Source organism: Luteimonas sp. RIT-PG2_3 (assembly GCF_054902115.1).
Genome location: NZ_JBUBPF010000005.1, coordinates 114,230 through 222,868 on the forward strand (window position 1 = coordinate 114,230; position 108,639 = coordinate 222,868).

Consider the following 108,639-nt stretch of genomic DNA (forward strand, 5'->3'; position numbering starts at 1 on the left):
GGCAAGCGGATCTCGACGCAGACGCCGGCGATCCGCATCGATGCAGTGACCGGACAGGTCATGGAGAACTCGCATCCTCCGGGCGGGGCCAGCGAGACCCGCAACGTGATGTACGGCCTGCACGTCGCGCGCTTCGGCGGCTGGCCGATGCATGCGCTGTTCTTCATCTCCGGCCTTGCCGGCTGCCTGATGGTCGCCAGCGGCGTGGTGCTGTGGGCGGTCAAGGAACGCCAGAAGCATGCCAAGAGCGGCCGGATCAGCTTTGGCCTGCGGCTGGTCGACGCGCTCAACATCGGCACTGTCGCCGGCCTGACGATCGCGTTCCCCGCGTACTTCTGGGCCAACCGGCTGTTGCCGCTGGACATGGCGGAACGTCCGCGCGGCGAAGCCAACGTGTTCTTCTATGCCTGGGCTGCAGCGCTGGTCCTTGCCTTCCTCTGGCCGCGTCGACGGATGTGGAGCCTGCAGTTGTGGATCGGCGGATTGCTGTTCGCGGCCATCCCGCTGCTCAACCTGCTGACCTCGACGCGCCACCTCGGGCACACGCTGTCCGAAGGCGACTGGGCCGTCGCAGGCGTCGACATCGTGACCTGCGCGATCGGCGTTGTGATCTGTTACACGGCGGTCCGCGTGCAGCGCTGGACGCCGCCACTGAGCGCGGCACAGAAGCGTGCGAAGCAGACGGCCACCCCGGCGGCCACCATCGACGCAACCCCGGCGGTGACGCCATGAACGCGGCCATGATCGTGCTGTTGCTGGCACTGTCGTTCAGTGGTTTTGCTGCGCTGTGCCTGGCCATGGAACGCCATCACCAGGATGTCCATGGCCGCAAGCCCGTGCCCGCAGCACGCCTTCGACGGCTGCGCGTGCTGGGCTGGGCGGTGCTGACGCTGGCGTTCGCGCTGGCCATCGTCATCGCCGACTGGAACATCGGGCCGGTGTTGCTGCTGGGCGCGCTGACCTTGTCCGGCGGCGTGCTGGTCTATGGTCTGCTGCCGTATCGCCCGCAGTGGATCGTGCCGGCCGCGGTCGCGTTGCCGCTGTTGGCGCTGGTGCTGCTGGGCGTGGCCGCGCTGCGCTCGCCCGGCGTGCCGACGACGACCGCCTCGGCGCCTGCCGCACATGCGACAGGAGTCACGGGCCGCCATGTCTGATGCGAAGCGACGCCTCAACGAGCAGGACCTGATGCTGGCGTGCAACGCACAACTGCGCCGGCACGGACTGCGCGCGACCAGCGCACGCCGGCTGGTGCTGTGCCTGCTGCTGGACCGTCCCGACGACGACGCCGACCAGTCCAGACCCGGAGTCGCAGCGATGCAACGCCAGCTCGCGGCCAGCGGACGTCCGTTCCAGGCATCGACGATCTATCGCGTGCTCAACGACTTCCAGAGTGCCGGCCTGCTCGCGCACCCCCTGCCGGGCCAGCCCGCGCCCGGCGAACCTCCGTCGGCGCGCCAGCCTTCCCGCGCGCTCCGCCAGCGGCCTTCCCAGCGCAGCCGCGCTGCCCTCACCCGCAAAGAGACCCGATGACATGACCCGCCTACGCCACCCCCTGCTGCTCGCACTGTCCCTCCCTCTGGCGTTGATGGCCTGCAAGCCGTCCACCGACGCCCCCACCGCGCCTGCGGCGCAGACCGCGAATCCCGCCAGAGAACCCGCCGCGGCCGACAGCGCCATCGTGCTGCAACCGCAGCGCAAGGACGTCAGCAAGGGCCTGTATGAAATCGCGTTCGATCCCGCGTCCTCCTCGTTGTTCGCGGCCAGCACTGGCTTCGATGCCAAGGACGGCGGGCGCATCTACCAGCTCGATGCCACCACGCTCGACATCAAGCACGAGTATCCGGTCGAACGCCGCTCGTTCGCGCTCGGCCTCAACCGCAACACCAACACGCTGTACATCGGCAACACCCTGGATGGTTCGGTCACCGCGCTCGATGCCGGGACCGGCACGACCAAGGGTGTCTTCCAGCTCGGCAAGACCGACGCCGAAGGCAATGCCGCGCATACCCGCAAGGTCATCGTCGACGAGGCCGGCAACCGTCTGTTCGTGACCAATCCGGAGGAAACCGAAGGCCGCCTGTGGATCGTCGATGGCGCCAGCGGCAAGATCCTGCACACGCTGGAGAAGCTGGGCAAGTACCCGACCGGCGCGGCCTACGACAGCCAGAACAAGCGCCTGTATGTGGGTCATGGCGGCACCCAGGAAATCGCGGTCGTCGATCCGGACAGCGGCAAGGTCGTGAACCGCTTCGACACGGGCGAAGCCGACGCGCATTACTTCATCAACCTGGCGGTCGACCCGGCGTCCAACCGCCTGTTCGCCAGCGACGCCAGCACCAGCAGCCTGGTGGTGTTCGACACCAACACCGGCAAGGTCATCAAGACCGTGCCCGCGGGCGTTGGCACGCTCGACATCCTGTTCAATCCGGTGCGCCAGGAGATCTACCTGACCGATCGCGGCGTCAATCGCGAGACCAAGGACGGCAGCGGGCACCTGAGCGTCATCGATGCCACCAGCTACGCCGTCAAGCACACCCTCGACCTGCCGCCGCATCCCAACAGCCTGGCGCTGTCCGATGACGGCCAGACGCTGTACGTCAGCGTCAAGAACGGTCGCGGTGCGGACACGCCGGAAGGCATCGTCCGCATTCCACTGCAGTAAGCCACCCCGCGGGCGCGGCTCCGGCCGCGTCCGCGCCGCATCAGCGGTCGCAATGGATGTCCACGACGTCCACGGGCACCGCTTGCCCCGCCCATTCTCCTGTCCCGCTCCACGGAAAACGCCATGTCGATCCCCGCTGTCCTTCCCGTTGTTCCCGCCATCGGCCACGACCTCACGCCCTGGGGCATGTACCAGAATGCAGACTGGGTCGTGCAGGCGGTCATGATCGGCCTGGCCTTCGCATCCATCGTCACCTGGACCGTGCTGGTCGCCAAGGCGTGGGAACTGCTGAAGATCGACCGCACGCTGCGCGCCGCACGCCAGGCGCTGCTGCAATCGTCGCGCCTCTCGGACGCCAGCGACGAATCCAGCCTCGCCTCGGGCATCCCGCAACAGCTGCTGGATGCGGCCGAAACCGAACTGCGGCTGTCGCTGGACGTCTCCGACAAGGCCGGCATCAAGGAGCGCGTCGCCTCGCGCCTGGACCGACTCGAAACCGGCTATTCCCGCCACCTGCGCAAGGGCACCGGCCTGCTGGCGACGATCGGTGCAACAGCGCCGTTCGTGGGCCTGTTCGGAACGGTCTGGGGCATCATGAACAGCTTCATCGGCATCGCCGAATCCAACACCACCAACCTGGCAGTGGTCGCCCCCGGCATCGCGGAAGCGCTGCTGGCAACCGCGCTCGGACTGGTCGCGGCGATTCCGGCCGTGGTCATCTACAACCACTTCAGCCGCACGCTTGCGGGCGTACGCGGACTGATCGGCGACCTGTCGGCGGCGGTGCAGCAACTGGTGTCGCGCGACCTCGACCGTCGCGGCGCGGCATCGGCCAGCATCACCCCGATCAGCGCACGCTGAGGAGACGATCATGGGTGCACGCCTGGGCCATCACGACGACGACGATCTCGACGAGAACCACGAGATCAACGTCACCCCCTTCATCGACGTCATGCTGGTGTTGTTGATCATCTTCATGATCGCCGCGCCACTGGCCACGGTCGATGTGCCGGTCGACCTGCCGGCTTCGACGGCGACGCCGCAGCCGAAGGAAGGCGAACCGGTCTTCGTCACCGTGCAGGCCGACCTGAGCCTGAGCCTGGGCGAGCAGCCGGTCAGCCATGAGGCACTGCAGGCGGCGCTCGATGCGTTGACCCGGCGCAATCGCGACGAGCGCATCTTCCTGCGCGCCGACAAGGCCGTGCCCTACGGCGACCTGATGGAGGCGATGAATGCACTGCGTGACGCGGGCTACCTGAAGGTCGCGCTGGTCGGGCTCGAAGCTGCGCCAGCACGGGCGGCAGGCGCGCCATGACCTTCCGGCAGGACACCCGCGAAGGCCTGCGCTGGAGCACCAGCCTGGTCGTGGTGCTGATGGTGCATGTGGTCGCGGTCGCGGTGACGCTGTCGGCCCGCAGCGCCGAGCCAGCGCCGATCACAGCACCGATGGAAGCGGTGATGATCGAGCTCGCACCCGAGCCGGTGACGCCGCCGGCGCCGCCGCAGGAGATCCCGCCGGGGCCCCAACAGGAGCAGCAACCGGTGCCGAAACCCGAGCCCCGGCCGGTTCCCGAGGTTGAGCCCGATGTCGTCGATCCGTACCAGGAGCCCGTGACCGAAGACACCACGCAGGAACAGGTCGAACGCAGCACCGCGCCACCGCCCAGCAGGCTGCCGCCTGCCGCCACCTCGGCGGCACCGCAGAACGTGCGCTCCAGCGGCGACAACCTGGCGCCAGCCAGTTGGGAAAGCAGGCTGCTGGCGCACCTGGAAACCCATCAGCGCTACCCGCAGCGCGCACGCAGCAATCGCCAGCAGGGCGTGGCCTACCTGCGCATCAGCGTCGGCCGCAATGGCGAGCTGCTGGCGCATGCGCTGGAACGCAGCAGCGGACACGCGGTGCTCGACCAGGAAGCGATCGCGGCGCTGCTGCGCGCGGCGCCGCTGCCGGCACCACCTGCCGAGATCGTCAAGGTGCCGGTCGAACGCATCGTGCCGATGCAGTTCATCTATCGCCGTTGAGGCACGTGACTGTCGATGTACATCAATGTCATCACGCCCTGCCCTTGAAGGCCGCCGCCGGGCAAGGCCTGCGCCCTTGAAGATCCAGGGCGCGCGAGGCCAGTGCCACGGGCTACGCCGATGGTCTTCGTTCACAGGCCCTACGGTCGCGGCGAGGTCGCGCGCCGGTCGCCACAGGTAGTCCAGGCGGGGCGCGATTGGCTATGCTTCCCGGCAGCCAACGCCAACCGGACCGCAACATGGACGTCACCGCCCCCCGCCCGCGCCGCTCGTTCTTCGCCTATGCCTCGGCGATGCTGGGCCTGCTCAGCGTCTTCGGCGTGCTGTGCTTCCACTATCCCGAACTGCTGACCAGCAAGGAGTTCCGCGCCGTCTACGACGAGGGCTTCGCACGCAACCTGTTGTTGCTGGGCCTGGTCGCGGCCTTCATCCTCGGCACGCTGGCGATCCTGCGCGACCGCAACAAGCGCATCGCGACGATCGGCGTCGGCAGTGCGACGCTGGCGGTGCTGCTGGGCGGCACCAACGTACAGTTCGACGCCATCGGCGAGACGCCGTTCTCGCTGGGGCTGGACTGGTTCGTGATCTCGCTGTTCTTCTCGGCGCTGGTATTCGTACCGCTGGAACGCTACCTCGGCAAGCGCACGCTGTCTCCGCTGCGCAAGGGCTGGCGCACCGACATCGCGTACTTCTTCATGAGCCACGTGCTGGTGCAGTTCATCCTGATCCTGGTCACTGCATCGACCTCGACGATCGCCGGGCTTGCGGCCTTCCCGTCATTGAAGGACGCGATCCAGTCGCTACCGGTCTGGGGCCAGTTCCTGATCGCGGTGTTCGTGGCCGACATGGCGCAGGCGCTGCTGCATCGCGCGTACCACAACATCCCCTGGCTCTGGCGTTTCCACGCCGTGCACCACTCCAGCCGCGAGATGGACTGGCTCGCCGGCTCGCGCATCCATTTCGTCGAGATCGTGCTGACCCGCAGCGCGGTGCTGCTGCCGCTGCTGGTGCTGGGGTTCTCGACGCCGGCAGTCAACGCCTACGTGATCCTGGTCGGCCTGCAGGCGGTCGTGGCGCACTCCAACATCGGCCTGCGTTTCGGCTGGCTCGAGTACCTGCTGGTGCTGCCGCGCTACCACCACTGGCATCACGCGCGCCAGCAGGAATACATCGACGTCAACTACGCCATCCACCTGCCGCTGGTGGACATGCTGATGGGCACGTTCAAGCTGCCGCGCGACCAGGCCGAATGGCCGCAGGAGTACGGCGTCATGAAGCTCGAGACCGTGCCCAAGGGCATCGTCGAACAACACCTGATGCCATTCCGCGGCAAGAAGACCTTCGACGACTACGTCGATTGATGCAAGGGCATTCGTCCCTGCGCCGGATGCCGCAGGCCTTGCTGCTGAGCGTGCTCGCCATGGCATGCCCGCCGCTGTCAGCAGGGCAACCGTCTCAGTCTTCTCCATCGCTGTGTTCCGACACGGGCTTGCAGGTCAGCAGGCGCGAGCGACGCGGCAGCCATTATTTCGCAATGTCGGCCAGCACGCAGGTCGAGGTCCGCTTTCGCGGCCGCAAGCTTTGTGGCACCGACATCGATGCCCTGCTCCATCCCGATGGTGACGAGCCTTCGCGCGCCCGCATGTGGTGCCCGGTCGCTGCCCAGGCGCTGCCCGGCCAGGGCGCATTGGTATTCTTTTCGTCCGCCAGTGCGCCGGGGCCGGTCCTGGCCCATCTTTGCGCCCGCGACGGCGCACTGGTCGCGACGCGGATCGATGCCGCAACGATCGATACCGCGAACGAGGCCCGCACAGACACCCCGACCAGCCCCGATCGCAACCGCTTCTACTCGCCCCGTCTGCTCGATGCGCGGATGCCGGGATGGACGCGGGTCGAGACCGCCTGGTACGACACGATCCTGATAGCGCATTCGCCGCTGAGGATCGTTCGCCTTGGCCAGGGGCGGCTGCTGGATATCGAGCATGGCATCGCCTGGCTGATCGTCGACATCGACAAAGTGTCCCCGGACATGGCGGCGCGTGATCGCCGTGCGCATGTCCGTGCGGTATCGCTGGACGATGGCCGCAGCGTGGCGAGCCTCGCACTGCCGGGATGCGCCGGCATACCGCCGATGCAACTGGACGGCAACGATGCGGTGGCCGTCCCCCGAACGCCTGGACGATTGGCATTCAACGACGTCGCACCCTGGCGACGCCAGCATTTGCGCCTGCACCAGGATCCGTACCCGCACATCGAATGGCTGGGCGACGACGACGGCTGTCGCGCCACGGACGACAAGTGACGACGGCAACACCGGCCTTGCTCAGGCCCAGTCGCTGATGCCTTCGCAACGATAGGTCTCGTGGAACGACGGCAGCGCCTTCATCAGGCCTGCCAGTGTTGCCAATTCCGGCCAGCTGTCCGCCGGCCGGGGCATGTTGCGCGACCAGCGCATCAGCATCGTCAGCAGGAAATCGGCGGCCGAACGCTGCGCGCCCAGCAGGTAGGGGCCGTTGGCTCGCAGGTGATCGGCCACCTGCTGCCAGGCCTGCTCGATCTTCGCGCGCGCCTGCGCCTGCGCGGCGTCCACATGCGCATCGCCGGCCGGCTCGCCGGGATAGAACCAGTCGCGATAGGCCGGCTGCAGGGTATTGGCGCAGAAGAACATCCAGCGGTAATACTGCGCCCGCGCGGGACTGCCGACCGGCGGGGCAAGGCCCGCCTGGGGAGACAGGTCTGCGAGCTGCAGTACGATCGCGGCCGCTTCAGTGATGGCCTCGCCATCCACGACCAGCGTCGGCACCCGGCCGGCCGGATTGAGCGCCAGATAGTCGCCGGACTTCTGCTCGCGCCTGTCGAAATCCAGCATGTGCAGCGTATGCGGCACGTCGAGTTCGATCAGCAACCAGTGCACGACCAGGCTGGCGGTACTGGGGGAGCCATAGAGCGAGACGGACATGCACGCGATCCTTCAGGTCGGAGGATGTGCCGCGCAGGATTCGCGCGGCGCCAGGGCCGACAAGCTTACGCCACCACCACCGGGATACCGGCGATCCTGGCCTTCCATTCGCGCGGGCCGGTCTCGTGCACGGACGTGCCTTCGGAATCGACGGCGACGGTCACCGGCATGTCCTTGACCTCGAACTCGTAGATCGCCTCCATGCCCAGGTCGGCGAACGCGAGCACCTTCGCGGCCTTGATCGCCTTCGACACCAGGTAGGCCGATCCGCCCACCGCCATCAGGTAGACCGACTTGTGCTTGCGAATCGCTTCGATCGCCGCCGGACCGCGCTCGGCCTTGCCGACCATGCCCAGCAGGCCGGTCTGGTCGAGCACCTGCTCGGTGAACTTGTCCATGCGCGTCGCCGTGGTCGGACCCGCGGGACCCACCACCTCGTCACGCACCGGGTCGACCGGGCCGACGTAGTAGATGAAGCGGCCCTTGAGGTCGACCGGCAGCGTCTCGCCGCGATCGAGCATCTCGACGATGCGCTTGTGCGCGGCGTCGCGACCGGTCAGCAGCTTGCCGTTGAGCAGCAGCACCTCGCCGGGCTTGAAGCTGGCAACCTCGGCGGGCGTGATCGTGTCGAGCTGCACGCGACGCGCGCCGTCCGGGTTGTAGGTCAGCTTGGGCCAGTCTTCCAGCGACGGCGGCTCGAGCATCACCGCACCGCTGCCGTCGAGGGTGAAATGCGCATGCCGGGTGGCCGCGCAGTTGGGGATCATCGCGACCGGCAGGTTGGCGGCATGGGTCGGAAAATCCTTGACCTTGATGTCCAGCACGGTGGTCAGGCCGCCCAGGCCCTGCGCGCCGATGCCCAGGGCGTTGACCTTGTCGTAGAGTTCCAGCCGCAGTTCTTCGGCACGGTTGGACGCACCGCGCGCCTGCAGCTCGACGATGTCGATCGGCTCCATCAGCGATTCCTTGGCCAGCAGCATCGCCTTCTCGGCGGTGCCGCCGATGCCGATGCCGAGCATGCCCGGCGGACACCAGCCGGCGCCCATCGTCGGCACGGTCTTGAGCACCCAGTCGACGATCGAATCGGACGGATTCAACATCGCGAACTTCGACTTGGCCTCCGAGCCGCCGCCCTTGGCCGCGACGATGACGTCGACCTGGTTGCCGGGCACGATCTTGACGTTGACCACACCGGGCGTGTTGTCCCGGGTATTGGTGCGCTTGCCGGCCGGATCGGCCAGCACGCTGGCGCGCAGCTTGTTGTCGGGATGGTTGTAGGCGCGGCGCACGCCTTCATGGACCATGTCCTCGACGCCCATCGTCGCGTCGTCCCAGCGCACGTCCATGCCCACTTCGAGGAAGACGGTGACGATGCCGGTGTCCTGGCAGATCGGGCGATGGCCCTCGGCGCACATCCGCGAATTGATCAGGATCTGGGCGATGGCATCCTTCGCGGCCGGCGAGGCCTCGCGCTCATAGGCCGCGGCGAGGTTCCGGATGTAGTCGACCGGGTGGTAGTAGCTGATGTACTGCAGGGCGTCGGCGACCGACTGGATCAGGTCTTCCTGGGCGATGGCGACGGACTGGCGGACGGACGGAAATGCGGCCTGGGGGGTGGCTGGAGTCACGGCTGGCTCGATAGCTGGCGGATTGCCGGGCCATTTTAACGGCCCCGGCGCGTCCGGTGCTTTAAACCTTCGGTGACCACCCGGCATCCCATGGATATGCTGATGGCCACGATGACCGACGCGATCCCCGACAACGCCCTGCAGGCCTGCCCCGCGGAGGACGACCACGCCCTGGTGCGTGCGTCCGCCGGTGGCGACATGCAGGCCTTCGAAACCCTGTACCGGCGCCATCTGGGCCGGGTCCACGGGGTCATCGTGCGCCTGGTCGGACAGACCGGAAGCCGTGCCGAGGACCTGACCCAGGAGGCCTTCGTGCGTGCCTGGCAGGCCCTGCCCGCGTTCCGCTTCGAGAGCGCGTTCGGGACCTGGCTGCACCGGCTGGCGGCCAATACCGCGCTGATGGAACTGCGCAGCCGTCGCGGCCAGCCGGGCATGGATGCCGAGGAAGAGACCTTCGACACCCTCGGCAGCCACGACACTGCCGGCCACGTCACCGCGCTGTCGATCGACCTGGAGCAGGCCGTCGCCAAGTTGCCGCCCCGCGCGCGCGCCGTGCTGGTGCTGCATGACGTCGAAGGCTGGAAACACGAAGAGATCGCCGACGCGCTGGACATGGCCGTCGGCAGCTCCAAAGCCCAGTTGCACCGGGCCCGCAAACTGTTGCGCACGCGTTTGGGAGAGCACGCATGACCCACGACACCCCACAAAGCCTCCACCCCGACCAGGACGGCCCCCTGCCCGACGCGCTGCGCTGGCAACTGCGCGCACTGCGGACCGAGGCCACGCCCACGCACGACCTCTGGCCGGGCATCGCCGCGCGCCTTGCCGCGCAGCCGGTGCCTTCAGCGACCCCACCCGTGACCCCGCTGCGGTCGACGGGCAGGCGTCGCGTGCGCTGGATCGCGTCGATGGCAACGGCCGCGACCCTCGCGCTTGCGCTCGGCATGGGGTGGCAGCTGCGCCCCGACGGTGCCGGCGAAGTGCTGGTGCACGACACCGTACCGGTACCAACGATGCCCTCGGCGTCCAGCGTATCGCCCAGCTCGATGCTGGCCGTGCAGGCCAATGCGATGTCACGCGAGTACGAGGCGGCGTTGCGCGAAATGACCGCGCTGCATGGCGGCCTGCCCACGGCGGCAGACACCCAGGGCACCTTCGTGCTGCTCGATGCCAGCGCGGCGCAGATCCGCGACGCACTGACGCACGACCCCGATGCGCGCTTCCTGCTGACCCGGCTGCAGCGTGTCTACGCCCAGCGCCTCACCCTCACACAACAACTGCTGACCCATCAACGCCTGCGCGCGTGACCATCGCGCCCGACCCAAGGAACCACGCCATGAAGACCCTGCTGCTAGCCCTGCCCCTGTCGTTCGCATTCTCGCTGCCGCTGCTGGCGGCGACCCCGATCAACGAAACCCGTCCGCTGGATGCGCGCGGCACTGTCGACGTGTCCAACGTCAAGGGTCGCATCGAGGTGCGCACCTGGGACCGCGCCGAAGTCCAGATCACCGGCAGCCTCGGCGACGGTGTCGAGCGCCTGCAGATCGAGGGCGATCGCCAGAACCTCGAGGTCAAGGTCCGGTATCCGCGCAACAGCAGCAACACCGAGCCGACCAACCTGGTGCTCAACGTCCCGCTGCAGGCGAGCCTGGACATCAGCGGCGTCGCGGTCACCATCGACGTGGCCGGCGTCGCCGGCCAGAAGCTCGAGATCGACAGCGTCAGCGGCACCGTCACCGCTATCGGCGCGCCGCGCGACGTCGAGATCGACAGCGTCAGCGGCGACCTGCGTCTGAACCTCAACAGCAACAACGTCGACATCGAGAGCGTCAGCGGCAACATCTCGCTGCGTGGCCGCATCGCCGGCGACATCGAGGTGGAGACCGTGTCCGGCGACATCGTGATCGACACCCGTGGCGAGCAGGCGCGCAGAATCGGCACCAGCACGGTGTCGGGCAATGCCGAGATCCGCAGCGGTCTGGCCAGCAACGGCAAGATCAGCGCCGAGTCGGTCAGCGGCAACATCACCGTGATCGCCCCGCGCGACCTGTCGGCACGCGTTGTCGCCGAAAGCTTCAGCGGCCGCCTGCGCGCGCCGGACGCCACGATCGTCAAGCCCAAGTACGGTCCGGGTTCGAACTTCGAGCACAGCTACGGACGCGGCGATGGCGAGATCAAGATCGAAACCTTCTCCGGCAGCGCCGAGTTGAAGCTCGACTGATCCGCGCCCAGCGCCGGCCTGCGCGGGTCCATCGACCACCGCGGGCCAGCAATGACGACGACGACGGGCGGCGATCGATGATCGACACGCCCGTCGTCCACCTTTCCGGCAGTACGCATCGCTGGCGGTCGCGCGATCCAACGGTGACGGCCTTGCAGGCCATCCATCCCTTGCAAGCCGATCAAGCTGATCAAGCCGATCGGGCCGATCAGGCAAAACAAGCCGCGCCCAACACCCTCTGCCCCAACCGGACGGGACGCCAGGTGAGGTCCGATCCGCCAGGCGCTGGCCCGCCGTCCGGATCGCCTGCAGACCGCAGCGCGCATGTCGATGCACGATGCCCTGCACGCGCTTCATGCACAATTGCGGCATGTCCGCCTCCCCGAACCATCGTGCCGACTCCGCACCCGCGGAGCGTCCCAACCTGCGCGAGCGCTTCAATGCGATGCGCAACCTGCCGCCGTTCCTGCGCCAGATCTGGCAGACCAGCCCCGCGCTGACCCTGACCACGATCGGCATCCGCCTGATCCGCGCATTCCTGCCGATCCTGATGCTGTACATCGGTAAGCTGATCATCGACGAGGCCATCCGCCTGGTCGGTCTTGGACTGGCCTTCGAAGGACTGACCGACGCCTGGCACAGCGGACGGCTCGACCACCTCGCCTCGCTGCTGGCCCTGGAGTTCGCGCTGGCGATCGCGTCCGACCTGCTGGGGCGGATCGTCAGCTATGCCGACTCGCTGCTGTCGGAACTGTTCACCAATGCCACCAGCGTGCGCTTGATGGAGCACGCGGCAACGCTGGACCTCGAGGATTTCGAAGACCCCGACCTGCAGGACAAGCTCGACCGCGCACGTCGGCAGACCATGGGCCGGATGAGCCTGATGGGGCAACTGTTCGGGCAGGTGCAGGATGCGATCACCGTCGTCAGCTTCGCGGTCGGCCTGCTGATCTACGCGCCCTGGCTGATCCTGCTGCTGGCGGTCGCGCTGGTGCCTGCCTTCGTCGGCGAGTCGCATTTCAACGCACTGGGTTACTCGTTGAACTTCCAGTGGACGCCGGAACGGCGACAGCTCGAATACGTGCGCCAGACCGGTGCCAGCGTCGAGACCGCCAAGGAAGTGAAGATCTTCAACCTGCACAGGTTCCTGATCGAGCGCTACCGCACCCTGGCCGACAAGTTCTTCAAGGCCAACCGCGCCCTCGCCCGCCGCCGGGCGATCTGGGGCACGCTGCTGGCGGCCCTGGGCACGCTGGGCTACTACGTCGCCTACGGCTACATCGCCTGGCGCACCGTGCGCGGCGATTTCAGCATCGGCGACCTGACCTTCCTGGCCGGCAGCTTCCGCCGCCTGCGACAGTTGCTGGAAAGCCTGCTGATCGGCTTCTCTCAGGTCGCCAGCCAGGCGCTGTACCTCGAGGACCTGTTCTCGTTCTTCGAGATCGAGCCCGAGATCAAGTCGCCCGTGCACCCGGTGGCGTTCCCGCAACCGATTCGCCAGGGCTTCGTGTTCGAGAACGTCGGCTTCCAGTACCCCGGCGCGGATCGCTGGGCCGTGCGCCATCTCGATTTCGAACTGCGCGCGGGCGAGGTGCTGGCCCTGGTCGGCGAGAACGGCGCTGGCAAGACCACCCTGGTCAAACTGCTGGCACGGCTCTACGACCCCGACGAGGGTCGCATCCTGCTCGACGGCCACGACCTGCGCGACTACGACCTCGATGAGCTGCGCGCCAACATCGGCGTGATCTTCCAGGATTTCGTGCGCTACCACCTCACCGCAGGCGAGAACATCGGCGTCGGCCAGATCGACCGCATGTACGACCAGCAGCGCATCCGCGATGCCGCGCAGCGGGCCATGGCCGATGCCTTGGTCGAATCGCTGCCGCACGGCTACGACCAGTTGATCGGCCGCCGCTTCAAGACCGGCGTCGACCTCTCGGGCGGGCAATGGCAGAAGATCGCCATCGCACGCGCCTACATGCGCAACGCCCAGTTGATGATCCTCGACGAGCCCACGGCAGCGCTGGATGCACGCGCCGAATTCGAGGTGTTCCAGCGCTTCAAGGAGCTGTCGGACAACCGCACCGCGGTGCTGATCTCGCACCGTTTCTCCAGCGTGCGCATGGCCGACCGGATCCTGGTGCTCAATGGCGGACGCCTGGAGGCCAGCGGTACCCACGATGCCCTGCTGGCGGAAGGCGGACGCTATGCCGAGTTGTTCGAACTGCAGGCCGCGGGCTACCGCTGAGGCCCGGCCGCCGTCAGCGAGTGCGTGGCCGCCAATGGCGACGCCGGGCGATGCAGCAACGCGAAAAATTGCCGGGCACGTTCGCCGGCAACGGCGCCCGGGAGGGTCGGAAGATGAGATTCAATCTCATCAATCGGGTTACAATACCCGCAGTTCCTGACTGCCGACCCCTCCCCCATGTCTTCCGCATTTGGCACTGAAACGGTGCTGGACGTCCGTCACTGGACGGACGATTACTTCAGCTTCACCACCACCCGCGACGACGGCTTCCGTTTCGACAACGGCCAGTTCGTCATGATCGGCCTGGCGACGGACACCAAGCCGATCCTGCGTGCCTATTCGATCGCCAGTGCGAACTGGGAAGAGCAGTTGGAGTTCTTCAGCATCAAGGTCGACAACGGCCCGCTGACCTCGCGCCTGCAGCACATCAAGCCGGGCGACGAGATCCTGATCGGTCGCAAGCCCACGGGCACGCTGCTGATCAGCGACCTGCATCCGGGCCGCAACCTGTACCTGCTGGGGACCGGCACCGGTTTCGCGCCGTGGCTGTCGGTGATCAAGGATCCCGAAACCTACGAGCGCTTCGACAACGTCATCGTCACCCACGGCGTGCGCGAGGCCAAGGACCTGGCCTACCGCGACTACATCGTCCGCGAACTGCCGCAGAACGAATTCCTCGGTGAGCAGATCGCGGCCAAGCTGCATTACTACCCGGCGGTTTCGCGCGAGAGCTTCGAGTTCGACGGTCGCGACCATCGCGGCCGCCTGACCGACATGCTCGACAGCGGGCGCATGGCGGCCGACCTCGGCCTGCCGCCGCTGGACGCCGCGCATGATCGCGCGATGATCTGCGGCAGCCCGCAGATGCTGGCCGATTTCCGCAACATCCTCGATGCCCGCGGCTTCGAGGCAGCGCCCAGGATCGGAACCGCCGGCCAGTATGTCTTCGAGCGCGCGTTCGTCGAGAAGTGAGCCCGCCGGCGGCCGTTGCCGCCATGATGGATCCACGTAACGTCCGCCTCCTGGCGGGCGGCCGCTGTCGACCGCACATCGCCGCCGGTCGTCCTACAATGGCCTGAACTCCAGGAGGCATGCGATGAAGATTCTTGTACCCGTGGATGGCAGCGACATCAGCACCGGCGCGCTGAAGCACGCCTTGACACTGGCCAAGCGTTTCAGCGAACCGCCGAAGCTGCTGGTCATCGCGGTCGACGATTCCCTGTTCCCCGGCGCCGAGCGCAAGATGGGATCGGAAGCGGCCGCCCAGCACCACGCCGAAAACCATGCCCGCATGCTGGCACCGGCCCGCAAGGCACTCGCGCGCGGCACGCTCGACGTCAAGCTGCTGGAAGTCGTTGGCGATGTCGCCGACAGCGTCCTCGAGGTCGCGGCCAAGGAGAAGGTCGACCTGGTGGTCATGGGTTCGCGCGGCAATGGCGCGATCAAGGGCGCCTTCCTGGGATCGGTATCGTCCAAGGTCCTGGCCGAGAGCGATGTGCCGGTGACGATCGTCCGCTGATCGCGGGCACCGCCTCTTCCCGAGTGGCTGCGCCAGACACGCCTGCGCTGGCGTCGCGGCGTTTCGTCCAGCCGCCCTTCCAACCGTATTGCGCCTATCCGGCGGCGATCATGCGTGCTCGCCGTAGCGCAACCAGCGTTCGGCAGCCTGGCGGTCGCCGAACACCATGATGTCGTGCCCGAGCTGCCGCGCCTGCAGGGCCGCCAGTTCGGTATTCTCGATATGGCGGATATCGCGCAGCACGTAGGCGATCTGGACGCCGGCAGGCAGCAGCGGCGAGATCTCGCCGACCAGCCGCGCGATCTCTTGGCGGGACATCGGTTCGCCCAGCGAATCGTCCAGCATCAGCAGCCGCAGCACGCCGCTGTCCTGCATCTCGCGTGCAATCCGCTGCCAGCGGTCCAGGTTCTCGGCAAACCCGCCCGCGACCCCGCCCAACGTCGCCAGCAGCCATTCCGACTGCGGGGTCATGACCAGCTCGAGCACCGGCGCAGGCATCGACATTGGCGGAGGACGCGCTGGCTCAGGCCAGCGCGGCTTCGATGTCGGAACGCAGGCTCTCGGGCGTATCGGTGGGCGCATAACGCTTGACCACCCGGCCGTCGCGACCGACCAGGAACTTGCTGAAGTTCCACTTGATCGCCGCGATCCCGAGCAGGCCACCCTTCTCCTGCTTGAGCCAGGCCCACAACGGATGCGCGTTGCGGCCATTGACGTCGATCTTGGAGAACATCGGGAAGTCGACGTCGTAGCTCAGCGAGCAGAAGTTGCGGATCTCGGCTTCATCGCCGGGCTCCTGCTGGCCGAACTGGTCGCAGGGAAACCCCATGACCACCAGGCCGCGATCACGATAGTCGCGCCACAGCCGCTCCAACCCCGCGTATTGCGGCGTGAATCCGCAGCGCGACGCCACATTGACGATCAGCAGCACCTTGCCGGCATAGGCCGACAGCGCTTGTTGCTGGCCATCGATATCGGTGGCGGAAAAGTCCCAGGCGGTCGTCATCATCATGTCCTTGATTCGGGTGGATTCTCGCATGAACCAGCGCATCCCCCCGGCTGCGACCGCCGCCATGACCGGCATGCCAGCGGTCATCGACTTAGAACCTGTTCTCAGGAGAACAACGGATTTTCCGTGCCGACGGGGCCACGCCAAGGCTTCTCCACCACCGCCCCAGCACAGCGACAAGCAGCGCGCCCGGGCGCCCACGCCTTGCGGCCCGCCCGGGCCCGCCACACCCCCAGGGTCGGGGCCAAAGCCGGGCTCAGGCATAATTACCTAATGTTCCGCCCTTGCGACAGGCGCGACGCCGCCGGAACCGGCTAGCCTGCCGCCCCCATCGACGGAAGGATTCCATTCCATCATGACCACCCGCCTCACCCTTGCGATCGCCGCCTCCCTGGGACTCGCCATGACCGCCTGCAAGCCGTCCGACGCCCCCGCCGGTACGGACGCATCGACCACCGCGCCGGCCGATGCCGCGCAGTCCGACAACCCCTTCTTCGCCCAGAGCACGCTGACGCTCGGCTATCCGCAGTTCGACCGGATCAAGGACGACCACTTCGGCCCGGCCTTCGACGCCGGCATGGCTGAGGAGCTCAAGGAAGTCGACGCCATCGCCAACCTGGCCGACGCCCCGACGTTCGACAACACCATCATCGCGCTGGAGAAGTCCGGCAAGACGCTCGGCAACGCGCGCCGGGTGTTCGCGAACCTCAATGGCACCGATACCAACGACGCCCGCAAGAAGATCAACAACCACTACGCGCCGCGTTTCGCCGCCCATCGCGACGCGATCATGCTCAACCCGAAGCTGTTCGCGCGCGTCGATGCGATCTTCCAGCAACGCGCGCAGCTGAACCTCGATCCGGAAAGCCTGCGCCTGGTCGAGCGCTACCACACCAGTTTCGTCCGCGCCGGCGCGCAGTTGAGCGAGCAGCAGAAGGTCCGCCTGAAGCAGATCAACGAGGAATCGGCCGCGCTCAATACCCGGTTCACCGATTTCGTGCTGGCCGAGGTCAACGATTCGGCGCTGGTCGTCGACACCGTCGCCGAGCTCGACGGCCTCAGCGAAGGTCAGATCGCCAGTGCCGCCGAAGCCGCCAAGTCGCGCGGGCAGGAAGGCAAGTACGCGATTACCCTGCTCAACACCACCGGCCAGCCGCCGCTGCCGCAGCTCAACAACCGCAGCACCCGCGAGCGCCTGCACAAGGCATCCGTCGCGCGCGGCAGCCGGGGCAACCAGTACGACACCACCGGCATCGTGTCGCAGATGCTGAAGCTGCGCGACGAGCGCGCCAAGCTGCTGGGCTACCAGAACCATGCCGAGTACGTGCTCGCCGACGAAACCGCCGGCAGCATCCAGGCCGTTAACGACATGCTCGGCAAGCTGGCGCCGGCCGCCGTCGCCAACGCCAAGCGGGAGGCCGCCGACCTGCAGGCGATGATCGATGCCGAACAGGCCGCCAAGGGCGAGCCGACGTTCCAGCTCGAGCCTTGGGACTGGGCCTACTACACCGACAAGGTGCGCAAGGCGAAGTACGACTTCGACGATAGCCAGCTCAAGCCGTACTTCGAGATGACCAACGTGCTGGAGAACGGTGTGTTCTTCGCCGCGACCAAGCTCTACGGCATCACCTTCAAGCCGCGCACCGACCTGCCCAAGTACCATCCGGACACCTGGGTCTACGACGTGTTCGACAAAGACGGTTCGCAGCTGGCGATCTTCATCTTCGATCCCTACGCACGCGCGTCCAAGCGTGGTGGTGCGTGGATGAACTCGTATGTGTCGCAGTCCGAGCTCGAGGGCACGAAGTCGGTCGTGGCCAACCACCAGAACATCCCCAAGCCGCCCGCGGGGGAGCCGACGCTGCTGACCTGGGATGAGGTCACGACGATGTTCCATGAGTTCGGCCATGCGCTGCACGGCATGTTCTCGAACGTGAAGTATCCGTACTTCAGCGGCACCAGCGTGCCGCGCGATTTCGTCGAGTTCCCGTCGCAGGTCAACGAGATGTGGGCCGATTGGCCGGAGATCCTCGCCAACTACGCCAAGCACCACCAGACCGGCGAACCGTTGCCGCAGGCATTGCTGGACAAGAAGCTGTCGTCGGCGACGTTCAACGAGGGCTTCCGCACGACCGAGTATCTCGGCGCGGCGATGCTCGACCAGTACCTGCACCAGTTGCCGGCCGACAAGCTGCCCGCGGCAGGCGATGTGGTCGCCACCGAGGCTGCCGCATTGAAGGCTGCGGGCATCGACTACGCGCCGGTGCCGCCGCGTTACCGCACGCCGTACTTCAGCCACATCATGGGCGGCTACTCGGCCGGTTACTACGCTTACATCTGGTCGGAAGTGCTGGACGCCAACACCGTGCAGTGGATCGAGCAGAACGGCGGCCTGAAGCCTGAGAACGGCGATCGCTTCCGCGACACGCTGCTGTCGCGCGGCGGCAGCAAGGATGCCTCGCAGTTGTTCCTCGACTTCACCGGCCACGCGCCGAGGATCGAGCCGTTGTTGGTCAAGCGCGGTCTGGCGCCCGCCGCCAAGTAAGCGTCCAGAGACAGCGCGTCCACTGCCTTACCCCAAAGGGCCGTCCGCAATCGCGGGCGGCCCTTTGCTTTGGGCGTTCGCCCAGTCGGGGCACTGCGTTGCTTTGGGATCGCTCGCTTCGAATCGCCCTCGGATCACGGGCTTCGGATCCGCAGCGGCGTGTCGGGCTGCAGTTGCTCTTCCCTCGGTCAGGGCATCCTGCCCTGACTCGGGCGCACGCCATCCATGGCGTGCTCGGCGCAACCTCCGCCCGACCCACCACTGCCGCGAGCGTCAGGACCTCGGTGTCGGTGGGGCTCTAGCACTTGCCTTAGAAGACATCGGCGCATCCGACACCAGTGCATCGCCTCGGCCGGGGATTGCGGAGAGCGGACCATGGATGGCCCGCGGCGGCGAGTCAGCCATGCGTGAGCAGGGCTGCTTGCGCGGCATGCCGCGCAGCCCATGCGAACGCCCGGCGTGCTGCGCCGGGCCGGACCGGGCCACACAGCGGCACGGGCTGACCGAGACGAGCAGCCACTCCCGGACAGGGCGATGCGGCCTCCGAAGCCGCCCAAGCCAAACCCTTGCCCTCGACTCCGATAAAAACAGAGCTCAAAAAGCAGATTCGCTGAGCCCGGACTTGCAGTGGCGTGTCGGGCTGCGGCTGCTCTCCCTCGGTCAGGGCATCCTGCCCCGACTCGGGCGCACGCCATCCATGGCGTGCTTGGCGCAGCCTCCGCCCGACCCGCCACTGCCGCGAGCGTCAGGAGTGCGGTGTCGGCAGGCTCTCGAGGCAGGCCTTCGCCATCGAAGACATCAGCCCATGCGAACGCCCGGCGCGCTTCCCCGGGCCGGACCAGGCCGCAAAGCGGCACGGACTGATCGAGCCGAGAAGCAATTTCCGGAGGGGGCGATGCGGGTTCCGAATCCGAGACGCTTCTGCTTCCACTAACGCGGCGCGATGTATCCGCCCGGTACGCCATGCGGCGACAACACGATCTGCCACAACTGGATGCGGCGCGCGCGGAAGCTGGCCATCGACGCAGCCAGGTAGTAGCGCCACATGCGCCGGAAGCGCGCATCGTAGCGCGCGGGCAGCGAAGTCCACGCACGCTCGATGTTGGCGCGCCAGGCTTGCAGCGTCAGATCGTAGTCGGCACCGAAGTTGTGCCAGTCCTCGATGACGAACAGCCCCTCGCTGTCGCGGCTGATCTGCGCCGCTGACGGCAACATCGAGTTCGGGAAAATGTAGCGCGCGATCCACGGATCCGTGCGGTGGCGCGAGACGTTGCTGCCGATGCTGTGCAACAGGAACAGCCCATCGTCGGCCATGCAACGCCGTGCCGTCTGGAAGTAGACCGGATAATTTTTGTGGCCAACGTGCTCGAACATGCCGATCGACACCACGCGATCGAAGCGACCTTCCAGCTCACGGTAGTCCTGCAGCCGGATCTCGACCGGGAGCCCCCGGCACAGCGCGCGCGCATGCTCGGCCTGCTCCTGCGAGATCGTCACACCGACACCAGACACCCCGTGTCGCTGGGCGGCGAATTTCAGCAACTCGCCCCAGCCGCAGCCGATATCGAGCAGCGTCATGCCGGGCGCCAGCGCCAGCTTGCGGCAGGCCAGCTCCAGTTTGGCCTCCTGCGCATCGTCGAGATGATCGGCATGGCGCCAGTAACCGCAGCTGTAGACCAGCCGCCTGCCGAGCATCGCCGCATAAAGATCGTTGCCGAGATCGTAGTGCCGGTGGCCGACCTCGAAGCTGCGTTCGCCGCGCTGCGGATTGGTCAACCAGGCCTGCAATGCATCACGGATGTCGGCAAATCCGATCCGGCGCTCATCCAGCCGCGCCTGCAGCAAGCGGAAAATCAGGCCGTCCAGCGAGCCGGTGTCCCAGGCGCCGTCCATGTAACTCTCGCCCAGCGCGAGCGCACCGCCCGACAGCAGCCGGGCGTAGAGCCCCGGATCCCGGACCTGCAGGTCCCACGGGCGATCGCCATCGATCTGGATGCCGGCTTCCGCCAGCAATCGTTCGAGCCGCAAACGGAATCGGGTCGTGGCAGGCATGGGCAACATGCGCGTTGCAATGCAGACCGGGCTACTTTACGCGGCCTCCGGCCTCGTCGTCATCCAGCTTGCACGGGAAGGCGTCCAGCCCTGCCCAGTCGACGGCCCCTGCCGCCTGGCAGACCAGGCCCTGCCCTGTCGACCTCAACCGCCGACGAACAGGCTCTTGTAAGCCGGTGCGACATGAGGCAGAAGCACGCTGGCCGGCACCTCGACGCTCTGCACTCCGTCCGAGTACGGCCCCACCTGGTACGGCGGGAACACGAAGCGCAGCGCGACCAGCTTGCCGTCGGTGCCCGGCACCGGCTCGAACTGCTCGAAATTCTCGGCTTCCGCATCGGAGCCGGCATCGATCATCCGTCCCGCCGACCGCATCACTTCGGCGCGCTCGGCGGGCTCGAGCTCATCGGCATCGATCCGCTGCGACAACGCCGCATGCAACTGCTCGCGCACATAGGCCGAGACGTCGCGCCAGCCCTTGGCCTCGGGAATCAGGTCCTTGGCGCGCAAGCGCTGCTGGGTCGTGGGCAGCCAGACGAAACGTTCCAGCAGGGGCGCGCCATGCGCACCGCCGGTGTAGCTGCTGCCTTCGGCGCCGATGGCGATGATCTGCGGGTTGTCGACCAGCGTCGTGAACACCAGGCTGAGGTCGTACGGGGACGTCACCTTGCCATCGGGTGCGCCTTCCAGCGCCGTCATCAGGTCGGCCCGCACCTGCTCGACGTACTGGTGCAGTTCGAGGGCCAGGCCCGGGTACTTGTTGGCTTCCGGTGAGTAGGTGATGCCGACGATGAAGCGCGGATCGCTTTCGAAGACGTCCTTCAATTCCGGGGCAACGACCGGTGCCGCCGTCGCGCCAGGATCCTGCGCGGCGACTGCCGCGGGATCGGATTGCGGCGCCGGCGCCTCGCGCTGGCAGGCCATCAGGCAGAGCGGAAGCAGGCACAACAGCAGGCGTTTCATGGCGATCGGGTCCCGGACGGACGGTGGTTATGATTTCGTTAGCATAGCCTGAGCAGTGGCACGCCGATACCACTGCATCGCGAATTGCGCGCGTGATTCGAAAAAAACTGGTGCCTGCCTACCCCGCATGCGCACAGATAATGGCGGGACGCGATGCGCGCTTCCACGCGTCATCCCTGCGACATTCACATCACCCACCAAGGCGGAGCAGATGTCCGGTCCCACATATCCCCAGGCGCGCCCGTCCCATGCCATCCCGCAGGCAGGCGCCCGCTTCCCGGGATCCCATTCCCGGGTGCTGCTGACCACACTGCTGTCGGCCTGTCTGGCGGTGCTGCCGCTGCCGGGCGTCGTCGCCGGAGCCGCCGAAGCCGCCGACACCGCGCCAGCGTCGATCAACCCGGTCGCCAGTGCTCAACTCCAGCGACTGCTTGAAGCACGCGTCGCCAGCGGCTCTCCCGGCATGTCGGCCGCCGTGGTCTCGGACGGACGCGTGGTCTGGACCGGGACGGCCGGTACTGCCGATCTCGCGACCGGCACGCCGGTCACCACCGACATGCTGTTCGGGATCGGCAGCATCACCAAGGTGTTCGTCGCAGTGGTGGTACTGCAGTTGGCCGAAGAGCAGCGGCTGCGTGTCGACGACACCGCGGCCGACATCCTGGGTCCGGCCGCCGTGCAGGGCATCGCCAATGCCGACACCGCGACCCTGGCGCAGTTGCTCGCACACACCAGCGGCGTGCCGAGCTGGGAAGACGACCCGGTGTGGATCCGGGCCGGACGTGGCGACCAGCTCGACCCGGCGCGAATCTGGGGCAAGCAGGATCCCCTGGCCTACATCCGCGACCATGCCGCACTGGCGCCGCCCGGCGAACGCTACAGCTACTCCAATACCAACTTCACCCTGCTGGGCATGGTCATCGAAGCCGTCACCGGGCGTTCGGCGGTGGCGGAAATCCACGAACGCATCCTGGCGCCACTGGGACTCAAGGACATCCATCTCGAAGGTTTCGAACCGGTGCCACAGGCGCACCTGCCGCACCGGTACCACTGGGCCACCGAGGCATTCCGTCGCGACGCCGGCGTCAATGCCGCATTCCCGGAAGTCCGACCCGGCCTTGTGGATGCCAGCAGCTCGAACCTGTCGGTGGAATGGACGGCGGGCGGCATGGTCGCCACGCCGAGCGACATCGCGCGCTTCGCTGCGGCGCTGCGCGATGGACGCCTGCTGAAACCCGAGAGCCTGGCCTTCATGCAGGCATGGCAACCGGCGTCGGAAGGTTCGCAGATCGGGCACAGCCTGTTCCGCACCGAGTTTGCCGACGATGCGGCGCCGCCCGTCATCGGCCACACCGGTGGCGTGCTCGGATTCGGCGCGTGGCTGTTCTGGATCGAAGGCCAGGATGTCGTGCTGGCGGTGACCGAGAACGTGGGCACGATGCATGTGGGTAAAGTGTCGCCCGCGCCGGGGACGCGCCTGGTCGGCAAACAGGAATTCATCAAGGCCGCCTCGCAGCTGATTGATTGACGCCATCCAGCGTGTGAATCGTCCGATCGGCAACGGGCCGAAGGAAGGCGCTTGATATCCGGGCGTCAGCGAATGGGCAGGATCGAGCTGGCAGGATGCCTGCCGGCAGCATCGAGCGCGCAGCCGCGAGCAGCGAAGCGCGAGGCGCAGGCTTGCGTCTTCTCCGCAGCATCGCACTTGGCCCCGACAACAGACATAAAAAAACCCCGGACGTCACCGTCCGGGGTTTTCGTACTACGTGAGGTACGGCTTAGACAGCCTGCACTTCATCGGCCTGCAGGCCCTTCTGGCCCTGCACAACCTTGAAGGAGACCTTCTGGCCTTCCTGCAGCGACTTGAAGCCGGTGCCCTGGATCGAACGGAAGTGGACGAAAAGGTCCTGGCCGCTTTCCGGGGTGATGAAGCCGAAGCCCTTGGCATCGTTGAACCACTTGACGACGCCGGTCTGACGCTCGGACATGTTGCTACTCCTTGAAACATACAGTGGATGGATACCAGTTCCGCTTTTGCGGAGCCTGGACTGTGTCGAGCAAGGGGTAACGCGAGCGATGGAGCGGATCGTCTGGAGCGGCCATGGGAATCTGCATTCCCGGGCTTTGAATCCTGGAGATCTACCGCATCGGAGCCACGATGTACCGTGATCCCGGCTTTGAACAGTCAGCGCACCATACCTCACTTTTGGCCGCAAGTGTGAATAGCGCGAACACGTCAGTAATGGCCATTACCATTCGATATCGCCGGGGATCAGACTGCCCAGCTCGGCGTCGGTCAGGTTGCGCCATTTGCCCGGCTTCAGGTGCCCCAGCTTGACGGTTCCGATGCGCACCCGGATCAGTTGTTTGACCCGCAGGCCGAAGTGCGCGGCCATCAGCCGGATCTGCCTGTTCAGCCCCTGCACCAGCACGATCCGGAAACCGTAGCGGCCGATCTTGCGGGTCTTGCTGGGCAGCGTCAGCTGGCCGTGGATCGGCACACCGCGCGCCATGCCACGCAGCACCTCGTCGGCCACCGGGTGGTTGACCGCGACCATGTATTCCTTTTCCAGCTTGTTCTCGGCGCGCAGGATCGCATTGACGATGTCGCCGTTGCTGGTCAGCAGGATCAGCCCCTCGGAATCCTTGTCCAGCCGCCCGACCGGAAAGATGCGTTGCTCGTGGCCGACGAACTCGACGATGTTGCCCGGCACCGTCGACTCGGTGGTGCAGGTGATGCCGACCGGCTTGTTCAGCGCGATATAGACATGCTTGCGGCGGCCCTTGGTCGCGGTCCGCGCCTTCAGCGCATGGCCGTCGACCTTGACCACGTCGCCCTCGCCCACCTCCGCGCCGATCCGGGCGCGTATACCGTTGACGGTCACGCGTCCCTCGCCGACCAGCCGGTCGGCCTCGCGGCGCGAGCAGAAACCGGTGTCGCTGATGTGCTTGTTCAGGCGCATTGGGAGGGGGAACAGTCGTGCCGAGGGGGGCGCAGTCTGGCAGATTGTGGCCCGCGACGCCCGCCAGGCATGCTGCGGGACGTTCCCGGCAGCCTCCCCACCGGTGTCCGGTCGGTTTCCCGGTCAGTGCCGCTCAGGCCAGCAGATCGGCCACCTCGGCGTGCCGATCGGCCCAGATCCGGGCGTAGGAGCATGCAGGCGCGACCTTCCAGCCGGCGGCGCGCGCATGTGCGAACGCCGCCTCGACCAGCCGAGCGGCGATGCCGCGGCCACCGATGGCCTCCGGCACGCCGGTATGGGTGATGACCATCGTCGTCCCGTCCAGCCGGTACACCAGTTCGGCCCGGTGGCCGTCCACGTCCAGCCCGAACCGCCCTGCGGCTGGATCGTGGGCCACTTCCCCTGCGCCTGTCGGCATGCTCGCTTCCTCAGTCGTTGTCGCCACGATGGTCGCGCTTGCCCTGGTTGCGGCGATCACGGGTGCTGATGCTGCCATGGATCGGCGCCATCCGGCTCTCGGCCGCATGCAAGGCGACCGCGTTGCGGGCGGCTGCCGAGGACTGGTAGCCGGGCTCGGGCACGTGCAGGCGATCCGGATCCAGCGTCTGCCAGGGCTTGGCCTCGCGGTCGCTGGCCTGCTTGGCCTCCAGCAGCTTGCGTGTCTTGGCCAGCGCGCGCTTGGGTGTCAGCGCGCGGCGCGGCTTGTCTGTCGCCGCCACCGTCCTGGGTGCTTTCGACGCAGAGTCAGAGGCCTTCGCCGCTGCCCGCTTCGTGGGTGCGGCCGCCTTCGCAGGGGCGACAGAAGCAGCGTTGCTGGTCGCGGGTGCCGATGTGGCCGCAGCGGCCTTCTTGGGCTTGGCCTTGACGTCCGCCGTCGCGTTGCGCGCGGTCGCCAGCTTGCCGTCACGCCTCGCGGCAACGCGCTTGGCCGTCGTCTTGGCTGTCTTGGCCTTGGCTGCCTTGGTAGTGACGGCCCTGGTGGTGCCGGTCTTGGCGGCGGTACGCGATGCCGCCTGCTTGCGGGCCACGACCGCGGAACGGCCGCTCAGCTCACGCTCGCGCTTCTTGGCCGGCGCCAGCGCGGCTTCGAAACGCTTGAGGATGTCGGCCATCAGTTCGGCCTTCTGCTTGCTGCGCTCGTTGGCGAGCCCGCTCGCGCCACGCTTGGCGCCGGTCCGTTCGCGCGAACTGAGCTTCTGCCGCCGGACCAGGTCGCGGGCCCGGTCACGAGCGCGCCTGCCACGTTCGATGCGCTGGCCGATCTCGCTTGCCGCCAGTCGGCGCAGGTTGTTGATCCGGCTGTCGTCGTACAGCCCCATTTCGGTGCGGTTGAGCAGTGCTTCCGCTTTGGCGCGGGTGAAAAGCATGCCGTTCCTCCGTTGTTTGCAGTGCGTCCATACCTATCACCCGCCGGGTCCACGCAAGGTGATTGCAGGTCACGTAAAGGTGGCCACCGGACAGGTCATTGGCAGGCGTATAGGGTCGTCACACCTGACCCACTGCGTCACTTTTCAGAGGACGCCCATCACATTTCCGTTTGGCACGATTAGTGCTTTGATTCCTTGCAAGACCACAGCGGAGAACATCCATGTCCATGACCGAAAGCGACGTCGAACACCAGGCCGTCAGCCGCCTGTTCGACCTTGTCCGCAACGGCGATACCGAGACCCTGGAGTTCGATCAGCTCGACTCGCTGATCTACGGCCGCCTGCAGCAGACCTATCGCGTCACCGACGCCGATCAGGCCGACGCCGGACGCGTGCTGGCCGTCGACTGAGTCCTTTATTGCGGCGACAGCAGGCGCGACACGAACGTCGAGGCGACCTGCGGCTCCATCATCACCGTGAACAGCATGCCGTAGACCGCTCCCCACAGATGGGCGCTGTGGTTGACGTTGTCGCCACCCCGGCGGTCCATCCAGACGCTGTAGCCCAGGTACAGTCCGCCGACGATGAACGCAGGGATGCCGATCGGGATCAGGAACAGGTAGATCTTCGTCCACGGCGACAGCAGGATGAAGGCGAACAGCACCGCCGATACCGCACCCGACGCGCCGAGGCTGCGGTAGCGGGCATCACGCTGGTGCCGCAGGTAGGTCGGCAGGATCGCGATGACGATCGCCGACAGGTAGAACGCCAGGTAGCCAAGCGATCCGATGTAGCCGGCAAAGAACGGCTCCAGCGAGCGCCCGAAGAAGAACAGCGTGACCATGTTGAACAGCAGGTGCATGCCGTCGGCATGGATGAAGCCATGCCCCAACAGGCGGTCGTACTGCCGGTTGCGCTGGATGGCCGGCGGCCACAGGATCAGCCGCTCCATCAATCTGGCGTTGCCGAAAGCCTGCCAGGACACCAGCACGGTCACGCCGATCAGGGCGTAGGTGACGATCGATTCCATGCGCTGCCCCTCAGGCGATGCGGTAGTTGTCCTGCATCGGATACCGTCGGGCGTACAGCCCGAAGGCCAATGCCGCGACGAAGGCGAATGCTGCGAAGAAGAACATCAGGAAGGCGTTCTCGCTGAGGCCGGTGCTGGCGATGCGCGCGGTGACGCCTTCGTCGCGTACGCCGGCATTGGTCAGCAGCACCCACAGGCTGCCGAAGGTGCTGGTCAGGTACCAGAACGCCATGATGACGCCCTTCATTGCGCGCGGCGCCTGGCTGTAGGCGAACTCCAGCGCCGTGGCCGACACCAGCACTTCGCCGAACGTCAGCAGCAGGTAAGGCCAGGCCTGCCAGGCCAGCGACACCTGGTCGCCGCTGTCGATCCACAACTGGATCACGCCGGCAACGATCCAGGCCACGCCCGAGAACGCGATGCCCCAGCCCATGCGACGCAACGGCGTGGGATTGAATCCCAGCCGCCGCAGCAACGGGTACAGCACCAGGTTGTTGAACGGGATCAGCAGCATGATCAGCAGCGGATTGAGCGCCTGCATCTGCGCCGGCTCCTTGACCAGCCAACTCGGCCACCACCACTGATCGTGCGGGATCAGCATGCTGTTGCCCTGGATCACCCAGGTCGAGGCCTTCTGGTCGAACAGCGACCAGAACGGCGTGACCAGCGCGAACACGATCAGGATGCGCAGCACCGCGCGGACGCCATCGACGGCGGTATCCGGATGCTGGCCACGCGCGCGTTCGAGCTGCAGCGAGGCGCCCCAGCCGCCGAATGCGATCAGCACGCCCAGCGCGAGGCATGCGGAAATGACGAAGCTGAAATCGTCCGGCCACCACGGCAGCTCGACGCCTGCCGCCGACAACGCCCATAGCAGCAGCAATGCCACAGCGATGGCGATGCCCATCCAGGCGATCGTGCTGCCGGCATTGGAACGTCCGGGCACGCGCGTGCGCAGCGCGGTCCTGACCACGTTGAGGAAGGCATCGGGATCGCTTGGGGTCGGCGGCACGTTGACGTACTGCTTGCGTCCCAGCCAGAACACGAAGGTCGCGATGAACATCAGGATACCCGGCACGCCGAACGCGACCGCCGGGCCGTAGTTGCGCAGCAGCAGCGGCGCCAGCAACGAGGCGAAGAACGAACCGAAGTTGATGATCCAGTAGAACGCATCGAAGACGATCTTGGCCTTGTCCTTGTTGGTCTGGTCGAACTGGTCGCCGCAGAACGACACCACCAGCGGCTTGATGCCGCCCGAGCCCAGCGCGATCAGGAACAGGCCGGTGTAGAAGCCGTTCGCGCTATTCTCGAATAGCGCCAGGCAGGCATGGCCGGCACAGTAGATCAGCGAGAACCAGAGCACGGTGTTGTACTTGCCGAAATAGCGGTCCGACAGCCAACCGCCGAGCAGCGGGAAGAAATACACGCCGATGACGAAGGTGTGGAAGATGTCCTTGGCGGCGGCGTCGCGGTCGGGACCGGCGGGCAGGTAGCCCAGCAACACCGAGCTGATCAGGAACGGGATCAGGATGTTGCGCATCCCGTAGAAGCTGAACCGCTCGCAGGCCTCGTTGCCGATGATGTAGGAAATCTGGCGGGGCATCCTGCCCGCGGATGAGGCCGTGCTTGTCGTCATGCGAGGAACTCTTGGGAACGAAGGACTGCCCGAAGGCTACCCGATGCCACCCGGGCTGTCCCCCTTGACGGACCGAGGAAATAGACCCGCGCCGCCAGCGCCGCGCCGCATCGAGGGCCATCCGGCGACGCCGCCCGTGGGGCCACGATAGCCATGTTTCCTGCGAATAATCAGCAGGATAGCCGCGCCGCGACCATCGGCGTGGCATCATCGGCGGTGATCTCCGAGGGTGTCCGCAAGCATGCGCAGATCCGCTGCTGTATCGGCCAGGCTGGCCCTGCTGTTGACGCTGCCCGTGTTGGGCATACTGTCGCTGACAAGCACGCTCCCCACCCGCGCGGCCGACACTGCGCCGCTGCAGACGCTCTCCGAGCGCAGTGGATTCCTGAAGACCGGTCGCTATGACGAGGTCGCCAGCCTGTGTGCCGCGTTCGCGCGCGACTATCCCGACGCCGTGCGTTGCCAGGACATCGGCCTGTCTCCCGAAGGCCGGGCGATCAAGGCCCTGATCGTGACCCGCAGCGGCGCCTTCACGCCCGACGCGGCGGCGACGGCCGGACTGCCGGTGGTGCTGGTACAGGGCGGCATCCATGCGGGCGAATCGGACGGCAAGGACGCGGGGTTCCTGGCGCTGCGCGAGGTCCTCGACGGCCAGGCCACCGCCGGCGTTCTGGACAAGCTGGTCTGGATCTTCGTTCCGCTGTTCAACGTCGATGGACACGAGCGCTTCTCGGCCTGGAACCGGCCCAACCAGCGCGGCCCCGAGGAAATGGGCTGGCGCACCAATGCCCAGAACCAGAACCTCAATCGCGACTACGCGAAGGCCGACAGCGTCGAAATGCAGGCGATGCTGCGGCTGCTCGACCGTTGGGACCCGCTGGCCTACATCGACCTGCACGCGACCAATGGCGCGCAGTTCGAACACGACATCTCGATCCAGGTCGAACCGATCCATTCCGGCGACCGCGACCTGCAACAGGTCGGCCTGGCCCTGCGCGAGGGCGTCATCGCCGATCTGGCGCGCCAGGGCTCGCTGCCGCTGCCGTTCTATCCTTCGTTCATCGAATCCGACAATCCGGCGTCAGGCATCGAAGACGGCGTCGCGCCTCCGCGTTTCTCCAACGGCTACTACGCCCTGCGTAACCGGCTGGTGATGCTGGTCGAAACGCACTCCTGGAAGCCCTACCCGGTGCGCGTGCGCATCACCCGCAACACCGTGGTCTCGGTGCTCGAACAGGTGGCGCGCCATGGTCGCGCGTGGCGGTCGGCGACGCAGGCGGCCGATCGCCGTACCGGCGCGACCCTCGCCGGCCAAGAGGTCGCACTGAGCTACAAGGCCACGCCGGACGCGCGCATCGTCGACTTCCGCGGCTATGCGTACACGCGCACGTACTCCGATGTCTCCGGGGCGTTGATGACCCGCTACGACGAGCACACGCCGCAGATCTGGAAGATGCCGGTGCACGACCAGGTGGTCGCCGACCGCGTCGTCCGCGCACCGCGTGCCGGCTATGTCGTGCCCGCCGCGCATGCGGCCTGGGTCGGCGAGAAGCTTGCGCTGCACGGCATCGCGTTCCAGGTGCTTGCCGCCGGGGCGCAGGGCGCCGCCACCGAGGTATTCCGCGCCGACCAGGCGAGTTTCGCCAGCGGCTCCTTCGAAGGCCACCAGATGCTGACGCTGTCCGGGCGCTGGTCGCTGGAACCGCAGGCCATTCCCGCGGGCAGCCTGTACGTGCCGATCGCACAACCGCGCGGGCGCCTGGCCATGGCCCTGCTGGAACCGCAGGCGCCGGATTCGCTCGCCGCCTGGGGGCGGTTCAACAACCACTTCGAGCGCAAGGAGTACATGGAGCCCTACGTCGCCGAAGCCGTGGCCCGCGAGATGCTGGCGACCGATCCAGACCTGAAGATCGACTTCGAACGCCGCCTGCGCGACGACCCTGCGTTCGCCGGCAGCGCGGAGGCACGACTGGATTACTTCTATCGCCGACACAGCGCCTGGGACACGCGCTTCAACCTGTATCCGGTCTACCGGCTCGATACCGCGCCGGCGCAATGACGTCCACGCGCCGGCAACGCGGCGCGACACCGATGCCTACGCGCCGGCAGGGCGACGCGACATTCACGCCCATGCGCCACGGCCCAGCTGACCCGCAGCCGACCTGCGCAGGCGCGATGGCTTGCCTGCGGTCGCACGATCGCGGACATTGCCCAGCATTGTCCGCACGGAGTTTGCGATGAACCCACGACACGACCGCGCCCAAGGGTGGCTGCGCGCATCCGTGCTGCTTGGCACCGCCATGCTGCTGTCCGCCTGCCAGCCCACCGGCCAACAGGCCCCGGCGACCCCGGACGCAGCGACACCCCCATCGGCCGGATCAGCCGGGACCGCGCCACCGGCATCGGTGACGACCAGTTTCCGCTGCGGCGACATGCTGATCGGCAGTATCTTCGACAACACCGCCGGCAACGTCACGCTGTCGTGGTCCGGCCAGCAGCTGATCCTGCCGCAGGCGCCGTCGGCCTCGGGCGCGCGCTATGCCGACGAACACGGCAACGAATTCTGGAACAAGGGCGACAACGCGATGCTGACGCTGGCCGGTGTCGAGCATCCCGAATGCAGCGTCACCGACGACGTGTCGCCCTGGGACGAAGCACGCGCCCGCGGCGTGGCTTTCCGCGGCATCGGTACCGAGCCTGGCTGGTGGGTCGAAGTCGACGCCGGCGACGCTCCCGCGCTGCGTGCGGCACTCGACTACGGCGAGCGCAAGCTCGATCTCGCATCGGTCCAGCGCAGCGATACCAACGCAGGCTACGTCGGCAAGACCGCCGATGGCACCGCGGTCACGTTGGAGATCAGCGAAGGCGAATGCGGCGACGGCATGAGTGACCAGAGCTATCCCGCCCACGCGGTCCTGATGGTCGGCGACCAGGCCTACAAGGGCTGCGGCGCGACACTGAACCCCTGACGGCTGCGCTCACGCGGCGCAGAAGCTGAGGAGCGCGTGTCCTGACGAGCGCGCGTCCTGAGGAACAAGCACGCTGACGAGCAAGCACGCTCACAAGCGAGCGCCATCAAGAGCAAGCGCCTCACCAGCCAGCGCACTGACCTGCGCGGAAAGTGTCCGCGTCCATCGATCCGGCCAGCCCCGCGCCCACCCCACCTCCTGCGGAGACATCCCCTTGCAACGCAACAAGTTCGTGCTGCTGTTCGCGGCCATCGCCCTGGTCGGTGCGGCGCTGTGGCTGCAGATCCCCCCGTCGACGACATCCCGGATCGACACCGGCGCAGGCACGCAGGTCGCTGGCGCGACGGGTCCGGCGTCGAACCAGGCATCGGCGCCAGACCAGAGCGCACTCGCGCCATCACCGCCGCCATCGCGTCGCAGCCGCGATCCAGGCAGCCCCTCTTCAGCCAGCACTTCTCCCGCCAGCGCTTATCCGGGTTTTCTGCCCGTGCAGGCGCATGCCGTGCTGCAACGGATCGCGAACGGCGACGCCCATCCCTACCGTCAGGATGGCAGCACGTTCCAGAACCGCGAGGGGCGCCTGCCCAGGCAACCGCGCGGCTACTACCGCGAATACACCGTCGACACGCCCGGGCTCGGCCATCGTGGCGCGCGCCGGATCATCACCGGCGGGCAACCGCCGGCGATCTATTACTACACCGACGACCACTACGGGAGTTTCCGCGACTTCCAGCTCCCGCAAGGATGGCAAGACCATGAGTGAATCCGGCTTCGACCCAGGGCTGTCCGACCCGACGCGCGCAGGCGTCTATTTCGTGACCGCCGACGACCTGCCGATGCTGGAGATGGCCGCGCGCGATGCCGGACTGCGACCGGCGCGCATCGACCTGCAGCACTGCACCGGCAAGTCCACGCTGATGCTGCGGATGGCGATGGCACTGGCCTTCCCGCCCGGCAGCGGCCGCAACTGGGATGCGCTGTCGGACCTGCTGCGCGACCTCGACTGGCTCAATGCGCCGGGCGGCCATGTGCTGCTGCTGGAGGCCGCCTCTGACCTGCGCGATGCCGACGAGGTGCAGTTCGATACCCTGCTGTCGATCCTGGAGGACTCCTCGATGGCCTGGCGCGAGGCCGGGATTCCGTTCTGGGCCTTCCTGGCCCTGCCCGAGCAGGAGTTCGATGCCGCGCCCGAGATGTTGTCCTGAGGCGACGGCTGTCCTGAGCCGATGCTGCCCTGGCACCGGGCAGCATCGCGTTCCCCGTCGCGTTACGCGTCCAGTTCGGCCCACCGCGCATAGGCGGTTTCGAGGGTCTTCTGCAGGGCCGCGATGCGCTCGTTGTCGGCGGTGATCGCCGCCGCATCGCGCTGGAAGAAGCCGGGCTCGTTCATGGCTGCCGTCAGGCCGGCGATATCGGCTTCCAGCGATTCGATCTGCCCCGGCAACTGCTCCAGCTCGCGACCTTCCTTGTATCCGAGCTTGCGCTTGGCCGGCGCCGGCACCGCGGCCACCGCCGGCTGCACGACGGCCGCGGGCGACGCCGCCTTGGCGGTGGATGGCGCCGCACCGGGACTGGCACGCTGGCGCAGCCAGTCCTCGTACCCGCCGATGTACTCGCCGACGCGGCCGCCCCCTTCCATGACCAGTGTCGACGTCACCACCTGGTCGAGGAAGTCGCGGTCATGGCTGACCAGCAACAGCGTGCCGCTGTAGTCGGCCAGCAGTTCCTCCAGCAGTTCCAGCGTCTCGACATCGAGATCGTTGGTCGGCTCGTCCATCACCAGCAGGTTGGACGGCTGCGCGAACAGCTTGGCCAGCAACAGGCGGTTGCGCTCGCCGCCCGACAGCCGGGTGATCGGCGCGCGTGCGCGTTCCGGGCTGAACAGGAAATCCTGCAGGTAGCCGATGACATGCTTGCGCTTGCCATTGATCTCGATGAACTCCTGGCCTTCGGCGACGTTCTCGATGGCGTTCCAGTCCTCGCGCAGCGTCGAGCGGTACTGGTCGAAATACGCGATCTGCAACTGCGTGCCGATGCGGATCTCGCCCGACTGCGGCTGCAGGTCGCCGAGCAGCAGCTTCAGCAGCGTGGTCTTGCCGCTACCATTGGGGCCGATCAGGCCGATGCGGTCGCCGCGCACGATCGTGGTCGAGAAATCCTCGATCAGCTGCTTGCCGCCAAACCCGAACGACACCGACTTGACGTCGATGACCTTCTTGCCCGACGCCCCGGCGCTCGACGTCTCCATACGCACGTTGCCCGACAGCTCGCGACGTTGCGCGCGCTCGCGGCGCATCGATTCCAGGCGCCTGACGCGCCCTTCGTCGCGGGTCCGGCGGGCCTTGATGCCCTGGCGGATCCAGACTTCCTCCTGCGCCAGCATCTTGTCGAAGCGCGCATTCTCCTGGGCCTCGGCATTCAGGCGCTCCTCGCGCCGGCGGAGATAGTTGGCCCAGTCGCCCGGCCAGCTGGTGACCTGGCCGCGCTCGATCTCCACGATCCGCGTCGCCAGGGCACGCAGGAAGCGCCGGTCGTGGGTCACGAACACCAGCGCCCCGCTCCAGTTCTTCAAAAAGCCTTCCAGCCAGTCGATCGCGGCGATATCGAGGTGGTTGGTCGGTTCGTCCAGCAGCAGCACGTCCGGCGCCGACACCAGCGCGCGCGCCAGCAGCACCCGTCGCTTCATGCCGCCCGACAGGCGTGCGAATTCGGACTCGCCGTCCAGGTCCAGGCGCTCCAGCGTCTCGGTCACGCGCTGGTCGACACGCCAGCCGTCGACTTCCTCGATCCGCGTCTGCACGCGCGCCAGGGCATCGGTATCGAGGTCCTCGGCATGGATCAGGTGGTGGTATTCGGCCAGCAGGGCGCCGACCTCGCCGAGGCCGTCGGCCACGACGTCGAAGACGCTGCCGGACGCGCCGGCGGGCACTTCCTGCTCGAGGCGGGCGACCCGCACGCCATCCTCGCGGCGGATGTCGCCGTCGTCGGGCTTGATCTCGGCCGACAGCAGGCGCATCAGCGTGGATTTTCCGGCGCCGTTGCGGCCGATCAGGGCAATCCGCTCGTTGCGTTCAATGGACAGTTCGACGCCTTGCAGCAGCAAGGGGCCGCCGACGCCATAGTCGACGGCATTCAGGGTCATCAGGGGCATCCGCGTAGTCTAAGGCAATGCGGGCCCGCGCCACCGGATCATCGACACCTGTCAAGCCGGACGGCGTGCTCGCAGGCGATACCGCGGACCATCGACCGCCCCCTATCCGGCCGGCCGCGTTGGCAGTACGCTTGTCCCCGCGATCACCGACCACATGGAGCGCAGCATGGCCAAGAGTCTGGACAAGAAGAAAGAAACCAAGAAAAAGCCCGAGAAGTCGCTCAAGGAAAAACGGGCGGCAAAGAAGGACAAGAAGGCCGGCGCATAGCCGGTCTTCTGTTTTCTGCGGGGGCGCCCTGCCCATCGGCGCTCGCGCTGCCCGGGCCTTGCCGCCCGGCGCTCCGCCAGCAACCTGTCCACGATCCTGCTGCGCTTGCCATCTGGCGCGCCTGCGGTGCCCGGTTGCTCATGTACCGGTACGTCCACTGTGTTGGCCGCCACCAACCTGTGCGCACTGCGCGCCGCCTGGCTGCGCTCGCGACAGATCGGGAACCGGCTCTCAGGAACTGCACGACAGCATCGAGCATCCCACCCGCGTCCTGGCCCAGTCCGGTCGCCGCTCGGCGAACGCCTCCCGGCCCGGCTGGTCGACATAGGGCTGGCGCATGACCTCGAGCAGTTCGGCGATGCCGTCCGTATCCCCCGCCTCTGCACGATCGATGGCCTGTTGCGCCAGGTAGTTGCGCGGCACGTAGCGCGGATTGGCCGCTTGCATGCACGCACGGCGCTGTGTGGCGGCGTTGCCTGCGTCGCCATCGGTATCGACATTGACCTCGGCATCGCTGTCACGCCAGCGTGCGGCCAGCCATTCCAGCCAGTTGCGCAAGGCAGGTTCGATGCGCTGGCGACGGGCGCCGTCGTAGAACGCGGGCTGCAGCGGCTCAAGGCTGGGTGCCTGCGCATCGACATCGGCGAGCTGGCGGAAGAACAGCGTCATGTCGACCTCGCCGTCCTGCAGCAGGGCCTGCAGTGCCGCGACGCGAGACGCGTCGTCGTCGCGCAGCGCCGGCAATCCGAGCTTGCGCGCGTGGTGGTCGCGTTCGGCCGCGTCGAAGGTGCTCGAGTACAGGTCCAGTCCCGCCTGCAGCGGCTGCGCATCGCCGAACAACGGCGACAACGCCTGCGCCAGCCGCACCAGGTTCCAGTGCGCGATCCTGGGCTGCCAGCCGAAGCGATAACGGCGGCCACCGGCATCGGTGGTGTTGGGGGTCCAGTCGGGATCGTAATCGTCGATCCAGCCGTACGGACCGTAATCGATGGTCAGGCCGAGGATCGACATGTTGTCGGTGTTCATGACGCCATGCACGAAGCCCACGCGCATCCAGTGCGCAACCATCACCGCCGTCCGCCGGCAGACCTCGGCGAACCAGTCGCCATCGCGCGTCTCGCCGTGGCCCGACAGCCACGGGAAATCACGCTCGATCGTGACATCCGCAAGCTGTCGCAGCAGCGCATGGTCGCCGCGTGCATACGGCAGTTCGAAATGGCCGAAGCGGATGAACGACGGCGCGACCCGGCAGACCACCGCGCCGGGTTCCCTGCGTGGATGGCCGTCGTAGAGCATGTCGCGCACGATCGATTCTCCGGTCGCGACCAGCGACAGCGCGCGCGTCGTCGGCACGCCAAGGTGATGCATGGCCTCGCTGCAGATGAACTCGCGCAGCGACGAGCGCAACACCGCACGCCCGTCGGCGGTGCGCGAATACGGCGTGGGACCCGCGCCCTTGAGCTGCAGCTCCCAGCGCTCCCCGGCGGCGTTGATGGTCTCGCCCAGGGAGATCGCGCGGCCATCGCCCAGTTGGCCGGCCCAATGGCCGAACTGATGGCCGCCGTAGTTGCCGGCATACGGCTGCATGCCCGGTAGCAGCGCGTTGCCTGCAAAGACGTCGGCGAAGGCCTGCGACTCCACCTCGGCATCGCTGAACCCCAGGGTCTGGGCCATCTCGCGCGACCAGCCCAGCAAGCGTGGCGCGGCGACCGGCGTCGGCGCCACCGGCGACCACACGGCCCCGCTGACCTGGCGCGGGCCAGGCTCGACCGAGGTGTCGCCGGGCAGCGAACGGATGAACCGGTTGTCGAATCTCAGGGACATCATTGCGGTGTCGGCATCCAGGTGGGTGTGGCAAGGGCAGTCGCGAACTGGTTGTACGGCGGCAGATGGCGAGGGCAGGTTCGATCGGAGCAGCTTTCAACGCGCTGGCTTCAACGAGCCGGCTTCAAAGCACATGTACCGACAAGCGTGCATACCTCTGGCGGATGCCTGTAAGCATGTCAATTCACACGAAAGTCAATCCACATGTTCCGACCTGATCTGCCGCGCCGAACCACATTCGTGCCTATCGATGCGTTCGCGCCTATCGATGACCTCCAGCCCTGAAGATGCGGCCTATCGCTGCCGATGCAAGCGCGTACGCAACATGAACACCGCATTTCCCACCCTGCCCGTACACGGGCGTGTTTGCCGTTGACTGACACTATGATGCCGCCGCCAGCGCGACGGTCGACCAGCGACAGGGCCCCGGCACGATCGTGCCGGGGCGCAGGGGGAACACGGTCGTGCGACACAACGGACTGATGCGATTGATCCATGGGCGGATGATCGAGCTCGACGTCAGCGAGCGCGACCGGTTCTTCGCCTATGCCTACCTGACCACCCGCAACAGCCGGCGGCTGCTGTCCTACGGGCTGCCGCTGCTGTTCCTGGCCGGCTGGATGCGCGACTACGTGATCATGTCCGGCCCGGACGCCAACCTGATGCTGGCCCGACGCGGGCTGCTGGTCGCCGCTCTGTTCCTGTTTGCCTGGCTGAGCCACCTGCGCAGCATCGGCGCCTGGCGCGAGCTGGCCGGCGTGGCCTATGTCTGCGCCTACAGCACCGGCATCGTGATGACCACGCTGGCCGAGCCGGCGCGGCTGAGCCTGGCCCATGTCGCGGCGATGCTGATGACCATCATCCTGCTGCCGCATGCGTTCCGCCCGGCGACCACGGCCGGGGTGATCCTGGCGCTGGCCCTGCCGCTGTTCCTGATGATGTTGCTGCTGGCGTCCCCGCCGATGCTGTGGCTGGCGTACCTGCTGTACTCGCTGGTCGGCATCAGCATCGGCCTGGCCCAGCGCCGGGCCTACCTCGACAGTGCGCTGGACCTGTTCCAGTTGCGCAAACGCCTGCTGGCGCGCCTGCACGTCGACTCGCTGACCGGGGCATTGAACCGCGAGGGTTGGCAGGTCCACGCCCAGCGCCAGGTCACCCGCAGCCTGCACGAGGGTTCCTCGCTGTCGCTGGTGTACTTCGACCTGGACCATTTCAAGACCATCAACGACCAGCAGGGGCACGCCGTCGGCGACCGCATCCTGCAGGCCGCCGCGGCGACGATGCTGGCGCAGTGCCGGCCCGGCGAGCTGCTGGCCCGGCTGGGCGGGGAGGAATTCGTGACCCTGCTGCCCGGCACCGACGAGGCCGGCGCCTACCACTACGCCGAGCGCATCCGCCAGGCGATCGCGGCGCTGGACGGCCCGATCGCATTGACGCTGAGCGCCGGGGTGGCCCAGCACAGCCACCAGGCCACGCTGGACCTGACCATCGCCCGGGCCGACACCGCGATGCTGGAAGCCAAGCGCCGGGGCCGCAACCTGGTGCTCCGGGCCAGTCACCTGGGGCTTGTTAACGCGACAGATACGTGTCGCATGCTGTCTCCGAGCCCGTCAGGTGGTGCCGCGCGGGGCAGCGACTGACTGGCCGTCAGTTCAGCCTTGCGGCGCCGCATGGCGGCCTCGGAGACAACACCCGAAGGGGCGGCCCCGTGGCCACGCTTGACGGCGTCATCACTGCGTTGCGTATCGACATACGCGCCCTCGCTCTTCCTTGCCAATCGCGCCCACAGGGGCGGTGCGACACGTATCTGTCGCGTTAACAGGCCCCAGGGCATGCCGCGGGCAGGAACCGGCGCCAAGCAAGTAAACTGTCACTCCTGTTGCCGGCAGTTCCGGTGCCACGAGCCCCGTTATGAGCGCCGAACCCTCCACCCAGCCAGTCGTCTTTGCCGACTTTGGCCTGCCCGACACCCTGCTGCAGGCGCTCCGCGCCGTCGGCTATGAGTCGCCGTCGCCGATCCAGGCGGCGACGATCCCGCCGCTGCTCGAAGGCCGCGATGTCCTCGGACAGGCGCAGACCGGCACCGGCAAGACCGCGGCATTCGCGCTGCCGGCACTGGCCCAGATCGACCTGTCGGGCAAGAAGCCGCAGGTGCTGGTACTGGCGCCGACCCGCGAGCTCGCGATCCAGGTCGCCGAAGCCTTCCAGAAGTACGCCACCGGCATGCATGGATTCCACGTGCTGCCGATCTACGGCGGCCAGGGCTACGCCCCGCAGCTCGGCGCGCTCAAGCGCGGCGTGCACGTGGTGGTCGGCACGCCCGGCCGCGTCATCGACCACCTGGAGCGCGGCTCGCTGGACCTGTCGGAGCTGCGCTGCCTGGTGCTGGACGAAGCCGATGAAATGCTGCGTATGGGTTTCATCGACGATGTCGAGGCGGTACTGAAGAAGACCCCGGAGACCCGCCAGGTCGCGCTGTTCTCGGCGACGATGCCATCGCAGATCAAGCGCATCGCGCAGACCTACCTGAAGGACCCGGTCGAGATCGCGATCAAGTCCAGCACCACCACCGCGGCCAACATCCGCCAGCGTTACTGGATGGTCAGCGGCGTCAACAAGCTCGATGCGCTGACCCGCATCCTCGAAGCCGAACCGTTCGACGCGATGATCATCTTCGCGCGTACCAAGCTGGGCTGCCAGGAACTGGCCGAGAAGCTCGCCGCGCGCGGGATGTCGGCCGCCGCGATCCATGGTGATGTCGAGCAGAAGCAGCGCGAGAAGATGGTGCAGTCGCTGAAGGATGGTCGCATCGACATCCTGGTCGCAACCGACGTGGCCGCGCGCGGGCTGGACGTCGAGCGCATCAGCCACGTGCTGAACTACGACATCCCCTACGACACCGAGAGCTACGTCCACCGCATCGGCCGCACCGGCCGCGCCGGACGCAGCGGCGAGGCGATCCTGTTCGTGGCCCCGCGCGAGCGCGGCATGCTCGGTGCGATCGAGCGCGCGACCCGGCAGAAGATCGAGCCGATGCAGCTGCCGAGCGTCGAGACCGTCAACGAACGCCGCGTCTCGAAGTTCCTCGAGCGCATCACCAGCGCGCTGGAAAGCCCGGAACTGGCGATGTACCGCGACCTGATCGACCGTTACGAGCGCGAGCACAATGTGCCCGCTGCGGAGATCGCCGCCGCGCTGGCCAAGGTCGTCCAGGGCGATACCCCGCTGCTGCTCGACCCGCCGCGCAAGACCGACCGCCCACCGTTCGAGCGCGAGTACGTCGAACGTCCCGGTGGCCGCGAGGCCTCGCGACAGGCGCGTGAGCCACGTGCTCCGCGCGAGTCCAGCGAATTGCGTGAGGCCCGTGAATCGCGCGAGGCCCGGCCCGCGCAGGAAGGTCCGCGTCCGCCCCGCAGCGAATCCGGCGTGCCGCGCGAATCCGAAGTGGGCATGGAGACCTTCCGCATCGAGGTCGGCCACATGCATGGCGTGCAGCCGGGCAACATCGTCGGCGCGATCGCCAACGAGGCAGACCTCGAGAGCCGCTATATCGGCCGCATCGACATCCGCGACGACTACAGCCTCGTCGACCTGCCCGAAGGCATGCCGCGCGAACTGCTCGAGCACCTGAAGAAGGTCCGCGTCGGCGGCCAGATGCTGCGCATGCAGCGTGCGACCGACGCCGATACCGTGCCCAGCGACGGCCGCCGCACCGGCAAGCCATCGTTCAAGCCGCGTCCGCCGGGCGCACGTCCCGGCGGCAAGCCGCCCGGCCCGCGAAAGTTCGCACCCAAGGGTCCGCCGCGCCGCTGAGCCGCCCGCTTCAGGGACGTCGCGGCAAAGGAAGCGGGCTTCAAACGCTTCTTCAAACGCTTCAAAGACTCGCGCGTCAAAGCGCTTCAGAAGGGGTCAGGTTCGACTATTCTCAAACGTCGAACCCGCCCCCGGCGTCACGCCTCGTCAGACCCGGCCCCTCGCCCACCCCGATTGCAGTCCGATTAGAATCAGGCATGTCCCGGATCCTCGTCTTCCAGCATGTGGCCGCCGAACCGCTGGGTACGCTGGATCCGCTGATCCGCCAGCGTGGCCACCGGATCCGCTTCGTCAACTTCGATCGCGACCCCGACGCCCAACCCAATGTCGACCGTTACGACGGACTTGTGGTGCTGGGCGGACCGATGAATGTCGATGAGCAGCAGGCGCGTCCGCACCTGAAGACCGAACTGCAGGCGATCGAGAAAATGCTGGGCCAGAACAAGCCCGTGCTCGGCATCTGCCTGGGCGCGCAGCTGCTGGCGCATGCGCTGGGCGCACCGGTCATCCCGCATCGCGAACCCGAGATCGGCTGGTATCCGCTGCATGCGACCGAAGCCGCCCGCGAGGATCCGGTGCTGTCGCCGCTGAAGGACAGCACGCCGGTGTTCCAGTGGCACAGCTACCGCTTCGATGTGCCGCGCGATGCGGTGCACCTGGCGCGCACCGACAGCTGCGAGCAACAGGCCTTCCGCTGGGGCGACAAGGCCTACGGCTTCCAGTTCCACCTGGAAATGGACGAGCCGCTGATCGAGCGCTGGCTGGCCAATCCCATCTACCGCGCCGAACTGCAACGGCTCGAAGGCAGCCGCGACGAGCATGTGATCCGCGCGCACACCCGCCAGCACATCGCCGACATGCAGGGCCAGGCCGACGCAGTGTTCAACAACTTCCTCGACCTCGTCGGCCGCCCGCAACGACGCTATACGCTGCCGTCGCGCGAGTTCGTCTGAGGCGAGTCCGTCTGGGCGGGTTCGTCTGAGCGCGAACGCTCGCGTCAGGACCCGATGGCGTCGAACACATGGCGATCCGTGACACGGGCCGTCGACGCACGTCGACCGGCCTCAGCGCCTGTCTCAGGGCTGCGGTCGGGCGACATCCTGCAGCGGCGTGCCCGAAAGATCCGGGCCCAGCACGTAGATCACCTCGTCCAGCGGCGGCCACCCCAGGTACGGCGCCAGCAGCCAGTACGCGGCCACAAGCACCAGCCCCCACATCGCCAGCTTCAGCACCACGCCGACCAGCTTGAATGCCAGGTACAGGCCGATGATGATCACGACGATCCCGAGCCAGGTCATGCCGCGTCCTCGACCTGGGCGGCCATGGCGTCGGCCTCCTCGTCGACCAGTGCGTTGAGCTGCGGATCCAGTGCGATGCGGCCGTCGAACACGAAGCAGCGCCCTTCATACCCCAGCCCACCGACGGCATCGAAGTAACCCAGGATGCCGCCGTCGAGCTGCAGCACGTTGTCCATGCCGTCCGCACGCATCCACAACGCGGCCTTCTCGCAGCGGATGCCGCCGGTGCAGAAGCTGACCACGGTGGCATCGGACAGGGCCGCGCGATGTGGCGCCAGCGCCTGCGGCAGTTCGGTGAAGTTGTCGATCGGCAGGGTCAGCGCGTTGGCGAACGTGCCGTGGCCGATCTCCTCGCGGTTGCGGGTATCCAGCAGCACGACCGGTTTGCCGGCATCGTCGTGACCCTGCTGCAGCCAGCGCGCCAGGTCGACCGGCGCCACGGCGGGTGCGCGGCCCTGCAACGGCGAGGCATCGTCGCGACGGAAGGTGATGATCTCGCGCTTGCGCTTGACCTTGAGCTTCGGGAACGGCTGCGCGCGGCTGTAGCTGGTCTTGACTTGCAGCGTCGCGAAGCGCGGATCGGCACGCAACCCGTCGAGCAGCGCCGAGACCTCGGCATCGGCGCCGGCCAGGAACAGGTTGATGCCCTCTTCCGAGACCAGCACGGTTCCGCGCAGCGCACGCGCCGTCGCCTGCTCCAGCAACCTGCCGGCGAGCGCGTCCGCATCGTCGATGGCGACGAAATGGTAGGCGGCGATATTGGTGATCATGTCGCTATTGTAGGGCGGTCGGCACTGCCCTATTCGTGGTGATCGCGCACATAACGGTCGAGCAGGCGCACGCCGTACGCGGTCGCGCCCTCGGGCGACGTCGGCTTGCCCGAGCCTTCGTTCCAGGCCATGCCGGCAATGTCCAGGTGCGCCCACGGGATCGTCTTGTCGACCCACTCGCCGATGAAATACGCGGCGGCGCCGGAGCCTGGCGTGCCGCCGCCGTTGCGCAGGTCCGCGATCGGCGAACGCAGGCCCTTGCCGTAGTCCTCGCGCAGCGGCATCCGCCAGACCGCCTCGCCACTGCGCTCGCCGGCGCTGGCGAGCTGCGTCGCCAGCGCGTCGTCGCGCGTGAACAGGCCGGCATAGTCGCTACCCAGCGCGGTGACGATCGCGCCGGTCAGCGTCGCGATGTCGATGATGACCTTCGGCGCGTGCTGGCGCTGCAGGTACCACAGCGCATCGACCAGCACCATGCGGCCCTCGGCGTCGGTGCTGATGATTTCGTAGGTCTTGCCCGAGCCGGTACGGATCACGTCGCCGGGACGCGCTGCCGACCCCGAGGGCATGTTCTCGGCCAGGGCCGCGACCGCGATCGCATTGACCGGCGCCTTGCGGCCGGCCAGTCCCAGCACGGTGGCCGTGGCCGAGGCCGCACCGGTCATGTCGTACTTCATGCGCCACATGTTGGTGCCCGGCTTCAGCGAGATGCCGCCACTGTCGAAGGTGATGCCCTTGCCGACGAAGGCGATCGGCGCGTCGCCCGGCTTGCCGCCGTTGTAGCTGATCAGCATCAGGCGTGGCGGCCGCACGCTGCCCTGCCCGACGGCCAGCAGCGAGCCCATGCCGAGCTTTTCCATTGCCGGCACGTCCAGCACTTCGATATGCAGGTCGGGCAGTCCACGCGCGGCCTCGCGCGTGCGTGCGACGAAGGCCTCGGGCCACAGAGCATTCGCCGGCTCGGTCACCAGGTCGCGCGCAAAGCGCACCGCCCCTGCGACCGGCTGCCAGTCCGCCGCATAGGCCGTCCCTGCCGCAGCGCCCACACCGGAACGGATCACCAGCTCGCCCTTGCCGGTGGCGTCAGCGGCATTGTCGTCGCTGGCACCCACGGTCTTGTATTTGTCGAACCGGTACTGGCCCAGCTCGGCGCCGAACGCCAGCCAGGACGGCGCGTCGGCCTGCTGACCATCCCAGACCAGTTCGAAGCGTGGACTGCGGCTCTTGGCCGCGACCTGCGCGACATTGCCGCCGATGTCCTCGAGACTGCGCTGGTCCGGCGCCTGCGTGCCCAGCCCCAGCACCAGCAGCCGGTCGAAGCCGGCGAATCCGCTCAGGTCGAGTCGCGAACCGGCCTTGCCGCTGAAGCCCGCCGCGGTCGCCGCGCGTCGCAATGCCCCCTGGGTCGCGGTGTCGATCGCCTGGAAGCTGCCCGCCTGCGGCAGGCCTTCGGCCACCGTGATCGCGACACTGCCCGACTGCGGGACCGTCGCCGCATCGAAGACCAGGGTCCGTTGCGCGGCGGCGGGGCCGGCAAATGCGAACATCAGGGCAGTCGCGGTCAGGCAGGCATGCAGTCGGCTCATCAAGGTCTCCTGTCGAAGCGGGGGCGCAGAACGCGCGGAACGGGTTCGGAACGGGTTCGGATCGGCGTCGTCGACGCATGCACGGCACATCGATGCGTGGCGACGTGGGCACTCGCCACTTTATGACATGCGTGCGGACCGGGGCCGTGCCGGATGTCATGCCTCACGGCAGAACCCGGTCGACAGCGGATCCAACCCGCTTTTGCATCAGCCCTGGAACACCGGCTCCAGCAGGCGGAAGCGACCGGCATCGGCGTCCATCTCGACCAGCCCGCCCACCGGGACGATGAACTGCTGGCGGATATGCCCGATCATCGCGCCGCGATAGGCCGGGATGTTCAGCGGCTTGATGTGGTCCTCGAAGATCTGGTCCATGGTCAGCCAGCCGTAACCGCCCTCGGGCTTGCAGTCGCTGCATTCGCCGAAGATCAGGCCCGCGATCCTGTCCAGCGCGCCCATCAGTTTCAGCGTGCTGAGCATGCGGTCGATGCGGTACGGGGCCTCGGCGACATCTTCGAGGAACAGGATCTTGCCGTCGAAATCAGGCAGGTACGGCGAGCCCGCCAGCGCCGTCAGCACGGTCAGGTTGCCGCCGACCAGCTCGCCGCGGGCCTTGCCGCCGGCAATCGTGATCGTGCGGTTCTGCCGCTGCACCAGTTCGCCGCGGGCGTCGACGACATTGCGGTAGTCCATCAGCTCGCGGTCGAAGAACACCCGCCGGAACTGGTCGGCGTTGAAGTCGTTCCAGCTGCCGGTGCCGTTGGGGCCATGGAAGGTCACCAGCCCGGTCCTGGCATGGATCGCGTTGTGCAGCGCGGTGATGTCCGAATACCCCAGCAGCACCTTGGGATTGGCGCGGATCAGGCCGTAGTCCAGCAACGGCAGCAGGCGCGCGGCACCGGAACCGCCGCGCAGGCAGATGACCGCCTTGACCTCGCGGTCGGCGAACATGGCATTGATGTCGGCCGCACGCTCGGCGTCGGTCCCGGCGAGATGGCCGCGCCGCGAGGCCAGGTGGGCGCCGGTCTTGACCCGCAGTCCCAGCGCCTGCATGACTTCCTGCGCGATGGTCAGGTCGAGCGCCTCATCGGTGGCCTTGGACGGACTGACCAGCGCGACGGTATCGCCCTTGTTCAAGCGCACGGGCAGCACGCGACCCGGCCGCGCACCCGGCGCCGCAGCGGAGGCCAGGCCCTGCCCGGCCAGCGGCAACGACAGCGCAGCCAGCACGCCGGATCTGATGAATTGCCGTTTGTCCACGAGGCCGCTCCGCTGCGTTGAATAAATTATTCGAAATATCCAACCCGAATATATCAAACAATTCAACGCGCTCGCCTGAGCCGCCCCCGAGTACTGCTCAGCCGATGCCCCGCTCAGCCGACACACCGCGCAGCCGCGGCCCGGCAGGCCCGGTGCGCTCAGCGCATCAACAGCCAGCCCGGCAGGGCCAGCAGGCCGAACATGAAGAGGATCGCCAGCACCGTCAGCGCGACCCGCAATGGCTGCGTGCGCAGGATGTCGACGAAGGTCGGAGCGGTGCCATCGCGCTCGGCCTGGGCATGTTCTTCGCGCACGCGCGCACGCCATTGCGCCTGGAAGTCGGCCATCAGCCGCTTGGCTTCGGCATGGTCGCGGTCGTGCCGCACCCAGATGCCGCCATACGAAATCCCCCAGCGGCTGGGCGTGGTCTCGTAGAACTCGATGGCGTTGGCCTCGAGGAACGCACGGACGCCGTCGATTTCCTCGTCGGGGACGTTGCGCAGGTTCAGCAGCAGCTTGGACATGCAGGAATGATAGCCTGCGGCGATCAGGACGCCGCAAGCAACGGCTTCTGCATCGGCTGGTAGACCAGGCCCGAGGACTCCGCGACCTCGCCCGAGCACGCGAAGCCGAAGCGCAGGTAGGCCGGCACCGACGACAGCGATGCGCTGACCGTCAGCACGTCTTCGCGCGCGCGTTCGACCGCCGCCGCGACCAGTGCGCGGCCGATACCCTGCTGCTGGCGGCCCGGCGCGACGAACAACATCGCCAGGTGACGCCCCTGCTTGAGCTCGACGACCCCCTGCAGGCCGGCGTCGTCCTGCATGACCAGGATCTCGTTGTCGCCGGCCATGCGGCTGCGGAAGCTGTCGGCAGCGGCGATCTGCGCGAACGTGGCGATGCCCTGCGCGGACAGCGACGGCGCGACGGCCCGGGTAAACGCATCGATGCACAGGGCACTGACCGCTTCAAGATCTTCGACGACGGCGGCACGCAACACCACGTTCTGCTTCCTCGTTTCCAGGTGATCTGACCATGCGCCAAGCCCGACGTTCGACCTCGATACCCAACATGGCAGGCCCGATGCCCGCGACGGGCGGCTTTCAGCACGGACGCGTCAGCCATACGACCCCACTCGACCAAGCCACGTCCAGCTTAGAACCTGTTCAAAGTCTGTCGCGAGCGCAGCCAGGTGGCGCGTGGCGGAGCGCAGAAAGCGCAGTGTACGTGCAGGTACATGAGCAACCGAGCACCGCACGCGCGCCAGATGGCAAGCGCAGCAAGAATTTGAACAGGTTCTTACCGCTTGGTCGTGATCGCGCGACGCAGGTTGCTGCGGGCCTGTGCGTCCAGTCGCGCATGGAATGCCCCGCTGAGATAGATCCGGGGCTTGCCCAGCAGGGCCTTCAGGAATTTCCGGCGGTTGATCTTGAACAACCAGCCCGGGACATGCCCACGGTACTCCGCGGCAATCGCGCGGTCGTAGGCATCGAAAGCGTCCGGCGGTGCGCCGAGGATCGCCATGTCGCAATCGAGGAACCGGCGCGTGTCGTCGGCATCGGGATCGTCATCGAACTGGTCCGGCGTGAGCTGGCCATGGTGTGCGGTCAGCAGGATCAGCGCGACGACGCGATCGACATCGACCGCGGCGTCGGGCAACCATTGCGCAATCTGCGCGCGTGCGAATTCCGCCGACAGCGCTTCGTTGTCGCTGCGCCCGGCCTGGTAGATCGCATCGTGGTACAGCACCGCGAGCCAGACTTCGCGCGGCTGGCGCCAGCCCGCTGCATCGGCCGCATCGCGGTAGTGGCGCAGGACTTCGCCGACGTGCTCGATATTGTGGTATGCCCGTGTCGGCGTCGCGTAGGCGGCGGCGAGCGCCGCCCGCTGGCCCTCCGGCAACACCAGCCCGTCGACTGCGCACCATGCCTCGGGCAACGCGCTCATGCCGGCTGCCAGGGCTTGACGACCAGCATCGCGCCGACGACCACCAGCAACGCGCCTGCAACGCGTACCGCATCCGCAGGGCGTGGCGCATGCAGCACGCCATAGTGATCCAGCAGCAGCGAGCCCACGACCTGTCCCAGCACGACCAGGCAGATCATCGAGGCCGCCCCCAGGCGTGGCACCAGCAGGGTCGTGGCGAACACGAACAAGGCCCCGATGAAGCCGCCGGTCCAGACCCACCACGGCATCTCCAGTGGCGAACGCAACCCGCCTTCGCCACGGTTGAACAGCAGCATCGCGCCCAGTGCCAGCGTCCCGACCAGGAACGACAGGAACGAAGCGAACAGCGGCCCCGACGTCAGCTCGGCCAGGCGCGCGTTGATCAATGCCTGCATCGGCAACACCATGCCGATGGCCACGGCGAACACCAGGCCCAGCAGCATCCACGCATTCATGCGACCGCTCCGTATGCAGGTGCCATGCAGTGTATGCCCGCCCGCAAGGCGCGCATGGACGCGCCCCTCATCGTCGCGCTCTTCATGTTGATGCTCTCCACGGGCACGCTCTTCACGGGCACGCTCCTGCCCGGCATCAGCCGGCCGCGGTCTCGCGCACGTCGCGCGCGCGATCCACCGCCAGCAAGGCCAGCAGGCTCAGCACGGCGGCGGCGCTGAGGTAGTAGCCGACCCACTGCAGGCCGAACCGGCCCGCGAGCCAGGTCGCGATGTACGGCGCCAGCGACGCGCCGAAGATGCCGGCGAGGTTGAAAGCCAACGAGGCACCGGTGTAGCGCACCCGCGTCGGGAACTGCTCGGCCAGGATCGTGCCGACCGGCCCATAGGTCAGCCCCATCAGGCCCAGGCCCAGCGCCAGGAAGAACATCGTGCCCAGCACGCTACCGGACACGAACAACGGCGCAAAGAAAATGCCGAACACCGCGATCGCCAGGCTGGCGATGATCATCGCACGACGACGGCCGAAGCGGTCCGCGTACAGCGCCGAGATCGGGATCGCGAGACCGAAGCAGACCACGCCGGCCATCTGCATCCACAGGAACTGCTCGCGCGTGTAACCCAACTGGGCAGTGCCCCAGCTCAGTGAGAACACCGTCATCAGGTAGAACAGCACGAACGTCGCGACCGCGAGCAGGGTGCCCACCAGCAGCGCACCGGGATGGTCGAACAGCACCTCGCGCATCGGCAACTGCGCACGCTCCTGCTTATCCAGCACGCGCTGGAAAGCCGGCGTCTCTGAAATGCTCAGGCGCACCCACAGCCCGACCAGCACCAGCACCGCGCTGGACAGGAACGGCACGCGCCAGCCCCAGCTGAAGAAGGCCTGATCGTCCATGACGCCGGTCAGCACCAGGAAGATGCCGGTCGACAGGAAGAACCCGATCGGCGCGCCCAACTGCGGGAACATGCCGTACCAGGCGCGCTTGCCCGGCGGCGCATTCTCGGTCGCCAGCAACACGGCGCCGCCCCACTCCCCGCCCAGCCCCAGGCCCTGGCCGAAGCGGCACACCGCCAGCAGGATCGGCGCCATCACGCCGATCTGCGCATAGGTCGGCAACAGGCCGATGACCACGGTGGAGATGCCCATCGTCAGCAAGGCCGCGACCAGGGTCGCCTTGCGTCCGATGCGGTCGCCGTAGTGGCCGAAGACCGCCGAGCCGATCGGACGCGCGAAGAACGCCAGTGCGAACGTGGCCAGCGATTGCAGCGTTGCCGAGGCCGGGTCGCTGCCGGGAAAGAACAGCTTGGGGAACACCAGCACCGCAGCGGTGGCATAGATGTAGAAGTCGAAGAACTCGATCGTGGTGCCGATCAGGCTGGCAAACAGGACCCGGCCTTTCGACGCGGTGGGCGGTGCGGTGGTGGTCATGGGAAGCGCGCGCAGGAAGACCCCGCGATTCTGCCTGATCGCACCGGCGGTACGAAGGTCCGCGATGCGGCAGGCACCGTAAGAATTGACGATTGTCGGCCGCACCGACCGGGATGCCGGTCATGTCCCGATGCCGCGCCCACCTGCCAAGGGGGAGCCGGCCAGCCTGCAGCGCCTGTTTCTCGCATCCCTTGCCCGCATCCCTGGCTCCGCAGCCGTGGCTATGGCGAGCTAGCTACGTCGAGGGTGCATGCGGCATTGCAGTACGCATCGCCCCCCGACGCACGGCGGCGACAGGGGCGGAAACAGGCCTCATGGATGGCAACTGCCAGCGGCAGGCAACGGCATGCGCCGCGCCCGCCGCGTGACGGTTGCTACCCAGTAGGCCTGCTCAGCTGGGACTGCTCAGCTGGGACTGCTCAGTTGGGCCTGCTCAGTTGGGCCTGCCCAGGTTGGACAAGATCAGTGGGCGTGCTTCATCGCGGCCTTGCGGTCGCGCATGACGTCATGACAGCCCTGCACCTCGGGCAACAGGCGGCCGATGACGTCGCGGGCGGCCGGCGGCGTCTCGTCGTCCTTCAATGCGTCCTTGAACGCGCCGAGCAGACGGTCCTCGGACTCCTCGAGTTCGGCGACATAGCCGTAGTTGCGATCGCCGAGTGCGGCGCGCACCTTGCCGTACATCTGCTGCATGCTGCCGACCATCGTGCCCGACTGCTCGGGCTGGCCACCCGCGGCCTGCACGGCACCGCCAAGTTCGGCGACAACCTGCGACTTGCTGGCTGCAAAGCGCGAGAACAATGACTGCAGGCCCGGATCCTCGACCTTGCCTGCCGCTTCTTCGTAGAAATCCTTGCCGTCGCGGGTGATCGCGATCAGGTCGTTAAGGGTGCTGACGCTCTGGTTGCTGGACATGCTGAATCTCCGGATTGCTGGGTCATGCCTGGCGTGATTGCAAGGCATCATCATCAACCCCCGCGGCGAATAGACAGCATCGCGCGAGGGCGTCGACCGGATGCGCCGCCATTGCCGGAACCTGTTGCCAGGCGAATGAACACGGTGACCGCACACCCGGTAGACAACGACATGCATTCGCTCGCATGTCGACTGCCCCGCCTGGTCTCGACGCCCACATGGGCGTCCTGTCCAGGCTGTCGCAGAGCAGGTTGTCATCAAACGCGGCAAGCGCGCTCCTGATCGACGACCACGATGCTAGCGACACGCGCGGCAAGGCGGCGTGATTGATCATGTGCTCACAGATGACAGCAGGATCGATGGGGACATCGATGAACGCGGACATGCTGCGAACGCGAACACTGCACAACCCGGCGCATTCACCTCCATGCAGCACGCGTGATGGCGACTGTCATGTGCGAGCTCATCAGCCCACGCCCAGATGCCAGACAGGAGCCATCGCCGGCTTCGGAACCTGCATCGCGACGGCCGGTGATGGATATGCTGAAGTCTTCGACGACGAGGGCATGCTTCGAAAACATGCCGACACCGCGATCGTGACGCTCGCGGCAGCGGCCGCGGGTGGAGGTTGCGTCGAGCACGCCGTGGATGGCGTGCGCCCGAGTCAGGGCAGGATGCCCTGACCGAGGGAAGAGCAGCCGCAGCCTGCGACCGCTGCAAATCCGAATCAGCGCACCGAATCCGCCATCCGGCAATCCTACGATTCCCACGATCAGACGAAGCACCAAAAAAAAGCCGCGACCCGGGTCGCGGCTTTCAGGGGATGCGATGGCATCGACGCTCGCGGGCGAGCGCGATGAGCGCCCTACTTCGCGGCTGCCGCCTTCGGCAACGCGTAGTCGAGCTGATACGCCGGCGGCTCGCCACCGGGTCCCTTCAGGTAATGGTCCATCCACTGCATCAGGCGCAGCGAATAGTCGTAACGCGATGCTGCGCGCGAGTTGCCATGTCCCTCGCCCGGATACAGCACCAGCCGCACCGGCGCCTGGCCGGCCAGCTTCAGGTAGCGGTACATCATGTACGACTGCATCACCGGCACGCGCGGGTCGGCTTCGCCATGCAGGATCAGCGTCGGCGTGCGCGACTTCTGCGCATGCGTGATCGGGCTGGCCTGGCGGAACATCTCCGGGCTTTCCCACGGCCAGGTCTGCATGTGCACGCGGTACTGCTCGTACGGGATGTCGCCGGTGGTGATCAGGTTGGCCATGTCGGAAATGCCGACAAACATCACCGACGCGGCAAAGCGCTCGCTGTAATAGGTCGCGCCCCAGGCACTGGCGTAGCCGCCATAGGAGCCTCCGGTGATGCCGACCTTGGCCTTGTCGACCAGGCCGATGCCGACCAGGTGATCGACGCCATCGACCAGGTCGTCGAACTCCTCCATGCCCGGTCGGCCATGGTCGAGCTTGGAGAACGCGACACCGCGCCCGGTGCTGGCGCGGTAGTTCGGGAAGAACACCGCATAGCCCTCGGCCGCCGCATACTGCGCCGGCTGCGAGTACGCATTGAGCCAGCCATGGGAGAAGTGCGATTCCGGACCGCCATGCACGACCAGCATCAGCGGCACGCGCGCGTTGCCGCGACGCTCCAGCGGATGCACCAGCAGGCCTTCGAGTTCGAGGCCGTCGCGGGCCTTGTAGCGCACCACTTCCTGACGGGCCAGGCGCACGTCCTTGAGCCAGGGATTGCTGTCGGTCAGCCGGGTCGGCGCGGTGCCGCCGGCAGGCAGCACGAAGGCCTCGCTGGCGAACGTCGGCGTGCTGCCGCTCAACGCCAGGTCGCCATTGCGGGCCACCGCCAGGCCGGTCCAGATCGGACCCGGTGCCGGCAGCAGCGTGCGGGCATTGCTGCCGTCGGCCGCGACTTCGCCGACGCGTGCCTGCACGCCCTCATGGCTGATGAACACCACATGCGAGTCGTCGCGCCAGACCAGGTTGATGACATGGCCTTCCAGGCCGGGCAGCAGGTCGCGCTGCACGCCACCGTTCTTGCCGACAATGGTCAGCCGACCCTGCTGCGGATCGTTGATGTCGGCCGCGGAGATGATCGCCAGGTGCGAGCCGTTGCTGCTCCAGGAAAACTCGCCGAGCTTGCCGGGGTTGTCGACCTGCCCGAGCAAGCGGCCTTCCGGCGAGACGATGTGCACCTTGGTGAAGACCAGGGTGTCGTCGGTCAACTGGCGCGGCGCGACCGTCAGCGCGAGGCGATCTCCCGCCGGGCTCCAGCGCACGCCCTGCACGCTGCCTTCCAGCTTGACCAGGCGCGGTTCGGCCTTGTCGTCGGCGAGGTCGCGGATCCACAACTGCACCGGGCGCCAGTCCTCCTCGTAGACCTTCTGGCTGAAGCCCTGCTTGCGCAGCGCCTTGAGTTCGTCGCTTTCCTGCTCGCTGGCGAGCAGCGCGACGCGACGACCATCGGCCGACTGGCTGAAGGATGCGATATCGGACTTCAGCGTCGCGATGCGGCGCGATTCGCCCCCCTGCAACGGAATGCGGTATAGCGCGCGGGTCTCGTCGCCGTCGCGCTTGGCCAGATACAGGATGCCCTGGCCGTCGGCTGCCCATTCGACAGCGCCGACGTTGACCTTGCCGGTGACGAAAGCGCGGCTGTTGCCGGCGCGATCGACGACATGCAGTTCCGAGCGCGCCGGACCATCGTCATCGACGCCGACCTGGCGCGGCACCGACAGCACATAGGCGACCTGACTGCCGTCGGGGCTGATCGCCACCGACACCACGCTGCGGGTATTGGCGATCTGCTCCAGCGTCATGCCACCGCTGGCGGCCTGGGCACAGACGCTGGCGAAGGCCAGCAGGACAACGAAAAGCACGCGGGTCCATCGCTGCATGGACTACCCCTGTTTCATGGACAAGAGGCGAACTTTGACGACGATTGCCGGGGATGGCAACCGTAACGGGCCTGCGCACCTGCCGGGCGCCCATCGGGCCAAGCCGCGCCGGCGGGCCCAGAACGCCGCGGTCAATGTCGCTGGAATTCGCACCTGGCGGACATCGCCGCGCCGGGCCCACCGCCATGACAGGATGCCAGCGGGCCACCCATCGCGCTCATGCCGGCGTCTGCGTCAGTCGCTGGGCCCGCAGCGCCCGGGCGACCTCCTCGAGCACCGGCGCCAGCGATCGACGTGCCCCGGGCGCGACCCGCGCCAGCTGCGCAGCGACCTCGAACGCATCGCCGGGCAGCGGGTCGCCGACCCAGGCGAAGGCGACGCGATTGCTCATCCGCGCTTCTTCGACGACCAGCACGCGGCGCTTGCCGAAACTGCGGCGCATGCGTTCGATGTGGCGGTCGGCGTCGGCGCAGAACAGGTTGCTGGCCATCACGCCATCGGGTGCAAGCGCAGCGCGGCAGTCGTCGTAGTACTGCTGGCTCGACAAGGCCTGCGGGATGCCGGTGACATCGTAGGCATCCACCAGCAGGATGTCGTAGCGGCCGGGGTTGTCGCGGACGAAATGCGCGCCGTCGCCATGGATCACCTGCAGGCGGGCATCGTTGTCGGGAATGCGGAAGCGACGCCGCAGTGCGATCACCGCCGCATTGTTCTCGACCACTTCCAGCCGCGTCTTCGGCAGGTGGCGGTGGATGAACTTGACCTGCGAGCCTCCGCCGAGCCCGATCATGCCGATGCGCGACGGCGCTGGCCGGAACAGCAGGCTGCCCATCATCGTGCGCGTGTAGTCGACCAGCAGGTGCCCGGGCTGGAACGTGCGCATCCGGCTCTGGGTCACGGCCCCGGTGAACTGCAGCGAGGTATAGCGCCAGGTCCGGCTGACGTAGGGCTGCTGGACGCGCCCGGCCGGGTCGCGACTGTCCGGCGCACGGCCCTGCGGTGCATCGCCCGCGTCGCCTTCGGGAATGCGGCCAGGGACGGATGGACGCCCGAGCAGTCGCGCCCACCAGCCTCGTCCGTCGCGTGTCTTGCCACCACCGCCCATGCATCATCCGCCTTGAAAAACAGGCGGCAGGTTAGAGCATTTTCCCGCTGCGGTTCGATCCCGGCCCTGACGCGCCGACTCCGCCGGCACGGATCGCGCCATCAGCGCAGCTGGCTGTCCTTGCTGCCACGGCGGTTGATGCCACTGCCAACGCCCTGTTCCTCGTCGGCGGCTTCCTGGCAGGGCACGCACAGGCGCACGCCCGGTACGGCGTTGCGGCGCGCCTCGGGAATTTCGGCATCGCATTCCTCGCAATGACGCAAGCCCGGGCCCTTGCCCAACTGCGCACGCGCGCGCTCGATCGCATCCTTGACGGTCGCGTCGATCTGATCCTGCACCGCACCATCGCCCGCCCAGCCCGTAGCCATGACCTACTCCCAAGTTCCTGACGCCTGCCGCCCGACGCAGAGGGACGGACGCCTGCATATGGATGGTTGTCCAAGAAGGGATATCCGCCTCGAGGACACAGCCTGCGCGACACGCCTGTGGAGCGGATCTGCGGCTGCACGCGCGTGGGGCAAGATCATACCGCCGCAAAAATGAATCCCATGGCGACGACGGCCGTGTCGCCGAGGCCGGAGGCGCGTCAATGCCATGCGGCTCCGGTAACCTTGGACGTTCCCCTCCACAACCCGAACGAGCCCCCTGCCCATGACGCCATCACGCCCCTCCTCGCCGCTGCTGGCCACCGTGCTGACTACCGTGCTGACCACCTCGCTCGCTGCCGCATCCCCGGCCATCGCCTCGAGCTTTGCAGGCACCTCGGCGGGGGCCTCGTCGGGCGGCAGTTCGGCATCCTCGGGCAGCACCTCGGGCGACGACAAGGTCATCGTGCAGGCGCGCGACGATGCCGCCAGCTTTGTCGCCAGCGACGGCCGTCTGCGCGGCGCCCGCCTGGAGGCCGCGCTGCACCTGCTGCGCGAGCGCGATGCACTGGCACGTGAAGCCAGCGACATGGCACTGGCCCAGGCCATCCTGGCCCTGTGAACCTGTTCCGCCGAGCTTGAGCCTTCGCGCGTAACCCCGTGAAACACAGGCCCGGCGCGCGGCGTCCCATGCCATGACCGGGCGCCTCCGCCTCGCCCCAGCTCCCGCTGCGCCTCGGCCGTGCCACGGGCCCGCCGCGCAGCAGCGTTTCGCAGAGTGGAGGCGGCTGGTGTGCATCGCGGCCCTTGCGGGCGCGCAGGCGACCGCATTCGCCAGCAGCCGCATCGCCTTCGTATCTGCCGATGACGCCACCTTGTCGGCAGATGAACGCATCGCGGCGGCCTCGTTGCTGGCCGATGCCGCCGCCCGCCTGCCCGCCACGTGGGCGGCCGCACTCGACGCGCCGATCGAGATCCAGTGGCGCGACGACCTGCCGGCCCATGTCGCCGGGCGCGCGCAGCAACGGCGCATCCTGCTCGACCGCGCATTGCTGCAACGCTGGCAGCGGCGCGACGTCGCGGACGGCAGCATCGACCCCGGTGCCCGCGCGGCATTGGCGACCGTGTTGCACGAACTGGCGCATCTCTACGACCGCACCCCGGCCGGCCGGCTGTCGCGGGACCCGCGCCTGCTCGATCTGGCGGGCTGGCAGGTCAGGCCGCTGCGATTCGGCCTGCGTGCGTCCGCCAACCCGTTCAGCGACCGCACGCCCGATGCCTACGAACTCGAAAGCCCGGTCGAGTTCATCGCCGTCAATCTCGAGCACTATCTGCTCGATCCCGAGTACGCCTGCCGCCGCCCGGCGCTGCATCGCTATTTCAGCGCGCATTTCCAGGCCGCGACGCCCACGCGCGATTGCGGCGCGCCCCTGGTCTACCTGCCGGCCGCGAGCGCCGATGCCGATGCCGACCACGCGTCCGGCCTGCAGACGCTGGACGTCGCCCGCGTGCAGTCGGTCGAATACCTGTTGGCCGAGGGCAACGACCAGGCCATGAGCCGCTGGGGGCACAGCATGCTGCGGCTGGTGGTCTGCGCGCCCGGCCGGCCGCGCGGCCCCGACTGCCGCCACGACCTGCAGCATCACCTGGTGCTGTCGTTCCGCGCCTTCGTCGACGACGTCCAGATCTCGTCATGGCGGGGCCTGACCGGCTCGTATCCGTCGCGGCTGTTCCTGTTGCCGTTGGACCAGGTCATCGAGGAATACACGCGGACCGAGTTGCGCGGACTGCAGTCGATCCCGCTGCGGCTTGACGACGACGGCATCGCCCGGCTGCTCGAGCGCGCCGCGCAACTGCACTGGAGCTACGACGGCCGCTACTACTTCGTCGGCAACAATTGCGCGGTCGAAACCTTCAAGCTGCTGCACGATGCCGATCCGCGCCTGGCCGATGCGCAGTTGTCCAGCATCACGCCCAACGGCCTGCTGCGCCGACTCCAGCGCGCTGGCATCGCCGATACCGGCGTGCTCGACGACGGCGATCGCGCGCGTCGCCTGGGTTACTACTTCGAATCGGCCGATACGCACTACCAGGCCATGTTCGACGTTGCCCGGCAATCGCTGGCGCTGCCGCAACCGACCGTGGCGGCATGGCTGGCGCTTGCGCCCGGTGATCGCGCGCCGTGGCTGCAGCAGGCCGACCTGCGCGCCGCGGCGGCGCTGCTGCTGCTGGAACAGGCCGCCCACCGCAGGCAGCAGTTACAGGTGCGCGACGCACTCAAACGCATGCTGCTCAAACCCGCAGCGCAGCACACGCCCGCCCGCGCCACGCCTGATCGCGGCACGCTTGATCGAGGCACGCTCGATCGCGGCATCCCCGACACCGCTACGCCGGTCGACTACCACGACGACGACGCACGCACGCAGCTGCAGGCGCTGCTGCAACTGGAAGGCCTGTTGAGCCGACCGTCCGCCTTGCTGCCCGGCGATGGCTACGGCGTCCCGCAGCCGGACGAGCGCGCCGCTTTCGACCAGGTCAGCCGTGCCCGGCGACAGCAATGGCAGGACCAGCGCGCCGCCCTGCATGCACTGGCCGAGCGCCTGATGCCGGCCGCGGGGCGCCAGCGCCTCGACGCCATCGCCGCCAATCTCGACCTGCTGGGCGACCGCCTGCGCGAGTTGCAGCGCCGCCAGGGCGGGCCGTCGATCAGCCTCTGACCGCCTGCCTCGAGACATACGTCAGGAGCAGTCCGATTGGAGCAGCTTGATTGGAGCGGCTTGGCTGGCGCCGGCCTGATGGGAGCAGCCTCGTTGGAGCCGCTCGCGCTTCGGCCGGCGGATCGCCCTGCCCCGACAATCCGACTGACGGCAGGCCCGCCATGACGTCCTGCACGCGGCGCGGGCGCAATCGGGTCTACACTCGGGCCAGATGCGATGACAGACCTCAACGGAGGGCTTGTCCATGAACGCCAGGTCGATGCGTCCAAGAGGCGTCTTCCACGCCTCGCTCCTGATGCTGCTGTCGCTATTGCCCGCCGCCGCGGGCGCCGCGACGCAGGGCAATCCTGCCCCCCTCGCCTCTGCGCCCATGTCTTCCGCCGGCACGCCCGTTACAGGCAAGCCCGCTACCAGCGCGCCCGCCGTCAAGCCCATGGCCGTCACCGTGCCCGGCGCCATGCTGGTCCCGAAGCCCGACCACGTGATGACGATTCCGCCGGCCCTGCGCCAGCAGTTGTTCGCGGCCATTCCCGATCGCGGCAACCAGCAGGCCGCCCTCGAACAACTGATGCAGTTCCTGTTCCGGCCCGAATGGCTGGGCATGCAGTACCAGCCCGACGCGACCTATACCGTCGAGCAGGCCTTCCAGACCCGCAAGGCGAACTGCCTAACCTTCACCCTGCTGACGATCGCACTGGCGCGCGAGCTGGGCCTGGATGCCTACGCCCAGCGTGTCGACGATGCGCTGACCTGGCAGCAGGAGAACGATGTCGTGCTGCGCAGCGGACACGTCAACGCAGGCCTGCGCGTTGCCGCGCGGCGGTTCACCGTCGATGTCGCTTCCGACTCGGTCATCGCGTTCCGTCCGCCCCGGCGGATCGCCGACGATGCGCTGCTGTCGATGTACTACAACAACCGCGCGATGGAGCTGCTGATCGACCGGCAGGCCGCGACCGCACTGCCGTTCGTGTCGCAGGCCCTGCAGCTGGCGCCGGGCAATGCCTCGCTGTGGAGCAATGCCGGGGTGCTGTACCTGCAGGCGACCCGGCCCGACGAGGCCGAACGCGCCTACCTGCATGCGCTGCAGCTCGATCCGATGCAGGCCGATGCGATGCAGAACCTGGCCCGGCTGTACCGGCGCAACGGCGACCTGCTGCAGGCGCAGCGCCTGGAGCGGCGCGCACGCAAGGCGCTGGCCCAGGATCCGTTCCACCAGTTCGTGCTGGCGCACAACGCCGAAGCCCGTGGCGATTACCACGAGGCGATGCGCCGCTATCGCCGGGCGATCCGCCTGCATCCCGACGAGCACCGCTTCTACTTCGGGCTGGCGCGGGCCTGGTTGCACCTGGGCAAGCCGCAGCGCGCCGATGCGGCCCTGGTCGACGCGCAGCGCACCAGCGAGGGCGAGGCCAGCGCGCGCTATCACGCCAAGCTCGAACTGCTCAGGCGCCAGTTCCATTGAGGCCCGCGGCACGGTCGTCGCCATCGCTTCGCCGTCGCCGGCCCAGGCCGGCTATTTGCGTGCCGTCGACGGACCCGTATAATCGCCCGACGTTGGGGCGGTAGCTCAGCTGGGAGAGCGCCACGTTCGCATCGTGGAGGTCAGGGGTTCGATCCCCCTCCGCTCCACCAACGCACATCAAAGCCGTAGCCGGCAACGGCTGCGGCTTTTTTGTCTGTTCAGCCGCAGGGACCTGCGCAGGGAGCGGCGCCTGCCGCGGCACGCACGCGGGCCAGCGCCTGCATACCGACCCCCATGCGCACGACGACGGGTCGCGCCGGGCAAATCGAAGTCCCGGCCGCGTGCGGTTCATGCGAAAATGCCGGTTCCGGCCCCGTAGCTCAGCTGGATAGAGCGGTCCCCTCCTAAGGGCTTCCCGCCAACCAAGAATGGCTTAGTTGCGCCATTCTTGCCGGGGACAGATGCCAATAAATGCCCTGTTTTGGGTATCCAACTGCACAGACTGCACAGGGTCAATGCCGGCTCCGCTTCGCTTGCTTCTTTGCGCCCCAGGGCAGCCCCCGCAGCGTCACCATCCGCGTGATGTGCCTGACGGCCTGATCCCGGCTGGCGGCCCGCCCCTCGATCCGATCTGAGGCCCAGCCGCGCAGCCAGAACGACCCGTCCATGCGCACAGAGCCGATGCACCCGTAGTGCCAGTGCAGCCACGAGCCTTCATCTGAGTGGATCCATCGGCAGGCAGGGGGCATGCCGTCATCCTACGCCTGGGAGTCTCAGGGGGTTAGATCAAGCAGCTGCAACGATCTCGGCGTAAGTCCGGCCTGCCCCGCCGTTGTAGAGCCACGCGCGCTCAGCCGGGGTCAGGATGTCACCCTTGATCCAGCCCCAGCGCTGGAGACGGCCCGTTAGGCGGTTGGTTGCAGAGGACCCCGCTTGGCCGAAACCGAGGGAGCTTGCCGTGACGGGCGCATTGCTTGCTGAGGCGCTGAGCGCGATTGTCCCTTCGTCTCGCTGGATGCGAACCTTTCCGGCATCAGCCCCGGCGGCAGCATCTCGCCACATGACCACGAACGACCACGTGTTCGCGGCCGGGACCGTGGTGGACGCATTCGTGTATCCGACGCCGCCATTTTGAGCGTAAAGCACGCCAGCCTGGGCGCTTACGGCGTACTCCAGGTTTCCCGATCCAGAGGCGTTCCACTTAGCTGCCGCGAACTGAGTCGCAGCGGGTGCCGTGAGCATGAGCCAACCGAAGAAACAGTGGTTCCCGCCACCGGCCGGCACGTTGAGGGATGCGTCATTGGGAGCCACCAGTCCGCCCGTTCCCACAAACGCTGCCGCGACATCAGAGCCACGGCTGCCGGCTGCTGTATTCACAGTCCCGACAACGGATAGGTGGTTGGCCCCTTTCGAGTCGAGCCTCGCCCCGGAAGCCTCCGACATGTCCCAGTAGCTGGTCAGCTTCCCAAGGATTGAGGCCGCGATTGATCCGCTGCCCCCTGGATTCCGCAGCCGCATCGCCTGAAACGGCATCATGCCTGCTGGCCTACTGCGACCACGTCCCAAGTCGTGTCGTCGCTGTTGTAGATCATGGCGAGATACAGGGTCTTGCTGACAACCGTCGTGGTCGGCAGGGTGACTCCGATAGCGCGGTACTGGGTGCCGTAGCTAATAGCCCGAGCCGTGCCGTTGTCCTTGATCCGGATCGTCATGCCGAGGCTGTCAATCGCAGTCCCAGTCGGGTTCGCGAGGGTCAGCGCTGCTGCCTGCGCAGTGACCTTGACCAGATCGTTTGCAAACGTGGGCGTGACCGTCGCCGAGCTTGTGACCGTCTGGACGTTCGGGACTCGCAGCGCTGCGATGGTCTTGCCGCCATCCTTCAACAGTTTGCCAGTCGTGCCGTCAAACACTGCGATCTGGTCCGCAATGGACGATCCGGGACCAACGACATCGCCAGTTCCCGCGGCAACTGCCACCCACGCCGCATCCTTGCGCCCGTATGTCGTTCCGTCGCTTGGGGCGTCAGGGATGCCAGATCCCGCCATGATGTCCTCAATCCAGGCCGTGCCGTCCCAAGCGCTCCACTCGCCCGAATCTGTCGAGAACCAAAGTCCAGGCATCTCAGGATGCAGAACAGGCGTCGCTGGCCGATCAGCCGCAAGCCCCTTGCCGAGGTAGTCCGCAAAACGGCCGCTGGCCATCAGTTGATCTCCGTGTAAATCAGTGAACCGTCATCGGCGTAGGCGAATACGGGCTGTCCGCTGGCGATCTCGCCGGTTACGAGGGGGAGCACCGCTGGCTCTGGCTCAGGGAAGTCCACCCAGCCGCGAATGCCCGACGCATTGGTGCCGTAGACCTTGCGGATGCCGGGAGTCGGTACATCGCCGTCGAGCTGCAGGTAGACCGTGCCATCCGCCAGGGTTCCGTACTGCTTGACGCTGTATCGGCCGAACACGTTGCCGGGATTCGACTGCTCGTTGTTGATCGCGTCGATCTGGGCCTGCAGGTTTTCTATCTGCGCCTGGATCTCATTGGACGCAGCCTGCGGTGTCAGGCTGTTGAGGTAGTCGCGCCAGACGGGCGTGACGAGGCCGTTCCGATCAAGGAATACCTGCTGAGGTCTCGGGATGAAGGGATTGATCATTAGGCCGCCACGATCCCCTGCGCAATCCAGCCGAACACGATGGGTACAGTGATGTTCGAGTTGCCCACGTCGCCCTCTGCCACGTCGAATGTGGCGGTGAAACCCGTCGCGGTCGGCGGCGCAGCGAGGTACGCCACGGCTGGCCCATCGACCTGATATCCAGGCATCGGCGTCAGGCTCACATGCGGCACGGATCCAGCCTTGAAGGCAGTCGGGAACACCACAGCCAGAGACGAGTGAATCGTTCCGGTTGCGGGAGAAGTGCCCTGCCCCTTCTGGATCAGCCAGCGGTCGCCCGTGTTGAGGCCAATCCGGACCGAGTTGTCTGTGACAACCACATTTGGCTCAGGGATAGGAGGGATGACCGGCGGCTCGACCCAGAGGAAGTTCGCGCCATCCGTGGACAGGTAGCGGCCCGTGGAGCCAGTAGGGTCAGGCAGCTGCAGGATCGACTGCCACAGGAGGTTGGTCGCGTCGTTGGTCAGGAACTTGCCCGTCTCCAACGGCGGGATGGCGTTGGTAGACGCCTCGTCCGGGCGCAGCTCCCGGGTGAACACCACCTCGTTTGCCTGATTGCGCAGGACGACCGTGTATTCCCCGTCCAGCCAGATCTGCGTGTCAGTCCGACCCGACGGGTCCAGTGGCACTGGGTTCTCGTTCGGGACCGTCTTGGCCCAGTCGGACCAAGTCGTCCGGGGCGTGGTCGTGCCCAGGTCGTAGAAGGCCAGCGACCCGTTGAAGGCCGGCTCAGTCCCCAACAGGTCGTGCAGCACCGGGGCAGGGTTAACGAATTGACGAGGCATGTTTACTCCGGGCAACAAAAAACCCGCGCGAGGCGGGCTTGGAGGGGGCGTTTGTGATACGGTTTCGGCGGGGTTGGGACCCTACACACGAGGTCTCTATGAACGACTGGAAGTCAACGAAGTACGAGCCGCCCAAGAAATGGGGCGAAGGCAAGGATTGGCTGGAGAATGCGGCCGAGCCTAGCGATGGCGGAAAAGTGGCCGCCTGGATTATTGGTTTACTGCTGCTGGGCGTTGCGAGTGTTGCCCTGATCGTTTCTGGCCTGTTCTTCTAGAGCCTTCGCCAGTTCCCCGACTTCAGGGTCTCCATGCTGCTCGGCCAAGCGACCAAGCGCCTGCGCCTGAGCGACCGCCGATCCAGTCGGCAAAGCCGTTGAGTTAGCAAGCCAGCGGACAGCCCACGGCTGTGTGAACAGTCGAGCAGCTCCATTTGCTGTCGCGCCACCCAGCGCAAGGCCGCCGGCCGTTTTTAGATTCCCCGTCCCCAGCGCACCAAGCATGCTAATCCAGTAGCCATATGCGGCACCTACGTGTGCTGAGCCCGATGCGTTCCTAAACACCTCAGCGCCCTGCTTTATGTTGTCCGCCACGCGAGCAATTCGATCCATGTCACGGGTAAACGTTGGGCCATGCCTGTGGAATAGGGCGCGCTTGGCCTCATCTGACATCGTGTTCCAGTTCGTCATGAACTTGTTGGAACTGAACACCTCCCCGGTCACGTCCTGCTGCCCTGGAGAAGCCAGCCCCATGCGACGGATCGTTGCGGCAGTGACCGCCCGTTGGCCCTCCGGAGGAAGTGACTGCATCACGGCTCTAAGCGTAGTGCCACCATCACGGGTCCCCGACATAGCTGCGCTGAACACTTTTTCGGGGCCGCCATTCTTGTCTATCACCCGCTGAACTTGCTCCAGGCGCTCATTGAGAACCCGAGTGTAGTTATTGGCACGCCGTGCAGCCTGAGCGGCTTCAGGGCCGGCCGCCTGCGCGGCGACATCCATGTCACGAGACAGTACGCCGTAGAGCTGCCGCAACTGGCGAGTTGGCGCATCTGGCGTCATCGAGAAATCGCTAATCTGCTCGCCAATCTGAGTGCGAATAGCTCTCAGAGCACTGTATGGGAGCTGCCCACCGCCTGCAGCAAAGTCTTGAGCAAGATTTTCACGCAGCTGGGCGATTCTTGGGTGGATCATGGCCCCCGTCGTGGCGGCAGCACCGGGTGTTGGCGTGGTAAGACGGACAACTTCCTGCCATGTGTTCTGAGCCGCAACAGGGGTTTGATCGGGGATATGCCGGTCAGCCGCCCAATAGAGTGCGCGCTGCTGGGCGCGTGAATTGCCACGGAAGGTGTCCACTCCACGTTCAATTGCGCGCCCAGCCTGCTCACCACTTGAGCGCGGAGACATACGAGCAGACAAGCCAGTCAACCCCTGCCCAATGTCTTCGGCCTGCTGTGTCGAGAAGCGGCTAAGGACGCCAGAACTTGTTGGAGCCTTGGACAGAATGTTCTCAGCGCCTTGCAGGAACCGGTTGCCGGACGCTTGCCCCACGGATGGATTGGCACCAACGGCTCGGAAGTCGTCGATTGTCTGTTGCATCCCAGAGCCATCTGCCCCACGAACAGATCCGCGCAATGTGGCCGCTCCGCTTGCTCCAAGGAGACCGGGCCCGAGACCGCCCGCAAGGCTCGCGGCCAACTGCTGCCCCTGACTTCCACCAGACTCACGCGTGATGCCGCCAGCCCCTGATCCGCCGACCGCACCAGCTACCTGATAGCCGGGCTGCGAGGTCAGCAACTGCGCGAGGCGATTGGTCACGGGCGCGATGACAGGACGCCCCAGATTCGCTAGGGCATTGAGGCCACCGCCGATGCCCATCGTGGTAGCAGTTCCAAGCAGGGCTTCATTCACGTCACCGGATACGCGCTCCAGAGCGCTCTCTGGCCGAGGAAGGCCAGCACGATCCGCCCAGGATCCCGCGATATCCCGGAATGACGGAGACGGCTGGAACTGGTCATTTCCCGTGACAAGATCGGACATCGTCGGAGAGTGGAACTGCCGGCGGATCGGATCGACTACGTAGGCGTTGAAGGCATCGCCACCGATTGCTCCAACAAGTCCACCAACACTCTGGGCCGCAGACCTTGCCAACAACCCCGCCCCACGTCCTTCGCGCTCGGCAAAGGAGGGTTGCGCCTGCCGTGCGAAGTCTTGGGCAGAGACCGGCGTTCCGCCGACGATATCGATCTCTAGAGCTGCAGGCTCGGCAACTATCTCATCCACATCCCAGGGGTTGCCAGCCGTTGCCGGGGCCGCCTGGACGATTTCATCGTCGTCCCAAGGGTTCGCCATTAGCGCTTTCTCCGCTGAGTGCCGTCTGGCGCAATGAAAAGCGCACCGCTGGGCAGCGAGTTGTAGTCACTGGCGGACTGAATGCGGACAGGGGAAGCAGTCTCTTGATGCCCCGCATACTTTTGATTGAGCGTCCGGATCGTGCGCAAAGCAGCAAGCCGCGTCCCGACCGGAAGTACGTCATTTGCCAAGTCGCCCGCCATCTCCTTGTAGAGCTGCACATCCTTGTCGGACTGAGGTCCCTGCATGCGCGGCATCTTTGACGTGAGCTGCCCAGCAATCGTGCGCAGGGCGGCGGTGTTCTGCGCCCCAGGAGTTGATACGCCGAAGAATCCGGCCGCACGATCACGCGCAGCCCCCGCACCGCTGCCCGTTGCCCCGCCAAGCAGAGCCTCTGCCTCCTTAAGCAGGTCGAGAGTCCCAGCTGAGTCGCGAGTCCGAGTCGCATCTAGCGCTGCCGTGTCGGCCGCTGCCTTAACCGCAGCCTCCTGGCGCGCCCGATCAATCGCTCCCTGCGTCTCGATGGCCTGCTGCTGCGGGGCGTACTGAAGCTGTGCTTGCAGCCTCGCAGCCTCAGTCAACGCGGCCTGCTCCTCTGGGCTGCGGCCCACGAACGGCGACTGAGCGCCGCCACGGCCGTAGTCCAACGCAGGGGGCAGCACCTGCCGAGAGGTCTGGAGCTGGTTTCCGCCGGCAGGACGAACAGGCATATCGAACGTCTGACCGCGCGAAGCAGCGAGCATGGCCTGCTGGGCGATAGCCTGTTCCTCCGGCGGGATCTGCTGGCCGTCGTCTGTGCGGTACTGCACGTCGGCCATGCCACCGTACTGCTGCACCTGTGGCTGTGGCACGCCCTGTGCCGAGGACTGCCCGCCCAGAGACGCCGGCACATAGTTGCCCGTGCGCTTGTCGAACGTGTACTGCGCCGGGCGGCCATCGGGACCATTGATCGTGACGGTCTGCTGCGACATGCCAGAGTCGTTGCCACCGAGGATCTGGGTCGAGCCGTTCCGCATGATCGCGACGCGCTGGCCCTGGTCGTTAACGAAGGTGGACTGCACGCCGGAAGCACCGCCAACACTGCCATACGCCTTCACAATTGCCTGCGCGGTCTGCTCGACACTATCGTCGTACTGTGCCGGAAACTCGCCGATCCCCATGCGCTGCAACTCGGGCAGCATCTGCTGGTAGAAGTTGGCGCGTTGTTCGGCGGGCGCGTTGACGAGAAAGCGTGCGCGGTTGACAAGCTCTTTCGTCCGCGCGTCTTGATTCGATTGCAGCGCACCACCCAGAGCAAAACCCGCTTCCGGATCGGTCGCCACGGCCTGCTGCACGAACGCGTCTCGCTGGCCGCCAGTCGCTCCGTATGCCTGCCCGGCAAGCTCGGCAAGGCGGTTGCGGCGCTGCTCGCCTTGCCCTTGCAGACGCTGCGCAAGGCCCAATTGCTGGCCCTGCTGAAACCGGCCAGCGATGTCGGGGAACATGAGGTCGGCCATTAGTTCCACCCCGTCTTCTGGTACGAACTTTTACGGCCGTATGCCTGTCCGGCCAGTCCAGCCAAACCGCCGAGCGCGTTGCTCCAGGCATTCGCGCTACCGATCTGGCCGCCCGCCTGAGCCTGACCGTTCGCCGAATGAAGGTTGCCAATAGCGTTCGCGGACTGCTGGCCCAGCGAGCTAACACCGACTGCTGCGTTCTGGCCCAGTTGAGCGAGGCCGGCGAGGCGGTTCCACTGGTCGCCGTATTCCTGCGAGGCGAGGCCCTGCCCGAAGGAGATGCGATCTGCGTCAGCACCGCCCGAGTACAGGCTGCCCCGTGAGGCCGCGCTGCGATCCAGGCCCTGCAGGCCCTGATTGAACCGGAACTGGTACGCCTGGCTATCCTTGATCGAGTTCGGATCGTTGAGCAGGCCGGCGAGGCCATTAAGGCCACTTTGGCCAGAATCCAGATAGGGCTGGATGTTCTGCTGCGTCTGAAGCCGTGCGGCCTCCTGCTCGGCAATGGCCGCGTTGTTTCCGGCCTGCTGCGAGCGTGCTGCGCTACGGGCGGAACTCGCCTGCATGGCTCCTGCCGCAAGGGACGCGACACCTACGATGGCTGCTGCGGGCATTGGTTACTCCAGAATAGAAAGATCGAGGTTCACAACCGCCCAGCGGTACAGGGCGCGCCTTGCTTTCTCTGGCTCAACCAGAGAGATGACTTGCCGGTAGCCGTGCCGATTGGCCCAGCTATCGAAATCGAGGGAGAGAACGTGCAGGTCATAGCGCTTGCCACGGCTGCGCCACCCGTCAGGGATGGTGTAGTCCAGTCGGAACCCAGCACCCTCAGCCAGTCGCCGAGCAGCCCGATTGATCGCGGGCACCTTCGTGACTACTCGCATGCAACCGGTCTGGCAGAACACGTGCGACAGGGCCTGTTCGGCGCACGCCTCCACACCGACCGACTTGGGCAGGAAGAGCGTATGCACCTCACGCACGCCGTCGCCCAGGTCATGAAACAGGAACCCGCCCGTGTCGAACTCCAGGCCGAGCATCTCGCCCCAGATCGACGCCAGCTCAGCGTGGCCGTCTCCGTCCTGCGACACCCACCGCGATACCCTTTCGTCATCCATCACCGCCTGCAGGAAGTCAGGCGAGGTGGAGATGCGCATCAGAACTCCGACGGGGTGACTTGCATCACGGCGCCAAGAATCGGCGCTTTGACGGGAGAGGCGTTGCGGATCTTTCCGGAGAACATCGTGACGTTTCCAGCGCGAAGGTAGAACCGGATTTCCTTGCGGTACTGTCCCAGCTCGCCCAGAGACTGCTCACGAAGATTGCTCCAGTTCCGACAGCCATCTCTAGAGAAGCAGAACGTCATCTTCCGGTCGGCCATGTTCAGGGCTCCACAATCGGGGTGGATACGGGCTTGAAGCGGCCGGTCGGCGGGGCGAAGCCAGCAGTCGGGTAGATCGCCTTGCCGAGTGTGAAGCGGGTTTCGCGAAGGTAGATGTTGCTCGCGCCGCCCACCTCCGGAATTGCCGTCCCAACGCCAGCACTCGATGTGTAGGTTGAGACAAGAACGCCATCAATGAACAGCTCGAATGCCGTTCCTCTGCGCTGCCATACGATGTGGTGCCAACGGTCAACCGTCATCGAAACGTAAGGCGAGTTTGCATCCCCAATCCATCCGGAAAGAAGCTGTCCGCTCGTGGACAGGTGCAGACCCGTCCAGACTCCACTTGGACGGAACCCCATGACATACGGCGTGGATGCAACGCCAGCATTGAAAATCTCGGTTTCCATCGTCCAATCCGAGAATCCAACAGTCACGCCTGCGCCCGCCGTCAGCTTTGCGCCACCCGTGAAATAGGCGACCTTCCCCTCCCTATCGCCCGGAGCGTCAACTAGGGTCGGCGGGGGTACGGACGGATTGAACGTCAGGCCCAACGATCCATAGTCGACCCACGGACCGTCCTCGTAGTAGTGAAGCAGGTAGAACGGCGGGGCGACAACGTAGGTTGAGTCCGCTTTGTCCTTCCAGCGACCAAGGCTGTCAGAGACGCCTACTCGCCACTGGTAAAGGCCGGTCTGGCTCGGCGTTCCGATCACCGTACCGTCGCCATTGAGCACGAGGCCAGGCGGCAAGCTGCCGGATGCGATATAGAAGAAGTACGGCGCAGTGCCACCCGTGGCCGTGTAGGAAGCCGTCAGCGGCTCGTCCCAGTCTTGTTCGGGCCAAAGCGTGCCGTTGATCGTGATGTTCGCGTCAGGCGGCTGTGGCGTCGGGAAGTCGACCGCAATCGTCTCCTCTTCGCCACCGCCAAAGTCGATCTTGATTGCATCGACCGTGAATTTCGACATGTTGTTCGTGGCCGGCGGTGTTACCCGCTCACGGACGTAAACGCCCTGCTCTTCCAGCATGTAGTCCCAGTCCAACTCGAAAAGCTTGCCGGTCTGGTAGTCGCCTCCGATCCACATTCCGTTGCTAAAGACAAGGTCGGACAGCCGCCAGCGCCCTGAGATATCAAACACGGGCGAATAGGAAGCGCGGCGATGCCAAAGTCCCGTTGAGAAGTCATAGCCCCACGTCTGCTCGCCAGGGATCGTCAGGTAAGCAACCGAGTGCCCCCTGCTTTCCCACTTGAACATGAAGGCGTTGGCAATGGCCTGCGGGCTGCATTTGGACAGGGCTGTCTCGATGGCCCGCGTGCTGACCCGGATCGGGTCGTAGCCGCGCGCGTGGTAGACCACCAGATCGCTGCCCAGCCACATCGCACCGTTGTCTATGGCCAGTACGGCCGCCCTGGCCGCGCACCCCTTGGAGATCGATACGCCCTTGTTCTGGAACGTGCCGGTGTTCTGGCCGGTGTTGCCGAAAACGTCGGTCGTCCGCTCGCCGAACACCCACCATTCCTGATTCACGATCAGGCTGGCGATGTTGCGATCAGGCGCGGTCTCAGCCTCGAATCGGTCGAGGGTGTTGTAGCTCAGCGCGTCTGCGAGGTCGCTGTGGAATAGGTAGCGGCCGAAGGGTTCGACCAGACACAGGTATCCGTCAAGGAACCCGACAGTCGATCCGCCCGGGAACCCCGTATCCGTGACCTTGGTGAACGTGCTGTCAGCGGTGTTCCAGACATAGCCGGAGTCGCCATTGACCACCAGCAGCTGATTGCCACCCGCGACCTGGTTGTGCTCCATCGAGACGCGGCCAACGCCCGGAATCGTCCCTCTCGGGATCGCAATCCGCTCGTTGCTGATCTGGTACAGCACGTTGCCCGAGACAACGAACAGCTTGCCCTCGACATCGTGCATGCCACGGATCGGGCCGCTCACGCTTCCGGCTCCGGGCTGACAGGCAGCTTGATCAGGGCAAAGGGCTTCAGGCCGGGCGCATCAACGAGAATCGTCGGCGTCTTGGTGCCCTCAACCTCTCCCGAACGGGGGATGTAGTTCACCGTGTCTTGGCAGGCCCACTCCCAAGCGTCATCCGTGTAGAAGCCGCCAACGATGTTCACCGGCACCCAGCGAGACATCAGCGAGACACCTGCCGCAGTCGGCCGCCGGCACTGACGCGCTGACGTTCCTGCGCGTTGGCTTGGTCAAGGAGCTGTGTGTACCGTTCCAGCCACAGTCCGGTGCGGGACTCCTGCCCGAAGAACGGCGTCGAATTGACGAGAGCCGCGTACAGATACAGTTCGGGATACCGCAGGAACGTCGGGTGCAGCCCTTCCTTCAGTGCCGGCGGCTTGGCGTAGTAGCGCCCAGCTACAGCCGTGCCGTCCTCGACAATAGGCGAGAAGATGATCGAGTCGCCGGCCTGTGCAGCCTTGCGGGCCGGACCGCCGTTGAAATACTTTAGCCGGCTTCGCAGGTCATTCTCAGCGACGATCTCAAGAGGCACGCCGCCATCGATCCAGATGATCGAAAGCTCCATGCAGTCTGCCGGGATCGGGCAAGCGTTTGCCGCCACAACCTCAGCCAAGGGCGACTCCATCGAGGACGCACGGAGCGCGCCGAGCCGTCTCCCATCGGCTGCGAATACGCCGCCGTAGTGAACAGATGCCTCGCCCAGCGAGATCATTGTGTCGAGGGAGGTCACGCCCTCGATTGCGCCTGCCAGGTCGTCGCCAACAATCAGCAACTGGACCGAGGCGCGGAATTCTTCATAGGTGGAATAGGCCATCAGATGCGCCCCTTCCACACGCGAAACGGTAGGTTCACGGGATCGTCCAGAAAGCGTGCCTGCAAGGCCTGGTCAGCCATGAACTGCTGCCACGTGATGCCACGGCGGTTACACCAGTCGAGAATCACGGTGCCATCCACGGAGGCGGCCAGCTTCATCTCGCTGTTGGACTTCTGGGACTCAGCTGCCTCTCGGCAATAGGTCGCCAAAGTGTCGAGGTCGCTGCCATCAACGCCGTGCACCATTGCCACGGTGTCGTCGTCGATTTCTTCAATCCATGCCCGCATGACCCCTCCAAAAGAAAGGGGCCGACATCGCTGCCGGCCCCGAGTACCACCTTGCTTGTTGCTTAAGCGCCGGTAACGGTCGCGTCGGCGATGGCGTACAGCGGCTTCTCGTCGCGAACCACCAACGAGGTTTCGGTGCGGACCTGCCAGTTCTTGGCATCACCCACGGTCGCCAGCTGCTCACTCTCGAACGGGCGCAGGACGGCCAGGGCCACCTTGTCCGCGTCGAGGATGTACAGCGTGTTCTGCAGGCCAGCCGTCGAACCCGCCATGACGCGGTTCGGGATGACCTTGGTCACGCCGAAGTCGCTACGGTAGAAGTCGAACGCCGCGTTCAGGACCGCCGGAGCCTTGGTGCCAACCTCGTTGGTCCGCTGCACGTTGCCGGTGAAGGTCGAGATGCGGACCTTATGCGCCGGGGAGCAGAGGACGATCGAGGCGTCGCCGCCGTTCTGGTAGGCGGTCTGGAGGCCGGTCTTGAGGTCAGCCTCTGCGAACGCCGCAAGCGTGCCCGCAACAGGAGCGGTGTTGGTCACCGGGTTAGGGGCCACACCAGTCGCGCCAGTGCGGCGGTTGGTGATGAAGCCGTACAGGCCACGCTGACGGCCAGCCACGGCATCGGTGCCGGTGATGGTCGCGCCAGAACCCAGGCAGGCCGCTTCCTGATCGCGCTTCAGCTCGATCATCTTCTTCATGCGAAGGCGCTTGGACTCGTTCTTGCGGCCGTACTTACCAACGCGCTCGCCGGTATTGGAGACCGACACCGTGTCCTGGTAGATCTGGGTACGGTTGTTAAGCAGGGTCGGCTGGCTCTGTGCCGCGTAGGTTGCGTCTGCGCCTTCGATGGCCGAGCGAGTCTGGTCCGGAGTCCGGTACGAGTCGCGCTGCCACTCGAAGTAGACGTTGTCCACCGACTGGCGCTCAATCAGCGACAGCAGCGGAGCGTCCGACGGGTTGTAGTTGTAGATGTGATCGATCACATCCTCTTTGACCTTCACGATGGAAGGGGTAATCAGGGTGTTGACAGGCATGTCGTTATTCCTTTAATCGAGCATGGCGGCCAAGTTGTCCATCGACGGCTTCTCGCGATACTGCTTGTGCGCCGCCTGGTGCTTGGCCAGTTGAGGGGGTTGGGTCCTGGTGCCGGGAGGGGCAACCTTCGCCAGCTTGGAGACAGGCTTCATCTGTGCCTTCTTCTCCAGTAGGGCGTCGTACGCTTTGGCCTTGTGGGCAAGCTCCCAGAAGCCTTTCTGCAGGAGGACTTCGCCAAAGACGCTGTTGCCGATGCCGTACTTGCCGGCATATCCAATCAGTTCATTCAGCGTGTTCTCGTTCCAACCGGGGAGGGTGTCCCGCAGTGCCTTTTCGGTCTCATCGGCTTTCTTCGTGGCCCAGTCTTGCCGTTGCCGGGACTGTTCCTGCTGCGCCTGGTCGATGGCCTTCCGTGCCTGCTCCAACTGGCCCTTTCGGTGTTCGTGTTGCTCTTTCTGTGCGACGTAGTATTCGATCCCGTGCGACTGGATCAGGTCAGCGGTTGGCGCATGGCCCACCTGCCCTTCAAGGAACTGCTCCAGTGCCTGCAGGCGGCCGAGATGGTCATTCAGAACCTGCTCGTTCTGCTGCCTTAGCTCTGATGCCCGCGCCTTGATCTCCTCGACAGCCCTGCGCTCTTCAGCAACAGCCATCGTCTTCTGCGAGTAGTCGTAACCCTTCTGGGCCAGCTCGACGACCTCGGACTGCTTAAGGGTGAACTCCTTGCCGTCATGCTTCAGCGTGACAGTGGGCTCCTCCTCTCGCTCTTCATCCTCGGCCCCAGCTTCAACTTCCTCGCCTTCGGTCTCCTCGGTTTCGTCGCCTTCCGATTCGTCCTGCGCGTCCAGTTCCGATTCGTCACCGTCGTCCAACATCGCCGACAGGTCCGAAATCGTGGCTACGCCTTCGGCCGGCTGGCCGTTCTGGCCGTCACCTTCCATGCTCATGTTCACTTCCTTGTGATACGAGAGGCTCCATTGCCTCACGACCCCTTGCGGGATTCTTTACAGGGCGAAAGTCTCGCCGCTGCTCACGACAGCACTTGGCTGCCCTGTCTTGATTTGTGCGTTTCCGAAGCGACCACCCCAGAGATCTGCCGGAGGGTCAGGCCAGTACACGACGCACACCGGATTGTTGGGTGTCTCCAGCTCAGTCAACCTCCTGAGAGCCGCTGCCCAATCCGCTGCACTACCGTGGCTCGCTTCGTTAGCCTGTCCTTCGACACCTCGCCGCTGCGCATCACGCCCGAGATCAGGCCGTTGACCTTCTCCAGCATGCGTAGAAGCTGATGCAGCTCCTCGCGCTCGTCCTTGCTTCTGGATTCTCGCCATGCTCTGGTCAGGCCCTCTTCGATCTTGGTGAATGCGTCTTGGTAGACGGGGTTGTCCAGCACGGCCTGCGCGAACTGTCCGCGCTGCAGCTCAGTCTCTAGACTCATGCGACCTCCTGCGGCTGGAGCATGGCGACGATCTGGGACAGCAACTGTTCGACCGCATCCATGCGGCCCTCCAGGTTGCCGTCACGCAGCGTCTCGGCGTTGTTCACCGCGCTGTCTCGATCCGCCCGGCGAGCATCATCGGCCTTGAGCGCCAGTTCCGCTGCCGCCTTCTGTTCCTCAAAGGTAAGCTTGCGGTCCTCCTGCTCCAGCTTCGCCGCTTGTATGGCGAGGTCTCCATCCTTGGAGCGCTTCTCTGCCTTGAGGGCCTCGTTCTCTTGCCCGACCTGCTGGAGCTGCTGCTGGAGCTGCCCCATCTGCTGCTCGACCTGCTGCTGCATCTGTTGGAAGGCTTCAGGGCTCGGCGGCATGCCGGTCGGCTCCTGATCCACGAACTTCTCGGGGTTCTTAAACTCCAGAGCCTGCGCGTATAGGCGGATCACTTCGGCGATATGCTGTGGACGAACCACGCCGGCCTGAGCGCCCGCCTGGATCAGCGGCATCATCCCCAGGATGCGATTGGCCTGCTGCTCCTTGCTGCCCGTGCCCAGGCCCACATTGATCTTCACGTTGAACTGGTTGCGGAACTCGCCCGGGTTGATTGGAACAAACCGCCCATTGATCGCGACCATCTCGGTCACGTTCTGGTGCTGGATCGCCAGCTTCAGCATCTTGGCGAACAACTGCTTCATTCCAACCGCGAAGAAGCGGGCGATCAGCTCCATCCGCATGTCAGCCTTGGCGGTCAACAGCTCGGTGCCGCGCGCCGTCTTGTTCAGGGCGTTCTGGTCGGTGCCCGCGCTGTAGCGGTTGAAGCCGGTTCGGTTCTCGGCCCAGCTCGCGATGAACTCATTGAACTGGTATGCCGGCGCGCCCAAGCTCGGCTGGATGATGGGCTGGATTGCATTAGCTGCCGGCCCAGAGCCACGGATGACGCCACCGGGGCGGTTGTCCAGGATGTCATCAATGTTCACGTCAGCGCTGGTGTTGACGTAGGTCCGCTGATTCACCGTCAGCGCCATGTTGTCGTCAATGGACCGCACGATGCGGGTGCGCAGCCTCTGGGGCTGCACTGCCCGGTCTGCTGGGCAATCACCAAAGAAAGCATGCGAGCGCGGCATCGGGCAGATCCACACGAACGGGTGGCCGTCCACCTGCTCAATGGCCGAAGAACCGTCCTCGTAGGTCGCGATCTTGTCGTCGATCATGCAGACCTTGAGCCATTCGGCCACGCCATCGCCGTCGCGGTCCAGCTTGATGTAGACCTCTCGGAAGTCCACCTCTTCGTGCGACGGGTGCGGAACCGCATAACTGAAGTCGTCAGTCTCGCCCAGCTCAGCCAGCATGGCAGAACTTGGCTCTGCGCCGCCAGCCGCGACCACATCCGTCAGGTCGTAGCCCTCTTCCGTCAGGTCGTAGCGCGGGCGGGGCCAGCACTGGGCGATCATGCCCGGGTCGGCACCCCAGCGGGAATTGGAGTCCACGCGGATGTGAGCAGGCGGGCAAGCCTGGACGCGGATACAGACCTTGCGGCCCTTCTTGATCACAGTGAAGTGCAGCAGCCCCTCGTCGTCGGCTTCAGGCTCCGACTCAAGCTCCCAGCCCTCTTGCATCAGCATCGCTAGTTGCTCAGGAACTTGGCCCTCGTAACGCTGCTTGGCGTCGTCTGCTTCCTCGTCCGCCCAGACCTTGACGAAGCCCACCTTCTGAATCAGCGCATCCTTAAACCAGTCGTGAATGACGCCAACGCCGTCGTTGCGCACGTAGAACAAGTGGTTCACAAAGACCGTTGCCAGCTTGGCCTGCTCTTCGCTGCCCTCCTGGCCCTGGCCCTCGAATAGAACCGCGTCATCGGCGCCAACGAACATGCGCATGATCTGAGGCAGCATGCCGTCAACCGTGTCCGACACATCGGTCGCCACAAAGTCCGAACGGTCCTCCACCTCGGGCGGCCCCAGCTCACCAACAGGCTCCGCGTTGTAGAAGTCCAGGTTCCGCTCACGGGCCTTAGAGACATCGCTGTCAGGCGCGCCCAAGCTCGTGGCAAACGCCTTCTGGCATGCGACCTCGATGTCCTCGTCGGAGAGCTTCTGACGGTCTGCTGATGCCATTTACCTGAGTCTCTTGTAGTTGAGCTTGCCGCCATTGGCCGCAGAGGACTGGGCGAGGTAGTCCACGCACATCAGCCCGAAGGCATCCGCACCGTGGCTAGCCCAGTCGTGATTCGGCCCCAGGCCGATGCTTCTCTTCTCGTCCCACTTCTCGTGGTACCAACCCAGCGCGTCACGGCCTGGCTCGGTCTTGGCTGCGTTGAAGTGGATCTGCGGGAATGCCCGCCGAACCGCCTCAATGCGCTGGTTAGCTGCTCCTGCGCCCATGTTCGGGACCACGCGCACGTTGAACTGAGCCTGCCGAAGCGCGCTCTCGTAGCTGACCTGGTGCACCTTGTCGTTGGTCGCCCCGTCATGCGGGAGGACGCACAGAGCCTTCTCATATCCGCTATCACGCAGCCACTGCACGTGGGCTGCGAGCGGCTGGCCGACCTGCTCGTAGTAGTCCAGCACTCGGACTTCCTTACCCACGAACTGGGTGACCCAGATAGCGCAGGCATCGGCCTTCGCGCCGGTTCCACCGATGTCCCAATAGGCCCTGAGCGTCATCAGCGGGTCTGCAGCAAGCTCCCCAACTCGCCCCTCTGCCTTCGCAGCAGTCAGGTGCCCGGAGAAGTACGCGCCTTCCATGGCGCTTAGAAATCCACCTTCCCAGATGTGTTCGTACTGATCCGGCTTCTCGGCCAGGTCTCGCTGCCTGTCGCGCTCCAGCTTCGCGGGGAACTTCTTGTTGTCCCGCCAGTTGAGATCGACGCCTTTGATCAGCGGGTCCTTCGACTGCGCGAACCGCTTCTCGACCGCAGCATCCTTCCGCTTCGGGTTCCACGTCACCCAAAGCTCGGCGTTCCAGCCCTCGTCCTCCTCACGCAGAGTCGGGATGAGGATCGACCATGCCGAGTCAGTGACCGGCTCGGCCTCATCAACCCAACAGATCAGGATCCGGCCCTTGGACTTGATCGACTCAATCGACCGATCCAAGCCGGCGAACGAGAACCAGACGTTGCCGTCGTGGCTCCGGATGAACTTCTCCCCGACCTCGTAGTAGGCCGACAGGAATGGCTCGTCCTCGATGGCCCGCTTGACCTCCTCCAGCGAGGAATCGTCTAGCGAGTTCATGTACTGCCGGCCGCAAAGCAACTGCCCCTTAACGCCCGCCTGCCCAAATCGCATGCCATTGGCTGCGACCATCTTGGCGAAGCTGCGCGTCTTGGCCGAGCCTCGGCCGCCACGAGACCACCTAACGTCCGCCCTGCCCTGGAACACTGGAATCAGCTTCTCAGGAAGCCGGATCTGCGCCTCAGTCACTCAAGCGGAGCCAGTGTGAACTTCGTGATCGTGTGGAGCGGGTTGTCCTTGTCGCCTGCTACGGTCAGCGGCAACAGCTTCGGATAGATCGTTGCCCAGAACGCCCGCTCGTTCAGTGGATCAGCCTTCGCCCATGTCACGAGGCGCTTCTGCCCGCCTAACTCCTCAGCCGCAGCGGCAATCACCGCCTTCGCTTCGGCCGTTACCTTGTTCTTCGAGCCCTTGGGCCGTCCTCGACCCTTCCTGGCTTCCAGGTTCTCTGGATTGGCCATTGTCTGTCCCTACTTTATGTCCGAAGATCGCCGCCCAATTGGCAGCCATGGCCGTCTCGTCCACTGCTTGGGGACGACGGCCGGAGCCTTTGCTCATTTCACGTATTCCCTAACCACTGCCTGCAACCCTCTGATCTGAGCGTCAGCCTCTATGGCTGCTCGAACAATTGCTCCCGCACTTTCTGCTCTGTCCTCGGCGGCTGCATCAAGCTGGCCGGAGGCGGCGGAAGCTGCGGACAGTTCACTGGTTGCGATGGCCGCTTGCCACCGCTGGTGCAGGCGCTCATTGCCAGCCCGCAGGTCAGCCACAACCCGATCAGCCCGTTTCTGTGCATCTGCCTTGTCCTGTTCGTACTGCTGGGCGACCTGAGCCAGCGCAGCCGACTTGGCGCGCTCCTGCTCTAGGGTTCGATTCGTGAATTCAAGGGCGTCTTGGGCCTGCTTCAGGTCACTGGCCGCCTGATCTGCCCTGCTCTCCTGCAGCCGGCAGGACTGGACCGACAGCCCGAACAGCAGGACTGCCACGACGCCGAGCAGGATGCGGATCACAGAGTGTCGTCGCCTTCCGTGCTCTCATCCCCTCTCGGCGCGCCAGCCCACACTGCGCCCAGAATGAAGCCGATGATTCCGCCCGCAAGCAGTGCGATAAGGGTCATTCCGGCACCTCAATGTTGTGTTTCTTCAGCTCGAATTCGAGCCGCATGATCCGCATCGTCAGCTCGTAGACCTTGGTCTCGGCCTGCCTGCGGGCTTCTCGCTCGGCGTCCAACCCGTTCTCCAGGGAGGTCAGCCGACCCTCTTGCGCGCCGATACGCTCGCCAAGCTGCGTAACCAGCGCGTCGTAGGACCGCCCTTCGCTGCTGATGAACTTGTCGTACAGCGTCCTGCCGAGCAGGGCCACAACCGCTGCCGCTCCTGCCCACAGGCCGTTAGACGCATCCATCACGCGACCGCGCTCACGGCTTGGCGGTACAGGTCATCCCAGCTCGACCTATGCGGCTTCCCTGGACGCCATGTGCGGATGTACAGCGCCCATGCGTCGTCAGCCTTCCCGATCTCTGGGAGGGATGGCGGATCGGTCCACAGCAGCAGCCGGGCGAATGCACAGGCCAGCACATCGTCGCGCTCTAGCTTGTTGTAGACGGCCAGTGCAGTCGGATCCACACCGCGCTCTGCACACGTAGTCAGCGCATACGGGCGCGATGCCCGATGGGACAGGACGCCCTGCACCCCACCACCACGCTCAAACTGCCACAAGCCACGTGCCGGCCCCTTGATCTGCCGCCTATGCACCATCCGGCTCTCTTGCAGCCCAATGGCGATCAGCATCACCCGAGCACGGGCGCTATCCATCTTCGCCGGCAACAGGGACAAGCCCGGGCCGATCACTGATTTGATGATCTGGTCCAACGCCTATCCCCTGTAGATAAGTCCCGGTTACGCATCCGGGGTCGCTTTGACGACCGAGACACCCCATACGCTAGGCATGGGACTATCGGATCCGGCCCTCCGGCCTCTTCGAATAGGTGCTTGCGGGCCGGGTTGGTTACCGGCTACAGCTCTATTTCACGCGACTCGTTGATGGTGGCCGAGCTGTGGAACGGTCACCTGCGCTTCCATCAGCGCCGCCGCAAGCGTGGAGCTAGTTGACTGGCCGAAGCCCCCGCTGCGGCTTGGAATCAGCCTCAGCGTTCAGCCACTTCCGGGATTCGCCGTCCAAGTACCAGAGCTGACCGCCCTTGTACTGGACCGCCAAGACTCCCTCTGCGCCGCTGCCGTGGGCCAGAAGGTCCGCGTCACCGACCCAGCACGTCTCCTCCTGGAGATAGATCGGGTCCATGGCCTCGATCAAGGATTCGTCTTCTTCCTCGTCGATCTCAGTCATGGCCGCTCCAATAGATGTCCGCCGGGTATGGCTTGGCCGCAACTTGGAGCGCGCCGGGAAGCTGTACGGACAAGGCTCTGTCCCGTGTTTCAGGACTAGAAACCATTGCATCACGGGATTTGACCGGCTAAAGCATTGTTCAGGAAACTCTTCGCTCTGCAGCCTTCACGACCCGATACGTCGTCTGCAGCCATGCCCAGTACGAGCTGATGACTGCCCCCAGCACTTGCGACAGATTCTGCCGAGCACGCAGGTAGGTCGGAAGGCTCACGCCAAGGTCGGCAGCCACTTCATCAGCAACGAGGATCGGGCGGCTAGGGTCCATCGCACGCTGCAACGAGTCCCACGCGGCGACCGTCGCCAGTTCCTCGCTATACCCGCTGCGCATGTTGGTCCGGCACCACTCCAGCGCGAAAAGAACCCACCACTTCCGCACTGCTGGCAGGTACTGGCGATCACCTGCCAGTACCAGCCGATACAGGGCGAAGTTGGGGAACCCGTTGTTGTGCTCCAGGCGTGCTAGCCGGTCAGCATCGATGATTGTGTCCGTGATCTGGCCGCACAACTGCGTCTCGAAATCGACGCCGCGCAGGTCGTAGTCGCCGTGCTCCATCTTCATGCAGCCCCCTCGAACATCTGCGCATTCACGCGGCTGCGGGCCACCTCGCCGTGCTGGCGGTGGTAGACGATGGACTGCATGGCGCGAGCTGAGCGCCATCCGCCGCTGGTTGCGTATGCGTCCTTGCCGGCCAGTGTTCCGAAGCTCTCGACCGTCACGCCTGCGAACTCCTTGCGGCTTTCGTGGTGGATGTGACCCATCAGCCAATGCCTGTGCTCGGTATCGCCCCAGTCTTTGGCGCGGTCGGCAGCCATGACGCCGGGCAGCTTGTCCGGCTTGCAGACGTGCCCGTGGTGGACGCCGAGCAGCACCTTGCCAAACCGATGGTAGGCAAACACCGACGGGTTACGATCCACTGTCACGCGCGGCTCGTTCTCGTAGACGTTCGACAGCGCCACCGACAGCCACAGGGCACCGGTCTCGTCATGGTTGCCGGGCGCATTGATGACGTGCACGCGCTGGTGCTTTGCCAGGGCCGATTCGATGCACTGGCGCATGATCTTGACGCCAACCGCGATCATCTTGGCGTAGCGACCGTCAGCATCCAACATGTGACCGCTGCGGGGAGTCTTGGCCTCCAGACTGTCGTAGTGGAACAGATCGCCGAGATTGACGATCAGCGCCTCCTCACTCGCAGGAGCTGCCGCGACCAGGGCTGCCATCGCTTCGCAGTGCATGCGCTCAGCTATGCTGAGATCCCAGTCATCGCCTGTCTCAGCCGCCCAGCTGTACATCCCGACATGCGGGTCCCCAATGGGGTAGACCGCAAGCAGGTCAGCGTTGAACTCCCCGCTAGCGAGGCGAGCCTTGACCCTCGGCAAATCAGCAGACATCGCCTCAATCGCCGCAAGCATCATCTCCTGCTGGCGTTCGTCGTCCGCTGCCGTCTTGATCCACTGAGCTTTGATCGCGCCATCAGGCCCAACCAGCGTGCTGATGCCCTTGGCCCTGAAGCCATCAGGGATCAGCCGCAGGGCGTCGGACTCTGGGCGCATCGTGAAGCTGTGACTACCTGTCGGGCACCAGCCCCGTCCACCGCCGTTCTTGTGAGCGCCTTCGGACCCGCAGCGGGGGCAGATCATTGCAGATCCTCCATGCTGCGCGAGACAGGCACCACGCCCGGCTCAGGTGCATACAGGCGCTGCAATGCCCCTGTCGCCCCACTAGGCGGACGGTCATCGTTGAGCTTGTCCACCGACATCGAGTCCAGCAGGATCGCGCAGCAGGCCATGACGTGGCCCAGATGGTGGACCTGGGCGTCGTGCGATATATCCTCGCCATCCCACCATGCATCCAGGTGGCGGCGCGCAGCACCCAAGTAGACCGACGCGCTGACCTTGTGCTCACGCCAGTTGTAGGGACCGTACTTGCCCGCGCCGTCTCGGAACGCCAGCGCCATGTAGTGCGAGGCGACCGGCGGAACCAGATGCAGCGGAACCTTCATCGCGCCGATGGCGGTCTTGGGGTTGTTGTCTGGGTACGGGCCGCTCATGCAACCCTCCGATACACCGTATTCCGCGTCTCGATCTCGTTGGGCACGCCGTCGTCGTCGTAGACGATTCGCTCTACTCGGCTGGTGTAGACCGTGGGCGGATTTCCTAGCTTCGGATGCTGTCGCACATCGCCCAGCGTGGCGCTCATCTCGCCGCTACAGGGGTGCTCGCCCCAGCCCAAGAACTTCCCGAACTCAACTACCGGCTTGTCCGTCATTTCGCCACCACAGCTATCGTCAAGGCGATCAGGAAGATCACCAGTGCGATGGCGAACGGGATCCAGATCGGGGCAAGCACCCAAAGCCACGGCCACGCCACATGGCCGGTCAGTTTCAGCCCAATGAACAGTACCGCCAGCAACGGGATGAACACCCCGCCTTTATTCACGACAACTTCGCTTGCCATGTCCGCTCCCTAAGCGGTTGAACATGGTGGTATTCAAGCGACTTGTGCGGAATCCATGCCGGAAGCAAATTTCCGATCTATTGCCGATTTTCGCCAGTTGCGGATCGTGCGCTCGTCCACCCCGAACCTTTCAGCCAGGTCCGCCGACCTGTACTCCAAATTCAGCAGCAACTGGTCCCGCTGGCTCTCTGCGATGCTCTGCACGGCCATCAGCTCAACCGGCCGCATTTGCCTCTCCACGTCTTTTCGTGAAGCGCCTGCCGCGACCAGCTCGTCGATGAAGTGCTCAATCGCGATGCTCACTCGACCGTAGTCCATACCATTCCCCTAGCTGCAATCCACGACCCGGCACTGCCAGCGATTGCCGACCTTGTGCCAGCCCCATACCTCGATCCGCCACCCCGCCTCGCGCACCCTCCCGACGTTCTCGTGATCCGCGATCTTGTTCACCCGAGACGAGACATTGCTGTAGCTCGTGGCCTGCACCGCCAGGGTCTCGGAGCCCTTGATCGCCAAGATGTCGATGAACCCGTACAGGTCGTACCGCTTCCGGGTGAAGCTGCTGTAGGTCTCGACAACCCACGGGTGCCATCCGTCCTTGCGAAGGGCCGCCAGACTCCGGGCGGTGGGGCTCATCAACCGAGCATCTCCCGCCCCTTGGCCGTGATCCGGTAGCGAGGGTCTGCAATCTCTCGCAGTCTGACCACTAGATCATCCTCCATGTCCTCTTCGCTGGCCTTGCGGGTGTAGACGCCGACCAGATCATCGTCAGGCAGCGGGTTCTTGCGAGGCTCGTTGACGGCCTCCATTCGGACCTTGCCCGCCCGATCCACATAGACAGCCCAGCCACCAGACTTCCGCAGCATCCGAATCTGAATGCCATGCACCACGTCCTCGACATCTTCTGCAATCAGATTCATCGCTTCGCCTCCCGATATCCCTGCTCCCAAGCCTGAGCGAGGGGTCGCAATGCGGGCTTCCCCGCGTAGATGTTGTCCTTCAAGGGCTTCCCCGCCTTAGCGGCTTCGCGGCCCTGCTCTCTTGCCTTGTCGGTTGTCATCCGTAAACCCTCCGGAGCGTCTCGTTCAGAGCCTCCATTTCGTTGATCTTGTGAATCCGCCACATCGTCTTGTCGCCGTGGATGCCCATTGGCCCGGTGTGGCAGTCGGGGCACAGCCCAATTGAGGTCCACCAAAGGCCCTGTTCGATCTCATGCGCATGCACCCAGCCGGCAGCGCCGCAGCAGGCGCATCCGGACTCTTTGACCTTCTCGACGTGAGACCGCTCAGCAGTCGTCATCCGTGCCTTGTTCTTGCTCCACATCAGAGGAGCCTCCCGTTCAGCTGGGCAAATGCGATCGGGTCACGGTCTGATTTGCGCAAGTTGCATGGGCCGCACAGAAGCTGGATGTTTCCCGACTCGTGCCTTCCGCCTCGCGCTAGCAGCTCGATGTGATCGACGTGGTAGCGCTTGCGAATCGAAGTCGCGCAGAACGCGCACTTACCCCTCTGAGCGCGCATTAAGCGGGGCAGCGTTCCGTACTCAAGACGGCCAACAGCTCTGTTCTTTCGGTTCTGCGCCCACTCCCTGGCCTTATGAGGATTGGCCTTGCGGTACTCGCGAAGCTGCTTTGCCGCCGCCCCGCTTTCGACTCGGCGGCGGAGTGTCGCTGCCGGCCCTCCTGACCATCTGGGGTTCTCTGGACCCTTAAGTGGCAAGTACGTCTTGCGGCGAGTTTCAACAGCTTTGGCTCGGCCGGCCTTGAATGCATCTGATCTGCGCACGGCAATAAGGCCGCAGGCGATAGAGCAGAATTGGCCTTGGCCCTTAGCGACTTGATTCGGCCTTGGCCTGAAGTCCGAACCGCACTCGGCGCAATGCCGGATCTGTGCAGCCATCGCCAGCCTTCTGCGCTCAGTTGAGCAGTCTGCGGAACAGGAGTGATGGCGTTCCGCGTGACATGCCGGCAGCTCGAACCACGCGCCGCAATGACATTCCTTGGCGACGCGGCCTCGCGGCAGGCTCGCCGGCTGGGACGCGTGGATTACCTTCTGACGATTTGCCGATTCGCGGAGCTTCTGGGAGATGATGGTCATGCCGCCTCCGCAGTAAGCCACCGGGCTTTGCAAACTGCCTCACACCAACGCACCGCCTTGGTCTGGCTCGGCTCGTACTCCCACGGCTGATCCCCGATGCTGAAAGCAATCGTGATCGCGTCGATGCACTGCTGCTTGGTCAGGCTCATGCTCGATCCGCCAAGCATCACGAATCCAGGCGCGCCCTCGCCCCGGTTTATGCCGGGCAGCATTCGCCAGCCGAGAACGGTGCCGGCGATGAAGTGGCGGAAGTCGTCTTTGGAGAGCCTCTGCCCGTACCACGTGATCTGCTCGGCCAAATCGCCGCATGCGGCATTTAGGATCTTCCGCTGCTGCTCCGTCAGCATCTCCTTCCACTGCTCAGACATCTGTCGCCTCCTTTTCATTGCACGTCGGACACGGCGTTCCGCGCCTTGCTTCAGTGTCGTTACAGAAGCTCCACCAGCCAGCGTCATGCCCGCACTTCCCACAGGCCATGTGCGCGATGGTTATCGGACCGTCATAGCCGAAGTCGTCGCCGTGCATCATCACGCGGGGCTTGGACCTCGGCGGCTTCAACTCTCGGAACATGTCGGGATAGGGCATCACACAGCCCCCATCGGATCGGCATAGAGGTGCCACGGGTCATTGAGAGTCAATAGAACTGGATTGAGTATCTTGTGTGGATGGCCGCCTCTCTTTAGCGCTGCGATTGCACCGATGCACGGCTTGCTAGATTCGGAGTGACATGCCCATGTCCGGCCGTGCTCGACCCGCATATGACGGATGTCCTGAGGAGTTGGAAGGCAACCGTAGTTCTGTGCCTGATCAGACTCTTCCGAGAAGAAGTTGAACGGGCATCCACAGCAGTTGTGATCAGCCATCCCCCACCTCCCCGGCTGTCCATTTTCCGACCTCGCGCTGTTCGATCAGCACGTACTCCAATGCGGGGTACTGCGACCGTTGGGACTCCAAGTGCTCGCGGACTGTGATTCCGCCGCATCCACATTCGTAGCCGCTACAGCACTGGTAATCGGCAGGGTCTAGGCCCAGCACCAACCACGGCTTGTCGCTGGTCAGCAGGGCTGCCCGGCGTTCCGCGAACTTGAGACTTGTGTACTTGATGCGCTTGGCATTCAAGCCCTCGCGCTTCCACTTCACGCGATACTCAATCATTGGCGCACCTCCCCGGCCATGGCGGCGTCGATGGCTCCGTCGAGGCTTGCGCTGTGATGTACGTAGAAGCCGACAGGCGTATCCGGGTAGATGTGCAGCGTCCAGATTGAGTCTTGCGCGATCATCTGTTCCCGCTCTTCTGCCGGAACGTCGCCGTAGTAGTCATTCTGATCTTGAGGATCGCCCAGCGTCTCCGTTACCGTCGAGTAGGCAACTTGGTGGTCGTTGTGAGTCACGCTTATCGAGCAGGCGCGCGAATCCCTCATCCACCGCCACCGCCCCGCATCCCGCCGCAGCTCGCCCAGATAGGCTTCCAGCTCGTCCTGCATCCGCTTGCCGTCGTCACCACAGGCGAATCGCATACGGGACAGCAAGCCCAATGCCGCAGCCTGATCCCGCTTGGCTTCCTCGGCATCCGATCGCAGCTCATCGGCTTCCCGCCGAAGCACACACTCGGCGCGCTGGCACATCGGCCCGCACGTGTGGATTCCGCTGGCCCACTTGTTGTCGATCTCGGACTGGAGGCGCGTGATCTCGGCCTCTGCGCGCTCGGCTCGTTCTGTGACTTCCGCCAACTCCTGCGCATGGCGGATCTGCTCGCAAGGAGTGCCGGCAGTATCGTCGTGCAGCTTGGCCAGATCCGACCGGGCCTGCGAGAAGCGGGACTTCCACAGATCGACCTCGGCACTAAGGTTGTCGATGGCCAGCTGCGAAAACAATGTTCCCAACTGGTCGTCGTGGTAGATCCAGTCAATTCCGTAGCGGTCCCCGTACCTGGATCTGGCGAGGCCAACTGCACAAGTCGTATCTACCAAGGCCGGCTTGACTACCACCGCCCCCGTGCTGCTGTCTGTTTTCATGCTGCGCTCTCCCATCGCTTGTCTTTGTTGAGATCCCGGAAAGCCATCGTTTCGGGGATGAAGGCGAACTTCTTGAAGCCGGTCGGTCCGTGTCGGTTCTTTTCGATCAGCACTTCGGCTAGGCCACGGTCGGGCGAGTCCTGGCTGTAGACCTCGTCCCGGTAGAGCATCAGGATCTGGTCGGCCTCACGCGTGAGTTCGTCGCTGTTTGCGAGGTCGCCGGATGTCGGTCTCTTATCGGGGCGTGTGTCCACGGCTGCTTTGACCTGAGCCAAGGTGACAACGGGGATATTCAGATCGCGGGCGAGGTTCTTCAGGCCGCGAGCGACAAGCGAGACCTCGGTGATCCGATCAGATCCACGAACCGTGATCCGCTGGGCGTAGTCCACGAACAACGCTTTGATGCCGTGCGTGTGCTTCCATTTGCGGGCGATCCCGATCAGTTCGTCGAGCGTCACGGCGCTGCGGTCGTAGATCCAGATCGGCGAGTCCTTGACCTTGGACATGCCGGCGGTCAGCAGCCCCCAGTCCTCGTCTTGGAACTGGCCCGAGCGGATGACCGCCGCACCCACGCCAGATGACAGTGCGACGCGGCGGATTCCGATCTGAATCGCCGGCTGCTCGGCGCTAATCAACCCGCATGGGTATCCGGCACCTGCGCACGCCTCCACCAAGCCCAGCAGGAACGCCGTCTTGCCCATCGCGGGCCGACCCCCTATCAGGGTCAGGTCCGAGTCGTGGAAGCCGCCCAGGATCGCGTCCAGCTCGATTAAGCCGGTAGTGATTCCGGGAAGCTTGCCCCCGTTCTGGAAAGCGATGCTGGCCTGCTCGAAAGCCATTTGCATCGACTGCCGTCCGGTGAACTCGTGTTCGGCTACCTCGGCGTTCAACTCCATCAGCGCCGAGACCGCCCGGTCTACACCCTCCTCGTCGTCGTCCGCAACATCGGAAATCAGTCGCTGCGCAATCCCCGACGCCTCACGCTTGCGCCAGTTCTTGCGGACGATGTGGGCGTAGGTCACGACCGAACGGGCCGACGTGGTGGACTTCGCCAGCTCCAGCACCGCATCCGCATCGTCGGGCAGCAATTCCATCACCGTCACCGGGTCAGCAGGCTCGCCGGCAAGGATGCGGTTGCGGATCGCCGACCAGAGCCGCTTACGGAACGGATTGGTGAAGTGATCCATGCCCACCAGCGGCGCGACATCGTGGAAGGCGTCGTTGTTGGCCATCAGGCCGCCCAGCACGGCCTCCTCGGCATAGACAGGGGTCTGCATCACAGCGCCCTCCGTCCGCCACCCGGGCGCTGCTCAGGCGGCACAGCCGAGCCACCGCCACGGTCAGCGGCTCGCGACAGCCAGCCGTTGAGGAACTTCCCCACGCCTCGCGGAGTTTTGCGTTGCGCAGGATTGGCGACCGACCACGACCGAGCCTTGAGCAGCTCGCCGGGAACGTTGACGCGGGGATAGGTCCGCTCCCACTCCGCCACCTCGGCCAGGGTCACCGTGTGAACCGATTCCCCCACCAGAGGAATTTGGATTTCTTCCCCTTCTGGAGATAGATATGGAGATGGAGATGGAGATGGAGATGGAGTGTTTCCTAACGGTTTCGAAACCGTTTCGGAAACACCAGCCGAGACCATGATTTCATCTTTGAAAGCAATGGAATCAGGAACGCCAGCCGCAGCCTTGGCGATGGCTTTCCAGATATTCGGATTGGCCGGGCGGTTCCATTCCAGGAACTTGACCACCCACACCCACTTTGTGGCCGAGTCGTACTTGATGAATCCTGCTTTCGAAAGGGTTTCCAAACCGTTCTGAAACCGTTTCGACTCCCACCCCAGATCCTCGCAAGCGTAGGCATCTGGAAGCCTGAAGGCCCCCAGGGTGGTCGTGTGCGGAGATGTCAGCAGGTATGCCGCCAATGTCCGCGCATCGTCGCCGGCATCGCGCAGCGCCTGGTTGGCCCAGAACCCTCTGTAGATCGTTCCGTAGTCACGCATTACGCGCTCACCCCTTCGACCCACGTCTCTCGGAGAATCTGCAGGCATCCGGCGTAGTGCCAGTTGGCGATGACGGATTGGATTGCGCGCTCAGTTGCGTTCATGCGGCTGTCCTCATCAGTTCGACCAGTCGCTGCGTGTCGCAGACGTTCAGTGCCCGCTGGAGGGCCATGTACTGGCGTAGAAGGTTCGATCCAGTGGCAGCGCACAGCGGGCCGACAAGGCGGTCAGGAATCGGTCTCTCGCCGCTTTGCAGCCGAGACACGTAGCTGCGTGACTTGCCAATGCAGGCGGCGATGAAGTCGAGCTTGTGGTGCCCCGCAACGATCGATACGCGGAGCGCCTGGGCCTCGCTATCAATCTGCCGAACCACCCGGTCAGGGGCGTTCGCAGGCGCGTTGGTTACGCCCCAAGCGAGGTTCAGTTCTTTTTGGTTGCCATCGGTTGCCATGTGTTGCCTTTCGTTGCCAAGCGGCGTCGGGCCAAATAAACCCACTCCGAAGAGCGGGCTGCTATGAACTCAGATCGAAGTGAAACGGACGCGCCGGGACAGACCCAGTCGCCCAAGTTGCTTGTTAGCGATGCGCCGAACGTCGTGACGCTGCAGTTCGTCTGTAGCCGCCCCTACGCGATCTGGCGAGACATGGACGGCCAGGTGAGGTTCCGTGAGGTGACTAGGCGTGCGTGACATGTCAGGCCGCCCTCGCCTTCTTGGGCTTGGGCTGGTCCAGGGCCTCGGCCATGTCTACCAGGGCTCGCCCCAACCCATAGGTCGGCTGCATCTGGCCGTGGCGAATCCGGTTGATCGTCGATTGGCGGGCACCAACGGCGGCGGCAATGACCAGCTCGGTCATGCCGGAGTGCTTGAGGTGCGCAATGGCTTCTGATGGGGTCATGCTCCCTATTATTCCCATAGGGATATCACTGTCAATCCCTATGGGGATTCGACCTGACGAACGGTAGGGGCGAACATCCCTATATGGATACCTTCCAGAAGAATTTGTCGTTCCTTCTCGGGTCTGCACAGACGCAGGCAAGAGTGGCTGAGGCTATTGGCAAGAATCAGTCGGCGGTGAGCAAATGGTCCAGAGGAGAGACCAAGGAGCCTGAGTTCAGGTCAATGGCAAAGCTGGCTCGCGTACTTGGGGTTTCACTTGACGATCTCGCTTATCGAGACCTCGAAGAGCAGGGGCCGTCCGCCGCCGCCAACGCCACAGCGTCTCACTCTGTGGGAATTGAGTACGCCAACATGGATCAGGCGGTGGAGCTGCTTTACATGATGGCTGCATTTAGGCCAGGCGATGCTCGATTCCACCGAATCTCATGGCACTCAATCCAGGTGGCCGCTAAAGCGATTGCCAGGGCCGAAGGCTCTCAAACGGATGCAGTGCGCATGATTCTTGAGGAGATTGCTGAGGGGGTGTGATTTGGCTCTGGATCCTATTGCTCTGAAGTCGTTGGCGATTGAACTGGCGGCATCAATGCCTCCTCCCGCCCCTCCTGACGTTGACTGTGCGGTCATCGACGTGTCCGAGCGTGCGAAGATGATTCGCAAGATTAGCCGCATTGCCAATGCCCATGGCTGGCAAGACGCGATCACGATGTTTCTGGAGGTCAAGGGTGTGCCCAGCATGCTTGATCTAACAGATCCCCAACTTGAGGACCTACTTGACCGCATGAACGGCTACGTGGATGCTGCGGAGACAGGGGCCAGCCTGGCAGACTGCCTGCCAGCCGGATAAGGAGGGGATTGTGCGAATTCTCGCGGTCGCAGCTCTGCTGGTATCAGGGACGCTATCTGCACAGCAGCCAGCCCTACGGGAGGGGCTGGTTTACAGCTACATGAAGGACGGTGCCCGGCACTACACGGCAGCGCCGCCACCAGCAGACGCGGAGAGCGTTCGTGCGATCAACTACTCGTTCTTCGAGAATGCACCGCCCTACCCCATTACGGTCAAGCGGTCATTCGCCGGATTTGAGTGTCGCGACAATTGCTCAGGCCATCGGGCCGGGTACGACTGGGCTCACGCCAAGGGGATCAACTCGGCATCCCAGTGCCAGGGGCGATCAAGATCCTTCATCGAAGGCTGCATCGCGTATGCAGAGGGGATCTCCCCCTAAAACAAAAGCCCCGTGAGGGGCTTTGTTGTGTGGATCACATAAGGTCGCCCTACCCGTCCCGTCTCCGGAAGAATGGTGCGATAAGCATTGCTAGAGGAGCGCCACCCAACGCGATACTGACCGCTGCCGGTGCGCCCATGACAGCAGTGATGGACCCAGCGGCGAGGCCGGCAAGGGCAATCACAAGAGCACACAGCTGGCCTCTCTTACCTTCAGCGAGGTCACCGTCAATGCGTCTTTCATTGAGCGCGATCATGCTGTTTTGAGCAAGCTCAGCCATGCCAAGAATCCGAAGGCCAGAACCGGGACATGCCCTTTCATAAGCAGCGTAATCTTCTGGCGCCGGCAACGGGCCTGAATGACTTTTTGCAACCGCCATTACCGCAGCCCTGACCTCGCTGGTTTGAAGAAGTTCAGGATTCCGCTCAATTGCCTCAGCGATGATCTCCTGCTTCTGCTCATCCGGCAGGGCAGCAAGGGGGTTGCTACTTTTCGGCGAAGAGCTCTGCTGGCCGGCGGCGGCCTGCGATTTGCCTGATTGTTTCCGCGACTTTCGGCTCTGTCGAGACCTCTTGCTCACACGCTCCCCTTAACAGGTCTCCGACCTGCTCCCATGCGCTATGCACGCTCATCAACTGGGAGGCCACGATCTGATCCCTGATGTGCGCGCGAGACTGCGTCGGGCACAGCTCAATCACGGAGGCAAAGCCCCGAATGAATGCTGGATTCAAGTGTTTATGGCTCATTGGTCTCCCCTAGAACGGGATAGTAGCAGACGAAGATAGTAGGACAACACGTGTTAGCTAGGTGTCGTAGCTATTAGATGCAGTGACAAGCAAATGGTTCAAAAGTGCGCAGCTACCCATTCATGCGACAACTAGTACATTATAACATAACTGTCAAGGGCGGGTTCCCGAAGGCTGCTATGTAGAACTTCGGACTACCGTTGGTCGGGAAGTTCTCACAAATATTCCTTTAGGGATTGACTAGAATAATTCCTATGGGGATACTTCTCCCACACCCCGCCACACGGGGAGGGAGAACGGGATGGCAGCAACCAAGAAGAAGACGGTCAAGGCCACTGAACCGACCGTCATCGCATTCAAGGGGTTCGACAAGGACCTGAAGTGCCGTGGCTTCCAGTACGCCATCGGCGAGACGGCCACGCACACCGGGCCGGTCAAGGCGTGCAACTCAGGGCTGCATGCCTGCGAGTATCCGCTCGATGTGCTGGGCTACTACGCCCCCATCGCTGACGACGGCACGATCAACCGGTTCGCCGTGGTCGAGGCTTCCGGCGAGATCTCCCGCCATGACGACGACACCAAGATTGCGGCCGCCCGGCTCACGCTGAAGGCCGAGATCAAGATTCCTGAGCTGGTGACCTACGCCGTCAAGTGGATTCTCGACCGCATCGATTCCACGGTTGCCGAAGGTGGCGACCAGTCCGCTGCGACCAACACGGGCAACCGGTCCGCTGCGACCAACACGGGCAACCGGTCCGCTGCGACCAACACGGGCGACCAGTCCGCTGCGACCAACACGGGCAACCAGTCCGCTGCGACCAACACGGGCTACCAGTCCGCTGCGACCAACACGGGCTACCAGTCCGCTGCGACCAACACGGGCTACCAGTCCGCTGCGACCAACACGGGCAACCGGTCCGCTGCGACCAACACGGGCTACCAGTCCGCTGCGAGCGTCGAGGGGCCGCATTCCGTCGCCATCAGCACGGGCTACCAGGGGCGGGCTAAGGCCAACGAAGGCAGCGCAATCATGCTCGTTGAGCGAAACGACGAGATGGAGATCGTGTCTGTGTTCGCGGGTGTCGCTGGCCGCGATGGCCTGCTCCCGGATGTCTGGTACTCACTGCAGGGCGGCAAGCCCGTCAAGGTCGAGGGCTGAGTCATGGCCTACTCAACGACGAACGTATCCAGCAGGCCGGTCCAGGTCCGCTGCGACGACGTGCAGCGCCGCGCGGTGATCCAGCACGGCGATACGGAAATCTGGCTGACGGCCTCAGAGGCTGAGCTGGCCGGGATCCAACTGATGGCCGAGGCCAAGCGCCTAAAGCGCGCTGCGAAGCCCTCGCCGATCCAGCACGCCAACACAGACATCCACGACCCGCGCGACCAGCTGGGCATGGGCGGCCGGGTTCCGATGCCGGAGGTGGTGTCGTGAGCGGCCCGGTGGAGGCGGTTGAATACCGCGCTGAACCTGCCGGAACTATCAATGAATGGCGGGGTGTGGTGTATGTGAGCGGAACCGCTGAGTTCCGCACCTACCACACGTTCAGCAGTCCAGAAGCGGCAATTAGGGATGCCAAGTATTTCCGTAGAGATGCCGAACGCCTAGCCGCAGAGAACGCGGCCGCCCTCGCCGAGCTGGCGAAAGGCGGTGAGAAGTGAGCGGCGTCGACGAGCTGGCGGTTACGCCCAAGGAAATCGCTAACCACCTTCACCGCGTGAAGGGTGTCAGATGCAACTGCGACCTCGACAACTGGTCGCCAACGTCAATCACCGGCCACACCTCGGTGTGCCGCATCCACAAGTCGGCAGTGGCCAAGCCTTACGACATGGCGCCGGGGCTGATCGATGAAGTCCGCGCCGCCCGCGTCACCGGGGGCGTGTGATGGCCAGTGCCGCAGAGAAGCTGTCCTTTCAGTACCAGGCCGAGACATGCCCCGAAGTCGCGAATGTCGTGAGTGAGTTTGTCTGCAACGAGCTGGACGATTTCATTGATCGATTGAAGCGCGCCTCGGCTTACAAGCTGCGTGGCGCACTGGAGTCCGCATGCGGTGACCTGCTTGAGTCCCGTGAAGAGATTGATCGGCTCAAGGATGAGGTCGAGACGCTGAAGGACACCATCGACGATTTGCGCAGCCAGATCCGTGAGCTTGAGCGGGAGGTGGCGTGATGGCCCGACTCAATGCACACGAGGCGTTCAAGCGCGCGGCTCAGAACTACGAGGCGATGGTCCCGGCAGATCAGGGAGATTTCGACGAAGCGGTCGAGGCTTTGACGTCGGACGCGACCTGGATCGAATCGCACAGGGCAGAGGCCGACGACTGGAACGACGGCATGCAAGACGGCGAGCACTACTCGGCAGTCGAGATTGCGCTGGCTGATCTGTACGACTACCGCAACGACACAGCCTCCCTGGCCGGCTCGGAGATGCTCGCCCGCCTGATGCGACTCGCGGCAGTCCATGGCGAAGCGCGCGAAGCAAAGCTCCGCGAGATGGCCGAGCAGCAGGTTTCAGACGACTTTGACCGAGCAGAAGAGGCGCGGGACGAAGCCAGGAGGAGCACATCATGAACCTCCTCGCCGAGATCGCATCCCTTCGCTGGATGTCAGAGCGTCAGTTCTGGTTCGTCCTGTTCGCGCTGATCTTCTGCGGGCTGGCGCTGGCGTACTGCTCGCCTCCTCCTCCGGTTCACAGCCAGGTGCTGCAGACGGTGGTGCGCGGTGGATGACTTCATCGTGATCGCAACCCTAACCGTCGTGCTGCTGATCCTCGCAGCGATTGACTACCACTTCACCGCCCAAGCCCCGGCCACTCCCTCCCAATCTCCCGGCCGGGGCGAGGGCAACCAAGATTAGTTCTATGGGGCGGAATGCGCAGGCTGATGCGCGATCTGGAAGCGGCACCCATGCCGGCATAGCACCCAGCCGGATGAGCGTGGCGGACACGGCTCAGGCTCTGAACAAGCTTCCATACATCCGAAGGCCGGATATCAGCACCGGCCCGCCCCGCCCACACAGCAGGAGAGAGAGATGAATGCACAGCTTGCAACGATTGGCGATAGCCAGATTGAACTGGTCAAGCGGACCATTGCCAAGGGCACGACGGACGACGAGCTGTCGCTGTTCATCCAGCAGTGCAATCGCACCGGACTGGACCCATTCGCTCGCCAGATCTATGCGGTGAAGCGCTGGGACAGCCGCGAGCGCCGCGAGGTGATGAGCGTCCAGGTAAGCATCGACGGCTTTCGCCTGATCGCAGAGCGCAGCGGCAAGTATGCCGGCCAGCTAGGCCCGTGGTGGACTGGCGACGGCAAGGAGTGGACGGACTGCTGGCTGACTAAGGAGCCGCCTCTGGCTGCTCGGGTTGGCGTCATGCGCTCTGACTTCAAGGAGCCGCTGTATGCAGTGGCCCGCATGGACAGCTATAGGCAGCTCACCAAGGAAGGCAAGCCGTCCGGCCTGTGGGGGAAGATGCCGGAGCTGATGATCGCCAAGGTCGCCGAGGCGCTTGCCCTGCGCCGAGCGTTCCCGGCTGAACTGTCTGGCCTCTACACGACAGATGAGATGGCACAGGCCCAGCCTGCAGAATCGGTCGTTGACGTGGAGTACGCAGATGCCGGCCCGGCACTTCCCCAGCTCTCCGCGAAAGTCACTCCACTCGATGGCGCGTGGGATGCGATGGACGACGAGTCCAAAGAGTTCCTGGCCAAGATCGCGGCTGCGATCAATGACCACTTTTCCGACGAGAAGCCGACCGACGAGGAGGCTGACAAGGCTCATGCCTACTTGGTCGGCCAGCACCTGGAATCCGAAGAAAAGAACGCCCTGTGGACCCGTCTGGGCAGCAAGGCCCGAAGCGCCCTCAAGCGCGCTCACGAACGCTCAAACAAGAAGGAAGTGGCATGAATAACTTCAACGCAATTGGTCGAGTCGGCAAGGATGCAGTTACGCGATTCACCCAGGGTGGCGATCCGGTTACAGGCTGGTCGCTGGCAGTGGACTCGGGCTACGGCGACAAGAAGCAGACGATGTGGATCGACTGCTCTGCGTGGGGCAAGCGATTCGAGAAGGTCAGCGAGTACATCACCAAAGGCTCGCAGCTCGGCGTGACCGGCGAGCTTGGAACTCGCGAGCACGACGGAAAGACCTACATCACCCTGCGTGTTGCCGATATCACGCTGGTTGGCGGAAAGCAGGAAGGCTCGAAGTCACAGCGCCAGGAATCCAAGCCGGACAAGGCTTACGACGATTTCCGGGACGATGAAATCAACTTCTGAGGCCACAGACATGACGGACCAGATGACGGACGCCCGCCCAGTCAGCGTTGAGCACGAACTGAAAGTTCAGTCCGCGCTACTTCGCACACCAGAATTCATGGAGCAATTCGATGCTGCAAAGTTCGCCAACCAGCTTGATCGAATCGCCGCCCGCCTCCGCACCCTGAGCGAGCCTTCGCAGATGCACGCGCACCTGCTCGACATGTTGGGTGTCGCTACCCACGAGGAAGCCGGCGCTGAGATTGGCCGCCTACATCGCCTTACCCTGAGTGAGCCTGCTCGGTGGCTCAACGGGTGCGACAAGACGGTTCCCGAGGCGCTGCGCTTCCTTGCGCGCAACGACCGGCCGACCGGTGGCGAACAGCGATTCAACTTTGAGCACCTGATGCAGCTGGCAGCCGAAATTGAGAAGATGGCCGGTCGTCGGCCGCCTGCACTGAGCGAGCAGCCCGACATCCAAGCCGCACAGGATGCCGCGATAGCTCGCGTCGGCGCAGAGCTGGCGAGCGAGCAGCAGCAGAAGTCAGTGGCGCTTGGTGACGACTCTGCCTTCGACCTCGCAATGAGGGAGTACGAGCTAGAGGCGATTCGGCACGGCAAGGATTCCGACAACGCAATCGCTGTTGATGCTGCGGGGAAACGCCTGTACGACCTCTACAACGGTCGCCACCAGCCCGCTGCCGGCGATGATGCCCGAGTGGTAGCCTGGATTCGTTATCGCAGCGACGGTGGTGTGGAAGGGCCGATCCTCGACAGCGTGATCGAGGACGTGCGCCGCAAATCAGGTGTATGGGAGCCTCTCGTTCATCCCGCCCTGACCGCCGCTGACCATTCCGAGGATGCGCGCGGTTTGGTCGCCGCGCCCGCGCCGGAATCGGGAGGCGACAGTGAACAGTAGGCCGCACGTTACTGAAGAACGGCTGCGCGAGAAGCTCTCCTACTGTGCCGATACTGGTCACTTCCAATGGAGGCACTCAGTACGAGGCAACTCACCCGGACTGGTTGCCGGATCAAAGCACTCAAACGGCTACATCAAGATCTGCGTGGACGGGCGAGACTACTTGGCTCATCGGCTTGCCTGGATGTATGTCCACGGCTGTATCCCTGATGGCGAGATTGACCACATTGACGGATGCAAGTCCAACAACAGGATCTCAAATCTCCGCGTAGTGAGCCGGGAGGTCAACGCGCGTCGCCACCCCATGCGTCCCAACAATACGAGCGGATACAGGGGCGTGTCCCGCGATTGGGGGAAGTGGAAGGCGACCATCAAGGTAGACGGGAAGCGAATTCACCTAGGCATGTTCGATGACGCTTCCGTTGCATCCGAAGCTTACGAGAGAGCGGCAGCATTGCTTCATCCCGACACCGTACCCCGCCAGCCCGAAAGGAGACAGTCATGACTGAACTGAAGCCGTGCCCGTTTTGTGGCAGCACGAGCATCGACGAGAAGGGTTGGGCCAGCTCGAATAGCGCAGGACCGGCGTGCGATGACTGCGGAGCAAGCGCAGGCAATGCTACCGGCACGCTTGAAGGAAACATCGCAGCCTGGAACCGCCGAGCAGAGCGCGCGGCCGGCGGGGTGGATGTCACCGACGCCGATATCGCTGAATGGGTCGAGAGGCACGATCTTGGCGGGGTGCTGAGCGGTATCGATGCCCGCTGCGCATTCGATGATGCGCGCACGTTCGTTTCAGATGCCGCCCTCTCGCCCCGCGCTGACTCAGTTGCGCCAGTTAAGCCGGTGCGGGTAGGCGTGATTGGTCATGTTGGACGCGACAAGGGGGCGCTTACGGCCGCCCTGATGATGCTTGCGAAGCGAAAGCCAGACGCTGACTCGGCTGGGGGTGCGTGATGTCCCTCGAATTGCGGCCAGTGAAGCGCGACGACGCGCGTCCGTTCATCCGGGAGCATCACCGCCACCACGGCGTGCCCACCGGGTTCATGTGGGCGCACGGCGTCCACGACGATGCCGGCGAACTTGTCGGCGTTGCGACGGTTGGGCGGCCCGTATCCAGAGAGCTGGACGATGGTCTGACTTGCGAGGTCACTCGTCTTTGTACCGATGGATCGCCGAACGCATGTTCAATGCTCTACGGCGCGTCGATGCGCGCTGCCAAGGCCAAGGGCTTCCGGCGCGGCCTGACCTACATCCTTGCTTCTGAAGATGGCGGGAGCTTGCGCGCGTCGGGATGGAAACGACTGTGGGCCGTCAAGGGTCGCAGCTGGGACTCGCCATCGCGACCGCGAACGGATAAGCATCCGACTGAAGACAAGGTCGCGTACGGATGGGGCGCGTGGCCCGACGCCGCCAAGCCGGAGGTGGGGTGATGTCGGACATCAAACAGAAGGCCCGCGAGTTGCTCGGTGACATCACCGGACTCACCAACGCCGCTTTCAACGAAGACGGTCGGATGGTGGACGTTGACGACGCCCTCCGCGCCATCGAAGCCGCCCTGCGCACGAGCACGCCCGATGCTGGCGGGAGGGATGCGGAGGATGCTGCGAGGTATCGGTGGCTGCGTCGAAAGTTCTGCATCATTTCGGGAAAGGATCGGGCGCGGTTCGAAGCCGTAAACCTCCCATTCCCCCGCTATGTTGCCCCTAACCCGGCAATAGAGATGGACGCTGTAATCGACGCCGCCATCCCCCAGCGGGAGCGGTCGTGAAGATCAGGCACAATATTGATGAGTCCGAGCTTCTTATCGAGATACAGAAGACTCTCGCTTACTGCCCGGATACAGGCAACTTATTTCGCAGGCCGAAGCCTGGTAGTCGCCATTGGAGCATCGCTGGAACGAAGCGAAAGGATGGCTACGCGGTCTTGAAGATCACAGTGGGCGGAAGAAAGAAGAACGTTCTGGCTCACCGGGCTGCGTGGGCGGTAGTGAATGGCGTGTGGCCGACACATCAGATCGATCACGTCGATGGCGATCCTGGGAACAACAGGATATCGAACCTGAGAGAGGCGACCGGAAGCCTGAATCAGCAGAACAGACGAAAGCAGAAGCCGCCCGCATCCAGCCGTTTCATGGGCGTTTCATGGAGCAAATCCGCATCGAAATGGCAAGCGAGGATTCAACCACCAGACTGCAAGCGCATCTCCCTTGGCTTCTTTGACACCGAGGAGTCAGCTGCAGCGGCATATGTGGAAGCGAAGCGGCCTGTCCACACGTTTATGCCTGATGGGCACTTGCTGTCGAACGCTGGCGCCGCAACTACCGGGGGATGTGATGAGCGAGTGGAGAACGATTGATAGCGCGCCGTTCGGACGCAGGAAAGTGATTTTGCTGATATCGAACGACGGACCCAATGGATACGTCACCGACCCATGGACGGGATGGGCTGAGGACGACGGGACATTCCCGAGATGGCCTCACAAGTTCCCCCCGACTCACTGGGCTGAGATCCCCGCCCCGCCGAAGGAGAGGGGGTGATGGCCTCAACCGATCCGATCCGCCTCGAAGGCAAGGACTGGTTCACAGAAGCCGAGGCCGCCGAGTATTGCGGCGTGTCACTGTCGAACTTCCGTGAGGGATACGCCAAGCTCGGCATCTCACCCAAGCGCGCCTTCGGCAAGAAGCTGTACGCCCGAGCCGACCTCTACTCTGCGATTGCGACCTGTCCCGAATGGCAACCATCTACCTCCGCGGCAAATCCTGGTATCTCAGCTGGAGCGAGAATGGTCGCCAGGTCAGGCAATCCCTTGGCTCAATTGCGGCCAGCGCGGCAGAGACCATACGTTCCGCGAAAGAGGCCGAGCTAGAGCATGGCGTGAGGATCCTGCCGCGCCTGCCCACGGTTCAGCAGTTCATGGACTTCTATGCCGAGTGGTACAAGGCCGACCACCCGACGACGCATAAGGGCCTGCTGAAGGAGATCAAGCCCTTCTTGCGGACCTTCGGTCACCGGCCGATCGACACGATCCGGGCGGCCGAGGTCGAAGCCTGGAAAGCCGACAGGCTCAAAACCCACGCTAGGGAGACGGTCGGCAAAGAGCTGCGCAGGTTCAAGGCGGCGTTCAAGCGCGGGATCGCGTGGGGCGAGCTGGACGTCAACCCGGTCGAGCATGTCCAAGCGCCGCGCGGCGTGCGCTCCGTGGCCGTGCGCTTCTACACCGTGGCCGAGGTCGCCAAGCTGTCCAAGACCCGCCGTGGCCCGCTGTGGAGATTCCTGGCCTGCACGGGCCTCAGGCGTAGCGAGGCTGTCCGGGTTGTGCAGTCGCTGCACGTTGTCGCGGACGGCCAGATGACGGTGATACGGGTCGAATCCGACCCCGACGCGACCGGCGCCGGCAGGACCAAGTCCGGGGCCTGGCGCGAAATCCCGCTGAACGCCGCCGCCGAGGCCAGCCTAATGGAGCTGCCAGACCGAATCGCCCCCTGCCACCCCGACACGCTGGGTGACTGGTTCGCGGCCGATGCCCGGGAGGCCGGGGTCGGCGGCAGCCTTCACCGGCTCCGGCACACGTTCTGCGCGCATCTGGCAATGGCCGGGGTACCCCTGAGGCGGATACAATTACTCGCCGGTCACGCGGACCAGAAGACGACTGAGATGTACGCACATCTCTCGCCAGACGGGGCGCCTGAAGCGGTGGGGAAGTTGAAGTTCTGACGCAGAAACTGCACAGCAACTGCACAGGCACTACCACCAACCCGCATGGCCCCGTAGCTCAGCTGGATAGAGCGGTCCCCTCCTAAGGGACAGGTCGTACGTTCGAATCGTATCGGGGTCACCACCTTCGCCAACCGGCCGGGACGCGCTGCCAACGGGCACGCCATCCCGGCCTGCAATCTCTGGGAGAGCTTGTTCCATGACCCACCCTGTCCTTGCCGCACTCGGTCTGACCGCCAACGAATCGGGCACCTATCTCGGCAGCGGGGAGTGGTCCAAGACCTCCGACGCCGGCGTCATCGAACCGATCAACCCGAGCAATGGCGACGTGCTGGCGCGCGTGCAGGCGTCGTCGGAAGCCGACTACGCGCTGATCGTCGAGCGCGCCCAGGCTGCGTTCAAGATCTGGCGCACGACCCCGGCCCCGCGCCGTGGCGAGGCCATCCGCCTGTGTGCGGACGCGCTGCGCACGCACAAGGACGCGCTGGGTTCGCTGGTCGCGCTGGAAATGGGCAAGTCCAAGCCCGAGGGCGACGGCGAAGTCCAGGAAATGATCGACATCGGCGAGTTCTCGGTCGGCCTGTCGCGCCAGCTGTACGGCCTGACCATGCATTCCGAGCGCCCGGGCCACCGCATGTACGAGCAATGGCACCCGCTGGGCCTGGTCGGCATCATCAGCGCGTTCAACTTCCCGGTCGCGGTCTGGGCCTGGAACGCGTTCGTAGCAGCGGTTTGCGGCGACATCTGCATCTGGAAGCCGTCGCCGAAGACGCCGCTGTCGGCGATCGCATCGCTGAAGATCTGCAATGAAGCCCTCCGCAAGGGCGGCTTCCCGGACCTGTTCTTCATGTTCAACGATGCCGGCAGCGACCTGGCCCAGCAGTTCGTCGACGACAAGCGCGTCGGGCTGATCAGCTTCACCGGTTCGACCAAGATCGGTCGCCAGGTCGGCGAGCGCGTCGCCCAGCGCATGGGCCGCAGCCTGCTCGAGCTGGGCGGCAACAACGCGATCATCGTCGACGAAACCGCCGAGCTGAAGCTGGCGATCCCGGCGATCGTGTTCGGCGCCGTCGGCACGGCCGGCCAGCGCTGCACCACCACGCGCCGCCTGTTCGTGCATGCCTCGCGCTACGACGAAGTGCTGGCCAAGCTGGTCTCTGCCTACCAGCAGGTCGAGAAGAAGATCGGCGACCCCACCGATCCGGCCAACCTGATGGGCCCGCTGAACAGCCAGGATGCGGTCAAGGGCTACCTCGATGCGGTCGCCAAGGCCAAGGCCAGCGGCGGCAAGATCGAGACCGGTGGCCGCGCGCTCGACGACCGTGCCGGCAACTTCGTGCTGCCGACGATCGTCACCGGCCTGTCCAACGATGCCGAAGTGGTCCAGACCGAGACCTTCGCGCCGATCCTGTACGTGATGAAGTTCAACGACCTCGATGAGGCGCTGACGCTGCAGAACGACGTGCCGCAGGGCCTGTCGTCGTCGATCTTCACGACCAACCTGAAGGCGTCCGAGGCGTTCCTGTCCGCGGCTGGTTCCGACTGCGGCATCGCCAACGTCAACATCGGCACCTCGGGTGCCGAGATCGGCGGCGCGTTCGGCGGCGAGAAGGAAACCGGCGGTGGCCGCGAGTCCGGTTCGGACGCGTGGCGCGCGTACATGCGTCGCCAGACCAACACGATCAACTACTCCGACGCGCTGCCGCTGGCCCAGGGCATCAAGTTCGATTTCTGATCGCGACCCGCCCGGGCCGCCCCATCGGGCCCGGGCACCGCTTCCGTGGGGCCTGCGTCGTCACGACCCAGGCCACCGCAATGCCGGTACGATGACCTGACCGGCAGGTTCGCACCGTATCCGTCGAGAGACCCGTCAGCATGAGACAGACCAGCACACTCGCGATCGTCGCCCTCGTATCGGGGTTGCTCGGATGGACCCTGGTACCCTGGCTGGGCAGCATCGTCGCCATCATCACCGGCCACCTGGCCCGCGCCGAGATCCGCCGCGAGCCCGAGCGCCTCGAAGGCGACGGCATGGCGCTGGCCGGCCTGATCCTGGGTTACTCGATGCTGGTGGTCACGCTGCTGGCGATTGCGGCCATGCTGCTGTTCTTCGGCGGGTTGGTCTGGTTCGGACTGAACAGCTGACGTGTATGCGCTGACCCGTCCCCTGCTGTTCGCCCTCGATGCCGAGCGTGCCCACGGCGTCACCCTGTCTTCGCTGCAGGCCGCCTACCGGCTCGGATTGACGCCCCTGCTGGCGCGCAGGCCGACGCCGCTGCCGACGCGCGTGCTGGGGCTGGAGTTCCCCAATCCGGTCGGCCTGGCCGCCGGGCTGGACAAGAACGGCGAGTACATCGACGCGCTGTTCGCGCTCGGCTTCGGTTTCGTCGAAGTCGGCACGGTCACGCCGCAGCCGCAGGACGGCAACCCCAAGCCCCGGATGTTCCGCCTGCCCAGCCATCGCGGCGTCATCAACCGGCTGGGCTTCAACAATGCCGGCGTCGATGCACTGGTACGCAATGTCGAGCGCGTCCGCCACCGCAGCGGCATCCTCGGCATCAATATCGGCAAGAACAAGCACACGCCCAACGAATCGGCCGAGTCCGACTATCTGTTTTGCCTGGAACGGGTGTACCCGCTGGCCGACTACATCACCATCAACATCTCCTCGCCCAATACCGCCGGCCTGCGCGAGCTGCAGGAAGAGCAGTTCCTGCGCAAGCTGATGGGCACGTTGCGCGATGCGCAGGAACGCCTGGCCGCGCAGCACGGCAAGCGCGTGCCGATGCTGGTCAAGGTGGCGCCCGACCTGTCCGACGACGATGTCGACGCGGCGGCGCGCGTGCTGTCGGACCTGCAGGTCGATGGCGTGATCGCGACCAACACCACGGTCTCGCGGATCAGCGTGCAGGAGCACCGGCATTCGCGCGAGACCGGCGGGCTGTCGGGCGCGCCATTGATGGACAAATCGACCGCAGTGCTGCGGATGCTGCGCACGCGGATGCCCGAGTCGATCCCGCTGATCGGCGTCGGCGGCATCCTGTCGGGCGCCGACGCGGTCAAGAAGATGGCCGCCGGTGCGTCACTGGTGCAGTGCTACAGCGGACTGGTGTATCGCGGGCCGAGGCTGATCGGAGAATGCGTCGAGGCGATCCGCCGACGCAAGGAAGCACCCAGCCGCGGCAACCTCCCCAACCTGTAACGAGCCAATTCATGAGTACGGGGTTCCGCCTGGTCGAGCATGCCGACCTTGGCGCACGCAACACCTTCCACCTCCCGGCCAGCGCGCCCCTGCTGGCCGAACTGCTGGCGCTGGACGCCCTGCCGGCCCTGCTCGAACAGCCCGCCCTGCGGGACCGCCCGTTGCTGCTGCTGGGCGGCGGCAGCAACCTGCTGTTCGCCGCCGATCCCGACGCCGTGGTCATCGCGATCGCCGCACAGGGCGTGTCGATCGTCGAACGCTGCCCCGACAACGCCATCGTGCGCGCTGAGGCCGGCCTCGGCTGGCATGCGCTGGTGGCGTGGACGCTGGACCAGGGCCTGTCCGGCCTGGAGAACCTGGCGCTGATCCCGGGTACCGTCGGCGCTGCGCCGATCCAGAACATCGGCGCCTACGGCGTCGAGATCAAGGACAGCATCCACGCGGTGGAATCGCTGGACCGCGAGACCGGCCAGATCCAGCGCCGCGACCGCCAGCAGTGCGCGTTCGGCTATCGCGACAGCGTGTTCAAGCAGCAGCCCGACCGCCACATCGTCATGGCGGTCGAATTCGCGCTGCCGCTGGTGCCGCGATTGCGGCTGGACTATGCCGGCATCGGCGACGAGCTGGCCTCGATGCGGATCGACGATCCCACGCCGCATGACGTGGCCGATGCGGTCTGCGCGCTGCGCCGGCGCAAGCTGCCCGACCCCGAACGCATCGGCAACGCCGGCAGCTTCTTCAAGAATCCGATCATCCCGCTGGCCCAGCTGGAACCGCTGCGTGCGGCGCATCCCGCGTTCCCGGTCTATCCCGGCCGCGACGCCAGCACCGCCAAACTCTCGGCCGCGTGGCTGATCGAGCAATGCGGCTGGAAGGGCTATCGCGGCGTCGACGGTGCGATCGATGTCGATGCCGGCGTCGCCGCCCAGCACGCGCTGGTGCTGGTCAACCACGGCAGGGCCAGCGGTGCCGGCCTGCTGGCGCTGGCGCGCGCGATCGCCGCCTCGGTGCAGCAGCGTTTCGGCGTCGCCATCGAACCCGAGCCGCGGATCGTCGGTGCCGCATGGTAGGCCAGCTCTCCCCCAGGGCCACGCCCGCGCGTACCTGGGTGCCCCGTTCGCAACCCGGCCGCGCCGCCCTGCTGATGCTGGGCAGCACCCTGGCCTTCGCGGTGATGGTGATCACCATCCGCCTGGCCTCGGCGACGATCGAGACCACCGAGATCGCGTTCTTCCGCAACCTGTTCGGCCTGCTCGCGCTGCTGCCGATCGTGCTGCGTCCTGGCAAGCCATTGCCGCGCACGCAACACATCGGCCGCTATCTGGTGCGCACCGTGATCGGCCTGGCGTCGATGCTGTGCGGCTTCTGGGCAATCGGCCACCTGCCGCTGTCGCAGGCGATCTCGCTGTCGTATTCGACGCCGATCTTCGTGACCATCGCCGCGGTGCTGTTCCTCGGCGAGCAGGTCCGGATCCGGCGCTGGGCGGCGGTCGCGGCCGGCTTCATCGGCGTCATGGTGATCCTGCGCCCGTGGAGCAGCGCGTTCACCGCCGGCATGCTGGTCGCGGTGCTGGCGGCGGTGATCAGCGCCGTGGTCGCGATCCAGATCAAGCAGCTCGCCCGCCTCGACCCGCCCGACACCGTGGTGTTCTTCACCTACGCGTTCTGGGTACCGATGTCGCTGGTGCCGGCACTGTTCCAGTGGGTCTGGCCGCATGGCATGGCCTGGGTCTGGCTGATCGCGACCGGCATCTTCGGCACGCTGGGGCAATTGCTGTGGACGCGTGCGTTGCGGCTCGGCGAAGTGTCGGCCTTGCAGCCGATCAGCTTCACCCAGCTGCCGCTGGTCGCGTTCTTCGGCTGGGCGCTGTTCGGCGAAAGCATCGACCGCTGGACCGTCATCGGTGCGTCGATCATCCTGCTGTCCAATGCCTACATCGCGCATCGCGAGGCGGTGCTGGCGCGCCAGGCATCCACGCATGCGCCGCTGGAGGCGGCCAAGCCCGGCGAGTGACGATGCGGGTCCTGCGGTCGGGGCACGCAGCCCGTGGACGGCTGGAGCGCCTCAGCGCTTTTTCGCATCGGCCCTGATATCGGCCACCAGCTCGCGTTGGTCCTCCGACAAGGTCGCCAGGTCGCGCGACAGCAACGCGGTCACGTAACGCTGGTGCACCGCGTCGGCTTCGGCCACCTGGCGCAGCCCCCGCAGGCGCGTCTCCAGCAGCAGCGCGGTGTCGACCGTGTCCGGATCGTCGACGCCCTTGAACTGTTCCTGCAGCGCCAGCAACTGGCGCGAGCTGGCGATCATCAGGGCGTTGTCGCCCACGGCCTGCGCATCGGCGGCCTGGAACTTCAGCGCGCCGTGCACCTGGGGATGCTGTCCGCCGAGTACCTCCAAGGCGACCGGCAGCATCTGCGCGACCAGGTCCAGCGCTTCGTGCGGCCGCCCGGCCTGGCTCAGGGTCATCGGCCGGTTCAACTGGATGAACAGCGTATCGGGATGGCGCGGCCCCAGCAAGCGCGTGCGCACCTGTGCGACCTGCTCCTGCAGCGGGATCGCGCGATCGAACTGCTGCATGCGCGCATAGGTCGACGACAGGTTCAGTTGCGCGCGCAGGGTCTGCGCATGCTGCGGGCCACGCACGCGAACCATCGCCTTGACCGCGGATTCCAGCACCGGCAGCGCCTCGTCGTTGCGGCCGGCATCGGTCAGCATGTTGCCCAGGTTGATGCGCTGGGCCAGCGTCGCCGGATGCTCGGCACCGAGTCGCCGGGTCTGGATCGCGACCAGTTCCTGCTGCAGCGACACTGAGGCGTCGTGGTCGCGACTCATCGCGCGCAACATCGCCAGCGTCGACAAGGTGTCCAGCGTCGCCGGATCCTCCTTGCCCAGCTCGGCGATCTGCGACTGTGCCAGCGCTTCCACCATCTGCCGGGCCGTACCCGGCTCTCCCATCTTCGCGATCAGGCGGGCATGCGCCATCGCGATCCGCGACGTCAGCACATTGGCCTCGCCCAGGTGGCGTACGCTGTCGGCATGTAGGGCTTCCAGGCGTTCGCGCGCACGCGGCCAATCGCCCAACTCCGCGATCGCCTGCGCCTGGCTGAAATACAGTTCGACCCGGCGTGGGTCGCCCTTGCCCAGGCGCGCGGCCTGCGGCAGCACGCGCTCGATCAGCACCATCGCCGCCGCGGCCTCGCGCGCGGCCAGCAGTGCAGAGATCTGCAGGCTGCGCGCGTGCAGGGTCTGTGCATCGGCATCGCCCAGGCGCTTGCCGCGCTCATCGGCGACCACGCCAAAGCCCGCCGCTGCGGCGGCATGCAGCCCCAGCGCCTCGCGCACGCTCGCCACCGATTCGCGCAGGTCGGTCGCCAGGGCAGGCTCGTCGGAAAAATTGCGCGCGATCGCGTGTTCGGCGCCGGCCAGGATGTTGTCGTCGACCAGGCCGCGGGCAAGATCGGCGGCACTGGCGTGCACCAGGGCCTGCTCGAACGCCGGCAAGGCCTCGGGCATCGCCTCACCGATCTGCGCGCGCAGGCCGTCGGCCAGGTCCAGTCCCATCGCCTCGATATCGATCGACTCCAGCATCGACTGCTGGAACGCGGCGACCTTACCCAGCTCCATGCTGCGCGCCTCGGCGATGGCGCGCTGCTCGCGCGCCTGCATCAGGCCATAGACCGACATCGCCAGCCCGCCCAGCAAGGCCACCAGCACCATGCTGGCGGCGACCAGCGCGCCGCGATGGCGATGCACGAAACGTCCCCACAGGTAGCGCCGGCCCGGCGGCACCGCTTGCACGACGTCGCCATCGAGGAAACGCTGCAGGTCTTCGGCCAGCGCCGCCGCGCTGGGATAGCGTGCGGCACGTTCGTGCGCCATCGCGCGCGAGACCACCCAGTCGAGTTCGCCGCGCAGCAGCCGCCGCATGCCGGCCAGCGGATAGCCCTGCACGCGCGCGACCTGGCGCGCCTGTTCGGGCGGCAGCGTTTCCAACGCCGCGGACGGCAGGCGCAACGACTGGCGCGCACCGGCCAGGGTTTCGCCGGCCATCGCCGGCCGTTGCCCGGTGATCAGTTCGAACAGCACCACGCCCAGCGAATAGACATCGCTGCGGGTGTCGATCAGCGACTTGTCGCCGTCGGCCTGCTCCGGGCTCATGTATTCGGGCGTGCCGGCGATTTCCCGGCCCTCGAGCGCGGACGAGGCGGTGGCGATGCCGAAGTCGATGATCTTCGGCGCCGGCTGTCCGTCGACATCGTCAACCAGCAGGTTACCCGGCTTCAGGTCGCGATGGATCACGCCCTTCTGGTGCGCGTGCTGCACGCCTTCGCAGACGCGGATGAACAGGCCCAGGCGTTCGCGCAGCGACAGCCCATGCGCCTCGCAGTAGCGGGTCAGCGGCGTGCCGGCGATGAACTCCATCGCGAAGAACGGATAGCCCTCGGGCGTGGAGTCGGCGTCGAAGATCTGCGCGATCGCCGGGTGCCGCATCTGCGCCAGCAGCTGGCGCTCGACCTCGAAGTAGGCCAGGTGGCGAGCATCCAGCCGACGGTTGCGCATGATCTTGATCGCGACGGTGCGGCGGACCGGTTCGAGCTGGTCGGCGCGGTAGACCTCGCCCATGCCGCCGCGACCGAGCAGTTCGCCGATCCGGTAGCGCCCCAGCCGGGTCCCGGGTGCGATCGCATCGCCAGCCTCGCCCGCGTCGCCGCGACCGGAAGGCGAACGCGTGGCCAGCAGTTGCGTGCTGTCAGGATCTTCCGAACCGTTCATTGCCATCCCCTGCCCCCAAGTACCGCAGATGCCTGCATGCCGGCCAAGCGCCTGGCCGCAGCGCATTCTATCGCCTGGCCGCCTCGCGACACCGCCGCAGCGGCCGCGGAGGGCGGATTCCACGGTTACACTTCCCACAGCACCCGTCTCCGATGCCTCTCCCGCAGCTGATGCCGCACCGCACAGGCCCTTCCGAAACCACGCAGCGCACGATGATGACGAGCGGCCCGCACCGGCCGTCGCCGCGCTCGGCCTGCGTGGTGGTGATCCATGGCGAGGGCCTGGGACGGCGCGTCGACATCCACGATGCGCCGGTGATGATCGGGCGCTCGGACGAGGCCGACCTGGTGATCGCGCACAAGAGCGTGTCGCGCCGGCATTGCGAGATCCTGCGCGACGGCGAGCATTACCGGCTGCGCGACCTCGGCGCGACCAACCGCACGCGGATCAACGACGAGGCCGTCGCCGAGGCGATCCTGGTCGACGGCGACCAGTTGACGATCGGCGAGACCGTGCTGAAGTTCATCAGCCAGACCAGCATCGAAGCGGCCTACCACGAAGAGATCTACCAGCTCGCGACCCACGACGCACTGACCGATCTGTGCAACCGCCGCCATTTCCTGGAACTGATGGAGAAAGAAATCGCGCGCGCATCGCGGCACCGGCGCCCGCTGTCGCTGTGCATCATCGACGTCGACCTGTTCAAGGCCGTCAATGATCGCCATGGCCACCTGTCGGGCGACGGCGTGCTGCGCCAGATCGCGCAACTGATCGCCGAGCTCGCCCGCAGCGAGGACGTGGCCGCCCGCATCGGCGGCGAGGAGTTCGCGATCCTGCTGCCCGAATGCGATGCGCAGGCCGCGGCCGCGCTGGCCGAACGCGTGCGCGCGGCCGTGGAAGCGGCGGAGTTTTCTCCCGGCAATACCCGCGAAAGGATCACCGTCAGCGTTGGTATCGCCGCGCTCGATCCGCGACGCCCGCAGCGCGCCGCCCTGATGACCGACGCCGACGCCGCGCTGTACCTGGCCAAGGACGAGGGCCGTAACCGGGTGCGTCTCCACGGCTGTTGAGGTGCCATGGCGGGCGCTTGCCGCCCAGGCGAACCGTTGCTGTGAACAGTTGCCGTGAGCAGGCGGCTCGAACAGCTGGCTCGAACAGGGGGCGGTCTCGAACAGGCCTCTCGAACAGGTCTTGCGAACAGGTCTTACGCCTGGCCGCGACCCTCGCCGCTCCTGCAGGGCGCTGCCGCTACGGCGTGGACGGCGTTCCACGCGGGCTGCGGACGCGGCGGTAGACCACCAGGTACACGCCCACCGCCCAGGCCAGCGCGGCCGCCCAGCCGGCGAGGATGTCGGACGGGTAATGCACGCCCAGGTAGATGCGCGACAGACCGACCATCGGCACAAACACCAGCATCGCCGCC

123 protein-coding genes, 2 tRNA genes and 2 pseudogenes (2 of these 127 only partly in view) are annotated in these 108,639 nt (G+C 65.5%); 56 read left to right on the forward strand and 71 right to left on the reverse strand.

Annotated features, from left to right (window positions below):
* The 9 genes and pseudogenes from ACYX7E_RS09600 to ACYX7E_RS09640 form a co-directional block, all read left to right on the forward strand.
* Positions 1–732, forward strand: the 3' portion of a protein-coding gene (locus tag ACYX7E_RS09600) for a PepSY-associated TM helix domain-containing protein (protein ID WP_462080358.1). Its footprint begins 912 nt before the window's first position; only the last 732 of its 1,644 coding nucleotides appear in the window; its start codon lies off the left edge, out of view; it ends in the stop codon at positions 730–732.
* Positions 733–740: 8 nt separating this feature from the next.
* Positions 741–1,058 (forward strand): annotated as a pseudogene (locus ACYX7E_RS09605) (DUF3325 domain-containing protein); the annotation flags it as partial.
* An 88-nt stretch (positions 1,059–1,146) separates the two neighbouring features.
* Positions 1,147–1,530: a hypothetical protein gene (locus ACYX7E_RS09610; protein ID WP_462080359.1), complete on the forward strand. Its 384-nt coding sequence runs from the start codon at positions 1,147–1,149 to the stop codon at positions 1,528–1,530.
* Between the two features lies 1 nt (position 1,531).
* On the forward strand, positions 1,532–2,662 hold the full coding sequence (locus tag ACYX7E_RS09615; RefSeq protein WP_462080360.1) for a YncE family protein: 1,131 nt from the start codon (positions 1,532–1,534) through the stop codon (positions 2,660–2,662).
* Positions 2,663–2,785: 123 nt separating this feature from the next.
* On the forward strand, positions 2,786–3,523 hold the full coding sequence (gene exbB / locus ACYX7E_RS09620; RefSeq protein WP_462080361.1) for a tonB-system energizer ExbB: 738 nt from the start codon (positions 2,786–2,788) through the stop codon (positions 3,521–3,523).
* 10 nt (positions 3,524–3,533) lie between these two features.
* On the forward strand, positions 3,534–3,977 hold the full coding sequence (gene exbD / locus ACYX7E_RS09625) for a TonB system transport protein ExbD (RefSeq protein ID WP_462080362.1): 444 nt from the start codon (positions 3,534–3,536) through the stop codon (positions 3,975–3,977).
* A complete protein-coding gene (locus ACYX7E_RS09630) occupies positions 3,974–4,684 on the forward strand; it encodes a TonB family protein (protein WP_462080363.1) in 711 nt (236 codons plus the stop codon). Before exbD ends, ACYX7E_RS09630 begins: the two co-directional genes overlap by 4 nt.
* 239 nt (positions 4,685–4,923) lie before the next feature.
* Positions 4,924–6,045, forward strand: a complete 1,122-nt coding sequence (locus tag ACYX7E_RS09635; protein ID WP_462080364.1) for a sterol desaturase family protein — start codon at positions 4,924–4,926, stop codon at positions 6,043–6,045.
* A gap of 38 nt (positions 6,046–6,083) precedes the next feature.
* The gene (locus ACYX7E_RS09640; protein WP_462080365.1) at positions 6,084–6,986 is read left to right on the forward strand and encodes a hypothetical protein; all 903 of its coding nucleotides are present in this window, start codon (positions 6,084–6,086) and stop codon (positions 6,984–6,986) included.
* Between the two features lie 21 nt (positions 6,987–7,007).
* Here ACYX7E_RS09640 and ACYX7E_RS09645 read toward each other — a convergent pair whose 3' ends face one another.
* Both ACYX7E_RS09645 and ACYX7E_RS09650 read right to left on the reverse strand, forming a co-directional pair.
* On the reverse strand, positions 7,008–7,643 hold the full coding sequence (locus tag ACYX7E_RS09645; RefSeq protein WP_462080366.1) for a glutathione S-transferase family protein: 636 nt from the start codon (positions 7,641–7,643) through the stop codon (positions 7,008–7,010).
* A 65-nt stretch (positions 7,644–7,708) separates the two neighbouring features.
* A complete protein-coding gene (locus ACYX7E_RS09650; protein WP_462080367.1) occupies positions 7,709–9,271 on the reverse strand; it encodes a fumarate hydratase in 1,563 nt (520 codons plus the stop codon).
* A 111-nt stretch (positions 9,272–9,382) separates the two neighbouring features.
* On the opposite strand from ACYX7E_RS09650, the gene ACYX7E_RS09655 reads away from it, so the two are divergent.
* The 6 genes from ACYX7E_RS09655 (at position 9,383) to ACYX7E_RS09680 (ending at position 15,259) form a co-directional block, all read left to right on the forward strand.
* On the forward strand, positions 9,383–9,961 hold the full coding sequence (locus tag ACYX7E_RS09655) for an RNA polymerase sigma factor (protein WP_462080635.1): 579 nt from the start codon (positions 9,383–9,385) through the stop codon (positions 9,959–9,961).
* Positions 9,958–10,578: a hypothetical protein gene (locus ACYX7E_RS09660; RefSeq protein WP_462080368.1), complete on the forward strand. Its 621-nt coding sequence runs from the start codon at positions 9,958–9,960 to the stop codon at positions 10,576–10,578. Before ACYX7E_RS09655 ends, ACYX7E_RS09660 begins: the two co-directional genes overlap by 4 nt.
* Positions 10,579–10,607: 29 nt before the next feature.
* Positions 10,608–11,492, forward strand: a complete 885-nt coding sequence (locus ACYX7E_RS09665) for a DUF4097 family beta strand repeat-containing protein (protein ID WP_462080369.1) — start codon at positions 10,608–10,610, stop codon at positions 11,490–11,492.
* 370 nt (positions 11,493–11,862) lie between these two features.
* Positions 11,863–13,740 (forward strand): ABC transporter ATP-binding protein, encoded by a 1,878-nt coding sequence (locus tag ACYX7E_RS09670; protein WP_462080370.1) that lies wholly within the window; start codon positions 11,863–11,865, stop codon positions 13,738–13,740.
* Between the two features lie 177 nt (positions 13,741–13,917).
* A complete protein-coding gene (locus ACYX7E_RS09675; RefSeq protein WP_462080371.1) occupies positions 13,918–14,712 on the forward strand; it encodes a ferredoxin--NADP reductase in 795 nt (264 codons plus the stop codon).
* A gap of 124 nt (positions 14,713–14,836) precedes the next feature.
* The gene (locus ACYX7E_RS09680; RefSeq protein WP_462080372.1) at positions 14,837–15,259 is read left to right on the forward strand and encodes a universal stress protein; all 423 of its coding nucleotides are present in this window, start codon (positions 14,837–14,839) and stop codon (positions 15,257–15,259) included.
* A gap of 108 nt (positions 15,260–15,367) precedes the next feature.
* On the opposite strand, the gene ACYX7E_RS09685 is transcribed toward ACYX7E_RS09680, so the two are convergent.
* Positions 15,368–15,763 carry a hypothetical protein gene (locus tag ACYX7E_RS09685; RefSeq protein WP_462080373.1) on the reverse strand — a complete coding sequence of 132 codons (396 nt, stop codon included), beginning with the start codon at positions 15,761–15,763 and terminating at the stop codon, positions 15,368–15,370.
* A gap of 19 nt (positions 15,764–15,782) precedes the next feature.
* On the reverse strand, positions 15,783–16,265 hold the full coding sequence (locus ACYX7E_RS09690) for a glutathione peroxidase (RefSeq protein WP_462080374.1): 483 nt from the start codon (positions 16,263–16,265) through the stop codon (positions 15,783–15,785).
* 358 nt (positions 16,266–16,623) lie between these two features.
* Here ACYX7E_RS09690 and ACYX7E_RS09695 point away from each other — a divergent pair, with 358 nt between their 5' ends.
* Complete coding sequence (locus ACYX7E_RS09695; protein ID WP_462080375.1) at positions 16,624–18,813, forward strand: M3 family metallopeptidase; 2,190 nt, start codon at positions 16,624–16,626, stop codon at positions 18,811–18,813.
* Between the two features lie 930 nt (positions 18,814–19,743).
* On the opposite strand, the gene cfa is transcribed toward ACYX7E_RS09695, so the two are convergent.
* Positions 19,744–20,865 carry a cyclopropane fatty acyl phospholipid synthase gene (cfa, locus tag ACYX7E_RS09700; protein ID WP_462080376.1) on the reverse strand — a complete coding sequence of 374 codons (1,122 nt, stop codon included), beginning with the start codon at positions 20,863–20,865 and terminating at the stop codon, positions 19,744–19,746.
* A 144-nt stretch (positions 20,866–21,009) separates the two neighbouring features.
* Positions 21,010–21,828: a DUF3298 and DUF4163 domain-containing protein gene (locus tag ACYX7E_RS09705; RefSeq protein WP_462080377.1), complete on the reverse strand. Its 819-nt coding sequence runs from the start codon at positions 21,826–21,828 to the stop codon at positions 21,010–21,012.
* 211 nt (positions 21,829–22,039) lie between these two features.
* Here ACYX7E_RS09705 and ACYX7E_RS09710 point away from each other — a divergent pair, with 211 nt between their 5' ends.
* Positions 22,040–23,356 carry a serine hydrolase domain-containing protein gene (locus ACYX7E_RS09710; protein WP_462080378.1) on the forward strand — a complete coding sequence of 439 codons (1,317 nt, stop codon included), beginning with the start codon at positions 22,040–22,042 and terminating at the stop codon, positions 23,354–23,356.
* Positions 23,357–23,606: 250 nt separating this feature from the next.
* On the opposite strand, the gene ACYX7E_RS09715 is transcribed toward ACYX7E_RS09710, so the two are convergent.
* The 4 genes from ACYX7E_RS09715 to ACYX7E_RS09730 all read right to left on the reverse strand — a co-directional run bounded on the left by ACYX7E_RS09715 (position 23,607) and on the right by ACYX7E_RS09730 (position 26,158).
* On the reverse strand, positions 23,607–23,816 hold the full coding sequence (locus tag ACYX7E_RS09715; protein ID WP_462080379.1) for a cold-shock protein: 210 nt from the start codon (positions 23,814–23,816) through the stop codon (positions 23,607–23,609).
* 261 nt (positions 23,817–24,077) lie between these two features.
* Positions 24,078–24,791, reverse strand: a complete 714-nt coding sequence (locus ACYX7E_RS09720) for a pseudouridine synthase (RefSeq protein ID WP_462080380.1) — start codon at positions 24,789–24,791, stop codon at positions 24,078–24,080.
* 133 nt (positions 24,792–24,924) lie between these two features.
* Entirely contained in the window at positions 24,925–25,209 is a 285-nt protein-coding gene (locus tag ACYX7E_RS09725) for a GNAT family N-acetyltransferase (RefSeq protein ID WP_462080381.1), read from the reverse strand.
* Positions 25,210–25,219: 10 nt separating this feature from the next.
* On the reverse strand, positions 25,220–26,158 hold the full coding sequence (locus tag ACYX7E_RS09730) for a hypothetical protein (RefSeq protein WP_462080382.1): 939 nt from the start codon (positions 26,156–26,158) through the stop codon (positions 25,220–25,222).
* Positions 26,159–26,379: 221 nt separating this feature from the next.
* Here ACYX7E_RS09730 and ACYX7E_RS09735 point away from each other — a divergent pair, with 221 nt between their 5' ends.
* On the forward strand, positions 26,380–26,568 hold the full coding sequence (locus ACYX7E_RS09735) for a hypothetical protein (protein ID WP_462080383.1): 189 nt from the start codon (positions 26,380–26,382) through the stop codon (positions 26,566–26,568).
* Between the two features lie 5 nt (positions 26,569–26,573).
* Here ACYX7E_RS09735 and ACYX7E_RS09740 read toward each other — a convergent pair whose 3' ends face one another.
* Positions 26,574–27,188: a rhomboid family intramembrane serine protease gene (locus ACYX7E_RS09740; protein WP_462080384.1), complete on the reverse strand. Its 615-nt coding sequence runs from the start codon at positions 27,186–27,188 to the stop codon at positions 26,574–26,576.
* 10 nt (positions 27,189–27,198) lie between these two features.
* Complete coding sequence (locus ACYX7E_RS09745) at positions 27,199–28,824, reverse strand: POT-type proton-dependent oligopeptide transporter (RefSeq protein WP_462080385.1); 1,626 nt, start codon at positions 28,822–28,824, stop codon at positions 27,199–27,201.
* A gap of 241 nt (positions 28,825–29,065) precedes the next feature.
* On the opposite strand from ACYX7E_RS09745, the gene ACYX7E_RS09750 reads away from it, so the two are divergent.
* The 4 genes from ACYX7E_RS09750 to ACYX7E_RS09765 all read left to right on the forward strand — a co-directional run bounded on the left by ACYX7E_RS09750 (position 29,066) and on the right by ACYX7E_RS09765 (position 32,998).
* Positions 29,066–30,883 (forward strand): M14 family zinc carboxypeptidase, encoded by a 1,818-nt coding sequence (locus ACYX7E_RS09750; protein ID WP_462080386.1) that lies wholly within the window; start codon positions 29,066–29,068, stop codon positions 30,881–30,883.
* A 178-nt stretch (positions 30,884–31,061) separates the two neighbouring features.
* Positions 31,062–31,793 (forward strand): MliC family protein, encoded by a 732-nt coding sequence (locus ACYX7E_RS09755; protein WP_462080387.1) that lies wholly within the window; start codon positions 31,062–31,064, stop codon positions 31,791–31,793.
* Positions 31,794–32,007: 214 nt separating this feature from the next.
* Positions 32,008–32,556, forward strand: a complete 549-nt coding sequence (locus ACYX7E_RS09760) for a guanyl-specific ribonuclease (RefSeq protein ID WP_462080388.1) — start codon at positions 32,008–32,010, stop codon at positions 32,554–32,556.
* Positions 32,549–32,998: a barstar family protein gene (locus ACYX7E_RS09765; RefSeq protein WP_462080389.1), complete on the forward strand. Its 450-nt coding sequence runs from the start codon at positions 32,549–32,551 to the stop codon at positions 32,996–32,998. Before ACYX7E_RS09760 ends, ACYX7E_RS09765 begins: the two co-directional genes overlap by 8 nt.
* A gap of 62 nt (positions 32,999–33,060) precedes the next feature.
* On the opposite strand, the gene ACYX7E_RS09770 is transcribed toward ACYX7E_RS09765, so the two are convergent.
* Together ACYX7E_RS09770 and ACYX7E_RS09775 are read right to left on the reverse strand one after the other, a co-directional pair.
* Complete coding sequence (locus ACYX7E_RS09770) at positions 33,061–34,944, reverse strand: ATP-binding cassette domain-containing protein (protein ID WP_462080390.1); 1,884 nt, start codon at positions 34,942–34,944, stop codon at positions 33,061–33,063.
* A gap of 499 nt (positions 34,945–35,443) precedes the next feature.
* Positions 35,444–37,039, reverse strand: a complete 1,596-nt coding sequence (locus ACYX7E_RS09775) for a protein adenylyltransferase SelO (protein ID WP_462080391.1) — start codon at positions 37,037–37,039, stop codon at positions 35,444–35,446.
* A gap of 479 nt (positions 37,040–37,518) precedes the next feature.
* Here ACYX7E_RS09775 and ACYX7E_RS09780 point away from each other — a divergent pair, with 479 nt between their 5' ends.
* From ACYX7E_RS09780 to ACYX7E_RS09790, 3 genes are all read left to right on the forward strand, one after another.
* Positions 37,519–38,676 (forward strand): GGDEF domain-containing protein, encoded by a 1,158-nt coding sequence (locus ACYX7E_RS09780; RefSeq protein ID WP_462080392.1) that lies wholly within the window; start codon positions 37,519–37,521, stop codon positions 38,674–38,676.
* 271 nt (positions 38,677–38,947) lie between these two features.
* The gene (locus ACYX7E_RS09785; RefSeq protein WP_462080393.1) at positions 38,948–40,849 is read left to right on the forward strand and encodes a DEAD/DEAH box helicase; all 1,902 of its coding nucleotides are present in this window, start codon (positions 38,948–38,950) and stop codon (positions 40,847–40,849) included.
* Between the two features lie 197 nt (positions 40,850–41,046).
* Positions 41,047–41,802 carry a type 1 glutamine amidotransferase gene (locus ACYX7E_RS09790; RefSeq protein WP_462080394.1) on the forward strand — a complete coding sequence of 252 codons (756 nt, stop codon included), beginning with the start codon at positions 41,047–41,049 and terminating at the stop codon, positions 41,800–41,802.
* Between the two features lie 123 nt (positions 41,803–41,925).
* Here ACYX7E_RS09790 and ACYX7E_RS09795 read toward each other — a convergent pair whose 3' ends face one another.
* From ACYX7E_RS09795 to ACYX7E_RS09855, 13 genes are all read right to left on the reverse strand, one after another.
* The gene (locus ACYX7E_RS09795) at positions 41,926–42,147 is read right to left on the reverse strand and encodes a hypothetical protein (protein ID WP_462080395.1); all 222 of its coding nucleotides are present in this window, start codon (positions 42,145–42,147) and stop codon (positions 41,926–41,928) included.
* On the reverse strand, positions 42,144–42,917 hold the full coding sequence (locus tag ACYX7E_RS09800) for a sulfurtransferase (RefSeq protein WP_462080396.1): 774 nt from the start codon (positions 42,915–42,917) through the stop codon (positions 42,144–42,146). The genes ACYX7E_RS09795 and ACYX7E_RS09800 overlap by 4 nt, the downstream gene beginning before the upstream one ends.
* Before the next feature lie 29 nt (positions 42,918–42,946).
* Positions 42,947–44,503, reverse strand: coding sequence for a leucyl aminopeptidase (locus tag ACYX7E_RS09805; RefSeq protein ID WP_462080397.1), 1,557 nt, complete (start codon positions 44,501–44,503; stop codon positions 42,947–42,949).
* Between the two features lie 207 nt (positions 44,504–44,710).
* Positions 44,711–45,763 carry a S66 peptidase family protein gene (locus ACYX7E_RS09810; RefSeq protein WP_462080398.1) on the reverse strand — a complete coding sequence of 351 codons (1,053 nt, stop codon included), beginning with the start codon at positions 45,761–45,763 and terminating at the stop codon, positions 44,711–44,713.
* Between the two features lie 158 nt (positions 45,764–45,921).
* On the reverse strand, positions 45,922–46,287 hold the full coding sequence (locus ACYX7E_RS09815; RefSeq protein WP_462080399.1) for a DUF6164 family protein: 366 nt from the start codon (positions 46,285–46,287) through the stop codon (positions 45,922–45,924).
* A gap of 23 nt (positions 46,288–46,310) precedes the next feature.
* Positions 46,311–46,766: a GNAT family N-acetyltransferase gene (locus ACYX7E_RS09820; RefSeq protein WP_462080400.1), complete on the reverse strand. Its 456-nt coding sequence runs from the start codon at positions 46,764–46,766 to the stop codon at positions 46,311–46,313.
* Between the two features lie 296 nt (positions 46,767–47,062).
* Positions 47,063–47,710: an HD domain-containing protein gene (locus ACYX7E_RS09825; RefSeq protein WP_462080401.1), complete on the reverse strand. Its 648-nt coding sequence runs from the start codon at positions 47,708–47,710 to the stop codon at positions 47,063–47,065.
* A complete protein-coding gene (locus tag ACYX7E_RS09830) occupies positions 47,707–48,165 on the reverse strand; it encodes a DMT family transporter (protein WP_462080402.1) in 459 nt (152 codons plus the stop codon). Before ACYX7E_RS09830 ends, ACYX7E_RS09825 begins: the two co-directional genes overlap by 4 nt.
* Positions 48,166–48,301: 136 nt before the next feature.
* Positions 48,302–49,594: an MFS transporter gene (locus ACYX7E_RS09835; protein ID WP_462080403.1), complete on the reverse strand. Its 1,293-nt coding sequence runs from the start codon at positions 49,592–49,594 to the stop codon at positions 48,302–48,304.
* Positions 49,595–50,056: 462 nt separating this feature from the next.
* Positions 50,057–50,509: a PA2169 family four-helix-bundle protein gene (locus tag ACYX7E_RS09840; protein WP_462080404.1), complete on the reverse strand. Its 453-nt coding sequence runs from the start codon at positions 50,507–50,509 to the stop codon at positions 50,057–50,059.
* An 865-nt stretch (positions 50,510–51,374) separates the two neighbouring features.
* On the reverse strand, positions 51,375–53,417 hold the full coding sequence (locus ACYX7E_RS09845) for a S9 family peptidase (RefSeq protein ID WP_462080405.1): 2,043 nt from the start codon (positions 53,415–53,417) through the stop codon (positions 51,375–51,377).
* A 217-nt stretch (positions 53,418–53,634) separates the two neighbouring features.
* Positions 53,635–54,522, reverse strand: a complete 888-nt coding sequence (locus ACYX7E_RS09850; protein WP_462080406.1) for a spermine/spermidine synthase domain-containing protein — start codon at positions 54,520–54,522, stop codon at positions 53,635–53,637.
* 101 nt (positions 54,523–54,623) lie between these two features.
* Complete coding sequence (locus ACYX7E_RS09855) at positions 54,624–54,890, reverse strand: DksA/TraR family C4-type zinc finger protein (protein ID WP_462080407.1); 267 nt, start codon at positions 54,888–54,890, stop codon at positions 54,624–54,626.
* Positions 54,891–55,173: 283 nt separating this feature from the next.
* On the opposite strand from ACYX7E_RS09855, the gene ACYX7E_RS09860 reads away from it, so the two are divergent.
* The 4 genes from ACYX7E_RS09860 (at position 55,174) to ACYX7E_RS09875 (ending at position 59,236) form a co-directional block, all read left to right on the forward strand.
* Complete coding sequence (locus ACYX7E_RS09860; protein ID WP_462080408.1) at positions 55,174–55,509, forward strand: DUF2388 domain-containing protein; 336 nt, start codon at positions 55,174–55,176, stop codon at positions 55,507–55,509.
* Between the two features lie 73 nt (positions 55,510–55,582).
* Positions 55,583–57,604, forward strand: a complete 2,022-nt coding sequence (locus ACYX7E_RS09865; protein WP_462080409.1) for a DUF7844 domain-containing protein — start codon at positions 55,583–55,585, stop codon at positions 57,602–57,604.
* A gap of 370 nt (positions 57,605–57,974) precedes the next feature.
* Positions 57,975–59,066, forward strand: a complete 1,092-nt coding sequence (locus ACYX7E_RS09870; RefSeq protein ID WP_462080410.1) for a tetratricopeptide repeat protein — start codon at positions 57,975–57,977, stop codon at positions 59,064–59,066.
* 94 nt (positions 59,067–59,160) lie between these two features.
* Positions 59,161–59,236, forward strand: a tRNA-Ala gene (locus ACYX7E_RS09875).
* 616 nt (positions 59,237–59,852) lie between these two features.
* On the opposite strand, the gene ACYX7E_RS09880 is transcribed toward ACYX7E_RS09875, so the two are convergent.
* Genes ACYX7E_RS09880 through ACYX7E_RS09895 form a run of 4 tightly spaced genes read right to left on the reverse strand, consistent with a single transcriptional unit; the run spans position 59,853 to position 62,513 of the window.
* Complete coding sequence (locus ACYX7E_RS09880; protein WP_462080411.1) at positions 59,853–60,602, reverse strand: hypothetical protein; 750 nt, start codon at positions 60,600–60,602, stop codon at positions 59,853–59,855.
* Positions 60,599–61,267, reverse strand: a complete 669-nt coding sequence (locus ACYX7E_RS09885) for a hypothetical protein (RefSeq protein WP_462080412.1) — start codon at positions 61,265–61,267, stop codon at positions 60,599–60,601. The genes ACYX7E_RS09880 and ACYX7E_RS09885 overlap by 4 nt, the downstream gene beginning before the upstream one ends.
* The gene (locus ACYX7E_RS09890; RefSeq protein WP_462080413.1) at positions 61,267–61,710 is read right to left on the reverse strand and encodes a FlxA-like family protein; all 444 of its coding nucleotides are present in this window, start codon (positions 61,708–61,710) and stop codon (positions 61,267–61,269) included. The genes ACYX7E_RS09885 and ACYX7E_RS09890 overlap by 1 nt, the downstream gene beginning before the upstream one ends.
* Positions 61,710–62,513 (reverse strand): hypothetical protein, encoded by an 804-nt coding sequence (locus tag ACYX7E_RS09895; protein WP_462080414.1) that lies wholly within the window; start codon positions 62,511–62,513, stop codon positions 61,710–61,712. The genes ACYX7E_RS09890 and ACYX7E_RS09895 overlap by 1 nt, the downstream gene beginning before the upstream one ends.
* A gap of 98 nt (positions 62,514–62,611) precedes the next feature.
* Between ACYX7E_RS09895 and ACYX7E_RS09900 the strand changes: the two genes are divergently transcribed.
* Complete coding sequence (locus ACYX7E_RS09900) at positions 62,612–62,788, forward strand: hypothetical protein (protein ID WP_462080415.1); 177 nt, start codon at positions 62,612–62,614, stop codon at positions 62,786–62,788.
* Here the strand turns inward: ACYX7E_RS09900 and ACYX7E_RS09905 are convergent.
* The 37 genes from ACYX7E_RS09905 to ACYX7E_RS10085 form a co-directional block, all read right to left on the reverse strand.
* A complete protein-coding gene (locus ACYX7E_RS09905) occupies positions 62,732–64,861 on the reverse strand; it encodes a hypothetical protein (RefSeq protein WP_462080416.1) in 2,130 nt (709 codons plus the stop codon). The two genes, ACYX7E_RS09900 and ACYX7E_RS09905, sit on opposite strands and share 57 nt — an antisense overlap.
* Positions 64,861–66,357, reverse strand: a complete 1,497-nt coding sequence (locus ACYX7E_RS09910; RefSeq protein ID WP_462080417.1) for a hypothetical protein — start codon at positions 66,355–66,357, stop codon at positions 64,861–64,863. The genes ACYX7E_RS09905 and ACYX7E_RS09910 overlap by 1 nt, the downstream gene beginning before the upstream one ends.
* A complete protein-coding gene (locus ACYX7E_RS09915; RefSeq protein WP_462080418.1) occupies positions 66,357–66,971 on the reverse strand; it encodes a hypothetical protein in 615 nt (204 codons plus the stop codon). The genes ACYX7E_RS09910 and ACYX7E_RS09915 overlap by 1 nt, the downstream gene beginning before the upstream one ends.
* Positions 66,972–66,974: 3 nt before the next feature.
* A complete protein-coding gene (locus ACYX7E_RS09920; RefSeq protein ID WP_462080419.1) occupies positions 66,975–67,511 on the reverse strand; it encodes a GNAT family N-acetyltransferase in 537 nt (178 codons plus the stop codon).
* A complete protein-coding gene (locus ACYX7E_RS09925) occupies positions 67,511–67,735 on the reverse strand; it encodes a hypothetical protein (protein WP_462080420.1) in 225 nt (74 codons plus the stop codon). The genes ACYX7E_RS09920 and ACYX7E_RS09925 overlap by 1 nt, the downstream gene beginning before the upstream one ends.
* Positions 67,736–67,737: 2 nt before the next feature.
* On the reverse strand, positions 67,738–69,675 hold the full coding sequence (locus ACYX7E_RS09930) for a putative Ig domain-containing protein (RefSeq protein WP_462080421.1): 1,938 nt from the start codon (positions 69,673–69,675) through the stop codon (positions 67,738–67,740).
* Entirely contained in the window at positions 69,672–69,875 is a 204-nt protein-coding gene (locus ACYX7E_RS09935; protein WP_462080422.1) for a hypothetical protein, read from the reverse strand. The genes ACYX7E_RS09930 and ACYX7E_RS09935 overlap by 4 nt, the downstream gene beginning before the upstream one ends.
* A complete protein-coding gene (locus ACYX7E_RS09940; protein ID WP_462080423.1) occupies positions 69,875–70,525 on the reverse strand; it encodes a phage adaptor protein in 651 nt (216 codons plus the stop codon). The genes ACYX7E_RS09935 and ACYX7E_RS09940 overlap by 1 nt, the downstream gene beginning before the upstream one ends.
* Positions 70,525–70,812, reverse strand: a complete 288-nt coding sequence (locus ACYX7E_RS09945; RefSeq protein WP_462080424.1) for a hypothetical protein — start codon at positions 70,810–70,812, stop codon at positions 70,525–70,527. Before ACYX7E_RS09945 ends, ACYX7E_RS09940 begins: the two co-directional genes overlap by 1 nt.
* 62 nt (positions 70,813–70,874) lie before the next feature.
* On the reverse strand, positions 70,875–71,843 hold the full coding sequence (locus tag ACYX7E_RS09950) for an SU10 major capsid protein (protein ID WP_462080425.1): 969 nt from the start codon (positions 71,841–71,843) through the stop codon (positions 70,875–70,877).
* A 12-nt stretch (positions 71,844–71,855) separates the two neighbouring features.
* The gene (locus ACYX7E_RS09955; protein WP_462080426.1) at positions 71,856–72,791 is read right to left on the reverse strand and encodes a hypothetical protein; all 936 of its coding nucleotides are present in this window, start codon (positions 72,789–72,791) and stop codon (positions 71,856–71,858) included.
* A 206-nt stretch (positions 72,792–72,997) separates the two neighbouring features.
* A complete protein-coding gene (locus ACYX7E_RS09960) occupies positions 72,998–73,282 on the reverse strand; it encodes a hypothetical protein (protein ID WP_462080427.1) in 285 nt (94 codons plus the stop codon).
* Entirely contained in the window at positions 73,279–75,390 is a 2,112-nt protein-coding gene (locus tag ACYX7E_RS09965) for a portal protein (protein ID WP_462080428.1), read from the reverse strand. Before ACYX7E_RS09965 ends, ACYX7E_RS09960 begins: the two co-directional genes overlap by 4 nt.
* On the reverse strand, positions 75,391–76,695 hold the full coding sequence (locus ACYX7E_RS09970; protein ID WP_462080429.1) for a phage terminase large subunit: 1,305 nt from the start codon (positions 76,693–76,695) through the stop codon (positions 75,391–75,393). It lies immediately after the preceding gene.
* A complete protein-coding gene (locus ACYX7E_RS09975; RefSeq protein WP_462080430.1) occupies positions 76,692–76,967 on the reverse strand; it encodes a hypothetical protein in 276 nt (91 codons plus the stop codon). The genes ACYX7E_RS09970 and ACYX7E_RS09975 overlap by 4 nt, the downstream gene beginning before the upstream one ends.
* 93 nt (positions 76,968–77,060) lie before the next feature.
* Positions 77,061–77,516, reverse strand: a complete 456-nt coding sequence (locus ACYX7E_RS09980) for a lysis system i-spanin subunit Rz (protein ID WP_462080431.1) — start codon at positions 77,514–77,516, stop codon at positions 77,061–77,063.
* A 103-nt stretch (positions 77,517–77,619) separates the two neighbouring features.
* Entirely contained in the window at positions 77,620–77,910 is a 291-nt protein-coding gene (locus ACYX7E_RS09985; protein WP_462080432.1) for a hypothetical protein, read from the reverse strand.
* Positions 77,910–78,377, reverse strand: coding sequence for a hypothetical protein (locus tag ACYX7E_RS09990; protein WP_462080433.1), 468 nt, complete (start codon positions 78,375–78,377; stop codon positions 77,910–77,912). Before ACYX7E_RS09990 ends, ACYX7E_RS09985 begins: the two co-directional genes overlap by 1 nt.
* 232 nt (positions 78,378–78,609) lie before the next feature.
* The gene (locus tag ACYX7E_RS09995) at positions 78,610–78,852 is read right to left on the reverse strand and encodes a hypothetical protein (RefSeq protein WP_462080434.1); all 243 of its coding nucleotides are present in this window, start codon (positions 78,850–78,852) and stop codon (positions 78,610–78,612) included.
* Positions 78,853–78,991: 139 nt separating this feature from the next.
* Positions 78,992–79,471, reverse strand: a complete 480-nt coding sequence (locus tag ACYX7E_RS10000; RefSeq protein WP_462080435.1) for a hypothetical protein — start codon at positions 79,469–79,471, stop codon at positions 78,992–78,994.
* Positions 79,468–80,466, reverse strand: coding sequence for a metallophosphoesterase (locus tag ACYX7E_RS10005; RefSeq protein ID WP_462080436.1), 999 nt, complete (start codon positions 80,464–80,466; stop codon positions 79,468–79,470). The genes ACYX7E_RS10000 and ACYX7E_RS10005 overlap by 4 nt, the downstream gene beginning before the upstream one ends.
* Before the next feature lie 83 nt (positions 80,467–80,549).
* Complete coding sequence (locus ACYX7E_RS10010) at positions 80,550–80,963, reverse strand: dATP/dGTP diphosphohydrolase domain-containing protein (RefSeq protein WP_462080437.1); 414 nt, start codon at positions 80,961–80,963, stop codon at positions 80,550–80,552.
* Positions 80,960–81,181: a hypothetical protein gene (locus ACYX7E_RS10015; RefSeq protein WP_462080438.1), complete on the reverse strand. Its 222-nt coding sequence runs from the start codon at positions 81,179–81,181 to the stop codon at positions 80,960–80,962. The genes ACYX7E_RS10010 and ACYX7E_RS10015 overlap by 4 nt, the downstream gene beginning before the upstream one ends.
* Positions 81,178–81,369, reverse strand: a complete 192-nt coding sequence (locus ACYX7E_RS10020) for a hypothetical protein (RefSeq protein ID WP_462080439.1) — start codon at positions 81,367–81,369, stop codon at positions 81,178–81,180. Before ACYX7E_RS10020 ends, ACYX7E_RS10015 begins: the two co-directional genes overlap by 4 nt.
* Positions 81,370–81,402: 33 nt before the next feature.
* On the reverse strand, positions 81,403–81,672 hold the full coding sequence (locus tag ACYX7E_RS10025) for a helix-turn-helix domain-containing protein (RefSeq protein WP_462080440.1): 270 nt from the start codon (positions 81,670–81,672) through the stop codon (positions 81,403–81,405).
* A gap of 24 nt (positions 81,673–81,696) precedes the next feature.
* The gene (locus tag ACYX7E_RS10030) at positions 81,697–82,005 is read right to left on the reverse strand and encodes a hypothetical protein (RefSeq protein WP_462080441.1); all 309 of its coding nucleotides are present in this window, start codon (positions 82,003–82,005) and stop codon (positions 81,697–81,699) included.
* Positions 82,005–82,289, reverse strand: a complete 285-nt coding sequence (locus ACYX7E_RS10035; protein ID WP_462080442.1) for a hypothetical protein — start codon at positions 82,287–82,289, stop codon at positions 82,005–82,007. The genes ACYX7E_RS10030 and ACYX7E_RS10035 overlap by 1 nt, the downstream gene beginning before the upstream one ends.
* Complete coding sequence (locus ACYX7E_RS10040) at positions 82,286–82,429, reverse strand: ribosome modulation factor (RefSeq protein WP_462080443.1); 144 nt, start codon at positions 82,427–82,429, stop codon at positions 82,286–82,288. The genes ACYX7E_RS10035 and ACYX7E_RS10040 overlap by 4 nt, the downstream gene beginning before the upstream one ends.
* Positions 82,426–82,692 carry a hypothetical protein gene (locus tag ACYX7E_RS10045; protein WP_462080444.1) on the reverse strand — a complete coding sequence of 89 codons (267 nt, stop codon included), beginning with the start codon at positions 82,690–82,692 and terminating at the stop codon, positions 82,426–82,428. The genes ACYX7E_RS10040 and ACYX7E_RS10045 overlap by 4 nt, the downstream gene beginning before the upstream one ends.
* Entirely contained in the window at positions 82,692–83,465 is a 774-nt protein-coding gene (locus ACYX7E_RS10050; RefSeq protein WP_462080445.1) for an HNH endonuclease, read from the reverse strand. The genes ACYX7E_RS10045 and ACYX7E_RS10050 overlap by 1 nt, the downstream gene beginning before the upstream one ends.
* Positions 83,462–83,833, reverse strand: coding sequence for a recombination protein NinB (locus ACYX7E_RS10055; RefSeq protein WP_462080446.1), 372 nt, complete (start codon positions 83,831–83,833; stop codon positions 83,462–83,464). Before ACYX7E_RS10055 ends, ACYX7E_RS10050 begins: the two co-directional genes overlap by 4 nt.
* 487 nt (positions 83,834–84,320) lie before the next feature.
* Complete coding sequence (locus tag ACYX7E_RS10060) at positions 84,321–84,620, reverse strand: hypothetical protein (RefSeq protein ID WP_462080447.1); 300 nt, start codon at positions 84,618–84,620, stop codon at positions 84,321–84,323.
* Positions 84,617–85,480 carry a hypothetical protein gene (locus tag ACYX7E_RS10065; RefSeq protein ID WP_462080448.1) on the reverse strand — a complete coding sequence of 288 codons (864 nt, stop codon included), beginning with the start codon at positions 85,478–85,480 and terminating at the stop codon, positions 84,617–84,619. The genes ACYX7E_RS10060 and ACYX7E_RS10065 overlap by 4 nt, the downstream gene beginning before the upstream one ends.
* Positions 85,477–86,757: a replicative DNA helicase gene (locus ACYX7E_RS10070; protein WP_462080449.1), complete on the reverse strand. Its 1,281-nt coding sequence runs from the start codon at positions 86,755–86,757 to the stop codon at positions 85,477–85,479. Before ACYX7E_RS10070 ends, ACYX7E_RS10065 begins: the two co-directional genes overlap by 4 nt.
* Entirely contained in the window at positions 86,757–87,482 is a 726-nt protein-coding gene (locus ACYX7E_RS10075) for a hypothetical protein (RefSeq protein WP_462080450.1), read from the reverse strand. The genes ACYX7E_RS10070 and ACYX7E_RS10075 overlap by 1 nt, the downstream gene beginning before the upstream one ends.
* Before the next feature lie 100 nt (positions 87,483–87,582).
* Positions 87,583–87,933: a hypothetical protein gene (locus tag ACYX7E_RS10080; protein ID WP_462080451.1), complete on the reverse strand. Its 351-nt coding sequence runs from the start codon at positions 87,931–87,933 to the stop codon at positions 87,583–87,585.
* Positions 87,934–88,174: 241 nt separating this feature from the next.
* Entirely contained in the window at positions 88,175–88,378 is a 204-nt protein-coding gene (locus ACYX7E_RS10085) for a helix-turn-helix domain-containing protein (RefSeq protein WP_462080452.1), read from the reverse strand.
* Positions 88,379–88,461: 83 nt separating this feature from the next.
* On the opposite strand from ACYX7E_RS10085, the gene ACYX7E_RS10090 reads away from it, so the two are divergent.
* The 3 genes and pseudogenes from ACYX7E_RS10090 to ACYX7E_RS10100 all read left to right on the forward strand — a co-directional run.
* Positions 88,462–88,908 (forward strand): helix-turn-helix domain-containing protein, encoded by a 447-nt coding sequence (locus tag ACYX7E_RS10090; RefSeq protein ID WP_462080453.1) that lies wholly within the window; start codon positions 88,462–88,464, stop codon positions 88,906–88,908.
* 31 nt (positions 88,909–88,939) lie between these two features.
* Positions 88,940–89,224: a hypothetical protein gene (locus tag ACYX7E_RS10095; protein ID WP_462080454.1), complete on the forward strand. Its 285-nt coding sequence runs from the start codon at positions 88,940–88,942 to the stop codon at positions 89,222–89,224.
* A gap of 82 nt (positions 89,225–89,306) precedes the next feature.
* Positions 89,307–89,411 (forward strand): annotated as a pseudogene (locus ACYX7E_RS10100) (lytic transglycosylase domain-containing protein); the annotation flags it as partial.
* Positions 89,412–89,652: 241 nt separating this feature from the next.
* On the opposite strand, the gene ACYX7E_RS10105 reads toward ACYX7E_RS10100, so the two are convergent.
* On the reverse strand, positions 89,653–90,183 hold the full coding sequence (locus ACYX7E_RS10105) for a DUF2335 domain-containing protein (RefSeq protein ID WP_462080455.1): 531 nt from the start codon (positions 90,181–90,183) through the stop codon (positions 89,653–89,655).
* A 467-nt stretch (positions 90,184–90,650) separates the two neighbouring features.
* On the opposite strand from ACYX7E_RS10105, the gene ACYX7E_RS10110 reads away from it, so the two are divergent.
* The 22 genes from ACYX7E_RS10110 (at position 90,651) to ACYX7E_RS10215 (ending at position 104,456) form a co-directional block, all read left to right on the forward strand.
* Complete coding sequence (locus ACYX7E_RS10110; protein ID WP_462080456.1) at positions 90,651–91,508, forward strand: DUF7666 domain-containing protein; 858 nt, start codon at positions 90,651–90,653, stop codon at positions 91,506–91,508.
* A 3-nt stretch (positions 91,509–91,511) separates the two neighbouring features.
* Positions 91,512–91,784 carry a hypothetical protein gene (locus ACYX7E_RS10115; RefSeq protein WP_462080457.1) on the forward strand — a complete coding sequence of 91 codons (273 nt, stop codon included), beginning with the start codon at positions 91,512–91,514 and terminating at the stop codon, positions 91,782–91,784.
* Positions 91,781–92,011 (forward strand): hypothetical protein, encoded by a 231-nt coding sequence (locus ACYX7E_RS10120; protein ID WP_462080458.1) that lies wholly within the window; start codon positions 91,781–91,783, stop codon positions 92,009–92,011. Before ACYX7E_RS10115 ends, ACYX7E_RS10120 begins: the two co-directional genes overlap by 4 nt.
* Entirely contained in the window at positions 92,008–92,235 is a 228-nt protein-coding gene (locus tag ACYX7E_RS10125) for a hypothetical protein (protein WP_462080459.1), read from the forward strand. The genes ACYX7E_RS10120 and ACYX7E_RS10125 overlap by 4 nt, the downstream gene beginning before the upstream one ends.
* A complete protein-coding gene (locus ACYX7E_RS10130; protein ID WP_462080460.1) occupies positions 92,235–92,519 on the forward strand; it encodes a hypothetical protein in 285 nt (94 codons plus the stop codon). Before ACYX7E_RS10125 ends, ACYX7E_RS10130 begins: the two co-directional genes overlap by 1 nt.
* Positions 92,519–92,920: a hypothetical protein gene (locus ACYX7E_RS10135; RefSeq protein WP_462080461.1), complete on the forward strand. Its 402-nt coding sequence runs from the start codon at positions 92,519–92,521 to the stop codon at positions 92,918–92,920. Before ACYX7E_RS10130 ends, ACYX7E_RS10135 begins: the two co-directional genes overlap by 1 nt.
* A complete protein-coding gene (locus ACYX7E_RS10140) occupies positions 92,917–93,078 on the forward strand; it encodes a hypothetical protein (RefSeq protein ID WP_462080462.1) in 162 nt (53 codons plus the stop codon). Before ACYX7E_RS10135 ends, ACYX7E_RS10140 begins: the two co-directional genes overlap by 4 nt.
* A gap of 301 nt (positions 93,079–93,379) precedes the next feature.
* The gene (gene bet, locus ACYX7E_RS10145) at positions 93,380–94,255 is read left to right on the forward strand and encodes a phage recombination protein Bet (RefSeq protein WP_462080463.1); all 876 of its coding nucleotides are present in this window, start codon (positions 93,380–93,382) and stop codon (positions 94,253–94,255) included.
* The gene (locus ACYX7E_RS10150; RefSeq protein WP_462080464.1) at positions 94,252–94,626 is read left to right on the forward strand and encodes a single-stranded DNA-binding protein; all 375 of its coding nucleotides are present in this window, start codon (positions 94,252–94,254) and stop codon (positions 94,624–94,626) included. Before bet ends, ACYX7E_RS10150 begins: the two co-directional genes overlap by 4 nt.
* 10 nt (positions 94,627–94,636) lie before the next feature.
* Complete coding sequence (locus ACYX7E_RS10155; RefSeq protein ID WP_462080465.1) at positions 94,637–95,524, forward strand: hypothetical protein; 888 nt, start codon at positions 94,637–94,639, stop codon at positions 95,522–95,524.
* On the forward strand, positions 95,466–96,029 hold the full coding sequence (locus tag ACYX7E_RS10160) for an HNH endonuclease (protein WP_462080466.1): 564 nt from the start codon (positions 95,466–95,468) through the stop codon (positions 96,027–96,029). The genes ACYX7E_RS10155 and ACYX7E_RS10160 overlap by 59 nt, the downstream gene beginning before the upstream one ends.
* Positions 96,026–96,481 (forward strand): Lar family restriction alleviation protein, encoded by a 456-nt coding sequence (locus ACYX7E_RS10165; protein WP_462080467.1) that lies wholly within the window; start codon positions 96,026–96,028, stop codon positions 96,479–96,481. Before ACYX7E_RS10160 ends, ACYX7E_RS10165 begins: the two co-directional genes overlap by 4 nt.
* Positions 96,481–96,957 (forward strand): XF1762 family protein, encoded by a 477-nt coding sequence (locus ACYX7E_RS10170; protein WP_462080468.1) that lies wholly within the window; start codon positions 96,481–96,483, stop codon positions 96,955–96,957. Before ACYX7E_RS10165 ends, ACYX7E_RS10170 begins: the two co-directional genes overlap by 1 nt.
* Positions 96,957–97,295, forward strand: a complete 339-nt coding sequence (locus ACYX7E_RS10175) for a hypothetical protein (protein WP_462080469.1) — start codon at positions 96,957–96,959, stop codon at positions 97,293–97,295. The genes ACYX7E_RS10170 and ACYX7E_RS10175 overlap by 1 nt, the downstream gene beginning before the upstream one ends.
* On the forward strand, positions 97,292–97,882 hold the full coding sequence (locus ACYX7E_RS10180) for an HNH endonuclease (RefSeq protein ID WP_462080470.1): 591 nt from the start codon (positions 97,292–97,294) through the stop codon (positions 97,880–97,882). Before ACYX7E_RS10175 ends, ACYX7E_RS10180 begins: the two co-directional genes overlap by 4 nt.
* A gap of 374 nt (positions 97,883–98,256) precedes the next feature.
* Positions 98,257–99,240: a tyrosine-type recombinase/integrase gene (locus ACYX7E_RS10185; protein WP_462080471.1), complete on the forward strand. Its 984-nt coding sequence runs from the start codon at positions 98,257–98,259 to the stop codon at positions 99,238–99,240.
* 47 nt (positions 99,241–99,287) lie between these two features.
* A tRNA-Arg gene (locus ACYX7E_RS10190) sits at positions 99,288–99,364 on the forward strand.
* 75 nt (positions 99,365–99,439) lie between these two features.
* Positions 99,440–100,975: an L-piperidine-6-carboxylate dehydrogenase gene (amaB, locus tag ACYX7E_RS10195; RefSeq protein ID WP_462080472.1), complete on the forward strand. Its 1,536-nt coding sequence runs from the start codon at positions 99,440–99,442 to the stop codon at positions 100,973–100,975.
* 140 nt (positions 100,976–101,115) lie between these two features.
* Positions 101,116–101,385, forward strand: a complete 270-nt coding sequence (locus tag ACYX7E_RS10200) for a DUF4190 domain-containing protein (protein WP_462080473.1) — start codon at positions 101,116–101,118, stop codon at positions 101,383–101,385.
* 1 nt (position 101,386) lies between these two features.
* The gene (locus tag ACYX7E_RS10205) at positions 101,387–102,442 is read left to right on the forward strand and encodes a quinone-dependent dihydroorotate dehydrogenase (RefSeq protein ID WP_462080474.1); all 1,056 of its coding nucleotides are present in this window, start codon (positions 101,387–101,389) and stop codon (positions 102,440–102,442) included.
* Between the two features lie 11 nt (positions 102,443–102,453).
* Positions 102,454–103,512, forward strand: a complete 1,059-nt coding sequence (gene murB, locus ACYX7E_RS10210; RefSeq protein WP_462080475.1) for a UDP-N-acetylmuramate dehydrogenase — start codon at positions 102,454–102,456, stop codon at positions 103,510–103,512.
* Between the two features lie 74 nt (positions 103,513–103,586).
* A complete protein-coding gene (locus tag ACYX7E_RS10215; protein WP_462080636.1) occupies positions 103,587–104,456 on the forward strand; it encodes a DMT family transporter in 870 nt (289 codons plus the stop codon).
* Positions 104,457–104,507: 51 nt separating this feature from the next.
* Here the strand turns inward: ACYX7E_RS10215 and ACYX7E_RS10220 are convergent, their stop codons facing one another.
* Complete coding sequence (locus tag ACYX7E_RS10220; RefSeq protein WP_462080476.1) at positions 104,508–107,216, reverse strand: serine/threonine-protein kinase; 2,709 nt, start codon at positions 107,214–107,216, stop codon at positions 104,508–104,510.
* A gap of 152 nt (positions 107,217–107,368) precedes the next feature.
* On the opposite strand from ACYX7E_RS10220, the gene ACYX7E_RS10225 reads away from it, so the two are divergent.
* Complete coding sequence (locus ACYX7E_RS10225) at positions 107,369–108,286, forward strand: GGDEF domain-containing protein (protein ID WP_462080477.1); 918 nt, start codon at positions 107,369–107,371, stop codon at positions 108,284–108,286.
* 178 nt (positions 108,287–108,464) lie between these two features.
* Here ACYX7E_RS10225 and ACYX7E_RS10230 read toward each other — a convergent pair whose 3' ends face one another.
* Positions 108,465–108,639, reverse strand: the final stretch of a protein-coding gene (locus tag ACYX7E_RS10230) for a phosphatase PAP2 family protein (protein ID WP_462080478.1). Its footprint extends 548 nt past the window's final position; the window shows 175 of its 723 coding nt (coding positions 549–723); its start codon lies beyond the right edge, outside the window; it ends in the stop codon at positions 108,465–108,467.

What these genes read in the sequence shown, in the direction of transcription:
- ACYX7E_RS09635 (WP_462080364.1), top strand. Translation starts at nt 4,924, where the DNA reads ATGGACGTCACCGCCCCCCGCCCGCGCCGCTCGTTCTTCGCCTATGCC.
- ACYX7E_RS10050 (WP_462080445.1), bottom strand. Translation starts at nt 83,465, where the DNA reads ATGACCATCATCTCCCAGAAGCTCCGCGAATCGGCAAATCGTCAGAAG.
- ACYX7E_RS10020 (WP_462080439.1), bottom strand. Translation starts at nt 81,369, where the DNA reads ATGGCAAGCGAAGTTGTCGTGAATAAAGGCGGGGTGTTCATCCCGTTG.
- ACYX7E_RS09770 (WP_462080390.1), bottom strand. Translation starts at nt 34,944, where the DNA reads ATGCCCCTGATGACCCTGAATGCCGTCGACTATGGCGTCGGCGGCCCC.
- ACYX7E_RS09610 (WP_462080359.1), top strand. Translation starts at nt 1,147, where the DNA reads ATGTCTGATGCGAAGCGACGCCTCAACGAGCAGGACCTGATGCTGGCG.
- ACYX7E_RS10175 (WP_462080469.1), top strand. Translation starts at nt 96,957, where the DNA reads ATGTCGGACATCAAACAGAAGGCCCGCGAGTTGCTCGGTGACATCACC.
- cfa (WP_462080376.1), bottom strand. Translation starts at nt 20,865, where the DNA reads ATGCCTGCCACGACCCGATTCCGTTTGCGGCTCGAACGATTGCTGGCG.
- ACYX7E_RS09790 (WP_462080394.1), top strand. Translation starts at nt 41,047, where the DNA reads ATGTCCCGGATCCTCGTCTTCCAGCATGTGGCCGCCGAACCGCTGGGT.
- ACYX7E_RS09800 (WP_462080396.1), bottom strand. Translation starts at nt 42,917, where the DNA reads ATGATCACCAATATCGCCGCCTACCATTTCGTCGCCATCGACGATGCG.
- ACYX7E_RS10160 (WP_462080466.1), top strand. Translation starts at nt 95,466, where the DNA reads ATGCGCGCGGTTTGGTCGCCGCGCCCGCGCCGGAATCGGGAGGCGACA.
- ACYX7E_RS09630 (WP_462080363.1), top strand. Translation starts at nt 3,974, where the DNA reads ATGACCTTCCGGCAGGACACCCGCGAAGGCCTGCGCTGGAGCACCAGC.
- ACYX7E_RS10135 (WP_462080461.1), top strand. Translation starts at nt 92,519, where the DNA reads ATGGCCCGACTCAATGCACACGAGGCGTTCAAGCGCGCGGCTCAGAAC.
- ACYX7E_RS09805 (WP_462080397.1), bottom strand. Translation starts at nt 44,503, where the DNA reads ATGAGCCGACTGCATGCCTGCCTGACCGCGACTGCCCTGATGTTCGCA.
- ACYX7E_RS10015 (WP_462080438.1), bottom strand. Translation starts at nt 81,181, where the DNA reads ATGACGGACAAGCCGGTAGTTGAGTTCGGGAAGTTCTTGGGCTGGGGC.
- ACYX7E_RS09705 (WP_462080377.1), bottom strand. Translation starts at nt 21,828, where the DNA reads ATGAAACGCCTGCTGTTGTGCCTGCTTCCGCTCTGCCTGATGGCCTGC.
- ACYX7E_RS09725 (WP_462080381.1), bottom strand. Translation starts at nt 25,209, where the DNA reads ATGCCGACAGGCGCAGGGGAAGTGGCCCACGATCCAGCCGCAGGGCGG.
- ACYX7E_RS09935 (WP_462080422.1), bottom strand. Translation starts at nt 69,875, where the DNA reads ATGTCTCGCTGGGTGCCGGTGAACATCGTTGGCGGCTTCTACACGGAT.
- ACYX7E_RS09945 (WP_462080424.1), bottom strand. Translation starts at nt 70,812, where the DNA reads ATGCGGGCATGGATTGAAGAAATCGACGACGACACCGTGGCAATGGTG.
- ACYX7E_RS09670 (WP_462080370.1), top strand. Translation starts at nt 11,863, where the DNA reads ATGTCCGCCTCCCCGAACCATCGTGCCGACTCCGCACCCGCGGAGCGT.
- ACYX7E_RS10155 (WP_462080465.1), top strand. Translation starts at nt 94,637, where the DNA reads ATGACGGACCAGATGACGGACGCCCGCCCAGTCAGCGTTGAGCACGAA.
- ACYX7E_RS09995 (WP_462080434.1), bottom strand. Translation starts at nt 78,852, where the DNA reads ATGACTGAGATCGACGAGGAAGAAGACGAATCCTTGATCGAGGCCATG.
- ACYX7E_RS09880 (WP_462080411.1), bottom strand. Translation starts at nt 60,602, where the DNA reads ATGATGCCGTTTCAGGCGATGCGGCTGCGGAATCCAGGGGGCAGCGGA.
- ACYX7E_RS09615 (WP_462080360.1), top strand. Translation starts at nt 1,532, where the DNA reads ATGACCCGCCTACGCCACCCCCTGCTGCTCGCACTGTCCCTCCCTCTG.
- bet (WP_462080463.1), top strand. Translation starts at nt 93,380, where the DNA reads ATGAATGCACAGCTTGCAACGATTGGCGATAGCCAGATTGAACTGGTC.
- ACYX7E_RS10075 (WP_462080450.1), bottom strand. Translation starts at nt 87,482, where the DNA reads ATGCGTGACTACGGAACGATCTACAGAGGGTTCTGGGCCAACCAGGCG.
- ACYX7E_RS10220 (WP_462080476.1), bottom strand. Translation starts at nt 107,216, where the DNA reads ATGAACGGTTCGGAAGATCCTGACAGCACGCAACTGCTGGCCACGCGT.
- ACYX7E_RS09830 (WP_462080402.1), bottom strand. Translation starts at nt 48,165, where the DNA reads ATGAATGCGTGGATGCTGCTGGGCCTGGTGTTCGCCGTGGCCATCGGC.
- ACYX7E_RS10185 (WP_462080471.1), top strand. Translation starts at nt 98,257, where the DNA reads ATGGCAACCATCTACCTCCGCGGCAAATCCTGGTATCTCAGCTGGAGC.
- ACYX7E_RS10225 (WP_462080477.1), top strand. Translation starts at nt 107,369, where the DNA reads ATGCCTCTCCCGCAGCTGATGCCGCACCGCACAGGCCCTTCCGAAACC.
- amaB (WP_462080472.1), top strand. Translation starts at nt 99,440, where the DNA reads ATGACCCACCCTGTCCTTGCCGCACTCGGTCTGACCGCCAACGAATCG.
- ACYX7E_RS10130 (WP_462080460.1), top strand. Translation starts at nt 92,235, where the DNA reads ATGGCCAGTGCCGCAGAGAAGCTGTCCTTTCAGTACCAGGCCGAGACA.
- ACYX7E_RS09730 (WP_462080382.1), bottom strand. Translation starts at nt 26,158, where the DNA reads ATGCTTTTCACCCGCGCCAAAGCGGAAGCACTGCTCAACCGCACCGAA.
- ACYX7E_RS10170 (WP_462080468.1), top strand. Translation starts at nt 96,481, where the DNA reads ATGTCCCTCGAATTGCGGCCAGTGAAGCGCGACGACGCGCGTCCGTTC.
- ACYX7E_RS09910 (WP_462080417.1), bottom strand. Translation starts at nt 66,357, where the DNA reads ATGGCCGACCTCATGTTCCCCGACATCGCTGGCCGGTTTCAGCAGGGC.
- ACYX7E_RS10065 (WP_462080448.1), bottom strand. Translation starts at nt 85,480, where the DNA reads ATGAAAACAGACAGCAGCACGGGGGCGGTGGTAGTCAAGCCGGCCTTG.
- ACYX7E_RS09865 (WP_462080409.1), top strand. Translation starts at nt 55,583, where the DNA reads ATGACCGGGCGCCTCCGCCTCGCCCCAGCTCCCGCTGCGCCTCGGCCG.
- ACYX7E_RS09915 (WP_462080418.1), bottom strand. Translation starts at nt 66,971, where the DNA reads ATGCCCGCAGCAGCCATCGTAGGTGTCGCGTCCCTTGCGGCAGGAGCC.
- ACYX7E_RS09775 (WP_462080391.1), bottom strand. Translation starts at nt 37,039, where the DNA reads ATGATGTCCCTGAGATTCGACAACCGGTTCATCCGTTCGCTGCCCGGC.
- ACYX7E_RS10040 (WP_462080443.1), bottom strand. Translation starts at nt 82,429, where the DNA reads ATGACAACCGACAAGGCAAGAGAGCAGGGCCGCGAAGCCGCTAAGGCG.
- ACYX7E_RS09755 (WP_462080387.1), top strand. Translation starts at nt 31,062, where the DNA reads ATGAACCCACGACACGACCGCGCCCAAGGGTGGCTGCGCGCATCCGTG.
- ACYX7E_RS09660 (WP_462080368.1), top strand. Translation starts at nt 9,958, where the DNA reads ATGACCCACGACACCCCACAAAGCCTCCACCCCGACCAGGACGGCCCC.
- ACYX7E_RS10045 (WP_462080444.1), bottom strand. Translation starts at nt 82,692, where the DNA reads ATGTGGAGCAAGAACAAGGCACGGATGACGACTGCTGAGCGGTCTCAC.
- ACYX7E_RS09965 (WP_462080428.1), bottom strand. Translation starts at nt 75,390, where the DNA reads ATGGCATCAGCAGACCGTCAGAAGCTCTCCGACGAGGACATCGAGGTC.
- ACYX7E_RS09975 (WP_462080430.1), bottom strand. Translation starts at nt 76,967, where the DNA reads ATGGCCAATCCAGAGAACCTGGAAGCCAGGAAGGGTCGAGGACGGCCC.
- murB (WP_462080475.1), top strand. Translation starts at nt 102,454, where the DNA reads ATGAGTACGGGGTTCCGCCTGGTCGAGCATGCCGACCTTGGCGCACGC.
- ACYX7E_RS09835 (WP_462080403.1), bottom strand. Translation starts at nt 49,594, where the DNA reads ATGACCACCACCGCACCGCCCACCGCGTCGAAAGGCCGGGTCCTGTTT.
- ACYX7E_RS09855 (WP_462080407.1), bottom strand. Translation starts at nt 54,890, where the DNA reads ATGGCTACGGGCTGGGCGGGCGATGGTGCGGTGCAGGATCAGATCGAC.
- ACYX7E_RS09655 (WP_462080635.1), top strand. Translation starts at nt 9,383, where the DNA reads ATGACCGACGCGATCCCCGACAACGCCCTGCAGGCCTGCCCCGCGGAG.
- ACYX7E_RS09905 (WP_462080416.1), bottom strand. Translation starts at nt 64,861, where the DNA reads ATGGCGAACCCTTGGGACGACGATGAAATCGTCCAGGCGGCCCCGGCA.
- ACYX7E_RS09845 (WP_462080405.1), bottom strand. Translation starts at nt 53,417, where the DNA reads ATGCAGCGATGGACCCGCGTGCTTTTCGTTGTCCTGCTGGCCTTCGCC.
- ACYX7E_RS10085 (WP_462080452.1), bottom strand. Translation starts at nt 88,378, where the DNA reads ATGACCCCATCAGAAGCCATTGCGCACCTCAAGCACTCCGGCATGACC.
- exbD (WP_462080362.1), top strand. Translation starts at nt 3,534, where the DNA reads ATGGGTGCACGCCTGGGCCATCACGACGACGACGATCTCGACGAGAAC.
- ACYX7E_RS09780 (WP_462080392.1), top strand. Translation starts at nt 37,519, where the DNA reads ATGCGATTGATCCATGGGCGGATGATCGAGCTCGACGTCAGCGAGCGC.
- ACYX7E_RS10055 (WP_462080446.1), bottom strand. Translation starts at nt 83,833, where the DNA reads ATGTCTGAGCAGTGGAAGGAGATGCTGACGGAGCAGCAGCGGAAGATC.
- ACYX7E_RS09695 (WP_462080375.1), top strand. Translation starts at nt 16,624, where the DNA reads ATGACCACCCGCCTCACCCTTGCGATCGCCGCCTCCCTGGGACTCGCC.
- ACYX7E_RS09745 (WP_462080385.1), bottom strand. Translation starts at nt 28,824, where the DNA reads ATGACGACAAGCACGGCCTCATCCGCGGGCAGGATGCCCCGCCAGATT.
- ACYX7E_RS09720 (WP_462080380.1), bottom strand. Translation starts at nt 24,791, where the DNA reads ATGCGCCTGAACAAGCACATCAGCGACACCGGTTTCTGCTCGCGCCGC.
- ACYX7E_RS10150 (WP_462080464.1), top strand. Translation starts at nt 94,252, where the DNA reads ATGAATAACTTCAACGCAATTGGTCGAGTCGGCAAGGATGCAGTTACG.
- ACYX7E_RS09860 (WP_462080408.1), top strand. Translation starts at nt 55,174, where the DNA reads ATGACGCCATCACGCCCCTCCTCGCCGCTGCTGGCCACCGTGCTGACT.
- ACYX7E_RS09785 (WP_462080393.1), top strand. Translation starts at nt 38,948, where the DNA reads ATGAGCGCCGAACCCTCCACCCAGCCAGTCGTCTTTGCCGACTTTGGC.
- ACYX7E_RS09940 (WP_462080423.1), bottom strand. Translation starts at nt 70,525, where the DNA reads ATGGCCTATTCCACCTATGAAGAATTCCGCGCCTCGGTCCAGTTGCTG.
- ACYX7E_RS09890 (WP_462080413.1), bottom strand. Translation starts at nt 61,710, where the DNA reads ATGATCAATCCCTTCATCCCGAGACCTCAGCAGGTATTCCTTGATCGG.
- ACYX7E_RS10035 (WP_462080442.1), bottom strand. Translation starts at nt 82,289, where the DNA reads ATGAATCTGATTGCAGAAGATGTCGAGGACGTGGTGCATGGCATTCAG.
- ACYX7E_RS09850 (WP_462080406.1), bottom strand. Translation starts at nt 54,522, where the DNA reads ATGGGCGGTGGTGGCAAGACACGCGACGGACGAGGCTGGTGGGCGCGA.
- ACYX7E_RS10115 (WP_462080457.1), top strand. Translation starts at nt 91,512, where the DNA reads ATGGCCTACTCAACGACGAACGTATCCAGCAGGCCGGTCCAGGTCCGC.
- ACYX7E_RS10000 (WP_462080435.1), bottom strand. Translation starts at nt 79,471, where the DNA reads ATGAAGATGGAGCACGGCGACTACGACCTGCGCGGCGTCGATTTCGAG.
- ACYX7E_RS09825 (WP_462080401.1), bottom strand. Translation starts at nt 47,710, where the DNA reads ATGAGCGCGTTGCCCGAGGCATGGTGCGCAGTCGACGGGCTGGTGTTG.
- ACYX7E_RS09985 (WP_462080432.1), bottom strand. Translation starts at nt 77,910, where the DNA reads ATGGATGCGTCTAACGGCCTGTGGGCAGGAGCGGCAGCGGTTGTGGCC.
- ACYX7E_RS09815 (WP_462080399.1), bottom strand. Translation starts at nt 46,287, where the DNA reads ATGTCCAAGCTGCTGCTGAACCTGCGCAACGTCCCCGACGAGGAAATC.
- ACYX7E_RS09765 (WP_462080389.1), top strand. Translation starts at nt 32,549, where the DNA reads ATGAGTGAATCCGGCTTCGACCCAGGGCTGTCCGACCCGACGCGCGCA.
- ACYX7E_RS10110 (WP_462080456.1), top strand. Translation starts at nt 90,651, where the DNA reads ATGGCAGCAACCAAGAAGAAGACGGTCAAGGCCACTGAACCGACCGTC.
- ACYX7E_RS09895 (WP_462080414.1), bottom strand. Translation starts at nt 62,513, where the DNA reads ATGCCTCGTCAATTCGTTAACCCTGCCCCGGTGCTGCACGACCTGTTG.
- ACYX7E_RS09840 (WP_462080404.1), bottom strand. Translation starts at nt 50,509, where the DNA reads ATGTCCAGCAACCAGAGCGTCAGCACCCTTAACGACCTGATCGCGATC.
- ACYX7E_RS09950 (WP_462080425.1), bottom strand. Translation starts at nt 71,843, where the DNA reads ATGCCTGTCAACACCCTGATTACCCCTTCCATCGTGAAGGTCAAAGAG.
- ACYX7E_RS10200 (WP_462080473.1), top strand. Translation starts at nt 101,116, where the DNA reads ATGAGACAGACCAGCACACTCGCGATCGTCGCCCTCGTATCGGGGTTG.
- ACYX7E_RS10140 (WP_462080462.1), top strand. Translation starts at nt 92,917, where the DNA reads ATGAACCTCCTCGCCGAGATCGCATCCCTTCGCTGGATGTCAGAGCGT.
- ACYX7E_RS09735 (WP_462080383.1), top strand. Translation starts at nt 26,380, where the DNA reads ATGTCCATGACCGAAAGCGACGTCGAACACCAGGCCGTCAGCCGCCTG.
- ACYX7E_RS10010 (WP_462080437.1), bottom strand. Translation starts at nt 80,963, where the DNA reads ATGAGCGGCCCGTACCCAGACAACAACCCCAAGACCGCCATCGGCGCG.
- ACYX7E_RS10030 (WP_462080441.1), bottom strand. Translation starts at nt 82,005, where the DNA reads ATGAGCCCCACCGCCCGGAGTCTGGCGGCCCTTCGCAAGGACGGATGG.
- ACYX7E_RS09690 (WP_462080374.1), bottom strand. Translation starts at nt 16,265, where the DNA reads ATGACGACCGCCTGGGACTTTTCCGCCACCGATATCGATGGCCAGCAA.
- ACYX7E_RS09715 (WP_462080379.1), bottom strand. Translation starts at nt 23,816, where the DNA reads ATGTCCGAGCGTCAGACCGGCGTCGTCAAGTGGTTCAACGATGCCAAG.
- ACYX7E_RS10080 (WP_462080451.1), bottom strand. Translation starts at nt 87,933, where the DNA reads ATGGCAACCGATGGCAACCAAAAAGAACTGAACCTCGCTTGGGGCGTA.
- ACYX7E_RS10165 (WP_462080467.1), top strand. Translation starts at nt 96,026, where the DNA reads ATGACTGAACTGAAGCCGTGCCCGTTTTGTGGCAGCACGAGCATCGAC.
- ACYX7E_RS09645 (WP_462080366.1), bottom strand. Translation starts at nt 7,643, where the DNA reads ATGTCCGTCTCGCTCTATGGCTCCCCCAGTACCGCCAGCCTGGTCGTG.
- ACYX7E_RS10090 (WP_462080453.1), top strand. Translation starts at nt 88,462, where the DNA reads ATGGATACCTTCCAGAAGAATTTGTCGTTCCTTCTCGGGTCTGCACAG.
- ACYX7E_RS10070 (WP_462080449.1), bottom strand. Translation starts at nt 86,757, where the DNA reads ATGCAGACCCCTGTCTATGCCGAGGAGGCCGTGCTGGGCGGCCTGATG.
- exbB (WP_462080361.1), top strand. Translation starts at nt 2,786, where the DNA reads ATGTCGATCCCCGCTGTCCTTCCCGTTGTTCCCGCCATCGGCCACGAC.
- ACYX7E_RS10215 (WP_462080636.1), top strand. Translation starts at nt 103,587, where the DNA reads ATGCTGGGCAGCACCCTGGCCTTCGCGGTGATGGTGATCACCATCCGC.
- ACYX7E_RS09680 (WP_462080372.1), top strand. Translation starts at nt 14,837, where the DNA reads ATGAAGATTCTTGTACCCGTGGATGGCAGCGACATCAGCACCGGCGCG.
- ACYX7E_RS09675 (WP_462080371.1), top strand. Translation starts at nt 13,918, where the DNA reads ATGTCTTCCGCATTTGGCACTGAAACGGTGCTGGACGTCCGTCACTGG.
- ACYX7E_RS09885 (WP_462080412.1), bottom strand. Translation starts at nt 61,267, where the DNA reads ATGGCCAGCGGCCGTTTTGCGGACTACCTCGGCAAGGGGCTTGCGGCT.
- ACYX7E_RS09925 (WP_462080420.1), bottom strand. Translation starts at nt 67,735, where the DNA reads ATGGCCGACCGGAAGATGACGTTCTGCTTCTCTAGAGATGGCTGTCGG.
- ACYX7E_RS10005 (WP_462080436.1), bottom strand. Translation starts at nt 80,466, where the DNA reads ATGCGCCCAGAGTCCGACGCCCTGCGGCTGATCCCTGATGGCTTCAGG.
- ACYX7E_RS09665 (WP_462080369.1), top strand. Translation starts at nt 10,608, where the DNA reads ATGAAGACCCTGCTGCTAGCCCTGCCCCTGTCGTTCGCATTCTCGCTG.
- ACYX7E_RS09960 (WP_462080427.1), bottom strand. Translation starts at nt 73,282, where the DNA reads ATGAGTCTAGAGACTGAGCTGCAGCGCGGACAGTTCGCGCAGGCCGTG.
- ACYX7E_RS09920 (WP_462080419.1), bottom strand. Translation starts at nt 67,511, where the DNA reads ATGCGCATCTCCACCTCGCCTGACTTCCTGCAGGCGGTGATGGATGAC.
- ACYX7E_RS09685 (WP_462080373.1), bottom strand. Translation starts at nt 15,763, where the DNA reads ATGTCGATGCCTGCGCCGGTGCTCGAGCTGGTCATGACCCCGCAGTCG.
- ACYX7E_RS09795 (WP_462080395.1), bottom strand. Translation starts at nt 42,147, where the DNA reads ATGACCTGGCTCGGGATCGTCGTGATCATCATCGGCCTGTACCTGGCA.
- ACYX7E_RS09710 (WP_462080378.1), top strand. Translation starts at nt 22,040, where the DNA reads ATGTCCGGTCCCACATATCCCCAGGCGCGCCCGTCCCATGCCATCCCG.
- ACYX7E_RS09750 (WP_462080386.1), top strand. Translation starts at nt 29,066, where the DNA reads ATGCGCAGATCCGCTGCTGTATCGGCCAGGCTGGCCCTGCTGTTGACG.
- ACYX7E_RS09900 (WP_462080415.1), top strand. Translation starts at nt 62,612, where the DNA reads ATGAACGACTGGAAGTCAACGAAGTACGAGCCGCCCAAGAAATGGGGC.
- ACYX7E_RS09955 (WP_462080426.1), bottom strand. Translation starts at nt 72,791, where the DNA reads ATGAGCATGGAAGGTGACGGCCAGAACGGCCAGCCGGCCGAAGGCGTA.
- ACYX7E_RS10060 (WP_462080447.1), bottom strand. Translation starts at nt 84,620, where the DNA reads ATGATTGAGTATCGCGTGAAGTGGAAGCGCGAGGGCTTGAATGCCAAG.
- ACYX7E_RS09870 (WP_462080410.1), top strand. Translation starts at nt 57,975, where the DNA reads ATGTCTTCCGCCGGCACGCCCGTTACAGGCAAGCCCGCTACCAGCGCG.
- ACYX7E_RS09740 (WP_462080384.1), bottom strand. Translation starts at nt 27,188, where the DNA reads ATGGAATCGATCGTCACCTACGCCCTGATCGGCGTGACCGTGCTGGTG.